Here is a 110630-nt window from a genome sequence, read left to right as displayed (position 1 = left end):
CACGCCGCCGCAGCAGCAGGTCCAGCAGGTCGTTGTCCGCCAGGTCCATGAGCTCGCGCATGCCCTGCGCATGGCGCTGGGTCAGCATGGGCTCGTAGCGGGCGAAGAACTGTTCGATGAACAGATCGTTCTCCAGCAGGCCGCGCCGGCAGCGCCAGTGCAGCTTGCTCAATTCACGCTCGTCCAGCAGCGGCGAGGCTGCTGCTGGGGCAAGGGATATGGTGGAAAGGTTTTCCATGGCTGGCCTGGCGTTGCGGTGCAGATCGGGGTCAGACGGCGCGGCGCACCATCAGTTCCTTGATCTTGCCGATGGCCTTGGTGGGGTTCAGGCCCTTGGGGCACACGTCCACACAGTTCATGATGGTGTGGCAGCGGAACAGGCGGTACGGGTCTTCCAGATTGTCCAGGCGCTGGGCCGTGGCGTCATCGCGGCTGTCGGCGATGAAGCGGTAGGCCTGCAGCAGGCCGGCAGGGCCCACGAACTTGTCAGGGTTCCACCAGAAGCTGGGGCAGCTCGTGGAGCAGCTGGCGCACAGAATGCACTCGTACAGGCCGTTGAGCTCGTCGCGCTCTTCGGGGGACTGCAGGCGTTCGCGGTCCGGGGCCAGTTCTTCGTTGATCAGGTAGGGCTTGATCGAGTTGTACTGCTTGAAGAACTGCGTCATGTCCACGATCAGGTCGCGGATGACTGGCAGGCCGGGCAGGGGCTTCAGAACAATGGTGCCCTTCAGGGTGTTCATGTTCGTCAGGCAGGCCAGACCGTTCTTGCCGTTGATGTTCATGGCGTCCGAGCCGCAGACGCCTTCGCGGCACGAGCGGCGGAACGACAGCGTGGGGTCTTGTTCCTTGAGCTTGACCAGTGCGTCCAGCAGCATGCGCTCATGGCCGTCGAGTTCGATCTCGATGGTCTGCATGTAGGGCTTGGCGTCCTTGTCCGGGTCGTAGCGGTAGATTTGGAATGTGCGTTTTTGCATGGTTCTTCTCTCGTGGGGCTACTGTTTAGAACGTACGGACCTTGGGGGGCACGCTGTCCACCGTCAGGGGCTTGAGGTTGACCGGCTTGTAATCGAGGCGGCTGCCTTCGCTGTACCACAGGGTGTGCTTCATCCACTCCTTGTCATTGCGGCCCAGCGGGAACTCTGCATGGTCTGCAGGGTGCTCGTAGTCATACACGGTGTGGGCGCCACGGCATTCCTTGCGGGCAGCGGCCGAGACCATGGTGGCCTGCGCCACTTCAATCAGGTTGTCCACTTCCAGTGCTTCGATGCGGGCGGTGTTGAACACCTTGGACTTGTCCTTCAGGGTCACGCTGCCCACGCGGCTGCGGATATCGGCGATCTTCTGCACGCCTTCGTCCATGCTGACCTGGGTGCGGAACACGCCAGCGTGCTGCTGCATGGTGGCGCGGATGTCGCCCGCCAGGTTCTGCGCGTAGATGCCTTCGTTCGACTTGTCGAGCTGGTTCAGGCGCTCCAGGGTGCGGTCGGCCGCATCCTTGGGCAGGGGCTTGTGTTCCTTGTTCTTGTTGTTGAACTCGACGATGTGGCGGCCAGCGGCCTTGCCAAACACCAGCAGGTCCAGCAGCGAGTTGGTGCCCAGGCGGTTGGCACCGTGCACCGACACGCAGGCGCATTCGCCCACCGCGTACAGGCCGTTCACCACGGAGTTGTTGATGCCATTGGCCTGCGTCACCACCTGGCCATTGATGTTGGTCGGCACGCCGCCCATCTGGTAGTGGATGGTGGGCACCACGGGGATCGGTTCCTTGGTGATGTCCACATTGGCGAAGTTGACGCCAATCTCGTACACCGACGGCAGGCGTTTGTGGATGGTGTCCGCGCCCAGGTGGTCGAGCTTGAGCAGCACGTAGTCCTTGTTGGGGCCGCAGCCACGGCCTTCCTTGATTTCCTGGTCCATCGAGCGGGACACGAAGTCGCGCGGGGCCAGGTCCTTCAGGGTGGGTGCATAGCGCTCCATGAAGCGCTCGCCATTGCTGTTGAGCAGGATGGCGCCTTCGCCACGGCAGCCTTCGGTCAGCAGCACGCCCGCGCCGGCCACGCCGGTGGGGTGGAACTGCCAGAACTCCATGTCCTGCAGCGCGATGCCAGCACGTGCCGCCATGCCCAGGCCGTCACCGGTGTTGATGAAGGCGTTGGTCGATGCCGCAAAGATGCGGCCCGCACCGCCGGTGGCCAGCAGCACGGTCTTGGCTTCCAGGATGTACAGGTCGCCAGTTTCCATTTCCAGGGCGGTCACGCCCACCACGTCGCCGTCGGCGTCGCGGATCAGGTCCAAGGCCATCCATTCGACGAAGAAATTCGTCTTGGCCTTCACGTTCTGCTGATACAGGGTGTGCAGCATGGCGTGGCCGGTGCGGTCAGCGGCGGCGCAAGCGCGTTGCACGGGCTTTTCGCCGTAATTGGCCGTGTGGCCGCCAAAGGGGCGCTGGTAGATGGTGCCGTCGGGGTTGCGGTCGAACGGCATGCCGAAGTGTTCCAGCTCATACACGACCTTGGGTGCTTCGCGGCACATGAACTCGATGGCGTCCTGGTCGCCCAGCCAGTCGGAGCCCTTGATGGTGTCGTAGAAGTGGTAGTGCCAGTTGTCCTCGGACATGTTGCCCAGGGATGCGCTCACGCCGCCCTGTGCCGCCACGGTGTGCGAACGGGTGGGGAACACCTTGGACAGCGAGGCCACGTTCAGGCCTGCGCGGGAGAGTTCAAGCGCGGCACGCATGCCGGAGCCGCCTGCGCCGACGATGACGACGTCGAACTTGCGCTTGGTGATGTTAGCGTTGGTGTAGCTCATTATTTTTTGCCTTCAGTCGTGGGATTCAGAGACGCCACAGAACCTGGATACCCCAGCCAGCACAGCCGACCAGCCAGACGATGCTGAACACCTGCAGCGCCAGGCGCAGGCCCACGGGCTTGATGTAGTCCATCAAGACTTCACGCAGGCCGATCCAGGCGTGCCAGGCCAGCGCAATGATCACGGAGAAGGTCAACACCTTCATCCACTGGGCCGAGAAGATGCCGGCCCATTTGTCGTAGCCGATGGGGCCCTTGGAAAAAATGACCTGGGCCAGCAGGGCCAGGGTGAACAGGGCCATCAGGATGGCCGTGACGCGCTGGCTGAGCCAGTCGCGCAGGCCATAGTGGGCGCCGACGACGACGCGCTTGGAACCGTAATTGACGGACATGGGAATTTCCTCTCGTTCTTCGGTGGGCACTGCCTGGCAGCAGCCACCGTTTTTATGGGTTGATCAGTACAGGCCGAAGAGCTTGGCGCCCAGCACCAGAGCCAGCGTGATGCTGATCGCGAGCACCGCCAGGGCCGAGGTCTTGCCGAATTCCTTGTTCACTGCGCTGTGGCTCACATCCATCCACAGGTGGCGCAGGCCGGCGGTGAAGTGGTGCAGGTACGACCAGATCAATGCCAGTGCCACCAGCTTGATGAACCAGCCGGGCACGAAGCCGATGCCGATATTGAAGGCCGCCGTGAATCTGGCGAACGAGATTTCGGACGACACCGAGGTGTCGAACATCCAGATGATGAAAGGCAGCAGCAGGAACATGATCAGCCCGCTGCCGCGGTGCAGGATCGAAACCCACGCTGCAGGCGTCATGCGGTAGGTGGTCAGGTCCTTGAAGGCATTGATGTTGCGGAATTCAGGCCGTTTTTTGGCGAGTTCTGTCATGTTGTGTGCTTTCGTGGATGTAACTGCTTTGTAATTTGAAGATGCAAAGAACGCAAAATTCTATTGCAACGCAACAAGAAGAGTTTGCTCTAGCCCCAATGTTCTACGTTTCCGCTCGGTTGCCAGGGTGGTGTCAGCTCAATTCGTTACGGTAGTGGTGGGTGTCGGTCAGGTACAGGCCGCGCCGTAACTCCATCGGAACGTCGTTGTAGGTGTAGGCAATGCGTTCCACGCTCAGCAGCGGCGTGGCCTGCGGGATCTGCAGCATGGCCGCCTGTTCGGCGTCAGGCAGCACGGCGCGTATTTTCTCCTCGGCGCGCACCATGCGCACGCCGAAATCGAGCTCGAACATGGCGTACGTGGGGCCCTGGTAGTTCGCCAGCTGGTCTGCCGTCAGCCCTTTGAAAGCCTGGCCGGGCAGCCAGATGTCTTCCAGGATGGTGGGCACGCCCGCAAACGATAGAACCCGCCGTGCCTGGACCACCGGGTCGGCACTGCGCAGCGCCAGCGCACGCGCCACGTCGGCGCTGGCACGCATGCGCCGGCAGTCGATCACCTGGCGCTGTGCGGGACCCTCCACGCGGACGTCGCCGGTGTCGGGCATGAGTTTGAGGAAACGGTACTGCACATGCTGCTCGGCATGGGTGGCCACGAAGGTCCCCTTGCCCTGGCGCCGCATCACGAGGTTTTCGGCCGCCAGCTCGTCGATGGCCTTGCGCACCGTGCCCTGGCTCACCCGAAAGCGGGCGGCCAGCTCCATCTCGCTGGGGATCGATTCACCGGGTTTCCATTCACCCTGCTGCAGGCTCTGCAGGATGAGCCCCTTGATTTGCTGGTACAGCGGGCTGAACGCGGGCGTGGCAGAGCCTGCGCCCGCCGAAGGCTGCGCAGGGTTGTCGGCGTTGAGCGGAAGCGAGGACATGGCGATCGGGAAAAGGGCGGGCCGCACACGAGGTGATGTGCGGGCTGTGTCAGGGTGTTAATCATATCTTATATAAGACATAAGACAAATTGACCGAGGTGCTCAATCAGCGGTACACTCCAAGGCTGTTTTGCGGGGCACGGGCTGCTGGTAACAGGCGCTGGTGCTTGCGTTGCACTCACACCTGTTTTCCTCACTTCCCTGGAGTTTTCACCATGAGCAAGAAGCCTGTTCGCGTCGCCGTCACCGGTGCCGCTGGTCAAATCGGTTACGCCCTGCTGTTCCGCATCGCCTCCGGCGAAATGCTCGGCAAGGACCAGCCCGTCATCCTGCAATTGCTCGAAGTGCCGGTTGAAGGCCCCCAGAAAGCGCTCAAGGGCGTGATGATGGAGCTGGACGACTGTGCATTCCCCCTGCTCGTTGGCATGGAAGCCCACAGCGACCCCATGACCGCGTTCAAGGATGCCGACTATGCCCTGCTGGTGGGTTCGCGCCCACGTGGCCCAGGTATGGAACGCGCCGAGCTGCTGGCCGTCAACGGCGCCATCTTCACGGCACAAGGCAAGGCACTGAACGCCGTTGCCTCGCGCAACGTGAAGGTGCTGGTGGTGGGCAACCCTGCCAACACCAATGCCTACATCGCCATGAAGTCGGCACCTGACCTGCCACGCAAGAACTTCACCGCCATGCTGCGCCTGGACCACAACCGCGCTGCCAGCCAAGTCGCTGCCAAGACCGGCAAGGCCGTGGCCGACATCGAAAAGCTGACCGTCTGGGGCAACCACTCGCCCACGATGTACGCCGACTACCGTTTCGCCACCATCAACGGCGAAAGCGTCGCCAAGATGATCAACGACCAGGAATGGAACGCCAACACCTTCCTGCCCACCGTGGGCAAGCGCGGTGCCGCCATCATCGAAGCCCGTGGCCTGTCTTCGGCTGCCTCGGCTGCCAACGCCGCCATCGACCACATGCGCGACTGGGCCCTGGGCACCAACGGCAAGTGGGTCACCATGGGCATCCCATCGGACGGCCAGTACGGCATTCCGAAGGACACCATGTTCGGTTTCCCCGTCACGTGCGAAAACGGCGAATACAAGATCGTTGAAGGTCTGGAAATCGACGCTTTCTCGCAAGAGCGCATCAACATCACGCTGGCTGAGCTGCAAGGCGAGCAAGACGGCGTCAAGCACCTGCTGTAAGCCAGGTGAGCGCAATGCAGCCGACGCTACAGGCATCGGGCCTTCGGGCCGCCCGGGTCCCCGCGCAGGGGCAGGGCGCTGCGCCACCCCATCCCCGCGATGTGCTGCTGGGCGCCCAGGCGCAGACAGGCTTTCTGCCGGTCTGTGACCACTACAGCGGCGTGGAAGCGCGCATGCGCAAGAGCCTGCAACTGCAGGCCGAAATGATGCAGGAATTCGGTACCTGCGTCTTTGATGTCACCCTCGATTGTGAAGACGGCGCTCCCGTCGGGCTGGAGTCCGACCACGCACGGCTGGTTGCCAATCTGGCGCTGGGGGCTGCACCGGGCGCCCGAGTGGCCGCACGGGTCCACGCGGTGAACCACCCGGCTTTTGCCAATGATGTCGCCACGATAGCGGGCGAAGCGGGCCACAGGCTCAGCCACCTCATGGTGCCCAAGGTGGAGTCTGTGGACGATGTGCTGCAGGTGGAACGCGCGCTGGAGCAAGCATCAGCGGTCCAGGTGCCGATCCACGTCCTCATCGAATCCCCTGCGGCGGTGCACCGTGCTTTCGAGATTGCCGCCCACCCCCGTGTGCAGAGCCTGAGTTTTGGCCTCATGGACTTTGTGTCGGCCCATGGTGGCGCCATCCCTGCGCAGGGCATGACTTCGGTGGGACAGTTTTCGCACCCGCTGGTGGTGCGTGCCAAGCTGGAGATTGCTGCCGCCTGCCATGCCCACGGCAAGGTGCCATCGCACTGTGTGGTGACGGAATTTGCCGATACGGCGGCCATGCAAGGCGCTGCCAGCCGGGCCGCGCGCGAGCTGGGCTACACCCGGATGTGGAGCATCCACCCCGCACAGATCCGACCCATCCTGCAGGCGTTTGCGCCCCAGCAGGATGACATTGAAATTGCTTCAAAAATAATAGCTTTTGCCGCTGATTCTGATTGGGCTCCCATCAGTTTTGAGGGCACTTTGCATGACCGTGCCAGTTATCGCTTTTACTGGCAGGTGCTGGAGCGCGCCCACCGTACCGGGCGCGCACTTCCTCTCGCCGTCCGCCATTGGTTTGGCGCGTCGGCCTCCGTTCCGTTGTGAACATTCCTGAACTCTTCGACGCTGGACCTTCCATGAAATCTTTTATCGCCTCTGCCCTGATGCTGCTGGCTCCGGCCCTTGCCATGGCGCAAACCCCCGCCAAGACCGAACCCAAGCCAGAGACCAAGGCCGCTGCAAAACCTGCGGCGAAGTCCGCCCCAAAGGCTGAAGCGAAGTCTGCCAAGACGGCGGACAAGGCCTCTGCCACCAAAAAATCCACCGAGGCCAAAACGGAAGGCACCAGCAGCCGCACCCAGCTCAAGAGCGCAACCAACCAGGTGGCAGCCGGCATCATCGCCGCAGAGGCTGCTCTTTCGCCTGCTGAGCTGGCCATCGCCGAACGCGTGCATGTGGGCCGCATCCCCTGTGAGCTGGGGGCCTTCGTCACTGTCACGGCCGAGCCCGCAAGCCCCGGTCACTTCCATGTGGAAGGCAAGGGCTTCAAGTATTTCATGGCCCCGGTGACCACCACCACGGGCACGGTGCGCCTGGAGGACCAGAAGGGCGGCGCGGTCTGGCTGCAGATCGCCAACAAGTCCATGTTGATGAACCAAAAGCTGGGCCAGCGCCTGGCCGACGAATGCATGAGCCCGCAGCAACTGGTGGTGGCTGAGGCCATCAAGAAGAACCCGCCTGTGAGCGTGCTGGAACCCCTGAAGTAAGCAGTCGCCTGGCGCCGCACCACCGAAGAAAAAATCGCACAACCTTTGCGCACGCAGGCGACCCGGCCGTTGAAATCGCCACCGCACTGCGCGCCGCCCCACTTTAGAACGCAACCGGAGAAAAATGATGTTGAAAGCCTACCGTGACCATGTGGCCGAGCGCGCTGCCCTCGGCATTCCACCCCTGCCGTTGAGCGCCAAGCAGACCGCGGAACTGATCGAGCTGCTCAAGAACCCGCCTGCCGGTGAAGAAGCCACGCTGGTGGACCTGATCACGCACCGCGTTCCCGCCGGTGTGGACGATGCCGCCAAGGTGAAGGCCAGCTACCTGGCTTCCGTGGCCCATGGTACCGAGGTGTGCACGCTGATTGGCCGCGAGCGCGCCACGCAGCTGCTGGGCACCATGCTGGGTGGCTACAACCTCACCCCCCTGATCGACTTGCTGGACGATGCGGCCGTGGCCTCTGTCGCCGCCGAAGCGCTCAAGAAGACGCTCCTGATGTTCGATCAGTTCCATGATGTCAAGGAAAAGGCCGACAAGGGCAACACCTTCGCCAAGTCCGTGCTGCAAAGCTGGGCCGATGCCGAGTGGTTCACCAGCCGTCCCGAAGTGCCCCAGAGCATCAAGCTCACCGTGCTCAAGGTCACCGGCGAAACCAACACCGACGACCTGTCGCCCGCCCCCGACGCCTGGAGCCGCCCCGACATCCCGCTGCATGCCCTGGCCATGCTCAAGAACAAGCGCGACGGCATCACTCCCGAAGAAGATGGCAAGCGCGGTCCCGTGAAGTTCATCGAAGACCTGCGTGCCAAGGGCAATCTCGTGGCCTATGTGGGTGACGTGGTTGGTACGGGTTCGAGCCGCAAGTCCGCCACCAACAGTGTGCTGTGGTTCACGGGCGAAGACATCCCGTTCGTGCCCAACAAGCGCTTCGGCGGCGTGTGCCTGGGCAGCAAGATTGCCCCCATCTTCTACAACACCATGGAAGACGCCGGTGCACTGCCCATCGAGCTGGACGTGAGCCAGATGAACATGGGCGACGAGATCGAACTGCTGCCCTACGCTGGCAAGGCGCTCAAGGATGGCAACGTCATCGCCGAATTCGAAGTCAAGAGCGAAGTGCTGTTTGACGAAGTGCGCGCTGGCGGCCGCATTCCGCTGATCATTGGCCGTGGCTTGACCACCAAGGCCCGCGAGGCCCTGGGCCTGCCTCCTTCGACGCTGTTCCGCCTGCCGCAAGTGCCTGCCGCCACTGGCAAGGGCTTCACCCTGGCGCAGAAGATGGTCGGCCGCGCCTGCGGCCTGCCCGAAGGCCTGGGCGTGGTGCCCGGCACGTACTGCGAACCGCGCATGACCTCGGTCGGCTCGCAGGACACCACCGGCCCCATGACGCGCGACGAACTGAAGGACCTGGCCTGCCTGGGCTTCAGCTCCGACCTGGTGATGCAGTCCTTCTGCCACACGGCCGCCTACCCCAAGCCCGTGGACGTGAAGATGCACCACGAGCTGCCCGACTTCATCAGCACGCGCGGCGGCATCTCGCTCAAGCCCGGCGACGGCATCATCCACAGCTGGCTCAACCGCATGCTGCTGCCCGACACTGTCGGCACCGGCGGCGACTCGCACACCCGCTTCCCCATTGGCATCAGCTTCCCCGCCGGCTCCGGCCTGGTGGCGTTCGCTGCCGCCACGGGCGTGATGCCCCTCGACATGCCTGAATCGGTGCTGGTGCGCTTCAAGGGCAAGATGCAGCCCGGCGTCACGCTGCGCGACCTGGTGCACGCGATTCCGCTGTACGCCATCAAGGCCGGCCACCTCACCGTGGCCAAGCAGGGCAAGAAGAACATCTTCTCGGGCCGCATCCTGGAAATCGAAGGCCTGCCGGACATGAAGGTTGAGCAGGCGTTCGAGCTGTCCGACGCATCGGCCGAGCGCTCTGCCGCCGGCTGCACGGTGCGCCTGAACAAGGAGCCCGTGATCGAGTACATCAACTCGAACATCGTGCTGCTCAAGAACATGATCGCCCAGGGCTATGCTGACCCACGCACCATCGGCCGCCGCATCAAGGCCATGGAAGCCTGGCTGGCCAACCCCCAGCTGCTTGAACCCGATGACAACGCCGACTACGCCGCCATCATCGAGATCGACCTGGCCGAGATCACCGAACCCATCGTCTGCTGCCCCAACGACCCCGATGACGCCAAGACGCTGTCGGACGTGGCCGGTGCCGCGATCGACGAAGTGTTCATCGGTTCGTGCATGACCAACATCGGCCACTTCCGCGCAGCCTCCAAGCTGCTCGAAGGCAAGAAGGACATCCCCGTCAAGCTGTGGATGGCCCCTCCCACGAAGATGGACGCGCACCAGCTCACCGAAGAAGGCCACTACGGCGTGTTCGGCGCGGCCGGTGCCCGCATGGAAATGCCCGGCTGCTCGCTGTGCATGGGCAACCAGGCGCAGGTGAAGGAAGGCGCCACCGTGATGTCCACCAGCACGCGCAACTTCCCCAACCGCCTGGGCAAGAACACCAACGTCTATCTGGGCTCGGCTGAGCTCTCGGCCATCTGCTCCAAGCTGGGCCGCATTCCTTCCAAGGAAGAGTACCTGGCCGACATCGGTGTCATCAACCAGAACGGCGACAAGATCTACCAATACCTGAACTTCGACAAGATCGCCGAGTTCAAGGATGTGGCGGATGGCGTGACCGCCTGATCTTTTCCGTGCGGGATTGATCAATCCAGAAAAGCGGCTCCTCGGGGCCGCTTTTTTCATGGTATTGCACACGCGCCTCGCCGTCTGTCTTGTCACGTCTTTGCTGCGGAAATGACATTTATTTGTCATGCAAATGACATGATTGGCTCCCATGCTTTGCCCATAACAACAAAAGAAATGGAGGGACATCCATGGCAAGAGAGAACAACCCCGAAAAGGCAGATACGTTGGGCAAGCGCTTGGGGATGCTGTTGTTCAGCGCGCTCTTCGCGCTGGCCTTTGGCCTGGGGGGATACTTCGCGGGGCTTCAGCCCCTGGTGCAAACACTCCGTGCGGCGCTGGAGGTGCACAGCTGGCAACCGGTGGTGGCACAGGTGCTGGGCTCCGAGCTCAAGCGCCATACGTCCAGCGATGGCACCACCTACCAGGTGCACGCCCGTTACCGCTACGAATTCGGGGGACGGCAGTACGAAGGCAACCGGGTGGGGCTCGACCCCGAAGTCGGTGCCGACAACATCGGCGACTGGCACCAGCGCTGGCACGGGCTGCTGCAAAGCGCCCAGTCCCGTGGGCAGCCCATCACCATCATGGTCAACCCGCAGGTGCCCTCGCAGGCCCTCATCGATCCGTCCATCCGCTGGGCGCTGCAGATGTTCCGCGTGCCCTTTGCCCTGGTCTTCACCGGCGTGGGGCTGGCGGCGGCCTGGATGTTCCTGCACACCCTGCTGCGCCTGGTAAAGGGGGCGGAAGACGTGGAGGAGGGCGCCTCGCCCACGCCCCTGCCAAAGGCCTCTGCCGGCACCTCGGCGGGCGCCGCCTGGTTTTTCACGCTCTTCTGGTGTGGCATCGCCTTCCCCATGGCTGGCATGCTCTGGACCAGTGGCAGCGCCCCCTGGTACGCCAAGGCCTTCATTTCGATCTTCGTCATGGTTGGCCTGGGGCTGGTGGCCTTGTCGGTGCGCCAGACCCACCTGGCCTGGCGCTATGCCGGTGCGGCCCTCAGCGTGCAGCCCGCGCGGCCGCGCGCGGGGCACCCGGTCGAGGTCGCGCTGCTGCTGCCCGAGCGGGCCGCCACCCACCAGCAGGAGCAAAGCCCGCAGTTGCGCCTGGCGCAGTACCGCGTGGACGAGTCAAGCTCGGGCTCGCCCGAGCGCTGCGTGGAATCCTTCACAGAGTCGGCACGCTTGCAGCCCACGGCCGATGGAGGGCTGCGGCTGGTGGCACGTTTCGATGTTCCTGCCGATGCACCCCCGCACGGCGCGCAACGCTCGGGCGAGCGCGTGGACTGGCGCCTGGAGCTGCTGCACAGCCCCGGCGGCACGGCGGAGCTGACCTATGACTTGCCTGTCCAGGCCGCACCACAGACTTTTGCCAGCGAACTGCCCGACCGCTTTGACCGGCGCGCTGCCTGGAAGCTGGTGACGCCGATTGCACCCCTCAGCGAGCACGGGGAGGAAAGCGAAGACTCGTTGCCTCTGCCCCCTTCTGTCACGCTGCAGGAAACGCCCCACGCCTGGCACTACGCATTCAGCCAGACCGGCTGGCGCTGGGCCGCTGGCCTGGTGCTCGCTGGGCTGGCGCTGGAGGCCGCCATCAACGGCCGCCTGGGTACCCATGGGCTGGTACTGCCGCGCTCCTTCGTGGCGGCTACGGCGTGGTGGGTCTTGGTGGCCTTTGTCCTGCATGCCGCCACACGCCGCTGGGCGCTGTCTGTGCAGGACGACGGCATCACTGTGCACCGGCACTCGTGGCTGTGGACCCGCACCCAGACGCTGCCGGGCCAGGCCAGCCGAAGTTTGGTGCACAAGCTGCTGTACGCGACCGGCAGTGGTGCCAGCGAGCACCCTTATTCCGCGGTGTATGCACGCGGAGCCGACGGCACTCTTGTGCGGATCACGCCCGGCCTCAGTGGTGGCGGTGCCGCCACCGCCGTGGGCCAATCCATCGCCCAAGCCTGGGCGCACCGCCGGGTCCATTTCAGCCCCGGGGCACAACGGCGCGCGCGGACTGGGCAGTCGCGCCCGGCTTGGGGTGCACTGCTGCTGGCCGCTGTGCTCGCGGGGTGGATTGGGGGGCCACCGCTTGCAGGCCTGGCACGCCCAGCACCGGCCGGGAAAGTGGCTGCGCCCGCTGCCCCAACGCCACCCACCTCTTATTCCGCTTTAGACGGCCCGCTGCTTGACGCGCAGAACGCGGATGATGCCCGGGCCCTGAGCGCAGCCCTGGCCGCAGGCGCCAACCCCAACCTGCTCGCACCCAGCGGCTCGTCCCTGCTCATGCTGGCGGCCCATCGGGGGCAACTGGAGCACATCGAGCTGCTGCTGCGTGCAGGCGCCCTGCCTGACCTGCGCCAGACGCAGAAAGACAGCGAGCGTGGCGACACCGCACTGTTGCGAGCCTTCTACGGCGGCCACCTCGCTGCCGCCCAGCGCCTGGTGCAGGCCGGGGCCAGTCTGGCAGCCCGCAACCGGTGGGACTGGGGGCCGGTGCACATGGCGGCGCAGAGTGGTTGTGTGCCCTGTTTGCAGTGGTTGTCCGAGCAAGGGCAGTCTCTGGACGAGCCCGCGCCCGCAAGCCGGGGCGAGACGCCAGCGATGCTGGCCGCCGCCAAAGGGCGCATCCAGGCCCTGGAGTGGCTGGAGGTGCGGGGCGTAGACCTTTGGCGCCAGGACCCTTACGGCAAGAACGCGCTGGATTGGGCGCGGTTTGGCAAGCAGCAGGACGCGGAGCGCTGGCTGGTGCAGCGCCAGCGCTGACGTGAGCGCTGGCCTCAATCAAAAGGTGGTCGGGGGAGGGCCCCAGGCGGTTGAGTGCCGCTTCCGTGGTGTTTGCTATAAATTAAATAGCAAACAATGGGTTCCTTCAAGCGCTGGCGGCCAATTTTGCTTGAAATCCTAGGGCTGGCCTGGTTTCGGCAGCCACCTAGCGAACCTGTTTTTTCTCCAGCTTGCGGGTGAGGGTGCGGCGGTGCATGCCCAGGCGCCTTGCTGCTTCCGAGAGGTTGAAACCGGTTTCGGCCAGCACTTCGTTGATGCGCTCCCATTCCAGCGTCTTGATCGAGCTGGAGCGGTTGGTCAGCTCCACCTCGGTGTTGCCCGCCTTCAGGCCGAACGCGGCCTCGATGTCGTCCGTATTGGACGGCTTGGCGAGGTAGTGGCAGGCGCCCAGTTTCACGGCCTCCACGGCGGTGGCGATGCTGGCAAATCCGGTCAGCACCACGATGAGCATGCCCTCGCTGGCGGCATGCAGCTTCTGCACGCAGGCCAGGCCCGACGCTTCCCCCTTGAGCTTGAGGTCCACCACCGCAAAGCCGGGCGTGTGCTGTGCGAGCAGGGTTTCGACCTCGGGCAGGCTGGCGGCCTGCTGCACGCTGTAGCCACGCCGTTCAAACGAACGGGCGAGCGTGCGGGCAAAGGCCTCGTCGTCTTCCACGATCAGGAGCAGGCGTTGCGCGGGTTCTTCTTCGTCGGTAGGGCTCATGGCGTCAGGCTTTGGCTTCAGGCAGTGTGATCGCCGCCAGCGGCAGCTCGATGGTCACTTCGGCGCCCCCTTCAGGACGGTTGCGCGCCGCCACGCTGCCACCCAGCGTGCGTGCCACGTTGAGCACAAGGTACAGGCCCAGCCCACCCCCGGGGCGGTTTTTGGAGGACTGGTAGGGCGTGCCCAGCTTGGCCAGCATGTCGGGGGCAAAGCCGGGCCCTGCGTCGGTCACCGTGATGCGCAGTGCATCGGCGTTGCGGGTGATGGCCAGGCGCACCCAGCCGGGCGAGGCATCGCGTGCATTGTCCAGCACATTGAAAACCATCTGCTGCAGCGTGGTGTCCGACACCATGGGCGTATCCGCGCCGAAGTCGTTGTCGTAGATGAACTGTGGCATCGACCGGGTGCTGTGCCATTCTTCGGCCAGTGCATCGACGAAGGTGCGCACGGTGGTCTGCATGGAGGCTTCGCCACGTGTCTCCCCGGCCGAAAGCAGGATGCCGCTCACGATGCTCTTGCAGCGTTGCACCTGGGCCTGCATTTCGTCGATGTCTTCCTTCAGCGCGGGGTGGGCCGCAAGCTGCTTGTCGTGCTGCCAGTCCCCCAGGATCACGGCCAGCGTGGACAGCGGCGTGCCCAGCTCGTGGGCCGCGCCCGATGCCAGCAGGCCCATGCGCACGATGTGCTCTTCTTCCACGCGGCGCCTGCGTGCTGCGGCCAGGCGCGCATCGCGTTCGCGCAGGTTCAGGTTGATGCGGGTGATGAAGACCACCACCAGCGTGGCGTTGAGCACAAAGCAGACCAGCAGCCCGATGACATACAGGCTCGACAGCCCCTGGTGCAGGTCTTGCGGCAGAGCGAGGGGCATGTGGTGCGTGGCCAGCACCCCAAAACACAGCAGCGTGATGATCACGATGGACCAGATGTAGGCGCCGCGCAGCAGCACAGCCCCCAGCGTGATCTGCAGCAGGTACAGAAAGACGAACGGATTGCTGGTGCCACCGCTCAGGTACAGCTGCACCGTGAGCACCGCCACATCGATCAGCAAGGCCAGAAACAGCTCAACATTGCGCACCACCACACCGGTGCGCAGCCGCAGCAGGCTCACCACGTTGAACACCGCCAGGCAGCCCACCACCAGCAGCATCTCGCGCACGGGCAGCGTGAGGTTCAGGCTGTAGTGCGCCATCTCGATGGTGAACACCTGCCCGACGACGGCAATCCAGCGCAGTTCGATCAGCTGCTGCAGGTTCTTGATGCCTGCGGCGGCGTCGGCCGAGCGCGTGTTGCGCTGCGGTAGGGCTGCAGCGGTATCAGGGCGAAGGGTGGTCATCGGAGGTGGTGGTGTGGCCGGCAAGGCTGCGCAGGCGGCGCTCGTAGCGTGCCACATACCAGCCGGCGCCGGCAACCATGAGGGCGAGGCCATACCAGGTCAGCGCATACACGAGGTGGCTGTTGTGAAAACGGACCACGGTCATGCCGGCACGGGGCCACTTTGAGTCCGGTGCCGCGCTGTCCGTCGCCGTGCCCGTGGGGCCCGGAAGGCCCGCATCCACGAAGAAGGGCGCAGCCTGGGGCAGCTTCAGTGCCTGGCCAATGGCCGCTACATCGCGCGAATACCAGCGCTGTTGCACGGGGTCGTTGCTCCGCAGAAATCCGCCTCCTGGCTCCGTCATGCGCAGCAAGCCCTGCACCGTGGTGGATCCGGGCACCGAAGTGGGCGGGGGCGCGGCAAGCCACTGTGCGCGCTGGTCCTGGGGCACGAAACCACGGTTCACCAGCACCTGGCTTCCGTCATCCTGCTGCAGGGGGGTCATGACCCAGAAGCCCGCTCCCAGCTCGGTCACAGCCTGGGTGAGCACGGTCTTGTCGCCCAGCCATTGGCCGTGCAGGGTGACGGGCAGGTATTCATGATCGGCGGCATTCACCCCGGGCCAGTCTTGGGAGGTGGGCGAGGGAGTGGGAGCTGCGTGCACACGCTGCTCGACGCGCTCCATCAGGGTGAGCTTCCACGTGCGGCGCTGAACCTGCCAGGTGCCCAGCGCCAGGAATCCCAGAAACAAAGCGATGCCCACCAGCGCGAGCACCGCCTGGCGCAGCCGCCGGGCCGTGGCGCCCGGGGCAGGGAGCATGCCAGGTGTCAAGGCCTGGAGTGCCCCGGCGCTTCATGCGCCGGGGGCGTGGGTGTTGGATGCTCGGGCATCATGTTCGCGTTCATGTGGAACATGACCCACAGCGTGCCGCTGATGGCGATGGCCACAAACACCACGGTGAAGATGGTGGACAGCAGGGTCCAGCCGCCTTCGGCTTTGCCGTTCATGTGCAGGAAACACACCATGTGCACCAGGATCTGGATCACGGCGAAACCGCCCAGCACCAGCACGGCGGTGTTGCGGTCGGTGATCACCTTGGCCATGACCAGCCAGAACGGGATGGCCGTAAGGATGATCGAGAGCACGAAGCCAACCATGTAGCCCGAGAAGGTGCTGTGTGGGCCGTCATCACTGTGGTGATGGTCGTCATGCCCATGGGCATCGTGTGCGTGTGTTGTGTGTTGTGCGCTCATTTACAGCACCCCCATCAGGTACACAAAAGTGAAGACACCGATCCAGACCACGTCCAGAAAATGCCAGAACATCGACAGGCACATCAGCCGGCGCGTGTTGGCAGGGATCAGGCCGTGTTTGCCGATCTGCACCATCAGCACCACCAGCCAGATCAGGCCGAAAGTGACGTGCAGCCCGTGGGTGCCCACCAGCGTGAAAAAGGCCGACAGGAAGGCGCTGCGCTGGGGCGTGGCGCCCTGGTGGATGAGGTGGGCGAACTCATAGAGTTCGAGGCCCAGGAAGCACAGGCCGAAGAAGCCTGTGACGGCCAGCCACAGCAGCGTGCCTTTCACATCCTTTTGCTGCTTGCGCAGCATGGCAAAGCCGAAGGTGATGGACGACAGCAGCAGGAAGGCCGTGCTGACGGCCACCAGCGTCAGATCGAACAGCTGCGCGCCGGTGGGGCCGGCCGCATAGCTGCGGCCCAGCACGCCGTAGGTGGCAAACAGGGCGGCGAAGATGAGGCAGTCGCTCATCAGGTACAGCCAGAAGCCCAGGGCGGTGCCGTTTTCGGGATGGGGCTCGTGCGCGAGGTGGTAGTCGCGCGGGGCCAGGGCGCCTGCGGCGGCGCCAGCGTTAAGGCGGAGTTCAGACATGGCGGGCCAATTGGAGTGTGCGGGCTTTTTCTGTGGCAATCACGTCGGATGCCGGGATGTAGAAGTCACGCTTGTAGTTGAACGTGTGGATGATCGAAGCCAGCAGCAGCATCGCAAACGACACGCCCGCGAGCAGCCACATGTGCCAGATCAGTGCAAAGCCGAAGGCCAGCGACAGGGCCGAGATCACGGCGCCCGAGCCAGTGTTGGCGGGCATGTGGATGGGCGCAAAGCCGGTGAGTGGGCGCTCGTAGCCGTGCTTCTTCATGTCCCACCAGGCATCGATCTCGTGCACCACGGGGGTGAAGGCGAAGTTGTAGTCGGGCGGTGGCGACGAGGTGGCCCATTCCAGCGTGCGTGCATCCCACGGGTCGCCCGTGTGGTCGCGCAGCTGGTCGCGCTTGAGGTAGCTCACCACAATCTGGATCAGGAAGCAGGCAATGCCCGCAGCAATCATCGCGGCACCGATGGCGGCGATCACGAACCAGATCTGGAGGGACTGGTCTTCAAAGTGGTTGGCACGGCGCGTGACGCCCATCAGGCCCAGCACATACAACGGGCCGAACGCCACCCAGAAACCCACCACCCACAGCCAGAAGGAGCGCACGCCCCAGGTGCGGTCGAGCTTGTAGCCAAAAGCCTTGGGGTACCAGTAGTTGATGCCGGCAAACAGGCCGAACAAAACGCCGCCGATGATCACGTTGTGGAAGTGGGCGATCAGGAACAGGCTGTTGTGCAGCACGAAGTCGGCCGGGGGCACGGCCAGCAGCACGCCGGTCATGCCACCGATGGCAAAGGTCACCATGAAGGCCACGGTCCACATCATGGGCAGCTCGAAACGGATGCGGCCCTTGTACATGGTGAACAGCCAGTTGAAGATCTTCGCGCCCGTGGGGATCGAGATGATCATCGTCGTGATGCCGAAGAAGGTGTTCACGCTCGCGCCCGAGCCCATCGTGAAGAAGTGGTGCAGCCACACCAGGTACGACAGGATGGTGATCACCACCGTGGCGTAGACCATCGACGTGTAGCCGAACAGGCGCTTCTTGCAGAACGTGGCCACCACTTCGGAGAAGATGCCGAAGCACGGCAGGATCAGGATGTACACCTCGGGGTGGCCCCAGATCCAGATCAGGTTCACGTACAGCATGGCGTTGCCGCCCAGGTCGTTCGTGAAGAAGTTGGTGCCAACATAGCGGTCCAGCGACATCAGCACCAGCGCGGCCGTGAGCACGGGGAACGAGGCCACGATCAGCGCGTTGGTGCACAGGGCGGTCCAGGTGAAGACGGGCATCCTCATCAGGTTCATGCCGGGTGCGCGCATCTTGATGATGGTGACAATCAGGTTGATGCCCGAGAGCGTGGTGCCCACCCCCGCAATCTGCAGGGCCCAGATGTAGTAATCGAGCCCCACGCCGGGGTCTTGCGCCCCCAGGTTGGACAAGGCCAGCCAGCCGGAGGTGGAGAACTCGCCCAGGAAGAGCGACACCATCACCAGGATGGCACCGGCTGTGGTCATCCAGAAGCTGAAGTTGTTGAGGAACGGGAAGGACACGTCGCGCGCGCCGATCTGCAGCGGCACGAGGTAGTTCATGAGGCCCGTGACCAGCGGCATGGCCACGAAGAAGATCATGATCACGCCGTGGGCGGTGAAGATCTGGTCGTAGTGGTGGGGTGGCAGGTAGCCCATGTTGTCGCCAAAGGCCATGGCCTGCTGCAGGCGCATCATCACGGCGTCGGCAAAGCCGCGCAGCAGCATCACGAGGCCCAGGATCATGTACATGATCCCGATCTTCTTGTGGTCAATGCTGCAGATCCAGTCGCGCCACAGGGTGCCCCACAGGCGGAACTTGGTGATGGCGGCCATCACGGCCAGGCCACCCAGCACGGTGGCGATAAAGGTCCACAACACGATGGGCTCGTGTGCCATCGGTATGGAATCCCAGGTGATTCGGCCCAGGGCCCAATGGGATGCGGTATCAGGTGCGGAGGACATAGAGGTCTTTGGAAGATGCCAACACCCGCTTGGCACGGGCGCCGACATGGCAAATCAAGGGCGGATCATTGGGCGGAGTTGGCGCGCGGTGCGTGGCGGGCTTCCAGGCTGGCCACCACCTGGGCGGCGTTCTGCGAGGTGCATACGTCCTGCGGCAGATTCAGGCCCACGGCGCGCACATAGGCGTCACCGCCGTTCTCGTCGATGGCCATCATGTGGTGCATGCACATCTTGCCGTCCTCGACGCAGCGGTTCAGCACCTTGTCGTACAGGCCGTCTTCCACGCTGGCAAAGCGCTGCACGGGGTCCCGCTCGCTGGGCTTGGCCAGATCCATGTAGGTTTTGCGCGTGAGTGGCTTGCCTTCGGACTTGTTTCTGGCCACCCACTGCTCGAAGTCGCCCTGGCTCAGGCCGTGGAACTTGAAGGTCATGCCCGAGAAGCCCGCGCCGCTGTAGTGCGAGGACATTCCCTTGTACACGCCTGGTTGGTTGATCACGGCGTTCAGCTCGGTCTGCATGCCGGGCATCGCGTAGATCATGCCCGCCAGGTCCGGCACGTAGAACGCGTTCATCGTGGACGTGGCCGTGAGCTTGAACAGGATGGGGCGGTCGATCGGCGCGGCCAGTTCATTCACCGTGGCAATGCCCAGTTCGGGGTAGAAGAACAGCCACTTCCAGTCCATGGCCACCACCTGCACCTCCAGGGGAGTGGATTGGGCGTCCAGTGGTTTGGTGGCCGAGATGCGGTCCAGGGGGCGGTAGGGGTCGAGCTTGTGGGTGCCGATCCAGGTCAGTGCGCCCAGGGCAATGATGATCAAGAGCGGCACGGTCCAGATCACCAGCTCCAGCGTGGTGGAATGGTGCCAGTCGGGGTCGTAGTCGGCCTCGGTGTTGGCGGTGTTGTTCTGGCGGTATTTCCAGGCAAACCACAGGGTGAGAGCGATCACCGGCACGATGATGATCAGCATCAGCAGCGTGGCCTGGATGACCATGTGCCCTTGCTGGGCAGCGATGTCGCCGGCAGGATTGAGGACGACCGCCTTGCTGCAGCCGGCCAGGCTGCCCAGGGCAGCCATGGCGGCGAGCCAGGCAGGCACGCGGGGTAAAGGTAGTTTGGACATGGGGCAGGCGCAACCGGAGCGTTTAAGGGTAAACGCGGATAACGAAGTGCCGTCGAATGTAATAGCTCTAGCTTTTTTGTACATTGGACATTTTGTCCAAGGTCAACAATAGATGCCCCATTTCGGTGTGCCTTCTCTTTTTGGTTCGGCGCCGTCCTGCAGGCGCCATAGTGAAACTGCACTTGTCCCGAATCAAACTTGCGTGTAGAACCAGAATGTCTTATCCAAACAACGACAAGGAGCCCTGTTCATGAGCAGCCCCGCCTCTGCCACTTACCCTGCGGCCGGCTTTGAAGAAAGCCCCGCCTCTCTCTCGCGGGCTGATACCCATGAAGACGTGACCCCCAGCGAAATTGCGGTGGGTGTGATCATCGGACGGTCGTCCGAGTACTTCGATTTCTTCGTATTCGGGATCGCCTGCGTTCTCGTCTTCCCGCCTTTCCTGTTTCCGTTCCTGTCGCGCCTGGATGGCACGCTGATGTCGTTTGCGCTGTTGGCCGTTGCGTTTGTGGTCCGGCCCATCGGCACGGCCATTTCCATGGCCATCCAGCGGCGCTGGGGCCGGGGCACCAAGCTGACCATTGCACTGTTCCTGTTGGGCGTGTGCACGGTCGGGATGGCGTTTTTGCCGGGCTACAAGGATGCTGGCCTGACCGCTGTGGTGGCGCTGCTGATTCTGCGCATTGGCCAGGGTCTGGCGCTCGGCGGCTCGTGGGACGGCCTGCCGTCGCTGCTGGCCATGTCGGCGCCCAAGGAACGCCGGGGCTGGTTTGCCATGATTGGGCAGCTGGGTGCGCCCGTCGGGTTTGTGCTGGCGGCGGGTCTGTTTGCCTATCTGTACAGCAGCCTCAGCGTGCAGGAATTTCTGGCCTGGGGCTGGCGTTATCCCTTCTTCGTGGCCTTTGCCGTGAACGTGGTGGCCCTGTTTGCCCGCCTGCGCCTGGTGGTGGGGCAGTCGTACGCCGAGCTGCTGCAAGAGCGTGAACTGCAGCCCGTGCCTGTGAGCCGAGTGATACGTGACGAAGGCAGCAATGTGGTGCTGGGTGCTTTTGCCGCGCTGGCCAGCTTTGCGCTGTTCCACCTGGTCACGGTGTTCCCGCTGTCTTGGATCACGCTGTATTCGGACCAGCCGGTGACCCAGATTCTGGGCGTGCAGATCGTAGGCGCCTTCCTGGCAGCGGGGGCCATCATGGTGTCTGGCTGGCTGTCGGACCACCTGGGCCGCCGCAAGCTGCTGGGCGGCATGGCGGTGTTGATCGGCGTGTTCAGCTTCATGGCCCCCGTTCTGCTCAACTCGGGCGAGGTGGGCAGCACCATGTTCCTGCTACTGGGTTTTGTGCTGCTGGGCTTGTCGTATGGCCAGGCGTCGGGCACGGTCACGGCCAATTTTTCGCCCCAGTACCGCTACACGGGCGCCGCTCTCTCGGCAGACCTTGCCTGGATCATTGGCGCCGCGTTTGCACCGCTGGTGGCCCTGTACCTGTCGGCCCAGTTTGGATTGCTGGCCGTGACGGTGTACCTGCTGTCGGGTGTGGCCTGCACTCTTGGAGCGCTGAATTTGAACCGGCGCATGGAGCGCCGCGACCGGTAGGGGGCATATGTTATGCTATTAAATACATAGCTATCTGCGCTTGACTATCAAGCGCTAGAGGTCAAAAAAAGCCAAAAAAAGCGCCCGGTACTTCCGGGCGCTTTTTTTCGGGGCTTTGAACAGGCTCTAGTCCTGTGGCCTGAAACCAATGGTCAGGGAAGACGGCACGCGCCCATCCACATCGCGCGGCAGGGTCTCGGTCTTGTCCAGCGCGCGCAGCACGGCCTCGTCCCAGGCCTTGTTGCCGCTCGACTGCACGAGCCGTTTGCCCACGATGGTGCCGTCGGGCGAGAGGCGCACTTCCACCTCGGCACGCGGGTTGCCCGAGATCGCGTCGGGGTACACGATGTTGGGCTTGACCTTGGCCGCCACCTTGCCGCCGTAGCCGCCTGACGGGCCTGCACTGCGCTGGGCTGTGCCCGTGGCGGTTTCTCCCCCCGTCGCCCCTGCCATGCCCTGGATGCGGCGCAGGTTGGCTTCGCGCTGTTCTGCCAGCTGTTTGGCGTCGGCTTCGGATTTGCGCTTGGCGGCGTCGTCCGCCTTGCGCTTGTCTTCGGCCAGCTTCCTTTGCTTGTCCTGCTCGGCTTTCTTCTGCTCGGCCAGCTGTTTTTCGCGCTGTTCCTTTTCCTTGTCTTTTTCCTTTTGCAGGCGCTCTTTCTTCTCCTGCTCCAGGCGGTCGCGGCGCTCGTCTTCCTTGCGTTCGCGTTCACGCTTGTCGCGCTCTTGCTGCTGTTCGCGCGCCTTCTTTTCCTGTTCCAGGCGCTTTTTCTCGCGTTCGATGGCGATGTCGGCCTCGCGGGTGTCGGGCGGCTCCACAGCGCGCGGGGGCGGTGGTGGGGGCGGAGCAGGCGGACGCACTTCCGGTGGGGCGGGCGGTGGGGGCGGGGGCTCAACGGCACGCGCCGCCGCCTGCTGGGGCACCGCTGCCCACAGTTCGGCTTCCACCGCAGGCTGGTCGGCGCTGTTCTTCCAGTTCACGCCCCAGGTGAGTGCGCCGATGAGCACGACATGCACGAGCACCGCCAGCGTGATGGCACGCAAGCGTGCCGGGGGCCGGGGCGGGGAAAACTGGTCGCGGTCGTTGTGGGCGTGCATGGGCGTGAGAGCGGCTGGCGAGAGTTCGGTTCAACCGCCCTGTTTGACGGAAAGCCCTACGCGTTGCACACCCGCCTTTTGCAAGGCATCCATGGTCTTCACCACGTTTTCGTACTGCACGCCCTTGTCGGCGCTGATGACCACCGCACTGGCGCTGTCGGCCCCCTGGGCCTTCTGCCAACGGCTGGCGGCATCGCCGATCTCGCGCTGGTTCAGGCTGCGTGTGGCTTCGGGCGTCTTGAACTGCAGCGATCCGTCCTTGTTGACGATGACCTGGGCCACTACCTTGGGCATGTTCTTGCCTTTGCCCACGCTGGGCACATCGACAACGCCCGGCGTAAGCATGGGCGCCGTCACCATGAAGATGATGAGCAGCACCAGCATGACGTCGATGAACGGGACCATGTTGATCTCGTTGATGGTGCGGCGGCCTCGGCCGCGGGATGCCATGGCGGGCATGGGAGCCTCCGTGCTCAGTGGCCCGAGGCCGTATGGCCTACGGGCGCGGGCTGGGCGCCCAGGTTGCGCTGAAGAATGTTGGAGAACTCTTCGATGAAGGTCTCCTGGTGCGTGGCCACCCTGTCAATGTCGCGGGCAAAGCGGTTGTAGGCGATCACGGCCGGGATGGCAGCGAACAGGCCAATGGCGGTGGCCACCAGGGCTTCCGCGATGCCGGGGGCCACCGTGGCCAGCGTGACCTGCTCCATGCCCGCAAAGCCGGTGAACGCATGCATGATGCCCCACACGGTGCCAAACAGGCCTACATACGGCGAGACCGAGCCCACCGAAGCCAGGAACGACAGGCTCGACTCCACCACATCCATCTCGCGCTGGAAGCTCGCGCGCATGGCGCGGCGTGCGCCGTCGAGCAGGGTGCCGGGGTCCACGATGCGGCGCTCACGCAGTTTTTGGTATTCACGCATGCCGCTGGCGAAGATGCGCTCCATGGGGCCTGCCTGCCGGGAGTTTTGTGCGGCACTGGCGTACAGGTCATTGAGGCTGGTGCCGGACCAGAACTCGCGCTCGAAGTCTTCGTTCAAGGTCTTGACGCGCTTGAGCGAAAACAGCTTGCGGAAGATGGCGGCCCAGCTGGCGACCGATACGCCGAGCAACAGCAGCATGACGAGTTGCACCACCCAGCTGGCGTGCAGCACCAGGGAGATGATGGACATGTTTTGGGAGTTCATGGTGTGAGTTGTTCCAGGAGGGGGCTCGGAATTCTTGCGGGGCGCATGGTGGCGGCATCGACCCATCCGATGCGGATGGTGCCTTCGGTCAGCAGCAACGGGGCTTGTTCGGTCATCTGCTCTGGTTTCAGGAGCGCACGCTGCACTATTGTCAACGATGCGCGGCCGGTGGCCTGCAGGGCGGCGGTAACAATCAGTTCATCGTCCAGCCGTGCGGGGCGGTGGTAGCGCAGCTGCGCATCGGTTACGACAAACATGCCGCCAGTTTGTTCCTTGAGCTGCTGTTGCCCCACGCCCAGCGAGCGCAGCCATTCAGTGCGCGCACGCTCAAAGAACTTGAGGTAGTTGGCATAGAACACGATGCCACCGGCATCGGTGTCCTCCCAGTAGACGCGAATCGGGAACTCGAACGCCATCGCGCGTTACCCCAGCACGCTGCGCAGCCGCGCCACCGACTCCTGCAGCTGCGCCATGGAATTGGCGGTGGAAAAACGGACAAAGCGCTCCGGCTCGGCGGTGCCAAAGTCGCGACCCGGCGTTACCGCGATGTGCGCGCGGCGCATCAGCTCAAACGCAAAGTCCCAGCTGCAGTTCTTGCCAGAGGTGACGCCCAGGCGCTCGGCGGCTTGCGTGCAGTCCGCCCAGGCGTAGAAGGCCCCGTCGGGCATTACCGGCACCGAAAGGCCCAGCGATTGCAGGGCCGGGATGAAGTAGTCGCGCCGGGCCTTGAATTCGGCGCGGCGGCGTTCGTATTCGGCAATGCTCTCGGCCTCGAAGCAGGCCAGCGCCGCGTGTTGCGACACGGTGCTGGCGCAAATGAACAGGTTTTGTGCCAGGCGTTCGACCACCGGCACCATGGCCTCTGGCACCACCATCCAGCCCAGGCGCCAGCCGGTCATGTTGAAGTACTTGCTGAAGCTGTTGATGCTGATGATGTTCTCATCGATGGCCAGCGCCGTGTGGCCAAACTCTTCCTCGTACGACAGGCCCAGGTAGATCTCATCGATCATCGTGATGCCGTCGTGTGCGCGCACCACCTCATGGATGCGGCGCAGCTCATCGGGCGCAATCGAGGTGCCCGTGGGGTTGGAGGGCGAGGCCAGCAACACCCCCCGCGTCTTCTCGCCCCAGGCCGCGCGCACCTTGTCGGCGCTCAGCTGGTAGCGCTCGGCCGCCGTGGTGGGCAGCAGCACGGCCTTGCCTTCTGCGGCGCTCACGAAATGGCGGTTGCAGGGGTAGCTCGGGTCGGGCATCAGGATCTCGTCGCCCGACTCGATGAGCGCCAGGCATGCGAGTTGCAGCGCGGCCGATGCGCCGGCCGTCACCACGATGCGGCGTGCGGGCACGTTCACGCCGAAGCGGCTCTGGTACCAGCCGCTGATGCGCTCGCGCAAGGCGTCCAGGCCCAATGCATTGGTGTATTGCGTGGCGCCGCTGTGCACGGCGCGGGCTGCGGCCTCCTGCACCAGCGGCGGGGCGGTGAAGTCCGGCTCGCCGATGTTCAGAAAAATCATCGGTTCGCGCGTGCCTGCCACCTCGCGGGCCAGGGCCTGCGCGGCCTTGGCCACTTCCATCACGTAGAACGGTTCGATGCGCTCGGCGCGCGTGGAAAACTTCATGGGAAGGTGTCCTGCCCGAGCGGGTCGGGTGTTGCTCGGAAACTCAAGGGGGAGGGCACCGGGCGTGGCGGCAGATGGCACGCTCCGGAGCGGGCGGCGGTGCGCTCAGGCTTCGTCAACGGGCGCGGAGGGCGCGGTGCCCGAGGCCTTGTCGGCTGCGACTTCCAGCGTGCGCAGCTTGGGGGCCAGGCCGTTGAGCACGGCATTCACGTACTTGTGGCCATCGGTGCCGCCAAACTCTTTGGCAAGCTCAATGCATTCGTTGAGCACCACGCGCCAGGGCACGTCCAGGCAGTGCTGAAACTCGTACACGCCGATCCACATCACCGCATGTTCGATGGGCGAAATCTCGGCCATCTTGCGGTCCAGCAGCGGGGTGATCAGCGCATCCAGGTCAGCGGCGGTGTTGATGCAGCCGTGCAGCAGCGCGTCGTAATGCACCGAGTCGGCCTTGTGAAAGCCCGCCAGGTCGCGCGTGAATGCGTCGATGGCTTCGGGCGTGTTGCCGCCCACCAGGTGCTGGTACAGGGCCTGCAGCGCGAACTCGCGTGCGCGGCTGCGGTTGGACTTGGAGGCTGCCTTGCGCACGCCCGTGCTCTTGAGGCCGGTACGGACTTGCTTGGGAGGGCGTGCCGGCGACGGCGTGGGGGTGTTTTCGCTCATGACAGTTCGTCCAGCAGGTTGGCCATTTCCACCGCAACGCGGGCGGCATCGGTGCCTTTTTCGGTCTGGCGGGCGATCGCCTGCTCGAGGTTTTCGGTGGTGATGATGGCGTTGGCAATGGGGATCTGGTAGTCCAGCGCCAGGCGGGTCACGCCCGCGCCGGATTCATTGGCTACCAGTTCGAAGTGGTAGGTCTCGCCACGGATGATGCAGCCCAGCGCAATCAGTGCGTCGTACTCATCGCTTTCGGCCATGGCCTGCAAGGCCACGGGCACTTCCAGTGCGCCAGGCACCAGCACGTGCTTGATGTGCTTTTCCTGCACGCCCAGGGCCAGCAGCTCGGCACGGCATGCCGCGGCCAATGTGTTGGTGACGCTCTCGTTGAAGCGGGCCTGCACGATGCCGATGTGCAGTTTCTTGCCGTCCAGGCGGTCTGCGGTGCCTTTTTCTGCGCCAAACATAGTGGTATTGCTCTTTATTCTTTGGGGATGAAACCGGTGATTTCGAGGCCGTAGCCGGTCATGCTGGGCATGCGGCGCGGCTGGCCCATGAGGGCCATCTTTTGCACGCCACATTCGCGCAGGATCTGTGCGCCCACGCCATAGGTGCGCAGGTCCATGCGGCCGCGTTCGGGCGCCTGGGCGGAGCGGGCCGTGCCTTCAAACTGCGCCAGCAGCTGGCCCGCGCTTTCGCCACAGTTGAGCAGCACGGCCACGCCCTTGCCTTGTGCGTTGAGGTATTGCAGGCTGGTGTCCAGGCCCCACGAGTGCATGGAGCGGTTGATTTCGAGTGCATCGAACACCGACAGGGGCTCGTGCACCCGCACGGGCACCACGTCGTCGGCGCTCCACTGGCCTTTGACCAGCGCCAGGTGCACGGCCTGGCTGGGCTTGTCGCGGAAGGCATGGGCGGTGAACTCGCCGTAGGCGGTTTGCAGCGTGCGCTGGCCCACTTTTTCGACCAGCGTTTCATTGCGGCTGCGGTGCTCGATCAGGTCGGCAATGGTGCCGATCTTGAGGCCGTGCTCGGCGGCAAACAGCTGCAGATCGGGCAGGCGGGCCATGGTGCCATCGTCCTTCATGATCTCGCAGATCACCGACGCAGGGCTGCAGCCGGCCATGGCGGCCAGGTCGCAACCGGCTTCGGTATGGCCTGCGCGCATCAGCACGCCACCGTCCACCGCCTGCAGCGGGAAGATGTGGCCGGGCTGCACCAGGTCGGAGGGCTGGCTGCCACGGGCCACCGCCACCTGCACGGTGCGGGCACGGTCGGCGGCCGAGATGCCGGTGGTCACTCCCTCGGCGGCCTCGATGGAGACGGTGAAGGCCGTGCTGTATACGGTGCCGTTGCGTGCGGCCATGGGAGGGAGCTTCAGGAACTCGCAGCGCTCGCGGCTCAATGTCAGGCAGATCAGGCCCCGGCCGAAGCGGGCCATGAAGTTGATGGCCTCGGGCGTCACATGGTCGGCGGCCAGGACCAGGTCGCCTTCGTTTTCGCGGTCTTCTTCATCCACCAGGATGACGATGCGCCCGGCGCGCATCTCGGCCACGATGTCCTCGACGGGGGAGATCGGCACGGGGGTGAGGGGGGAGGTCATGGAAGGCTTGGGCTTTCAGAGGGGGCCGCTGGCGATTTGCCTGCTGGCGGTGTGCTGCAGCACAGGTTCCCGTGGCCGAAGGCGGTGGTGCCCCCAAGAAACCAACCCAAAGAACATGCGATGCGGCGCTGCCGCACGTCAAAGGGGCTGAGGGAGCCTCTGCACGAATCATCGCGCTGCGTGCATCTGCGGTCTCGGGCGGTCTGCTGCGTTGCAAATGCTCGCAATAGCCTCGCTATTGCTGCGCTTTGCGCCTTGCAACCCATCCCGATCCGCAGCGCACACTGCCGCGCGATTCATGCAGAGGCTCCCTTGCCCCCGAATGTGTGATTTTAGTGCACCGCGCCCCGGTTCGTATTCAAACGGGGGTGTGCCTGACGCAGATCAGATGGCACTGCCTTGCAGAACGACGTCCGACGCAGGGTATGCCACGCAGGGCAGCACGCAGCCTTCTTCCTTTTCTTCGGCCGTCAGGCCCGGCCATTCGATGGCATAGCGCACGCTGCCTTCCACCAGCTGGCCGATGCAGGTGCGGCAGGTGCCGTTGCGGCAGGAGCTGGGCCAGTCGATGCCGCCTTGCTCCAGCGACAGCAGCAGCGGCTGCTCGGGCCAGGCGTCGCACTGGGTGCCATCGGGCTCGACCTTGGCGATGAAGAAGGGGGCGGCGGTCGGGGTGCTCATGGGGCAGTTCCGTCAGAAGAAAAGAAGTTGGTCAGGCCGCACTGGCGGGTGGGGCGCTGGTCCACACCAGCAGCAGGTTGTTGGCCGGCATTGCATGCCGTTTGGCCAGCTGCAGGCCGGCCTGGGCAGCCACAGCGGCCACGTCGTCGATGTGGCGGATGCCCCAGCTGGCGTCCTGCGCGCGCAGGCTGGTGTCAAAGGCCAGGTTGCCCGAGGCCGTGGGCACGCCGTCTTCCAGGTAGGGGCCATAGGTGACCAGGCAGCCACCCGGCGCCAGGTGCCGGGCGGCGCCTTGCATCAGCCCCGCGCAGCAGGCCCAAGGGGCGATGTGCAGCATGTTGGCGCAGTAGATCAGGTCAAATGATGCGGCGCCAAACGCCGGGCCCTCGCTGGGCCACGGGCTTTGCAGCACATCCAGCTGCAGCGGCGCCCGCACGTTGGCGGCGCCGGCCTGGGTGGCCCAGCCGGTGATCGATGCAAAGTGGGTGGCCTGCTGGTCGGTGGGCTGCCAGGTCCAGCCGGGCAGGGCGGCGGCAAAGTGCACCGCGTGCTGGCCGGTGCCGCTGGCAATCTCCAGCGCGGCGCCGGCGGGCGGCAGCAGCGCCAGCAGCTGCGCCAGGATCGGGGCCTGGTTGCGTTCGGCGGCAGGGCTGTGCTGGAGTGGAGGGATGGGCACGGGAGATTTCTGAGTGTTTTTGGCCGCTAGCGCTTGTCTATAAAGCGCTGGTAGCTATTAAATAAAGAGCATTCCGAAGAGCGCCGACGTGGACTGTACCGCAGGCGCCTTGCCCGTACGGTGCTGCCTGTTTTTTAAGCGGAACAAGGAGTTTCCTTGTAAATCAATGACTTAAGACTGTCATACAAAGCTTGTGCAAGGTTATCCACACCATTGTCCAGTGTCGGCAGGGATAACCGGGGGTTTTGGGGAGGCTCTGCAAGGTGTCGGAGGGCGGATCAGAACAGATATCCGTATTGCCTGTTTTTTAAGCGTTACAAAGATAGCCCTTGTAAATCAATCACTTAAAGCTGTCATACAAGGCTTATCCAAGGTTATCCACACCATTGTCCAGTGCAGGCTGGGATAACCATTGCCATGATTTTGTGTGCTGCCTAAAAATGAGGCATCGCAGGGTGTGCCCTTACAAATCAAGCACTTGGCACTGTCATACAAGGCTTGTCAAAACTTATCCACATGATTGTCCAGTGCTGACAGGGATAACCCGCAGGCCGTGGGCTGCGGGTGGCTCAGGCGGAAACCTTCACGCCCTTCCAGAACGCCACACGGCCTTTGATTTCTTCGGCTTCGGGCTTGGGGTCGGCATAGAACCAGGCGGCGTCGGTGTTCATTTCGCCGTTGACCAGCAGCGACAGGTAGCTGGCCTGGCCCTTCCAGTGGCAGGTGGTCTTGTGGTTGCTGAAGGTGAAGTAGTCGCGGTGGAGCGCACTTTCGGGGAAGTAGTGGTTGCCTTCCACCACCACGGTGTCGTCGCTCTCGGCAACTACCACGTCGTTCCAGACTGCTTTCATGGGAAATCCTTGGTAAAAATGGTCGCTTGCGCTTGATAAATAAGCGCTGATAGCTATGAAATTGTGAGCAATCGGGTGCCGCAACAGGTGCTGCGCCCGAGGAGGGTGTGCGAGGCCAATTATTCCCAATGCGCCGTGCCCGTGCACGCGGTACCTGACCCCGCATGGTTTTCGGCGCAGTGCACGCCCTTGCATTCATTCAGTCGCGTGCGCAACCGGTGACCTGTGCCGCGTGGCTTACAGTGCAGCGCGCGGCGCCAGCACATTGGGGCAGGCTGCCGGATGCTTTTCTATTCCACCGATTGGTGGACCCACCAGACAACAGGAGCACCTTCACCATGGGTATTGATTTCAAAGGCCGCGTGGCCATCGTGACGGGCGCGGGCGGCGGCCTGGGCCGCCAGCATGCGCTGGCGCTGGCGGCGCGGGGCGCCAAGGTGCTGGTCAACGACCTGGGTGGCACGGTGGACGGCAGCGGTGCCACCGTGGGAGCCGCCCAGGCCGTGGTCGATGAGATCCGCGCGGCGGGCGGTGAGGCGTTGGCCAATGGCGCATCCGTCACCGACTTCGCCGCGGTGGAGGCCATGGTGCAGCAGGCCATCGATGCCTGGGGCCGGGTGGACATCCTGGTCAACAACGCGGGCATCCTGCGCGACAAGTCGTTCTCGAAGATGGGCATGGACGACTTCCGCCTGGTGGTGGACGTGCACCTGATGGGTGCCGCCCACTGCTGCAAGGCCGTGTGGCCGCACATGGTGGCGCAGCAGTACGGCCGCATCGTGATGACCACGTCGTCCACCGGCCTGTACGGCAACTTTGGCCAGAGCAACTATGGCGCCGCCAAGCTGGCCCAGGTGGGGCTGATGCAGACCCTGGCCATCGAAGGCGCCAAGTACAACATCCACGTCAACGCCCTGGCGCCCACGGCCGCCACGCGCATGACCGAAGGCCTGATGCCCCAGGAGGTGCTGGACGCCCTCAAGCCCGAGGCCGTGGTGCCCGCCATGCTGGTGCTGGCCCATGAAAGCGCCCCGACGCGCACCATCCTGTGTGCGGGCGCGGGCACCTTCGAGGCGGCCCACATCACCCTAACGCAGGGCATTCATCTGGGCATCGGTGCCGACGTGCCCGAGCAGCTGGCGGCCCGCCTGGCCGAGGTGACCGAGCGCGCGGGTGACCAAGTACCACAAAGTGGTGCAGCCCAAGGAACCAATGAAGTAGGAAAGGCTTTGGCCGCAAGGGCTTGACGCCCCTCTGGGCGGGCCAGCGCCCAACGTGCTAAGTTCCGGGCCGACAGAAGTTGGATCGGTATAAACATATGAGCAAATTGCACGAGAGACTGGCCGCCTACCCGGCGGACGCCCTGGGGGGGATTCGCCGCGGCATTGAAAAGGAAGGGCTGCGGGTGTTGCCCACCGGCGGCCTGGCCCTCACGCCGCACCCGCTGGCGCTGGGCTCGGCCCTCACGCACCCGCTGATCACCACCGATTACAGCGAGTCGCAGCTCGAACTCATCACCGGCGCTCGCAAGGGCGTGCACGAATGCCTCGATGAGCTGACCGAGGTGCACCAGTTTGTGCACCACACCCTCAAAGAGAGCGGCGGCGAGCTGCTCTGGGCGTCCAGCATGCCCTGTGGCCTGCCCACCGACGAGACGATTCCGATTGGCCGCTACGGCAGCTCCAACGTGGGCCGCGCCAAGAGCGTGTACCGCATGGGCCTGGGCCACCGTTATGGCCGCCGCATGCAGACCATTTCGGGCATCCACTACAACTGGTCGCTGCCGGGTGTGGACAGCGAGCAGTATTTTTCGCTGATCCGCAACTTCCGCCGGCACGCGTTTGTGCTGCTGTACCTGTTTGGGGCCTCGCCCGCGCTGTGCCCCTGTTTTGTGGAAGGGCGCGAGCACCGCCTGCAGCGCATGGAGGGCGGCAGCGCGCTGTACCTGCCCCACGCCACCTCGCTGCGCATGGGGCGCCTGGGCTACCAGAGCGACGCGCAGGCCACGCTGGCCGTGAGCTACAACGGCCTCGCGGGCTACGCCAACTCGCTGCACGAGGCGTTGACCAAGCCGTACCCCGCCTACGAGACCGTGGGCGTGCGCAACCCGGGCGGTGATTACAACCAGCTGGGCACCAGCCTGCTGCAGATCGAGAACGAGTTCTACGGCACCATCCGCCCCAAGCGCACCGTGCGCACCGGCGAGCGCCCGCTGCATGCGCTGCGCGAGCGCGGCGTCGAATATGTCGAAGTGCGCCTGATGGACCTGGACCCCTTCGTGCCCGTGGGCATCACGGCGCCCACCATGCGCCTGCTGGATGTGTTCTTGCTGCACTGCCTGCTGTCCGACAGCCCGCCCGACACACCGGCCGAAATTGCCGAGCTCAAGCAGAACCAGCACCTCACGGCCGAGCGGGGCCGCGAGCCCGGCTTGCAGCTTTCGCGCAATGGCCAGAGTGTGCGGCTGACCGAATGGGGCGCCGAAGTGCTGGCCGCGTGTGCGCCTTTGGCTGCGGCGCTGGACGCCACCCATGGCACGGATGACTACAGCGCCGCGCTGCGCGACGCCCGCGCGCTGATGTCTGCGCCCGAGCGCACACCGTCAGCCCGCGTGCTCGACAGCATCGTGGGCGAGCATCACCACAGCTTTGAGTCTTTTGCCCGCCAACAGTCCATCGCTGCGCGTGACGCACTGCTGGGCCTGCCGTGGACGGCAGAGCAGCAGGCACGTTACCTGGCGATGGCGGATGAATCGATTGCCGCGCAGAAGGCCATCGAGGCGGCGGACACACTGCCGTTTGAGGAATGGCGCGAGCAGTACATGTCGGTGAAGGAGCTCGGGTGATGCGGCACGCAGGCTGCATTCACTCCTGATTTGATAGCTTCTTGCGCCTATCTTTAAAGCGCTAGAGGCCGATTTGGCTGAAAATTCAGCCCTCCAGCCGCAGCAGCGCCTCTTGCCGCCAGTATTCGGCGGCGTGCAGAAACCCCTCCCACACGCAGCCATTGCAGCCGCGCCCGCAGCAGGTGGTGGGCTCGGGCGGCGGGTTGCGCAGTAGGATGCCCGCTTCGACAGCCTGTTGCTGAAGGGCCTGGAACATGGCCTGGGCCGTGGCGCCGTCCACAGCGCGCGCCAGGGTGGTGAGGGTCGCCGACATCACGGCTGGCGGCGCGTGGCCTTGGCGCGGCGCATGCCGTACTGCACCCCGAACGCAATGCCCAGCACGAGCGCAAACCAGCCCACCAGGGCCGCCTGGCCCATGAGATCACGCACGCTGGCGGAGCGCGCCACATAGGGCGCCAGCAGGATGACCAGGCCAATCAGTGCGCAGGTCACGCCCTTGAACAGCACTTCCTTATCGGCCTTGCTGGCGGTGGCTTTGCGCGGGGTGTCGAGAGGTGCTGGCATGGAGGTCAAATAACGCGGTGGCGTGGGCAAGTGAGGACCGCGATTATCCTTGCCACCCTCAGACAGTATCGAAAACACAAGAAAGTACCCCCGCATGGCCATCCAGTGGTTCCCCGGTCACATGCACCTGACCCGTAAAGCCATCACCGAACGCATCAAGGACATTGACGTGGTGATCGAGGTGCTGGACGCGCGCCTGCCTGGCTCCAGCGCCAACCCGCTGCTGGCCGAGATCACGGGCCACAAGCCCACGCTCAAGGTGCTCAACAAGCAGGACGTGGCCGACGCAGACCGCACGGCCCTGTGGGTGGACTGGTACAACGCCCAGAGCGACACGCGTGCCTTGCCGCTCGATGCGTCGGACCCGGCCCCCACGCGCAAGCTGATTGACGCCTGCCACCTGCTGTCGCCCAACCGGGGCGGCATGGCCAAGCCCATGCGCGTGCTGATCTGCGGTGTGCCCAACGTCGGCAAATCCACGCTGATCAACACCCTTAGCAACAAACGCCAGGCCAAGACGGGCGACGAGGCCGGCATCACCAAGCTGGAGCAGCGCATCACGCTGGCCGATGACTTCTACCTGTGGGACACGCCCGGCATGCTGTGGCCGCGCATCATCGTGCCCGAAAGTGGCTACAACCTGGCCGCCAGCGGCGCCGTGGGCCGCAATGCCTACGACGAGGAACTGGTGGCGCTGGAGCTGCTGCGCCGCCTGCAGCAGAACTATGCACCGTTGTTGGAGGCGCGCTACAAGCTGGGCCTGCCGCAGGGGGCTGTGGCATCCATGCACGACGAAGAGCTGCTCGAAGCCATTGGCCGCAAACGCGGTGCCATGCTGGGCGGTGGCAGGGTCAACCTGCAAAAGACGGCCGAGATCGTGATGACGGACTTCCGCACCGCCATCCTGGGGCGCGTGACCTTGGAGACGCCAACCGAGTTTGAAGCGTGGAGAGCTGCGGGCTTGGCCGAAGACGCCAAGCGCCAGGCCAAAAAAGACGCGCGCACCCACTCCAAGGGCAAGGGCTCCGGCGTGCGTGATCCGTCGTCTGGTGATGCGCCATAAACCCGGTTCATCGCCCGGCAGCACTGTGAGCGCGCTGAACTGATAGTACAACCCCCGGAGGGTACGCATGGCATCCACAGTCGTTGCCATTGGCCCGCATGGGTCAGTCGGGACAGCTGTGGTCAGGTGTCTTCCAAGGCGCCCGGTCACGGTGAGGGCCAGGGACTGTGCACATCGGTGTTTGCCATGGCAGCTGCCACGCGGGCCGCACCGCGTCCGCACCCACTCCCCCACCAGTGGATATAGGGAAAACCTGCTGGCCGCCTGTTAAGAGATATGACATCGTATCTCTGCTCGCCCGCGTGACGCCCTGATACCTCCGTCGTGAAGCAGGGCGCCACGCACCGGCGCCGCAGTGCTGTGCACCGCCGACTCGCAGGCCCTGCGATCGCGGTGACGATAACAACGACCGGGATTTTGTTCATGCAAACTTTGAGTGCAGTAGCGTGCGTGGTAGCCGCTTTGTCCGTGTGTTTCTCCGCGCCTGCCATGGCGCAGGAGACCTGGCCCACCAAGCCTTTGCGCCTGATCATCCCCTTCCCGGCAGGTGGGAGCAGCGATCAGCTGGGTCGGTTGATGGCCAAGGAGTTGGGGCTCAAGCTGGGGCAGCCGGTGCAGGTGGAAAACACCGACAGCAAAGGCACCAAAGCCGCCGCTGGTGCCGCGCCGGATGGCTACACGCTGGTGCTGTCTGGCGTGGGGACCAATGCCATCAGCCATGCCCTCAATCCCCGGCTCGACTACGACTCCCTCAAGGACTTCGTGCACATCTCCCAGCTGTCCGAAGGCCCTAACGTTTTGGTCGTGGGCGCGGATTCGCCGCTCAAATCCCTGCAGGAGCTGATTACAGTGGGCAAGGCCCAGCCTGGCAAACTCACCTATGCGCAAGTGCATGCGTCGTCAGGGCACCTGGCGATGGAGTTGCTCAAGCAAACCATCAGCACCTGCGTGAACGGAGCATCCGGCACGCGCAACTGCACGACGCTGGGGCTGACCGGGGTGCCGTTCACCGGCGCCAAGCCCGCGTTGGACGCGGTGATGGACAACAAGGCAGGCATGATGTTCACCAATCTGGACGCCGTGGCCCCCCATGTGCGCAGCGGCAAACTCCGCGCGCTGGCGGTCACCAGCCTGTTCAGAAATCCGCAACTCCCTGACGTGCCCAGCATCTCGGAAGTGGGTTATCCGGGCTTCAAGGCCGTGTCGTGGGTGGGCATCTCTGCCCCCGCAGGCACACCCGCCGCCGTGGTGGGGCGGCTGGAAAAAGAGATGGATAGCGCTTTCAAGGCGTCCGAGACCCGCAAGCAGCTGGAGGCGCAGGGCCTGGTGGTTGTCGTATCACGGTCTGCGGAATACACCGATTTCATTCGCAGGGAAATGGAGCGTTGGCGCAGGGTGGTGAAGGTGGCCGGAATTCAGACGCCCTCATAGCACTCGTTGGCATTGGCCTCGGTGGTGCGAATCGAGAACCACCGGTAGCTGTGGGTGGACTGGTACAACGCCCAGAGCGACACGCGCGCCTTGCCGCTCGATGCCTCGGACCCGGCCCCCACGCGCAAGCTCATTGACGGCTGCCACCTGCTGTCGCCCAACCGGGGTGGCATGGCCAAGCCCATGCGCGTGCTGATCTGCGGTGTGCCCAATGTGGGCAAGTCCACGCTGATCAACACCTTCAGCAACAAACGCCAGGCCAAGACGGGCGACGAGAGGCGGGCATCACCAAGCTGGAGGCGCGCTACAAGCTGGGCCTGCCCGAGAGGGCCGTGGCCGCCCACGACGAAGAGCTGCTCGAAGCCATTGGCCGCAAACGCGCGGCGCCATGCTGGGCGGTGGCAGGGTCAACCTGCAAAAGACGGCCGAGATCGTGATGACCGACTTCCGCACCGCCATCCTGGGGCGCATCGCGCTGGAAACCCCGCTGGAGTTTGAAGCCTGGCGTGACGCAGGGCTTGCCGAAGACGCCAAGCGCCAGACCAAGAAGGACGCGCGCACCAAAGCCCAGGGCAAGGGCTCGGGCGTGCGCGAGCCTGCAGCGGGCGACGGCGAGCAGGCCGAAAAAAAAGCGCTTTTGAGGGCGGGCATCGGTCTGTGCCCGCCGGGCGGTGGACATCGAAGACTCGATAGTCGCGATGTATCGGGTTACTATGCCAGCCTGGTTGTCACCGCCTTCACCATGCGCCCTGTTGACCCATCCTGGCCTCCCGAGCGAGACGATGCCACCACTGAGCAGTTGGTGCGGGCCGGCTCCTGGACGGCCATGCTCACCGGCACGCTCATTGCGGCCCTGCTGCTGTTGGACCGGCCCCTGTCCTGGACCCACGTGCTGCTCAATCTGGGCGCGGGCGCCATGGGCGGCGTGGCGGTGCTGCTGGGCCGCTTGCACCGCTGGCACCAGGCTGCGCTGGTACTGATCTGGGGGGTGTGGGGTGTGGTCTCGGTGGTGGCCGCGACCAATGGGGGGCTGCGTGGCCCCAACCTGCTCAATTTCCCGGTGCTGATCGTGTTTGCCGGGTGGATTCTGGGGGCGCGGCCCACACTGATACTGACCGGTACCACGGGGGTGCTGTTCCTGTTGTTTGTCTGGGCGGACCTGCACGGCTGGCTGCCCCCGGCGCGTTATGGCAACCGGCTGGCATATGTGGCCTACCTGAGCGGAATACTGGCGGTCACGGCTGCTGCGACCTTGCTGTCGCGGCGCAGCTACCTGCGCCGCGTGCAGGAGGCGCAGCACACGGCATCGAGCCTGGCCACCACCGATGCCGAGTTGCGCAAGCTGCAGCGGGCCGTGGAGCAGAGCCCCGAGAGCATCGTCATCACCGACCTGGAAGGGCGCATCGAATATGTCAATGCCGCCTTCCTCGTCCGCACGGGGTATGCCCGCGACGAGGCACTGGGCCAGCTGTCGGCCCAGATCTCCAGCAACGGCTTGACGCCAGCGCAGCTCCAGGGGCTGCGCGATACGCTGGCGCGCGGCGAGAACTGGGCGGGGGAGCAGGTCAACCGCCGCAAGGACGGCGCCGAGATTGCCGAGGCCGTGGTGGTGGCCCCCATCCGCCAGCCCGATGGCCACGTCACCCACTATGTGGAGCTCAAGCAGGACGTCACCGAACGTAAGCGCGCTGCGCGCGAGATCCACCGCCTGGCGCATTTCGACAGCCTCACCAGCCTGCCCAACCGCTTCACGCTGATGGAGCGGCTGTCCGCGCTGCAGGGACGCCGGGGCCGGGCGCCCACCACGCAGCACGCGCTGCTGCTCTTGGACCTGGACCGCTTCACCACCTTCAACGATGCGCGCGGCAGCGATGCGGGCGACCGCCTGCTGTGTGCCGTGGCGCTGCGCCTGTCCGAGATCCTTCCTGCCCAGGGCCTGCTCGTGCGCGTGGCGGGCGACGAATTTGCGGTGGTGCTCCACAGCCTGGGCGCAGATGCCTCGCTGGCCGGCCGGCATGCCCTGGCCTTTGCCGAAAAGTTGCAGTCCGCGCTGCTGAGGCCGCTGCGCCTGCAGGACAACGATGCCGAAGAGGCCCAGCTGGGCGCGAGCGTTGGCATCACGCTCTATCCGCAGAGTGCCAACGATGTCGCGCACGATGCCCTGCGCCGCGCGGGCACCGCGCTGCACCGTGCCAAGCAGGCGGGCGGCGGGCGTGCGGCCTTCTTCGAGCAAGGCATGGGGGAGGCGGCCGAGCAGCGCTTTCGCGTGGAGCGCGAGCTGCGCCAGGCCATCGGAGCGAACGAGTTGCGCCTGTACCTGCAGTCGCAGGTGGACGTGCAGGGCCAGCTCACCGGCGCCGAGGTGCTGGTGCGCTGGCAGCATCCGCGCGACGGCCTGGTGGCGCCCGGGGTGTTCATCCCCGTGGCCGAAGAGTCTGACCTCATCGTGAGCCTGGGCGGCTGGGTGCTCACCCATGCCTGCGCACTGCTGGCGCAGCCCGTGTTTCAGGAGCGCCGGTTGCGGCTGTCGGTCAACCTGAGTGCCCGGCAGTTCCGGCAGGCGGGGTTTGTGCCGCAGCTGCGCGCCATCCTGGCCGCCACCGGTGCCGACCCGCGCCTGCTGACGCTGGAGGTGACCGAAGGCCTGGTGATCGACGATTTTGACGACGCGGTGGCCAAGATGCACGAACTGGCGGCGCTGGGGGTGGACATGTCGCTGGACGACTTTGGCACGGGCTATTCATCTCTGGCCTACCTCAAGCGCTTGCCGATCCAGGAGATCAAGATCGACCGCTCCTTCGTGCGCGACGCACCGACCAATGCCGACGATGGCGTGCTGGTGGAGGGCATCCTGTCGGTGGCCCGCCACTTTGGCCTGCGTGTGGTGGCCGAGGGCGTCGAGACCCGCGAGCAGGCAGACTTCCTGAGCCAGCGTGCGCCCGACATCGTGTACCAGGGCTACCTCTTCGGGCGGCCCGAGCCCGATACCGACTGGATCGCCCGTGCGGTGCAGACGGACGCGACAAGCACCCAGAGCTGAAGCAGAAAATCCAAATGAAAATAGCTGCTAGCGCTTGATGGTAGAGCGCTAGCAGCTATTGATGTGATAGCAAGTAGGTTGTGGGCGCATGCGCGCCACTGCGTTACTTGTTCTTTTCTTTGCCACGCGGAATGACGGAGGTCACCGGTGGCATGGGGCGGTCAGAGCCACCGCTTTCCTTGGGCAGCGAATTGTCCTTCTTGGGTTTCTTCGCCATCTTGTTGCTGCGTTGTTCGCCTTTTGCCATAGGGCCTCCTGTAAAGGTCTCGGAATGGGACCGTGCCGGCATGGTACGTCACAAACGGGGCGCTTTCGCGGTCACCTTTGCGGTGCTCACGCGGGCACTACCGCCGTGGCCTCGATTTCTATCAGCATGCCGTCGAGCGCCAGCCGGGGCACCGGGATCAGGGTGCAGGCCGGTGCCGCCCCATCGGGCCACAGGCTGCGCGCCGCCTGGCTGAACAGCGCCAGCCGCTGTTCGGTGTGGTCGACCACCAATACCGTGAGCTTGGCCACGTCGTGCACGCTGGCCCCTGCGCCTGCCAGCGCCATGCGCAGGTTGGTGAATGCCTGGCGCAACTGCTCGCCAAAGTCGGGGACCAGCTGGCCCGCCGCGTTTTCGCCGCTCTGGCCCGCCACAAAGACGGTGCGCGACTGGGCGGGCGCCACCACCACATGGGTATAGCCATTGGCGCGTGGGTCGTACAGGCCGGGAGGGTTGATGAAGCGGAGTTTGGAAGCGGCCGTGGCAGGGCGCAGGGTCGTTGCGGAATCAGGGCGCATGGTGCAGAAGTCCAGAAGTGGGAGATAACGGTGAAACCAAAAGCGGAATTGCCGAGAAAACCTGGGCGGCCGCCGCAGGAGCGGCGGCTTCACCGGTTTCGTGGGCTAGTATCAAACCTCAAGTTAAATTGAGGTCAATCACCATGAAGAAAACCTTTGAAGGAATGGTTGTGAAGCCAGGCAAGCCCAGCATCCCCGTTGCCCGTGAGGTAGCGGGCGCGCAGTCCGAACAATCCGAACAATCTGAGCTGTCGGTGGGCGAGGTCGCCAGCCGCAGCGGGCTTGCCGTGTCGGCCCTGCATTTTTATGAATCGCGCGGGCTGATCGCCAGCGTGCGCAATGCGGGCAACCAGCGGCGCTACCCGCGTTCGGTGCTGCGCCGCGTGGCGGTGATCAAGGTCGCGCAGCGCATGGGCGTGCCCCTGGCCGCCATTGCCGATGCTTTGCAGGCGCTGCCTGCCGGGCGCACGCCCACGGTGGCAGACTGGCGCCGCCTCTCCGCCCGCTGGCGTGACGACCTGGACGAGCGCATCCGCACGCTGACGGCGCTGCGTGACCAGCTGGATGGATGCATTGGCTGCGGTTGTTTGTCGCTCAAGGTCTGCCCGCTGCGCAATGCGCACGACACGCTGGCCCAGGAAGGGCCTGGGCCTCATTTTTGAGGGATGGGGTGTGATTTGCGGCGTCTACCGACGCATGGTCAGCAATAGCACCGGTGAAGGCAGTGTCAAGAACCGACGAGCGGACTTGGTGCTGCAGCAGGCTGGTGGAACGGGTGGCTGCCATGCAGTGATTGCTGCAAGTGGATGGGGTGCGAACGGGGACTGGCCGCCAAAAGCCGCCCAACGCCCTGCGTCTGCAAGTTGACTTTCGTCCGAATGCGCGGTGGTGTGGGGCTTGTCTTGGTGGCACAGAGGTCCGGGGAACCGGGGCAACTCCTGCTCCACGGTTTATCGGTCGGCTCTTTGTGTTTTATGCCCGAATATCAATGCCGATGGCCTGGCCCTGATGCCGCTGGATGATTTGCATGGCTGATTCCAGCATCTTCAGGGACGTTTCGTCGTTGCGCGATAGTGCGCCCTGGATGCCGTCATGCACCTTCTGTGTGAAGTCGTAACGTGTACCGTCGCTCTCGGCTGGCAGCTCGCCGCCCCGGCCGCCGCCGACCGGGATTTTCATGGTCATTGCCATGAAGGGCCGGCTGTCATCGAGCGACATTTCCCCGCTGCGAATCTGGGTATTGACCCAATCACGCATGTCCTGGCGGGTCATGTTGGTGAAGTCTGCCTGCGTGGTGCCCTCTGTCTGGGTTGCGGCCAGCGCGGCCGAAAAGGACGTGGCCGAACGGTCGGCGGCCGAAGCCTGCAGGCGCTGGCCCGTGTGTATGTAGCTTGTTCCTGCATCAACTCTCATGGCATCCACCCTTTTCGATAGGGCAATCACAACACCGTCACCTGCAAAACTTTTGCAAGGATGGCGCCTGCGATCACCGCAACGGACAAATAGTCTTAGTCTTCTCTGAATCGGCTTCCATCGAAGGCAGGAACAACAGGGGAATAGGTCTCGTATTTGGGGAGTTGCCCGGGCGATGGATGGGTGACGTTGGCGGGGGCATTCCGCGTTGGTTCTTGGCCGACTGGCTGTGGAGACAGGCGCGGAGGGCGTTGCAGGCCTACCTGTTTGCACTGCGCATGAAAGAAGGAAAGCCCCTCCAGATAGCGCTCAGCCATGGAGGCTGGTATGCGAGCACTTCGCAAGAGAGAATCCGCCGCTGAGCACAGGCTTCTAATGAACTTCCGATACGGGCCCACAAGAGAGCGTCATCTTTCAAGCGCTAAGCAGTCTGTCACACTGCCGTAGCGATCGTGTAAAGCGGCCCCGACAGCGGAGACTTTCTTGGATCGGTTAAACCTCTCCATCCATTCAGAGCAGAGCAGAGCGCGAGCTCAGGTCCCTGGCGCAACAGCGATTTTCCGCACCGAAGATCCATGCCGGCCTGCATGTGGAGAGCCAGATTTGCCGAACACATCAACGTTAGACAACAGAAGGAAACTCCATGGAAGGCAGACCTACATTGATAGCCATCGACCACGATGACTACCATGCAGAGCACGTTGGTGTCACCAAAGACGGGCGTCAGTTCATTCTGACTACACCGTTTGATTCAGCTCGTGAAAACCATCCTGGATGTGAGTTTGTAGCACTGTATGTGTTCGACGAAACCGGACATCTCCTTGAAGCAAGGATCGATAGTTTTGGCCCACGTGCCAGCTTGGACCACAGTGCCCGTCGCAGCCTGGCCGATCAAAGACTGGCAAGTCTCGGGGACATATCCTTTGAGCGGGTGGAGGTCGTTCCGTTCAAGGTCGAGTATCTCGGAATTGACTTTGGCCTGGTCGTTCGAGAACCAGAAGATGAAGGCGATGTGTGGGCGGTAGAAATGCTGCCCGGGAACTACATGGCATTCTTTGAGCCATGGGACAGCGGCGAGTACGACACATGACGGCACGGTTCAGTGCAGGTTGATCGTCTGGTCTGGCAAATGCGCAATGGCTGCTCCCGGCTGCTTGCCTTGCCGCATTCGCTACCAACACAACGGCGCCGCTTCATCACTCCAGAAAATCCACCGCCGCACTTCCGCATACGGCGACGTACCGATGGAATACGGGTCCATCCCCGTCTCCACGCGCTCCAGGCGCACCAGGTAGCCGCCGTAGCTGGCGGCCCACAGCGTGCAGCCGTCGGGCGACACTTCCAAGGCGCTGATCGTGCTGCCGATGTGGTGGCGCCACAGCGGGCGCCCGTCCTCGCTGAGGGCGTGCAGGTAGCCGTCGGCATCGCCCAGCACCACCATGCCGGGCAGGGTGGCCGAGGCGTAGACGCGGCAGCGTTCGTCGAGTGGCGGGGCGTCCTCGTCCGCAGCATCTTCCGGCGCCCCGCCGATGGGGATCGAGCGGGTGCTGCCCCAGTACAGGTGGCAAGAGTTGGCGAACAGGCGCGCGCTGTCGTGCGAGAAGGTGGCGTGGTGCGGGTAGGACGACAGCGTTTCGTATTCGGCCACCACAGAGCCCTGCGCATCGAGCAGGATGTGCTGGCTGTCCTGGTCGCCCACGGCGATGTGGCGCTCGTCCGGTGACAGGGCCATGTGCAGCATGTCGAGCGCCAGCACCGTGACCTCGGTGCCATTCACCGATTCTTCCTGCTGGTTCTTGGGCCAGGTGTAGGGGCCGTCGTCGTCGAAGGTCTGGGGGTGCAGGCGCTGCACGCTGGGGTTGCCCCCATTGCCCTGGCTGGCCAGGAGGTAGATGCCCGTGGGGTTGCGCAGCAGCACGTGCTGGCCGTCGTTGAAGGGGATGAGCTCGTCGCAGCGCTGGCCCAGCGGGCCCGGCGAACCCTCCACGTGGGGTGGCAGTCCTTCGTTGCCCTGGGGCAGTGCAAACCGGGCGATCACGGGGCCGTCAAAACCGTCGTGGGTGGTGATGTGCTGGCCGTCGCTTTGCGCAAAGCAGCGCCGGTTGGGTGAGCGGCCCAGGCCGTGCAGCGCAGGCAGAGGGGTGTGCCGCAGGCCCTGCAGTGCCACCCAGTGCACCGTGCCGTCGTAGGGGGCGCCGATGCGCGCCAGCACGCGGCCGTCCTCCAGCGCGAGCACCGGGCCGATGAAGCAGCCCGCATCAGCGGCGCGCCGCACGAAAGCATCGGGGGCAAACGCAAAGCGCTGGCGAAAGCGGTCGGCCAGGTCTTCGTCGGCGTGGGTGTTGACCACGCGGGCCAGTTGCAGCACCGTGGCGGCGGTCGCCTTGCGCGGGTCGGAGGGCAGGTCGCTGTCTTCGTTTTCTTCTTCGGTACCTGCTTCGCTACCTTCTTCGGTATGGCCTTCGCTGTCGCCGTTGCCTTTCTGCGCCTCGGTTGCATCCATGGCGAGCTGGTGGGTGCGAATGGCCGCCACATAGCTCTGCCCGCCGGCCTGCCATTGGTCGGACAGGGTCATCAGTTCCACTGGGAAGACCGCTGCATCGGGCACATCGGGCGCCAGGGGCGGTGTGGCCAGCAGGTGCACGGCAGCTTCAATGCGCCGCGCCTCGGCCTGGCGGGCCTGCTCCTGTTCGTGTTGATCGCGCACGCGCAATTGGACCGCACCGTAAAAACGCAGCAGCCGCGTTATGTGGTCGGCGGCGCTGCGGGGCAGGGTGGTGCGGGCATCGCTCTGGCGCTGCGCATAGGTGAACTCCACCACGGCAGGCCCGTCCAGCGCGGCTTCCACGTTGATCTGGTAGGCGCTGTGGGCGTTGTCGTCTTCGTCGCCGGGGGCTTCGTCGCCGTTTTCCCAGCTGAGCTTGAGGGCGCGGCCCCAAGGCTCGCCCTCGTGCATGCAGGGCTGGCGCGCACCCACCCACACATCGCCTTCCCACCAGCCGTTGCGGTCGCTGTCCCACCAGTCGTTGTAGCGCTCGGTGAACACGGGCAGGCTGGTGAAGTCTTCGATGCGTTCTGCGGTCAGCTCGGTCACCAGGCGCTGGTACAGCGGGTAGCGGGCGCGGTGCTGGCCCACGGCCTTGCGCAGGTAGTCCAATACGCCGCGCCAGGCCTTTGTGCAGGCCCGCCAGGCCTCGGTGGCGGTGTCGGGTGCCAGGGGTAGCCACTCGCCGGGCTCGCCGTCGCTGTAGGCGCGGTGCACCAGCGTGAGCTGCGCGGTGGTCGGCACTTTGCGGCCCAGCACGGCGGCGGCCAGGCGTGCCAGCAGCCCCTGGCGTTCGGGCACCTGCGCTACCGACAGGTAGAAGTCCCAGGTCTTCCAGACGGTGATGAACACGTTGTCATCGCGCTGGTCGCCATCGGCGTCCACATGCCGCTGGCACAGCGAAAAATCGGTCTGCTGAAACCACCCGGTGGCCGTGTGATCCTTGGGGCCGATCACGGGCGTGTGCACGGCGGCCAGGATGTTGCGCACGCTGATCGCCTCATCGGCAAACAGGCCTGCCTCCAGTGGCAGGGTGGCCTGGATCTCGGCGCTGCTGCGCGTGGCGTTCTCGCCCGCACGCACGGCGGCCACCACGCGGGGGCGGCTGAGCATGCCGCTGATGCCGCTCTCTCCGTCGCCGCTGGGGTCATGGAACTCGGGCGCGAACACGATGCCCGCGATCTCGCTTGCGAACTCCGCAAGGTGCGGCACGCTGCGCACCTCGTCCATGAGGAACTCCACCTGCTCGGGCCCGGTGATGTCCACGTGGTATTCATCAGAGAACAACGCCACCCGCGCGGTGAGCCCACCACGGATGGTGAGCCCGCCATGGTTGTAGTGGCCCCACAGGAGGTCGGCCACCTGCAGCGCGCCCTGCACATAAAACAGCTGGCCGCCCACCACGGCGTTGTGCATGCGCGCATCGCCCAGCACGACCAGGTGCGTGGCACCATCGGTGTCGTCGCAGGTGAGCGCGCCGTCGATCTGCAGGTGCCCTTCGATAAGGATCAGAAAGGGCTGGCCCTGGAGGGCAGCGCCTGGGGTGCTGCCCTCGGCCAGTGCCCGCAGCGGGCTGCCACTGGCCAGGGGCGCATCCAGGTGCAGCTCGGGCACCTGCACATCGCCCGTGATGCAGAGCACGGTTTCCGTGGCCAGCACGTCCGGGTCCTCTGCAAGGCGCTGGGCGATCCAGCTGTCGGCAGGCAGTCGTGCGGCCACGTCGGCCAGCGGGCAAAGTCGGGCAGTGGGCATGGTGTGTCGGGGCGAGGGGACAACGGGCGGGGCATCGTACACCGCGCGCCATGTGGTTTTTGCTTTGCGCAGAGAATGATGTGTTGTCTTATTAGTTGCCATCCATGACGCAAAACTCTCCCGTCTTTGAAGTCCTTCCCCGTGACCTGTCTGCCTACCGCCAGGGCAATGTGGGTATCGACTACGTGCACCGTTTTGAATCGGGCCAGCCGGGTCCCCACGTGCTCATCAATGCACTCACGCATGGCAACGAAATCTGCGGCATGGTGGCGGCCACGCACCTGCTGGACACGGGCGTGCGCCCGCGCATCGGCACGCTGACCATCAGCTTTGCCAACGTGGCGGCGTACGCATCGTTTGACCCGACCCGACCGTTTGAAAGCCGCCAGCTGGTGCACAACCTCAACCGCATCTGGTCTGCAGGCGAACTGGACGGCACGGCCGCAAGCCCGGAGCTGGACCGCGCACGGGTGCTGCGCCCGGTGGTGGCTGCGGCCGACCACATCCTGGACATTCACTCCACCAGCCAGGACGTGCAGCCTTTCTGGGTGTACCCCGCTTATCCGCGCAATGCCCAGGTGGCGCTGGCCATCGGCCGCCCGCCCGTGCACCTGGTGATGCCCAGCGGGCTTGGCTCGGGCACGCCGCTCATCCAGCATGGCCGCCATGGGCTGGCGGAGAGCGAGGGGGTGGCTTTGGTGGTGGAGTGTGGCCAGCATTTCCGCCAGTCGGCGGCCGACATGGCCACGGCCGTGGCGCTGGATTTTCTGGCGCACTTCGGGCTGGTCGAAGCCGCTCCCAACCGCCCCGTCCCGGGCCCGCAGCGCCGCTATGAACTGCTGGAGACCTGCATGGTGCGCACGCCGGACTTCCGCTTCACGCGGCCTGTGCAGGGCTTTGAGGTGTTTGCCCAGGGCGAACTCATCGCCACCGATGGCCCGCACGAAATACGCGCGCTGTGCGACGACTGCACGGTGCTGATGCCCACCCGCGAGCCCATCGTGGGCCGCGAAGCGGTGTATCTGACCCGGCCGATCTGACCGGCAATCACCGGCAAGCTTAGAAGGACGATCCGGGCTGCGCGAGGAAGGCAATCTCCTGCGCGGTGGACGTGCGCCCCAGCACCACGTTGCGGTGCGGGTAGCGCCCGAAGCGCGCAATGATGTCGCGGTGCGCCACCTCGAACTTCAGGTTGTTTTCCAGCCCCGGCTGCTCAAACAGCACCATCGCCTGGGCGTGCACCACCAGCGATTCGCTGTGCATGTAGGGCATGTAGGCAAAGGCGCGTTCGGTGGGGGCCAGAGCCGTGTCGTGCTGCCCGCCCACCAGCTCTTGCGCGAGGGCCAGCGCCTGGGCGTCCTGCGCAAACGCAAGCGGTGAGCCCCGGTGGATGTTGCGCGAGAACTGGTCCAGCACCAGGATTTCCGCCAGGCGGCCCTGGGGTGTGCTGCGCCAGCTCCACAACTCGCACTGCCGCGCCGTCTCCCAGGTGGCACCGAAGCGGACACGGATCATCGCGTCGATGGCGTCCTCTTGTGCGAAGTGCTGGGCGGGGGTGAGTTCTTCGAACCAGAAATGAAGGATGTCTTCGGCGTGCATCGCGGTTTTTGAATGAAATAGGGCTCTAACGCTTGATCATAAAGCGCTAACAGCTATCAATTTCATAGTGTTCGGTGCTGCCGCACTGTGGGGCTCACCGACTGTCCTGCAGACGGATTTTTCCGTCGCGAACGTACTGGTTGAACTGGTCCTTCGGAATCGCGGCGGAGCCGACGGCATCGTTGTCGGCAGTCCAGCTCAGGGTGGTGCTGTCTTTGGAAGGCTCCAGCTCCACGGGGCCTTTCGGAATGGTCAGGGGGGCTCCGTCACCCGGGGTGTAGGTGACGTGGCCTGCAATGGTGGCGTGCTGGGTCATGGCGAAATCCTTTGCGGCGGTGCCGATGTGATGGAGCTTCCATTGCACTGCGCGCACGCGCACCGGGGTGTAAGACCATGCCGTGCGACGGCGCGGGCAGGTGCCGCCACCTGCAAGGTCGTCGTTGTCCTTGGCTCAGCGCATGAAACTGGCACGGCCCAGGCCAGTGCCACCGTGGAACTGGCTTTGCCAGGCCACCGGTGGCGTCCCCCTCCCGCGCAGCGAGAGAGGGGGAAGGCGCCGAAGGCGACTCAGGGGGAGCTTCACCTTATGGAGGCACCACCGCCTGCGTCCGCTCCTGCCGCACCAGATACAGCCCGCTGCCGATGATGATCGCGCCACCCAGCAACGTGGAAACCCCCGGCACGGCCTGCCACAGCACCCAGTCGAGCCCCATGCCCCAGGCCAGGGCTGTGTATTCAAATGGCGCCACCACCGACGCCTGCCCGTGCCGGAACGCCTCGGTGATCGCCAGCTGCCCCAGAAACCCCGTGACCGCCAGGCCCGCCACCAGCGGCCAGTGCGCCTGCGCCACACCCACCCAGTTGGGCCAGGCCAGCGCGCCCGCACCCAGCGCCAGGAAGGCCGTGGTCCAGAAAACCAGGCTGGCGCTGGAGTCCGTGCGGCTGAGCACGCGCCCCGTGATGGCCGACACGGCATACCCACACGCCGCGCCCAGCACCGCCAGGGCGCCCAGCGTGAAAAAGGCCTCCTGGCTGGGCCGCAGGGCCACCACCACGCCCACCATGCCCAGCGCAATCGCCACCCAGTGCGCGGCGCGCACCTTCTCGCGCAGCACCACGGTCGACAGCGCCGTGATCAGCAGTGGCGCGATGAAGAACAGCGTGTAGGCCTCGGCCAGGCCCAGCTCTTTGAGCGCGTAGGTGAACAGGCCCAGCATGGTCACGTTGAGCACGCCGCGCAGCAGGTGCAGCGGCCAGCGCACCCGGAGCAGGCCGGCCACCTCGCCACGCCACAGCACATACACCGCCACCAGCGGCAGCGCAGCCCAGCCGCGCAGCGCCGCCACCTGCATGGCCGGGTAGCTGGCCGACAGGGTCTTGAGCAGGGCGTCCATCAACGAAAAACACCCCACCGCCGCGACCATGGCCACGATGCCGCGCACGTTGGCCGAGGCTGCCGCCTGCGCTGTGGTGGCCATCGCAGTCGCAGTCGTGGTCGTGGTCGTGGCTGCAGATGCCGCAGGCTGAGCCTCGGAGTCGCTCGTCCGCGTCATGGTTGTACCGCCGCAGGAAGGCCGCAGGCTGTGGCGGGTGGCAGGGCGGCAAACGGCGCGGGGGCTGCGCCGCCAAGGCAGCGGTGCTGCGCTGGAAGACTGTGCATGGGGTAACGGGAGGTGGCTGGCTGCGGCGCGTGGGCCTGCGCTGCAGCCAGAGGGGCGGTGGGCCAAAAAGTGTAGCGCAGCCCGCGCCAGCGGGCTGCCTCAGCTCGACTCGGCTCGGCCTGGATCAGTCCGACTTGTGGTTGGCCGCGTTGCGGCTCACCTTGTCGTGCAGCATCGGTATGGCCCACAGCACCGCCAGCGCCAGCACGGCGCTCAGCACGGCCGTGGCTTCGCGGCCCAGCCCGGCGGCGACGCCGATCGCGGCCGTGAGCCAGATGCCAGCGGCCGTGGTCAGGCCCTTGACCTGGCTTTCGGCATCGCCCTTGAGGATGGTGCCCGCGCCCAGAAACCCCACGCCCGCGATGATGCCCTGCAGCACGCGGCTGTTGTCCGCTGCTTCAATGCCGGCCTGCTGCGCCACCAGCACGAACAGGGCCGCGCCCATGGCCACCAGCATGTGCGTGCGCACGCCAGCGGCCTTGCCCGCGTGTTCGCGTTCCCAACCCAGCAGCCCGCCCAGCAGCGCTGCCATGGCCAGGCGCACCACGATGCGCGTGGCCTGTGCCGCATCGGGCACGTCCGAGAATTCCGAGGCCACCGTGCTGGCGATCTCCTGCCAGAGGTCAGCCATGGCTGTGGTCCTCGCGCCCGGTGAATGGGGTGTGCGGTGTGGAGGGTTGTGTGGTCGGAGGGTGGGGCGCGCGTGGTGGCATGGCGGGGAGTCCGTCGGGTGGAAGGGGCGCAACAACAGTGCTGCCCTGCGACTGTGCCGCCCCGGCAGGGCAGCGTCTACCGGTGGCAGGCGAGCGCGGGGGTAGGACACTGCCGACGCACGCCAACGACGTACTTGGCTGGGTGTGGGCGCCAGGTTTTTATAAAAATTGGCACCTGGCGCATGATGGTAAAGCGCTGGTAGCTATCAAAAGCGAAGCGCCTGACGGTTGCCGCCCGTAGCCACGTTCCTCCCGCGCCTCCCCAGCCCGTCCCTGCGGGTGGCGCCACCTGCTGGGCGCTTGCGCCCCGGGGTGGCGCGTGTCACGATTTGCCTTGGTGCCCCGCAGCGGCCGCCGCTACCGGCGGGCGTGGTTCCGTGAGGAGTGTTTGCCATGACGCCCAAGTGCATTGTTCTGATCCAGGGCCACCCGGATGCGAGTGCGCCCCACCTGTGCCATGCGCTGGCGCAGGCCTATGCGCAGGGTGCCATTGCGGCCGGGCACGAGGTGCGCGAGATCGAGGTGGCCGCCATCGACTTTGCGCTGCTGCGCAGCCAGCACGAGTGGGAGCTGGGCCTGCTGCCTGCGGTGCTCAAGCCTGCGCAGGCGGACATCGGCTGGGCGCAGCACATCGTGCTGTTTTTTCCGCTGTGGCTGGGTGACATGCCGGCCTTGCTCAAGGGTTTTCTGGAGCAGGTGGCGCGGCCCGGGTTTGCCTTCAACACCGAAGGCAGCAACCCCTTTGGCCGCAAGGGGCTCACCGGCCGCAGTGCGCGGGTGGTGGTCACCATGGGCATGCCAGCGCTGGTCTACCGCTGGTACTTCCGCGCGCACAGCGTGAAGTCGCTGGAGCGCAATATCCTGGGCTTTGTGGGCATTGCGCCAGTGCATGAGACGCTGGTGGGCAGCGTGGAGCAACTGGGCGATGATGGGGTTGCCAGGTGGAAGGCGCGCATGCGCGCGCTGGGGGCCAAGGCGGCGTAGGGCCGCCCCGCCACCGCGCTCCAACGGCCTTCAGCCAAACGACCGCGCTGCCGCCAGGGCGCCCATGCGCTGGCTGATCGCAAAGAACTCCGCCACCGTCTCTTCAATGATTTGCTGGGCCGTCTTGACGGAGTCGATGAGACCGGCGGTCTGCCCCGCCAGCGCAGGCGCGGCCTCCATGTCGCCCTCAAAGTACACGCGCTGGATGCCCGCAAAGCTGTCGGCGGGCATGAGGCCTGCCTCGTGGATGGCCTGGGTGCGCTGCGACTTGAGCGCGCGGATGCAGGGGCTGGCCTTGGTGTTGAGCATCCAGGTGCCGGTCACGCCCGCATCGACGATGGCGTTCTTGTAGTTGGCGTGCACCGGGCTTTCGGCGCAGCTCACAAACCTTGTGCCCATCTGTACCGCCTCAGCCCCCAGCGCAAAGGCCGCTGCCATGCCGCGCCCGTCGCAGATGCCACCGGCCGCAACCAGCGGCACATCCACCCGCGCGCGGATGGCCTGCAGCAGCACCAGGGTGGAGACCTCTTCGGGGTTCTTGAAGCCGCCGCCTTCACCACCTTCGACCACCAGGCCGTCGATGCCTGCATCCACACACTTGAGCGCGGTATCCACCGTGGGCACCGCGTGGTACACGGTGATGCCCGCATCCTTGAGCGGCGCGATGAACTTGGCCGGGCTGCCCGCCGAGGTGGTCACAAACTTCACGCCCGATGCGCAGACAAAACGCAGCATGGCGTCGTCTTTCAGAAAACGGATGGGCAGGTTCACGCCAAACGGCAGGCCGAGCGCGCTCATCTTCGTGATCTCGGCCTGGCAGTTGGCCGTCTCGCCGGAGGACGTCTCGATGATGCCCAGCCCGCCCGCGCGGGACACCGCCGAGGCCAGCTGGGTGCGCGCGATCCAGCCCATGGGCGCCTGGATGATGGGGTAGCGCGCGCCGGTGTGGGCGAGGACGCGGTTGGTGGCGGGTGGGGTCATGAACGGAGTCTCCTGATTTTTGGAGAGCCCATTATTTCGACGGGCGTGGGGTCGCCGTGTCGCCCGGGTTACGGTGCTCCGGGCGTCCCCGGTGTCTCTTCCCATGGCAACCGTTCAAACAGGCGTTGCCAGTCGGCGCTGGGGCTGGCGTTTGTATCCTCTGCAGTGGTTTTCCCGGCACCCCATCCAGCAAGCCCTGGCCATGGCAGCCCGCTGTCGAAGGTCATGACCACCCCCGACACCGGGTGCGGCACCGTCAGCTGCCACGCATGCAGCCACAGCCTTTGCTGCCCCAGCCGCTCGGCCCACCAGCGGTTGAGGGGGCCTTTGCCGTGTGTCGCGTCGCCCAGGATGGGATGCGCCAGGTGCTTGAGGTGGCGCCGGATCTGGTGGCGCCGCCCGGTGGTGGGGATCGCCTCGACCAGCGAGGCGCGGGTGGTGGCAAAACGCACATCGCTGGCCTCGTCGAGCGTGAGCTGCGCCAGGCGCTGAAAGCGCGTGTGGGCCTCCTGCACGGCCGCATCGGCCGGGGCATCGTCGGGCTTCAAGGCGTGGTCCACCTCGATGGCCCCGGGCGCCCAGCCGCGCACCATGGCCAGGTAGCGCTTGTGCGTGGCGCCGTGCTCAAAGGCCTGCGACAGCGCGCGCGCCGAGTCGCTGTGCAGCGCCATCACCAGCACGCCGCAGGTGCCCTTGTCGAGCCGGTGCACGGGGTACACATGCTGGCCCAGCTGGTCGCGCAGGGTCTGCATCACAAACCGTGTTTCGCCCGCGTCCAGCCCTGTGCGGTGCACCAGCCAGCCCGCAGGCTTGTAGACGGCCACCAGGTGCTCGTCGCGCCAGAGAATGTGCAGAGGAGGCATGGAAGAAGAGCGAAAAAATCACGCGAGAAACTACGGACGGAGGCCCAACCGCACGACGGCATGGCCGATGCTGGGGGGCTGGGGCTTGTGGGGGGCATCGTTTTTACTACACGGCGGAGGGCAGGGCGCCCGCATGGCCTGGCCTGCACACTGCTGACAGATTCTGGCAGCAGGGGCGATAAGCTCCCGGTCCACCAGAGGGGGCTTCATGATCCATCGCTTTCAATGCCAGTGTGCCAAGGTCGTCGGCGAAGTGGCCGACACGCGCTCCGCCATCCACGCCATCTGTTATTGCCGGGACTGCCAGGCCTATGCCCACCATCTGGGGCAGCCCGACGCGGTGCTGGACGCTCAGGCCGGCACCGAGGTGGTGGGCACGCATGCCCGCAACGTGTCTTTCACCAGTGGCACCGACCAGCTGGCCTGCGTGTCGCTGTCTGAGGCAGGATTGCTGCGCTGGTATGCGCGCTGCTGCAACACCCCTTTGGCCAATACGGGGCGCGACTGGCGCATGCCCTATGTGGGCCTGGTCCACCTGTGCCTGCGCGCGGGCGGCGCACCGCTTGCGCCTGCGTTTGTGCCAGTGCAGATGCACCTGGAGACCGCCAGCGCCAAGGGCACGCCGCCCCGCACGGGCTGGAGCCAGCTGAAGGCGCTGCTGGGCTTCATGCCTCGCATTGCCGCAGCGCGTTTCAATGGCAGCTACCGCCGAACACCTTTCTTCACAGCCGCTGGCGTGCCCGTGGTGGCGGTGCGTGTGCTGTCCGCCGCCGAACGCGAAAGGGCCGGGGCAGCGGTGTAGCAGCTGGGCCGGGTGCAGTAGTTCTTTGCGCCACCAGCCATGCGCCAGGGCGTGCCAGAATGCCGACGGTTTACCGTTGAGCCCCCTGGCCTGGGTGCATGTGCATCGACCCGCGCTGCACTCTTCGCCAAACCGAAAAACAAAACAAGGAGACCCCATGTCGGCAGGAGACTGGAAAGACATGTATGCCGCCGCCGTGGCGGGCGACCTGGCGCTGGTGCGCCACCACATCAGCGCTGGCGTCAACCCCAACTACCAGCATCCCGAGATTTTGTGCACGCCGCTGGTGGCCAGCATCATCCATGGCCACAACGAGATCGCGCACTACCTGCTGGCGCATGGGGCGGACCCAGAGCTCAAGTCCGACTTTGATGACATGACGCCCCTGCAGGCCGCGCGCCGCTACCAGCGCAGCGAGTTCATCGCGCTGCTGCAGGCCCGGGGCGCCCGAGAAGAGCGTAAGCCGTTCTGGTGGCGCTGGCTGCCGGTGTAGCGGTGTCTGTGAATGGCCGAAAGCTTCCAGAGGCTCTTCGATCTGCGTGCAGCGGCTGATGTACGAGAAGCCTGGACAAACCCGACCCGACAGCTAGAAGCTTCCAAGATATCGTCCCAAAGCTGCGTTGAATTGCTGCGGGTCTTCCAGCGCTGGAAAATGCGCTGTGGCTCGAAGCACCATGCTTTGCGCCGCAGGTATGCGGTGCGCGAGCAGCTTGCATCTCTCCTGCAAGTGCGGCAGGTCAAGGTCTCCCCACATCACGAGGGCGGGGGGCTTGATCGCTTCCAGTTGCTCCCATGCCGAAGGTTCTTCGGATGCCATACCAGGATGTGCCGCCCGCAAGGCGGATCCGTTCATCGACAGAAAGAGTTGCCGAATCGCCCCTTCTACTCGCCCCGGTGGGCTCAAGGGGCCGTCCAGCCAAAGACGCGCCTGAAGCTCGTTTTTGGTGTCCAGATCACCCTGATGCGCAGCAGCGCTTATTGCGTTCATTAGGGCGTTCACTGAATCGCAGTGTTGGGGGGCTGGCGCACCACTGACTCCGGGCGCGACAACCACCAGGCCCCTGACTCTGTCGGGTTGAGCCAGTGCGGCGTCAATGGCGACACGCCCACCCATGGAACAGCCGACCAGCACGGCACGGTCATATCCCAAAGAGTCCATCACTTTCCAAAGGTCTGCCACATGAGAGTGTGGCGTGGGGCTCAAGGTGTGTGACTCTCCAAAGCCCCGGCGGTCGTAGCTGATGACAGGATGGGAGGTTGCCAACCAGTCCCATTGCCCTTGCCACATGCGTCGATCCGCGACGTTGGCGTGCAAGAAAAGAACCGGAGTGGCCGTACCGCCATGATTTGCCTCGTACTCCACTGCCAGCAACGCGCCTTCGACTTCAACCAGCTTCATTGTTTTCATGGCGATGAAGATACTGATCGCGGCCTTTGGATGTCAAGACTGTCTACCCGCCGCTTGTGGCTCTTCGCAGTCTTCAAAGGCGTGCTGCTTCCTTCGCTCTCATCTTGGCCGCGATGTATTCACCATGCGTCACATGCAGCAGGCCCGCCACTTTGCTGATGGTGTGGTTCTCGTTGGCGTCGATGTGGGCGTCGGCGTAGGCCACCTGCCACATGGCCTCGACCAATTGCACTTTCTGTGGCTGCGTGAAGTGCTCGTTCAGGCTGCTGGTAAAGCGCTGGTAGTCGTAGGCAGTCTTGGATGTGGTCACGGCCAGCTCCAGCAGGCGCTCCAGTTCATCGTCGCTCAGCGCAAATTTGCTGCGCAGGGCAGTCACCATGGCGGTGCGCTCGGCGTCGTCCATGGCGGTATCAAACCGCACCACCTCCACCAGTAGCACTGCAGCGGCCAGTTGCACGGCGTGGGCGCGCTCCTCGCTGGAGGGGGCTGCGTTGGGCTGGATCAGGCTGTCGAGCAGGTCTTTGAGGGTCTGGAACATGGTGGTGGCCTGGTGGCAAAAGCGAGGTGATGGAGGGTGGAGGCAAAGCGGGCGGGCTTGGTTCCCAGGCGGGCAGGCGGCCGCCTTGGTCATATAGCGCTCGCAGTGCGCCACCACCCCGGCGACAATTGCAGGCCATGACGAAGAAAACCATTCTCCCCCTGCAACTGCTGGTTGCCCCCGACAAGAACGATCCCGCGCCGCTGATCCTGTACCACGGCCGCAACTGCCCGGATGGCTTTGGCGCCGCGCTGGCCGCCTGGCTCTACTACGGCGACAGTGCCGAGTACGTGGGGCTCGACCACGGCGATGTCAAGTCCGTGGACGACCTGCCGCCCCTGCAAGGCCGCGCGGTCTACATCCTGGACTTCTCTTTTGCCAACGAGGTGATGACCGCCATCGACGAGCGCGCCGCCAAGCTCGTGATGCTGGACCACCACAAGAGCGCCGCCGAAAAGCTCACAGGCTTTGCCTGCCGCTGCGGCGTGGTGCACTTCGACATGAGCAAGTCGGGCGCGCGCCTGGCGTGGGAGTTCTTTCACCCGCACGAGCCCATGCCCGCGCTGTTCAAGTACGTGGAAGACCGTGACATCTGGAAGTGGGAATTTGCCGAGAGCGCGGCGTTCCTTTCCGCCCTCGACATGGAAGAGCAGGGCTTTGCCCGCTGGCGCGAGATTGCAGCCTTTACGCCCGAGCAGCTTACCCTGTTCATGGCGCGTGGTGCGGCGATGGATGAGAAGTACCGCAAGCTCTGCGCCGATATTGCCGAAGGCGCGCAGCCGCTGGTGTTCAACGGTATCACCGGGCTGATGGTGAACGCACCCGGCATGTTCCACAGCCTGGTGGGCGACATCCTCTCGGCCAAGACCGGCACCTTTGCGCTGATGTGGAGCGCGGGCGACAAGGGCGTGAAGGTGGGGCTGCGCGCACAGCGCAACTTTGACTGCATCGCGCTGGCCGAAAGCATGGGTGGTGGTGGCCATGCGCAGGCCTGCGGTTTCAAGATGAAGGTCGAGCGCCTGCCTGAACTGCTGACCGGCACCTTCAATGCCTGAAGCTGGGGCGAAAATTTGAGTAGAAATGGCTGTTGGCGCTTGATGAATAAGCGCTGATAGCTATTAAAAATATAGCGGTCGAAGGTAGGGCGCTGGGGTGTGGCTACACAAGCCGAAGATCCGCGCCCTTCGTTCCCGGAAACACCCGCGCCACGGCGGCGGCGTTCAGCCCATACATCTGCGCGAACAGCCCGCCCAGCACGCTGCGGTAGTCGTTGAGCACGGGGTAGTCGCGGTTCTGGAACAGCGTGCTGGCAGTCAGGGCCTGCTGCTCACCCGCAATGCGCCCGCCGCCCACACCGCCGCCCAGCACCCAGAACACGGTGCCGTGGCCATGGTCGGTGCCCCGGTTGCCGTTTTCGCGGAAGGTACGGCCGAACTCGCTGACCACCACCACCACGGTGGATTTCCACGCCGGGCCCATCTCATCGGCAAAGCCGGCCAGGCCCCGGCCCAGTTCCTCAAAACGGTTGGCCAGCGGCCCCGTGGCCGCACCCTGCGCCACATGGGTGTCCCAGCCGCCCACGTCCACAAACCCTAGCTGGTAGCGCGTCTGCATCAGCTTGGCCATGCGCCGCGCCGTGCCCTCGAAACCCTTGGTGGAGAGCGCGTTGCGGCTGGCGGCTTCCATCTCGCCCTGCATGGCGCGCGCCACTTCGCTGCGGGTGGCAAAGCCTTCGTTCACGGGTGTGGCCAGCGCCGTGCCGCGGTACATGGATTCGATGAGTTCGGCCTGCCGCGCATCCACTCCGCTTCGGCCCGCGCCCGCGCTGAGCGCCGTGTTGGGCACATCGACTGTGCCGCGCAGCACCAGCGGCAGGGTGCTGGTAAAGGCCATGGGCTGCAGCGTGGCTGCCGTGTTGCCTGTGCGCGGGTTGAGCTCGGCCACCAGCCGGTTCAGAAAGCCCGATCGGAAGTCGCGCCGGCCGCCCAGCGGCTGGCCCAGCTCCATGCTGTCCTGCGTGTCGAAGTGGCTGCGCGAGAGATCGTCGGTGCCCGCAAACGGGATAAAGGCGAGCTGGCGGTTTTGGTACAGCGGCAGCAACGATGGAGCCAGCGTAGGGTGCAGGCCCCAGTCGGCGCTCAGTTCGAGTGCCCCGCCGTCCTGCCCGGGGCGGGCGATGGCGATGTTCGGGCGTGTCTCGTAGTAATAGCTGCTGGCCGTAGGCACAAGCAGGCTGGCGCAGTCGTAGCCACCGCGCAGGAACACGAGCAGAAAGCGCGTGTCCTGGGTTTGGGGCGCGGCCAGGACGCTCGCATTGATAGCACCGAGTGCGCTGGCGCCCAGGGCTTGTAGAAGGTGTCTGCGAAGCATGGTGCTGTCCTTTCAATCACCCTGGCACAGGGTTTCGCCCGCTGCGGGTGCATTCACGTGTCCTGGGCCAGGGCAGCCGTGCAAGGGCCGCCCCGCCGCACTGGCTGCGTCACCCATTCCCGAATGGCGAAGCTATTCGAGAGAAGGGGGAAGGCGCGAAGCGACTCAGGGGGATGAACTTCATCTCTTTTCCTCATCCGTGCATGAATTCCGGGGATGCCAGGAACAGCAGATTCCATTCGCGTGGCGACGTGGCCTGCGCCAGCGCGTGGCGCGTGGCCGGGGACCAGCCGGGCTCCAGCGCGCGCGCATAGGCGGTCTGCGCCAGGGCCGGGGGTGTGCGCGCGCTGGCCATGGTGGCTGCGTCGTCGCGGGCTGGTGGTGACACTGCGGCACCGGCACCCAGTGCGCGGGCAATCTCGAAGCGTGTGCTCATCTGCCCGGAGCCTGACCAGGACGCAGCGTCCAGCGGGTAGCCGTCGGGCGTGGCGCGGCCATACAGGGGCTCGGCCAGGCGCTGCAGCCAGCCCAACGCAGGCTCGGTGCTGGGCAGCACGGCGTCGCCGTGCGCCAGGCGCAGGCCTGCCAGCACGTAGTGCACCGGGTCGCGAAAACGCTGGCCCAGCGATGCGCGAAAGTCTGGCGTGTTGAAGAGCGTCTCCAGCACGGCAGCAATGTCGCCATCGGTGCGTTCAAAGCTGCGGGCCAGTGCCTGCAGCAGCGCAGGGGGCGGGTTATCACCCACCAAAAAGAGCGCGATCTTGCGCGTGATGAAGCGCGCGGTGGCTGGGGCGCGCGCCAGGCGGTCCAGCGCCTCGTCCACCTCGGCCAGGCCTTCGGCGCGCAAGGGTTGGCCCAGCAGTGTCTTGGGGTCCCAGTCGTGGCGCTGAGGGTTGAACTCAAACAGCCCCTGGCGCACGTAGTGGCGGCGCAGTGCGGGCTTGATGCGCGGGGGCTCTTCGCCGGGCGGGCGCTGCGATACGCCCACGCCGGTCAGCACGCGCGCCAGCTCCTGCACGTCCTGCTGGCTATAGCCACCGTCCACGCCCAGCGTGTGCAGTTCCATCAGCTCGCGGGCATAGTTTTCGTTGATGCGGCCGGCGGCGTTCCGTGCGTTGTCCAGGTAGCGCAGCATGGCCGGGTGGCGCACGGTGGCACCCAGCAGGTCGCGAAATCGGCCCAGTGCATGGGGGCGTACGGCGCGTTCCTCGTAGTCGCCCACCAGCACACGCAGGTTGCCCTTGCCCGCAAACACGCTGAAGTGGTTCATCCAGAACCAGGTCATCTTTTCGCGCAGCTGGGTGGGCGAATACAGCGCGCGCAGCACAAAACGCTCGGCCGCTTCTTGCTGCAGCGCGCGCATGTCCTGCTGCCAGGCCTTGAGCGCGGCCTTGCGCTCGTCCTCGGTGGGCCGGGCCTTGGCCGCACGGTTGCGGGCGTCCATATCTGCCGCCAGCGCTTCAATGGGGGTGCGCGAGATGGCCATGGCGTCGATCTGCGCCTGGGCCTCACGGGGCAGCGCGGCGTTGGCATCCGGGCGCAGTTGCGCCGCCAGATACGCGCTGATGCCCCAGCCGCCAAGCCCCTGCGTGCCCTGTGCCGTACAGCCCCAGGTCACGCGGTCCAGCAGGCGGGCCAGGGTGGGTTCGTCGGCCGCGCTCCAGGCGCCCGGGCCTGTTGTGTTGGGCACTGCGGCTGCGAGGGGCGCGGCTTGTGTGGCAGGTGGGGCGCCAAAGACGGCGCAACCCGCCAGGCCGAGCAGCAGGGTGCGGCGGTGGAGGTGCAATGGGTAAGTGGGGGTCATGGAGCCTCGCGGGCAGCCGGCAAATGGCTGTCCGCATGGTGCCGCTGCCACCACCCGCATGCAAGCCCGCACGGCGGGTTTTACCTGCGCGACACAAACGCCAGGGAGAATGTATCGAGGGGTATCTCCAAACCCCCAGGCACGATCGTCTTAGAACAGGTTCTCAGTGCTATGGCGCTGCGCCCGTGGCCTGTGCGGCCTCTTCAAAACGGTCCACCTTGCGCAGGGTCTGGAACGCCAGCATCCAGCCGCCCACCACCCCCAGCGTGCACAGGCCGCCCACGACGGCAGCGGGCACCACGCCAAACCATGACGCGCTGGTACCGGCGCGGAACTCGCCCAGTTCGTTGGATGAGCCGATGAACAGCATGTTCACCGCATTCACCCGCCCGCGCATGGTGTCGGGCGTGGAGAACTGCACCAGCGCCCCTCGGATGTACACGCTCACCATGTCGGCCGCGCCCGCCACCAGCAGCGCCGCAAACGACAGCCAAAACAGTGTGGACAGCGCAAACACCAGATTGGCCACGCCGAACACGGCCACTGCGATGAACATGGTGCGCCCCACATGGCGGTTGAAGGGGCGCATGCTCAGGTACAGCCCCGCACCCACCTCACCCACGGCCATGGCACTGCGCAGTGCGCCCAGGCCGGCGGGGCCCACGTGCAGCACTTCTTGCGCATAGATGGGCAGCAAGGCCACCACGCCACCCAGCAGCACGGCAAACAGATCCAGCGAGATGGTGCCCAGGATGATGGGCCGGGTGCGGATGAAGGTGATGCCCGCGCCAAAACGCTGCCACATCGTGCCTTGCGCGGGGCCGGGCGCCGTGGCGTGCGCCACGACCACGCGCAGCAGCAACACCACGCCCAGCACAAAACACGCGCAGCACACGGCATAGGTCAACTCGCCGCCGCCCAGTGCATACAGCAGCCCGCCCAGCAACGGCCCGCCAATGCTGGCCACGCGCATCAGCATGCTGTTGGCGGCAATGGCCTGCGCGAGCTGGCCGCGCGGCACGATCTGCGGCAGCAGGCTCTGCATGGCCGGGCCCGAAAAAGCGCGTGCGCAGCCGTACAGCACCAGCACCGCATAGATGCCCGCCACGCCGCTGGCCCCATGGCCCGCCAGCCACCACAGCAACGCACTGCACACCGCGCCCACCGACCAGGCGAGCGCCAGGATGCGCCTGCGGTCAAAGCGGTCGATCAGGTCGCCCGCTGGCAGCAGCAGGCACAGCATGGGCAGGAACTGCGCCAGGCCCACATAGGCCAGCGCCAGCGGTTCGCGCGTGAGGTCATACACCTGCCAGGCCACCACCACGGCCTGCACCTGGGTGGCCACCACGGCCACCACGCGGGCGATCAGAAAGGAAATGAAGCCGGAGTGGCCGTAGACGCTGGAGGTCTCGGCATCGGGTGCTGCGGGGGGGGAATGGGGGACTGTCATGAAAACGGAGCGGGCTCGGCCCGGGGCAGCGCGTGCTGTGGGGCCAGATGGAAAAGACCCTTGGATGCTAGCGGTTGTGCCGCCTGCACGCTGAGCGCTTGGGGAAAGACCCGCAGAAACGGGCCTTCAGGTTTTGCCCCGGCCCGCCGATAAGGCAGAGAGGAAGAAGCGGGTTTCCGGCCTGCGCGCTGCTGCTGCGTGGGGCTGGGCGTGCCGCTTCGCCCGGTTTTTACCGTTTGTCTATTTATTCATCTACTTTGACCAGGAGTCCCCGGGGCGTGCCATGGCGTTGACGATCAACACCAATGTGATGTCGCTGAATGCGCAGCGCCGGCTTGGCGGTGCGCAGAGCGACATGGCCACGACCGTGCAGCGCCTGTCCTCGGGCTTGCGCATCAACAGTGCCAAGGACGACGCGGCGGGCCTGGCGATCTCCGAGCGGTTCACTTCGCAGATCCGGGGGCTCAACCAGGCGGTGCGCAATGCCAACGACGGCGTGTCACTCATGCAGACGGCCGAGGGAGCGTTGCAGAGCGTCACGGCCAGCCTGCAGCGCATCCGTGAGCTGGCCGTGCAGGCAGCCAACGACACCAACAGCGCGGCCGACCGGCAGGCCATCCAGGCCGAGGTCACGCGGCTGGCGCAGGAGATCGACCGCACCGGGCGCACCACGCAGTTCAATGGCATGGACGTGTTCGACCGCTCCGAGGCCAGCGTGGTGGGCGACGAGAACCTGCTGGCCGTGTTCGATGGCCTGACCAGTGCCGGCAGTTGGCTGGAGAGCAGCGAGAACCTCATCCGCAGTTACTACGGCATCGAGGCGGATGGCGCGGCACTGGACATCCGCTACACCGGCTTCACCGACAACGCGGGTGGCGTGGCCGCCTATGTGCAGGTCACCGGCTTTGACGGGCAGGGGCGCGGCAACAACCTGGTGCTGCAGGTGGACATGGCCGACTTCGTGCCGCCCAACATGCCCAATGGCGGCAGTGCGCCGTACTACAACGACCGCATCATCGGCCATGAAATGGTGCACGCCGTGATGGCCCGGTCCACCCACTGGCAGGACATCACCAGCAACCACCTGTGGTTTGCCGAAGGCTCGGCCGAGTTCATCCAGGGCGCCGACGAGCGCGTGCGCGGCGACGTGGCCAACCTCGGCGTGGCGGCCGTGGTGGCGGCCATTGGCGGGCCCACCAACACCAGCGAGTTCTACTCGGCCAGCTATTCGGCGGTGCGCTACATGCACGACCGCATCAAGACCGCGGGCGGGACGGGCATCAAGGACGTGCTCAGCTACATGGGCAACAACCCCGGCGCCACGCTGGATGCCGCCATTGCCGCCGCATCGGCCGGGGCCTTTACCAACGGGGCGGACGTGCTGGCGCAGTTCGCGCTCAACGGTGCGGCCTTCATCGGCACGTTTGATTTGAACAATGCCGACACCGGCGCCATTGGCGGTGCCGACGTGGACGGTGGCATGGTGCGCGATGCCAAGGCGGCCATCCCCAACCAGGGCAGCCGTTCGGGCAAAGACGCGCTGCAGGGCTTTACCGAGACGTACGAAAACATTGCGACCTCTGGCAGCGCGATCAGCACCAAGGTGTTCCAGGTGGGCGCCAATGCCAACCAGACGCTGGAGACCCGCGTGGGCGCTGTGGGCCTGGGGGCCATGGGGCTGCGCAACACGCTGGATGTCACCACGTCGGCCGCGCAGACCATCGTGTCGGTGGACCGCGCGCTGGATTACGTGAACAGCCAGCGCGCTGTCATCGGCGCCCAGTCCTCGCGCCTGGAGTCGGCCATTGCCAACCTGCAGATCGGCAGCGAAAACCTCTCCGCCAGCCGCTCGCGCATTGTCGACACGGATTTCGCGGTAGAGACCGCCAGCCTGGCCCGCCAGCAGATCCTGCAGCAGGCGGGCAACGCCATGGTGGTGCAGGCCAACCAGATGCCCCAGGGCGTGCTGGCGCTGCTGCGCAGCTGATCCACTCTCCAGGAGCCGCCTGTCGTCAACGCTGGCTGTGCCGGTGCCGATAGTCCCACGGGGCCAGTGGGCGCCGCTGCGACCACAGGCCCGCGCCGCCGCTGCGCGCCTGCCGCTGCAGCGGTGCCAGGTGCGGATGCGCGGCTGCATAGGGCGTGTACACCCAGGCCAGGCCCGCGCGCACCTGGGCCGTGGCCACATCGGCGCCACCGCAGCGCACATTGGCCACCGTGCGGCCATAGCTGTCTTCGTCCACCGGTTGCAGCGCGGCGCGCTGCTTGAAGCACAGGCGTGCCAGGTTCTGCCGCGACTTCTGACCGAACGCCTGGCGCGACTCGGGCGCGTCGATGGCGGCGATGCGCACCTTGACCTGGTGGTAGGCGCCGGGCGCGCCGCAGCGCGCCGTCAGGGTGTCGCCGTCGCTGATGGCGACGACCAGGCAAAGCAAGGCAGCGAGTGGCATGGGGTGGTTCAATGAGTGGGCAGCCCAGGCGCGCTTCGGCACAAGGACAGGTGGGTGCCGCCGAAATTTGTGTTAAATCGGGCGCTGGCGCTTTACTATTAATGGATTGTAGCTATCAATAGCATAGCTTTTTGGGTTTCTGCGTGTAACGGTGCCGAGCTGCCGGTGTGCTTGAGTGCATGCCGGATACGGTAGATATCCCAGGGATGCCGCCCCCCAACGCCGTGCGAAAATCCAGCGCCCTCGCCTGGCGGGTGCCTCTGTGAGTTGATCTCTGTTGGTCGATGCATCCAGCGCGCCGCAAGCAGACCGCAAGGGCGCAGGCCAGGAGGCTGCCGTGCCCGACGCCCATCTGGCGGCGCATTTCCCGGTCAGGTTCACGATCGCACGGCGCCGCCACCGTATTCCACCCTCTGAAACTGCCGCAAGGCAAAAAACACTGCAGAAAGAGTTGTAGTTCATGTCCACTCCGCGCGTTCACGCCAGCCAGTTGCTCCTTACCCTGCTTGGAGCCGCCCTGTGGGCTCCGGCCTCGCAGGCGGCAGATGTCACGATCAGGCCTGCGGCTGGCTCGGGCTTCGCCATCAAGGACGCGAGCGGAACGCAGACCCGGTTCCGCGTGGACGAGGCGGGTGCCATCGCGGCCCCTGGCATTGCGGCTTCGCCCGCTGTGTCCAATGTCGTCTGCTACGGTGCGGCGGGCGTGCTGGGGCCGTGCCAGGCCTCGGCCGTGGGGGCCACAGGCCCGGCGGGACCGACCGGACCTACGGGGCCTGCCGGAGCGACCGGCGCCACCGGGGCTGCAGGCGCGGGAGGGGCTGTGGGGCCGCAAGGCCCCGTCGGTCCTGCAGGCGCTACGGGATCGGTGGGATCAGTGGGGGCCACGGGCGCTGCGGGCATTGCAGGGCCGACCGGCGCTACCGGTTCTTTTGTGGGCAGCTACGCAGGCACTTGGTCTGCGGTCACGCTGTATGCCCCCGGCGCGCTGGTGACACAGGGCGGCTCAACCTACCTGCAGATATCCGCCACCGACTCGACCAATGCCGATCCGTCGGTGAGCCCTGCCGTTTGGACCGTGGTGGCTCTGGCGGGCGCCGCCGGGGCGACCGGGGCCACGGGGGCGACCGGGGCAACAGGCGCTGCCGGTACGGCTGGGGCTGCTGGCGCCGCTGGGCCTGCGGGCGCGGTGGGCCCTGCCGGGGCTGCGGGCGCAACGGGGGCCACGGGTGCGACGGGGGCTACAGGCGCAACCGGCGATCTGACGGGTGCGGTCCAGTTCGCGGCAGCTTCGCAGCAGACGGCCAGCACCACCAACGCGCTGGTCAACCTCAAGCTCGTCGGTGCCAATACGCTGGGTTCACCTGGCACCACGCCCCTGCTGTCGCTGTCCGCCAGCGGCAACTACGTAGGCGGCCAAAGCCATGACAAGGAGCGCGTGCGGGTGGACAACGACGGCGCGATCCTCTCCGTGGGTGACTTCTCGGGCGGTGCCGGAGGCGCTCCGGCCGAAGGCAGCGGCACGCGGTTCTTGTGGTATCCGCAGAAGGCCTCCATCCGCGCCGGGCAGATCGACGGCACCCAGTGGGATGACGCCAACATCGGCCTGTATTCCGCTGCGTTTGGCTACAACGTCCGCGCCTCGGGCGACTATGCCTTTGCATCGGGGCAGAACTCGGTGGCGCCCAACGGCAATGCGGTGGCCATGGGCTTGTACAACGTCGCCTCCGGCTTTGCGTCGGTGGCGCTGGGCATGGGTGCGCACACCAACGCGCGGCAGGGTTCGTTCGTGTTCGCGGACCGCTCGTTCACCACCTTTTGCGATGGCGGAGTTTCCTGCTCACCAGAAACCTACTTCCGGGCGCCGGTGAACAACTCCTTCAACGTGCGGGCGGCTGGCGGTTTTCATCTGTACACCAATGCGGCGGCAACGACGGGCTTGCGCATGAGCTATTTGTCCAGCACCAACCAATACGGCAGCTTTGTCTGGGCCGACCGCTCCAGTGACGGCGCGGTGGCGCCGACGGCCCAGAACCAGACCATCTTCCGCTCCAGCGGTGGCTTTACGGTCTACACGGATTCGGGGTTGTCTGCAGGTGTCACGGTAGGCCCCGGAGGCGGGTCCTGGTCATCGGTGTCTGACCGCAACCTCAAAGAGAACTTTGCCGCCGTCGACGGCGACGACGTTTTGCGGCGGCTGCGCACGGTGCCTGTGACCACCTGGAACTACAAGACCGAAGGCCGTGCGGTGCGCCACATGGGGCCCATGGCGCAGGACTTTTCGGCGGCTTTCCACTTGGGGGACAGCGACACGAAAATCGCCACCATCGATCCAGACGGCGTGGCGCTGGCTGGCGTGCAGGCGCTGGACAAGCGCTCGGTGGAGCAGCAGCAAAAGATTGACGCCCTTCAGAAAGACCTGAAAGCGAAAGAAGAAGCCCTGGCAACCCTGGGCCAGCGCTTGCAGCGGCTGGAGGCACTGCTCGCCCTGCCCAAGAGCAACTAACGGGGCTTTTCCGGTCGCAGGGTGGACGCTCGGACTTCTGCGGAGTCGCGTTCTTTCGTGAAGAGGCCCGGTGCAGGTGCGCCTCCATCCTGTATGGTGCATGCTGCGCGCTCCGGCTGTGCCCGATCGCCAATAGGCACTTTTGGAACATGGAACTGTGGCCGGCTTTGCCTCTCACACCACCGTTGGTGCGCAGCCTCTATCACTGGCGCCAACGATGATGACCAATGACCCAGAAGGAGTACCGGTTTTGAGCTTTCCTGTAACAACCAGAAACTCCCTAGGCGCTTGTAGTGTTCTTTGCAAACCATGGCCCCTTCGCCGGTCCTCAGGTTTTCGCGCCGTGCAGGTCTTGGCAGGGGTTCTGGCGGCAGCATGGGTCCTGTCGGGTTGCATGGCCACGGGCGCAAAGACATTCGGGGTGCAGGAGAGTTTTGGTTCGGTGGCCACCTACTCGCGCCTGTTCGACGCTACACCCCAGCAGACCTGCGAGGCATCGCGCCGCGCACTGCTGAGCCAGGGCTACATCATCTCCACCCACCAGGCGGAGCTGGTGGAGGGCAAAAAAAGCTTCCAGCCCGAAGCCGAATCGCACCTGCAGATGGTGGTGCGCGTGGTTTGCGTGCCCGAGGCCACGGACGGCAAGGTCAGCCTGGGCTTCGTGACGGCGCTGCAGGACACCTATGCCCTGCGCAAGACCAACAACTCGGCCAGCGTGGGCGTGGGCGCCATCGGTTCGGTGTCGCTGCCTTTTTCTGCCAGCAGCGAATCGCTGGTCAAGGTGGGCAGCGAGACCATCTCCAAGGACACGTTCTACGAGAGCTTTTTTGACCTGGTCAAGCGCTACCTCGTGATGGACCAGGCGCAAACGATCGGCGGTTGAAGCTGAGGCGCTGGGCGGTGGTCTCCGGCGTCACTCGCTGCGCCAGCGCGCCACCTGCGCCCACCCCTGCGGCCAGTCGCCCAGGCCGCTGGCGGCATTGAGGTGGCCCCGCGCGCCCAGCACCATGTGCTCGGCGTTCCAGGCGCTCGCGCACTGCGCCGAAAAGCCAGGGGTGGAATACGGGTCGCTGGTGCTGCTCATCAGCACCCGTTTTGGCAGGGTAGGCAGGGCGGGTAGCTTGGCAGGCAGTGGCGAAAAACCTTGGGCGTCGGCCGGGAAATTCGGCCCTTCGGGGTCCGGCACGGCCACCAGCAGCAGCGCATGCACGGGCCGTGGGTGGCGTGCGGCCCAGTGCACCGCCACCAGGCAGCCCAGGCTGTGGGCGACCAGGATGGGGGGCTGCGGCGATGTGGCAATGGCGTCGTCGAGTGTGCGCACCCAGGTGTCGCAGTCGGGGTGGTCCCAGTCTGCCTGCTCCACCCGCCCCACGCCCGCGTGCCGGGTTTGCCACAATGACTGCCAATGCTGGGGGCCCGAGTTGTAGATGCCCGGAATGAGCAAAACTGGTCGCGTCGTCATCAAACTTCCTTGTTGTCAAAGCAGATCCATCACTGCCCGCCAACGATAGGAAATCGCCGTTGATTCGGCCAGGGGATCTCATCGGAAATCGGTCCTCCAAACCTTCAACTCATCGCAAGAAAACAAAGGAAGCACCGCCGTGGAGCTGGACAAAAAAGACCGACAGATCCTCATGGCCCTGCAGCACGATGCGCGGCAAAGCCTGTCGGCGCTGGGCAAGCAGATCGGCCTGTCGCAGCCCGCGATGAGCGAACGCGTGAAGAAGCTCGAAGACGCGGGCGTGATTGCCGGCTATGCGGCCCGCATCAACCTGGCCGCCGTGGGCCTGGGCCTGCAGGCTGTGGTGCGGGTGCGCACCACGCACGAACACATCCCGCGCTATGTGCTGCTTTTCCAGTCCCTGCCTGAAGTGCTGGACGCCGTGCGCGTGACGGGTGAAGACTGCTTTGTGGTGCGCTGTGCCTTCGGCCAGCCCGCCGACCTGGAGCGCGTGGTGGATGCGCTGGCGGCGTTTGGCAGCGTCTCGACCTCCTTGGTGCTGTCGCACCCCGTGAACAAGGCGGTGCCGCTGGATTGAGCTGATTTTTGCATCAAAAGATGCCGCTGACGCTGTATGGATAAGCGTAAGTAGCTATAAAAATAATAGTTTTAAGACTGCGGCTATGGGTTGCGTTGTGGGGCTGGCGGCACCTCGTACCTCAGTTCCGCAAAGAGGCCGCCCAGCGTTGTGACCGACTGCAGGCGCAGCGCCGGTTGTGCGATCCGGCGCGGCAACAACGGCTTGCCCGCACCCAGCGTGACGGGTGCGATCTGCACGATCAGCTCGTCCAGCAGGCCCGCGTCATAAAACCGCCCCACCAGTTCGCCCCCGCCCACGATCCACACATTGCGCCCCGCTGCGGCCTGCACCATGGCCTGGTGCACTGGCCGCACATCACCTTGCACAAAGCGCACATCGGCACCCGGGATGGCGCGCTGCGTGCGCGAGCTGAACACCCACGTCGGCTGCGCATAGGGCCAAGGCTGGCCTGCGTCGATGGCGTGCCGGAGCATCCATTCGTAGGTGTGCGAGCCCATCGCCAGCGCACCCACGTCGCGGATGAAAGCGGGGTAGCTGGAGCCCTCGATCTCGCCAAACTGCAGCAGCCAGCCAAGGTCGTGGTCGGGCGTGGCGAGGAAACCGTCGAGGCTGGATGCGCCGTAGAACTGGGTCTTGCCGGGGTGGGGGTGTTTGCCTTGCGGGGGCACGGTGGGGGCTCCTCTCTGAGGGTGGGTACGTTCGCTGGCCCGGTGCAGGCGAAGCGGGTACGGGCACTGTAGAGAGGGGCTGCTGACAACGGCCTGGCAGCAGATGTCCGCCCGGGGTCAGCCCGGGCTGTGGGCACCGGCCTGCAGGGCCAGCACGGCTGCGACCAGCACGCCGGTGGCTTCTTCGGCGCTGAGCAGTCCGGCGCTCACGAAGGCGCCGTTCACCACCACCGCAAGCTGGGCGGCGAGCTGCTCGGGGCGGGGTGCCTTCAACCGCACCGCGATGTCGTGCAGGCGGCCCCGCAGCGCCTGCATGTGCCGCTGGGCCACGTGCCGTGCGGGGTGGTCCTGCTCGGCAAATTCAGCGGCCACGTTGATCTGGGGGCATCCCCGGTAGTTGGAGCGGGCCAGGCGCTCGCCAATCCAGCGCATGTGGGCCTCCAGTTCACCGGCCGGGTCATCGGCGAACTGGGCCGCCACGCTGTCCCATTGGTCCCAGAACTCGACATCCTCCCGCTCCAGGAAGGCCACGATGAGGTCGTCCTTGGTGGGGAAGTAGCGGTACAGGCTGGTCTTGGCCACGGCGGCTTCCAGCACGACCAGGTCCACGCCCACGGCGCGCACGCCGCGTTCGTAGAACAGCCGGGACGCGGTGTCGAGGATGCGGCTGCGGACATCGGCGGTGGGCTCGGCCCCCGTGGCCGGGCCGCTGGTGGGGGAGAGGTCCCTGGTGGAACGTGAATTTGTGGTGCGCATGCTTGACATGATACAGACCTGTCTGTAATCTTCAAAAAACAGACAGGTCTGTATCGTTAATTTCAACCACCCACCCAACGCAAAGGATGACCATGAACCCGCAACAACACCGCCCCATCGCCGTTTACGGCGCCACCGGCCACACCGGCCAATTTGTCGTGCAGGAAACACAACGCCGCGGGCTGCCCGTGGTGGCCGTGGGGCGCGACGCCGCCCGGCTGGACGAGGTGTTTGCGCCAGACGTGCCCCGGCGCGTCGCCGATCTGGCCGACCCCACCAGCCTGGAACATGCCTTTGCCGGCTGCGCCGTGGTCATCAACTGCGCCGGCCCCTTTCTCGACACGGCCGCCCCGGTGGCGCAGGCCGCGCTGCAGGCAGGCTGCCACTACATCGATGTGACGGCGGAGCAGGCGAGTGCGCAAGCCAGCTTGGCCGATTTCGATGCACCCGCCCGCGCTGCGGGCAAGGTGGTGATTCCGGCGGCCGCCTTCTATGGCGGCCTGGCCGACCTGCTGGCCAGCGCACTGGCTTCGGCTGGCGCCATCGACGAGATCACGGTGGCGATCGCGCTGGACCGCTGGTGGCCCACGGCGGGCACGCGCAAGACGGGCGAGCGCAACACCGTGCCGCGCCAGGTGGTGATCAACGGGCGCCTGGTGCCGCTGGTGCCTGCCGCGCAGGTGCCCGACTGGGCCTTTTCTGCGCCCCTGGGCGCACAGGCCATGGTGGAGATTCCGTTCAGCGAGGTCATCACGCTGGCCCACCACCTGCCGGTGGGCCAGATCCGTTCGCTGCTCAACCGCTCGGCGCTGCAGGACATCCGCGACACCGACACCCCGCCGCCCACTGCCGCAGACGCACAAGGGCGCTCAGCCCAGCGCTTCGAGCTGGTGGTGCAGCTGCAGCAAAACGGCAGAACCCGCACTGCCGGTGTGCGCGGGCAGGACATTTATGCCGTGACCGCGCCCATCGTGGTCGAAGTGGCCCAGCGCCTGCGCGCGCCTGCGTATGCCCACAGCGGCGCACTGGCCCTGGCGCAGGCGGTGGACCCGGTGGACATGCTGCGTGCGCTGCACGGGTCTGCGCTGGAGGTGTTCGGCGAGGCCCTGCCTGCCTGACCAGGGTGCAGGTTGGGGCCCTGTTTTCAGGTCAATTGCACGGCCTCCGCCAGGTGCCCATACACCGCCGCAATGCGCCGTAGGTGGCGCGACTCGGGATGCGTCAGCAACCACAGCTCGGTCTCGCAGTCGGCCAGTGACCCGGTGAGCGGGCGCAGGTCGCTGCGGGCCTGCGCCAGAAAGATCGGCAGCACGCCCACGCCCATGTCCAGCGCCACCAGCTCCATCACCGTGAGCAGGCTGTTCACGCGGTAGGTGGGTTGCGCCTTGGGAAAACGCTTCTTGCGCCAGCGCACCGAAGGGTGGTCGGGCAGAGCGTCGTCCGGGGCGATCCAGGCGGCGTGGCCTGCCTCCACGTCGGACAGGGCCAGCGGGCTGGCTGCGGCGGTGTAGAGCGCTGCGCGGACCATGCCTAGCTGCCGACCCACCAGGTGCTGCGGCGGGCGTTTGGTGGCGCGCACGGCGATGTCGGTGTCGCGCCGCGTGAGGCTCACCAGTTCATTGCCTGCATGCAGCTCGTACACCAGGGCCGGGTGCCGGGGCTGCAGTACCTGCAGGGCGGGGGCAATGAGGCCCTGCAGGATGGTGTCGGTGGTGGAGATGCGCACCGTGCCCGAGACCTGCTCGGGCTGCGTCTGCGCGGCGGTGCGGGCGGCCTCCAGGGCGGCTTCCACACGCTCGGCCTGCTCGGCCAGGGCTTGGGCCAGCTCCGAGGCTCGGTAGCCCGCGCGCGAGCGCTCGAACAGCGGCTGCCCCAGCCCACGTTCGATGCGCTGGATGGCGCGGAACACGGTGGACGCATCCACGCCCAGCCGCTCCCCGGCCGCCGCCAACGTGCCGGTGCGCGCCATGGCCAGCAGCACCTCCAGCTCGGCAGCGCCCAGTTGGTATTGCGTATTTGCAATAAATGATTTCATGGATGCGTATTTTGTTTGCGTTGATGCAATCATAAATTCTGCCTGTCGCCGCATACAAATAGGTACCGATGGGTGCCAAGGGGCGACACCTCCCACCTTCTTTTTTGCACAGAAAGACCTGTCCCCATGAAGCTCTACTACGCCCCCGGTGCCTGCTCGTTGGCCATCCACATCGCCCTGCGCGAGGTGGGTGTTCCCTTCGACCTGGTCAAGGTCGATTTGGCCCACCACACCACCGAGACCGGTGCCAGCTACCTCGACATTTCGCCGCGTGGCTATGTGCCTCTGCTGGAGCTGGCCGACCAGTCGCGCCACACCGAAGGCGCGGCGCTGCTGCAGTACGTGGCCGACCTGGACCCGGCGCAGGCGCTGATCGGCAAGCCCGGCTCGCGCGAGCGCCTGGCCGTGCTGGAATGGCTCACCTTCATCAGCACCGAGCTGCACAAGGGCTTCAGCCCCTGGCTGTGGCACAAGGAGACGGCCGACTCCACGCGCCAGGCCGCCAAGGCCAAGCTGGCCGCGCGTTTTGTGGAGATGGATGGCGTGCTTTCGCACAGCGACTTCCTGGCGGGCGCGTACAGCGTGGCCGATGCGTATGGCTTCACCATCGTCAACTGGTCCCACCTGTTGGGCATGCCGCTCACGGCCTACCCGCACCTGCAGGCCTGGATGGCGCGCGTGGCGGCCCGCCCGCAGGTGCAGGCCGCGCTGCGTGCCGAGGGGCTGGCATCGTGAGCGCAGAGGTGGCCGCTGTGCCAGCGCTCACGCTGGTCTCGCATGCACTGTGCCCCTATGTGCAGCGCGTGGCCATCGTGCTGCACGAGAAGGGACTCCCGTTCGAGCGCCGCACCATTGACCTGGCGCGCAAACCCGACTGGTTCGTGGCCCTCTCGCCGCTGGGCAAGACGCCGGTATTGCAGGTGCGCGGCCAGAGCCTGTTCGAGTCGGCGGTGATCTGCGAGTACCTGGACGAGGTCGCCATGCCCACACTGCACCCGCAGGACCCGCTGCAGCGCGCCCGCCACCGTGCGTGGATGGAATTTGGCTCCACGGTGCTCAACACCATCGGCGCTTTTTACGCTGCGCCGGATGAAGCCGCGCTGCGGGCCCGCGCGCAGGAGTTGCGTAGCCGCTTCGTGCAGCTTGAAGGTGCCTTGGGTGAATTCAGCGGGCCGGGGCCGTACTTTGCGGGGCTGGACTTCGGCATGGTGGACGTGGTGTTCGGCCCCGTGTTCCGGTACTTCGATGTCATCGACACGTTGCCGGGCGTGGATGAGCTGGGGCTCTGGCAAGGCTTGCCGCGTGTGCTGCACTGGCGCGCTGCGCTGGCCGCGCGCGCTTCGGTGCAGCAGGCCGTGGGCGCGGACTATGCCGAGGGGCTGCGTGCCTTCCTGCGTGCGCGTGGATCGGCACTGTCGCGCCGCATAGATGCGGTGGCGGCGTAGCTGCCTCGATTCAATCGGCCCAGGTGCCCGGCGCCAGCCCGTCGAGCGTGTAGGGCCCGATGGCCGCGCGGATGAGCCGCAGCGTGGGGTGGCCCACGGCGGCCGTCATGCGCCGCACCTGGCGGTTGCGGCCTTCGCGGATGACGAGTTCGATCCACGCGGTAGGGATGGCCTTGCGCTCGCGGATGGGCGGGTTGCGCGGCCACACGGCAGGCGCGGGCTCCAGAAGGTGTGCGCGGGCGGGCAGGGTGGGGCCGTCGTTCAGCAGCACGCCGCTGCGCAGCGCGGCCAGCGCGGTATCACTGGGGATGCCTTCCACCTGCACCCAGTAGGTTTTCTCCATCTTGAAGCGCGGGTCGGCAATGCGGGCCTGCAGCGGCCCGTCGTTGGTGAGCAGCAGCAGCCCTTCGCTGTCGGCGTCCAGCCGCCCCGCTACATACACGCCGGGCAGGTCGATGTAGTCCTTCAGGCCCTGCCACTTGCCTTCGGCGGTGAACTGGCTCAGCACGCCATAGGGTTTGTTGAAGCGGATCAGGCGCGAGGTCATGCGGGGAGTTGTGTTTTGAATGAAATTGGCCGCTGGCGCTTGTCCATCAAGCGCAAGCAGCTATCAAAATGGTAGTTACGCGGGGATGAACAGCGCCGGGTCCACCATGGTGCGGTTCAGCATCACGCCCCAGTGCAGGTGCGGGCCGGTCACGCGGCCGGTGGCGCCCACCTTGCAGAACGCGTCGCCCGCTTTCACCACGTCGCCCACGCGCACGTCCTTGCTGCTGAGGTGGGCGTACACGGTGAGTAGGCCCCGGCCGTGGTCGAGCCACACCGTGCCGCCGCTGAAAAAGTAGTCGCCCACGTCGATCACCCGGCCCGCCAGCGGGGCCACGATGGGCGTGCCCGTGGGCGCGGCGATGTCCATGCCGCTGTGCGGGTTGCGCGGCTGGCCGTTGAACACGCGCCGCAGCCCGAACGAACTGGACCGCCGCCCAGGCACCGGCACGCGCATGCGCAGCGATGCCGGCGCCTGGCCCGCAGGCTGCTCGGTGAAGGTGGCCATGACCCCGGCCTGGTGCTCGCGCTCGCGCTCGTAGCGTGCCTGGTCCTCGGGCGAGAGGTCCACCGTGCGCGGCGACACCTGCAGGTGCTGCTCCTTGTACTGCTTGTGTGCCACGGTGTAGTGCACCAGGCGCGGGCTGCCGCCGCCTTCGGCCAGCACGGTGATGAACGCATCGCCGGGCGTAGCGGCCAGCGGAATGCCCACGATGGCCGTCCATTCGATGGCATCGCCCACCACCCGCAGCGGCACATCCACATCACCCTGGCGCACCTGCGCCACCGGCCGCGTGGCCGCGGGCCCGAGCGACAGCCGTGCCACGCCCCCCGGCACCTGCAGCGCCTGGGGCCACACCGTGGGCGCGGGCGGCAAGGGCTTGGCGTGCAGCAGCCCCAGCATGGCGGGCTGCGCCAGAAGGCCCGCCGCGCCCACCAGGGCGCTGCGGCGGTTGATGGAGATGGCGGGGTGGAGGAAGGCAGGGCGGGCAGATTCAGACACGGCAGGGCAACGGCAAATATGCAGCGGGATGTGTTTGGGGGGCGTGGGTGATGCGACCGCTGTCGCGACCAACACCGGCAATTGTGCCCCCGGTGTTGGCGGCGTCCGCCTACATTGCGCCCACAGGGCGCCGCCTACCATCGCGCCATGCCGAAAGCCGCCCACCGCCGCCGCCGTTCCACCATGCTCACTGTTCTTCTCACAGCACTGGCCACGGGCGCACTGGTGTTGCTGGCGCTCAACTTCACGGCGGGCGAGAAAAAAGTGCAGCAACAACTGCCGCGCCTGTACAGCACCGCCCACCCGCAGTTCGAGCGCGCTCTGGGCAGCCTGCTGGGCCCGGGCATCGTGGGTGGCAACAAGGTGACCGAGTTGCTCAATGGCGACCAGATCTTTCCGCCCATGCTGGCCGCCATCCAGGCCGCGCAAAAGAGCGTCACCTTCGAAACCTACATCTACTGGTCGGGCGACATCGGCAAGCAGTTTGCCGATGCCCTGAGCGAGCGCGCCCGCGCCGGCGTGCCGGTGCATGTGCTGCTTGACTGGGTGGGCAGTGCCAAGATGGAAGAGAGCTACCTGACCGAGATGAAAGAGGCCGGGGTACAGATCGAAAAATTCCACAAACCCCACTGGTACAACCTGGCGCGCCTGAACAACCGCACGCACCGAAAGCTGCTGGTGGTGGATGGTCAGGTGGGCTTTACCGGCGGGGTCGGCATTGCGCCCGAGTGGACAGGCCACGCGCAAGACCCGGAGCACTGGCGCGACTCGCACTACCTGGTGCGCGGCCCCGCCGTGGCGCAGATGCAGGCCACGTTTTTGGACAACTGGCTCAAGGTCACCGGCAAGGTGCTGCATGGCGAGGCGTATTTTCCGGCCATCGCTGCGGCGGGCACGCAAAAGGCGCAGATGTTCTCCAGCTCGCCATCGAGCGGCAGCGAGAGCATGCAGCTCATGTACCACCTGGCTATCACGGCGGCCGAGCGCAGCCTGGATTTGTCGGTAGCGTATTTCGTGCCCGATAAACTGACCCACAAACTGCTCATGGACGCCCTGGCGCGCGGCGTGCGCGTACGCCTGGTGACCCCTGGCGAACACACCGACACCGAAACCGTAAAGGCCGCATCCCGCGCCACCTGGGGCTCGCTGCTGCAGGCGGGCGCCGAGATTTATGAATACGGGCCCACCATGTACCACTGCAAGGTCATGATCGTGGACCAGCTGCTGGTGTCGGTGGGCTCCACCAATTTTGACAACCGGTCGTTCCGCCTGAACGACGAGGCCAACCTCAATGTGTACGACGCAATGTTTGCGCAGCGCCAGACACAGGTGTTTGAAGGCGACCTCAAGCGGTCACGCCGCGTGACCTACGAGGCCTGGCGAGACCGGCCGCTGCGGGAGAAAGCGCACGAGAAACTGACGGGCTGGCTGCGCTCGCAGTTGTGATGAAAATTCGAAAAATCGCTTCCTGGTGCTTGTAGGTTGAACGCTATGTGCTATCAAAAATATAGTTATTGATGCCATCGCGCCAAGATATTGAACGAGACTTTCGACCTATTCCAGCGGCAGCAAACGCCGCAGCGCTCGCACCTTTTGCCACAGCACGGCCTTGGGCAACTGCATGGCCATTGCCTCCATGCAGCGCTCCAGCCATCCTGTGCGCTGCTGTATCCGGTCAATAGCCTTGCCCAGATCGCGCGCCACCGACTGGCCATAGGCTTCTTGCGCCTTGGCCAAGGCCGCACGCAGTGTGGGCAGGGGCAAACCCATCATGGCCAGGTCAATCACATCGCGGCTGAACACGCCGTCATCGGCCTGGCGGTCTGAATTGGCCAACAGTTTGGATGCAGCCAAGTCCAGCCGGGTGAGGGTGCTTACGCCGCAAATCGCGTCTTGAGCACCGGGCGCATCGAGCGCAATGCGCGCCTCTCGCACGATCTCGAACTTGATGGCCATTCCATCCATCTGCACCTGCGTCCGGATGCCGTACTGGTCAGCACGAATCTCGCGCAGTGCCACCAGAGGTTGCGCCTGGGCGTGGGTGATGGTGGCGAGCCCGCTGGGATGGGTCAGCAGTTGCCGAAGCTCCCGGTAGCCCAACGCATCCGACACGAGGAAGTCGATATCCACCGATTCGCGGTACTCCCCGTACTGCAGCGCGATGCACGTGCCTCCGCCAAAAAGGCAGCCATGTTGGCGCAGCACGGTGCCGTCCAACGCAGCCAGCACATGGGCAATGCGCTGGTGGTGCGGCCGCTCAAACATGGCCAGGGCTGCTTCCAGGCCGGTGCGCAAAAGCCAAGCGCAGTGCTTGCAGCAAGGCTTGCTCTTCGGCAGACATGGCGGACAGATCCAGGTGGCGCGCGTTGCGTTCGTAAATGTCCAGCGCTTCGGCGGGCGACAAGGCATCCGTGCCATGCACCTGCCAAGCCAGCGCACGCAGTTGGGGGTAGTTGGTGAGCACCACCCGCGCTGGAATCCAGCCCGAGCGGTCCTGCGCCTGCGCGCCGCGCGCCAGGTCGTCGGATGCGGTGTGCGCCTGCACCGCCATGCCCAGTGCGGCCATCGCGTTGCACCACGCACCCATGGTCACCGAAGGCTCGCCTTTTTCAATGCGGTGCAGCGTGACACGCGATATGCCCGCAGCCTCTGCCGTCACCGTGGCGCTCAGTCCCAACGACTTGCGACGGACACGAATCTGCTCGCCCAGCGCCACCATCTGGGCAGTACTTTGGGTGGTGGATAGAGGGGCTGTAGAGGGCATTTGATTCTCATTATTTGCAAAACTGCCAATTTGTCAAATATGAGAATCACTTTTAATGTCTTGCAAGATTAAGCGATGCGAACTTCAAGGCGTGGCGTCTGCACATGCCACGCGGGGTAGGGGCCACCGTCCAGCGAGACCTGGCCGTCAGGGCCTGGCACGGCTCAGTGCGTCACAAACTCGTACGTCACCGCCTCGCTGTCCACCATGTCGAGGATGTCGTCCAGCACGTCCTCGTCTTCGGTGCTGGCCCACAGGTCTTCGGGGTCGGCGGCAAACAGCGGTTCGATGGCGATGTCCATGTACTTGCCATCGGGCAGCTTGATGACGGGCGTGCCTTCGGAGGTGTCGGCCAGCTCCCAGTCGTCGGGCACGGTCATTTCAAGTTGGATGGTGACGTTGAGTTTTTTCATGGGAATCCTTGTTGCTAACCGGGCAGGGTAACCTGATTCGTTCAGCTGTGCGGGCTCCGGCGCCGACCGGGCGCGGATATGTCCCTGCTCATCATGTGTCTTGGTTCCACCACACCCGCTCCCTTAGAATTTTTGGCATATCAACAGGGGGAAGTCCGTTGGATCTCGCACAAACAGTCACAGACGCTGCGCAGCAGTGCGCACGCACGGCACAAGCCATTGTTCAGAACGTTGAAAAAGTTCTGGAAAGCAAGCATCAACAGGTCGAATTGGCGCTCGCAGCCGTCGTGGCTGGCGGGCACCTGCTGATTGAGGACGTGCCAGGTCTGGGCAAGACCATGCTGGCGCGCGCGCTGGCGGTGTCGGTGGGACTGTCGTTCAAACGCATTCAGTTCACCGCCGACCTGATGCCTTCAGACATTGTGGGCGGGCCGGTCTACAACCCCAAGGACGGCAGCTTCACGCTGCGCCCCGGCCCCGTCTTTGCCAACATCGTGCTGGCCGACGAGATCAATCGCGCAAACCCGCGCGCCCAGTCCGCCCTGCTCGAATGCATGGAGGAAGGGCAGATCACGCTGGACGGACAGACCCTGCCGCTGCCAACGCCGTTCGCCGTGCTGGCCACGCAAAACCCCATCGATATGGCGGGCACTTACCCGCTGCCAGAGGCACAGCTCGACCGCTTCCTCATCCGCCTTTCGCTGGGTTACCCCGACGCAGATACCGAAGCGGGCCTGATCCAGAGCCAGCAGTTCTCGCACCCCATCAGCCGGCTGCAGCCGGTGTGCCGGGCCGGCGAGTTCGAGCGGTTGGTGGCAGGGGCGCACGAGGTGTCCATCACCCCTGAGGTGGCGCAGTTCATCGCAGCCATCGTGCGGGCCACGCGCAAGCACCCCGACATCCGCTTCGGCGCCAGCCCGCGCGGCACGCTGGGCTTGGCGCGCATGGCGCGCGCGCTCAGCTGCATCCGCGGCCGCTCTTATGTGGACCCGGCCGTGGTGCGCGAAGTGGCCACGCCGGTGCTGGCACATCGCATCATCGTGCAAGGGCAGGGAGCTCAGGCCAAGGACCCCCACGACATCATCCAGGCCATCCTGATGTCACAGCGCACGCCCCAGTAGTAGCGCCCATGGAGCGACTGCTGACTCGATCACGCGTACTGCTCGCGTTCTGTTGCACGCTGCTGCTGGCGGCGCTCAACCGCCGAGACCCCATGGTCTACGGCATGTTCCTGTTCCTCGCGACCGTGACCGTGATGGGCTTCGTGCTGCCCTGGCTTTCGCTGCGCGGCATGACCGTGCGGCTGCGGGCCGATGGTGTGAGTGGGGAAGTGATTGAAGGCGCTGGGTGCGACATTGGCATTGTGGTGGAGCGCAGCGTGCGCTGGCCCGCCTTCATGGTGGACGTGGAGACCGAATGGGAGTGGGCCGGGCGTCACCTGACACTGCGCCAGACGATTCCCGTCGTTCGCGCAGGCAAGGCCGTTGAACTGGGCCGGCAAGTGCGGTTTGAATGCCGGGGTCACTACCGGCTGGTGGCTGTGCGTCTGGCCAGCGGCTTCCCGCTGGGCCTGGTGCAGGCCCGGCATGCCATGCAGCACACCGGTATTGCAGTGCATGTGCTGCCCAAGCCACAGGCGATGTATTGGCCCCTGCCCTGGAATGTATCGCCTGACCCTTTGGGCACGCTCGCCACACGCCACTCAGGCCAATCGTTCGAGCTGGGCCTGCTGCGCGAGTACCAGCAGGGCGATTCAGTAGGCCGGGTGAGCTGGCGCGCTTCAGCCCGGGTGGGTGAGCTGGTGATCCAGCACTTCCAGCAATTGGGAACCGTGGTCCTGCGGGTGGTTGTGCATGCGCCTGTGGCGCCAGCTTTGGGCAACCCCGCCAGCGCGGGTGAGCAGGCCATCCGCCTGGCGGCGGGAGTGTTCGATGCAGCCCACGGACACGGTGCACAGGCATTTCTGTATTTGGGGGGTGATGGCGAGCCTGTGCAGGGCGCTGCCCTGGTGCGCACAGCCCTTGCTGCGGCGCTGCCAGCAAGTGCGGCCCAGTTGTGCGAGGCCTGCATGCGCGTGGCTGCGGTTGCAAGGGTGGGAGATCAGATCGCGCTGGTCGTGCCGGGCGACATGGTGCAGGCCGACCTGGCAGCAGCCCTAGCAGAGTTGAAGGGCCTTGCCTGCGCAGTGGTGGTATGCATCGCCCTGGGGCGTGTTGTTGGTCCGGCGCAATTGGCTGCTGCCCAGGGCTTGCAGGCCGTGGCTGAGCGGGCCGGTGCAGTCAGCTTGATGGAGACACCATGAGGTCTGGAGGCACACCCGGCAATGCGTCTACCCGGGCCTCCGCCAGCGCGCGGCCCGCCCCCACCAGGGGCAGCACCCGCGGGGCGGACAAAGAACCCTCGGCCCCGCTGCAGAGCGGGGGCGCCATCGTGTTCGCAGGGCTGAGCTATCTGTTCACGGCCTTTGCGTTCTCTTACCTGGATCGCAGCTATCGGGCCTTCGGTTTCGCTTGCGCGCTGTGGCTGGTGTGGGCGGTACTGGGCTTTGGGGCAGGGGTGCTCAACCAGCGCGGCCCCGAGGGCGCTGGCCGCAGGCAGTCGCAGGTGTTGGGTCTGTTGGGCTTTGTGCTGGCGGTGTTCCCAGGCATCCTTCTCTTCTCCTTCCCGCGCTGGGTGTGCATGGTGCTGCTGGTCGTGATGGGCGCGCGGGCCGCCCAGTTGCGCACGCGGCGCGACCTGTACCTGACGATGACCGTGGTCTTCGCAGTGTGTTTTCTGACCACCACGCACTACGCTGCCGACTGGAGCCTGTGGTTTTACCTGGGGCCAGCGTGGCTGTGTGGTGCGCTGACGCTCGCATGGTTGCATGCCGAAGGCGTGGACCTGTCGCGCTGGACCAAGCTGTCGATGACGGCAGGTTTCGTGGCGGTGTCCTTTGCCATTGCTACCACCCTGTTCCTGTTTGCACCCCGGCCGCCGGTGCTCGGCTTTGGCTTCCTGCCGGGTGGCGATACGCCGGGTTTGTTCGACCCGCCTTTCGGCAAGCAGAGCGACCCTGATGCGGACCAACGCGCCCGGGGGCAGGGCGGTCAAGGTGGTGCGGGTGGCAAGGGCTCGGGCTGGGGGGAGTCTCCGCGCCAGGGGCAGTCGCGGCTACAGCCCGGTACGCCCCCATCGCAGTGGGATCGCATGCTGGACTCCATGCGGGACGCTGGCAGAGACCCGTTCGCTCCGCAGTGGCAGCGCGGTGCCATCAATGGGGCGCTGGACGCGGCCCAGGCGCTGCGCAAGTGGTGGAAAGGCAGCGGCGGGCCAGGTGGCACGGCGGGGACTGGCGGGCAGGACGATACGTCCATGCAGCCGCCTCCACCGGGCAGCGGCGGGGCAAGCAGTCTGCTCGGTCTATTGCTATGGCTGGTCTTCGTGTTTATGGCATGGCTGCTGTGGCGTCGGCGCCATCGATGGGGCGTGCGCCTGGCGCTGGCTGCGGCGTGGGGCTTGTCGCGGTGGTTTCCTGCACGGTCCATGCAGGTGTCTGCCCGTGCCATGACCTGGTGCTTGCGCGCCTACCGGCACCCGCCGCTGCGCGGGCAGTCCGTGCGCGAGCACTGGTCTTCTGCGAAAGGACTTGCGCCACTGGCCCACACCTGGCTGAGTCGGGCGCTGGAGAACTACTGCGCGATGCGCTTTGGCGGCCTGCCTGCGACGCAGGAACGGGCCCTGCGCCTGCGCGAGGACGTGCTGGGTGCCACCGAGGTCATGAGCGGCACCGTGCCCGAACTCAGCCGCTGAGGTCAGATAGCCCCCCTGGTGTCGCTGCGCAGCGGGGTTGGGCCGCTGATGCTTGACCGTTTCTTCATTTGCCACTCTGACCGCAGCCACGCGCGGTTCAAGGTTGATGGCAGTGTGCAGCACCATGGATACGGGTGCGGCTCGCCTTGAACTGGTTGACCTCATCCCGCCGACTCGCTGGGCACGCTGCGTGGTGAGAGGCTGCTGTATCCTTTTGTTGCGCACCGCTCACGCAGATGTTTGCAGTTGCACAGCCCATCCCTCTTCCTTCGGAGTCTCGCCCAATGATCGCCAAAAAAGTATTTGCCTTGGCCGCCGTAGCCGCCACCCTCGTTTTGAGCCAGGCCGCGCAAGCCGGCCCCCGGCTCGACAAGATCATGGAGGCCAAGGTCATCCGCGTGGGCACGCCCGGCGACTACCGCCCGTTTGCCATCAAGACCGACGCGGGCTACAGCGGCCACGACATCGACGTGATCGAGACCATGGCCAAGGAGTTGGGTGTGAAGATCGAATACGTGCCCACCACCTGGCCCAACCTGGTGAAGGACCTGCAGGGCGACAAGTTTGACTTGGCGGTGGGCGGCATCACCCGCAACGTCAACCGCATGCGCATCTTCGACATGCTGCCCGGCTACGCTCCCTTTGGCAAAGTGGCCCTGGTGCGCGCGGCCGACAAGGCCAAATACATCAGCGTGGACGCCATGAACCAGCCCACCGTGCGTGTCATCAAGAACCCCGGCGGCACCAACGAAACCTATGTGCTGACCAACCTGAAAACCGCCCAGGTCAGCACGCACGACAAGAACGCCGAGATCCCCGCGCTGATCGCCGAAGGCAAGGGCGACGTGATGATCACCGAGACGTATGAAGCCCTGCACTACGCCAAGGCCGACCCGCGCCTGTACGCCGCGTTCGTCGATGCGCCGCTGACCCCGAAGAACTACCTGGGCTTCATGCTGCCCACCGACGATGCAGACTACGTGCGGGTGATGGGCTTTGTGTGGGGCCTGGTGGACAGCCGGGGCACCATCAAGCAAGCCGCTGACAAGTGGTTGAAGTAAGCGGTTGACGAGGGCGTGGCGGCGGGCGGGGCCCCGACGCGCCACTGAAACAGAAGGCGGGCGGCGCAATGCAATACCTGTGGTGGTGCCCGCCCGCCTTGCCGTTGGGCAGCGCTCGCTGCCCGGCGTGAGACGGCTTATTCCCCCGGAATCTCCGGCTCCACCAGCAGTGCCAGCAACTGCAGTGACTCCTGCCAGCCCAGGTAGCACATCTCGGTGGGAATCACCGCTGGAATGCCAGCTTGCACGATGGACACCTCGGTTCCCACGATCACCTTTTTCAGCTGGATGGTGGTGCGCATCTCGCCCGGCAGGTTGGGGTCGTCAAACCGGTCGGTGTGCACAATGCGCTCGCCCGGCACCAGCTCCACATATTCACCGCCAAACGCGTGCGTGCCGCCGCTGCTCAGGTTGGTGAACTGCATGCGGTAGGTGCCGCCGACGCGCGCATCCAGGCTTAGCACCCGGCCCGTGAAGCCATGGGGAGGTAGCCACTTGCACATGGCGTCGGGGTCCAGAAACGCGCGGTAGATACGCTCGGCCGGGGCGCGCAGCACGCGGTGCAGGGTCACTGTGCCGGTGGTGGTGTGGGTGGTCATGTGAGGTCTCCTTTGGGGGGAAATCAGGGGTGGATGAAAGCGTGAACCGCCAAACGATATCGCTCATTCAACGTGTTCACACCCCTACGACGAACGGACCTGCGCATTTTCGACAGCCTGCCGCTGATACAGCGGATTTTTTTGTCTCAGGCTGAAACGGTGCGGACTTCAAAGCTCTCGCTGCCTCCTGCCCAGGCCAGCAGCCGGTCGATGTTGGGGTGTTTGCCTGGGAACGCCTGTGCATCGGCCACATGCTCGGCATACCACTCCAGCCCCAGGGTGGCGGCCGCAGGCGTGATACGGCCGCCATACAACGCCGCCAGCGCGGCGTACACCACCAGCGAGCCCGTCTGGCCGGGCTTGTTCTCGATGGTGGCCAGCACCTGATCGCCCGCGCCCAGCAGGTGCAGTGCGGCGAGGTGGCTGGCGGTGGGGAGTTGCTTGAGGCGGTCTGCGAAATTCATGGGCAGGGACAAAGGGTAGGTGCCACGGGCGGGTTCCCCGGCCCGCAGCGGATGGATGGATCGTGTGGGTCTGCATTGTCGTGCCGCCCCGGTGGGCCGCACAAACCATGCCGTGTTCCGCGCAGCGCGCCTGCATCTTTTTGTGGAGGGTTGACCAATTCATAGCCATTTGGTTATTATTCGTTATCCATAACCAATGAGTTATATCCTGTGAAATCCCCTGAAGACCTGACCTTCGCGGCGTTGTCGGACCCCACGCGCCGTTCCATCTTTCAGCAGCTGTCCCGGGAGGGGCAGCAAACCGTGAATGTGCTGACGGGGCATTCCCACATTTCGCAACCAGCGGTGTCCAAGCACCTGGCCGTGCTCAAGCGCGCCGGGCTGGTGGAAGACCGCCGTGCAGGGCGCGAGACCTACTACCAGGTGCGGCGCGAAGGGTTGGCGCCCCTGGTGGACTGGATGAGCGTCTATGCCGGCTTCTGGAACCAGCGCCTGGATGACCTGGAGAACCTGCTGGGACGCATGGACCAATGACTGCGCAACTCCACACCACCGAAAACACCATGCAGAACCACCCCTGCCACCCTCTCAGTCCTGCGCTGGCGATGGCGTTCCTGTTGCAGGCGGTGCGCCATGGCTGACGCGACCCCATCCCGCGCCACCGCCCCCGCTGCACCAGGCACCCGGTCCCTCGTGTTCGAGCGGCAGCTACCTCACCCGCGCGAGAAGGTCTGGCGCGCGCTCACGCAGTCCTGGCTGATGGAGGAATGGCTCATGCAGAACGACTTTGTGGCCGAGGTGGGGCACCGCTTCACGGTGCGCGCGCAGCCGCTGCCGGGCTGGTCGGGCGTGACGCATTGCGAGGTGACGCTGGTGGAGGAACCCAGCCAGCTTGCCTACCGCTGGGGCAACGGCACCGAGTCGGCCAACGGGCTTATCACCCACATCACCTGGACCTTGCAGGAGCACAGTGGCGGCACGCTGCTGCGCATGGAGCAGGCGGGCTTTCGGCCCAACGACGGTATCAGCTTCGAGCGCATGGGCGGCCTGTGGCCGCGCATTCTGGAGCGCCTGGAGCAGGTGGTGCACGGCCACTAAAGCCCACCCAACATCGCCATCCCCTCACCCACAGTTTCTCAACCCATGAACTCAAGCATGAACATGACCCTGACGACGCCCACTCCCCAAACCACCCGCACCCCCGGTGTGCGCATTGCCATCGTCTTTCACAGCGGCTACGGCCACACGGCGCGGCAGGCCCAGGCCGTGAAAGAAGGCGTGGCGCAGGTGGAGGGCACCGAGCCCCTCCTCATGACCGTGGAAGAAGCGCCTTCACGATGGAATGACCTGGCGTCCGCCGACGCCATCATCTTCGGCGCGCCCACCTATGTCGCCAGCGCCTCGTCGCAGTTCAAGGCTTTCCAGGAAGCCACGTCCAACGTGGTGATGGCCAAAGGCCTGGGCTGGAAGGACAAGATCGCTGCAGGCTTCACCAACTCCGGCTCGCGCTCGGGGGACAAGCTTTCCACCCTGATGCAGATGGCACTGTTTGCCGCGCAGCACGGCATGCACTGGGTGAACCTGGCACTGCCCCCGGGCAACTGCTCGTCCACCGGGTCGGAGGAGGACCTGAATCGCCTGGGCTTCTGGCTGGGCGCTGCCGCGCAGTCGAACACCGACCAGGGCGCCGATGTGGTGCCGCCAGAGGCAGACCTGGCCACGGCGCGGCACCTGGGGGAACGCGTGGCCCACACCACGCTGCAGTTTGTGCGGGGGCGTGTGCACTGAGGTTGGCGGTGCGTGGCCTTCTGTGCTGGCTGCGAAAGGGCACTGCCGGGCGCCACCGCAAAGCCCAGGGCCACTGAATTTGAATGAAACAGGCCTCCAGCGCTTTATGGATAAGCGCTGATAGCTATCAAAAGTGAAGCAATCCCGATGCTAAGAAGAAGGAAACGCACCCACCGCAGCGCGAGAGCACTGGGTTCAGGCCTGCCACACCCCAAACCCCGCTGAGCGCAGGTCGATACCGATCTCGATCTCCCGGTCCACCGCGTCCTCGTAGCTCATCGGGTTGAAGCCTTCATACAGGTCGGGCAGCAGGCGCAGGCCGTATTGCGTCACAAACCGGTTGGCCTGAATGCCCGCCTTGTGCTTGTCAAACCGCACGTCCGGGTCCAGGCCCGTCATGCCCACGTACACGCAGGGCTTGCCCTCGATGTAGCCCGGGTTGCACCGGCGAAAGCGCGGCTCCAGCAGCACGTCTTTGGAGAGTTCGACGACGTAGACGTGGTGGTGGAGCTTGCGGCGGCGCATGGGTGAGATAGGTGGATGGAGCTTGTAGGCAGCGCGGCGGGCGGGGCGTTCTGCGCGGTACTACTTATTCATCGTCCTCCGCCTGCCCGTCATCCCGCAGGCGGCGCTCGAGCCTGCTTCGCAGCGACTCGGTCTCTTGCAGAAACTGCTCCACCGGCACGGCCGGGGCCACGCGCAGGCTCGGCGGGAACAGGCTACTCATGTACAGCGATTTCGACAGCCGCAGGTTGTTCAGCCACTGCGCACCCAGCCACGAGGGCACGCCCAATGCCACCACTGCTGCCACCGTCCAGGCCAGGCCCACGCGGCGGCGCGGCAGCATGGCCGCCAGGTGGGCATACAGCGCCCCGGCCAGCACCAGCACCATCAGCACATTGGCAAACCGCGAAAACGATTCCAGCGAGAAAGCGAAGGCCGCAAGATGGGCCACCAAATGGACCACGTCGATCGCCAGGGCAGCAGCGCACGCAATGCGCACATGGCGCCAGAACTGCAGCTGGCCGCCGAACACCTTGTTGGCCACGGCCCATAGGCCCGACCACACGCCCACCATGGCCAGCAGGGTGAGCAGGCTGCCGGGCAGCGACTTCACGTACTGCGACGCGTCACGCGCCTCCAGCCACGACGATGTCAGTGTTGCAGCCACCACCAGCGCCATCAAAACGGCGGTGGTGCCCGCAGTGCGCCACGGAAACTTTGGCAAAGGCTGCTCGTCAACGATGGCCGTGTCCGCCAGGCGCAGCGCGATGTGGGTGCGGCCCAGGTCGATGGGAGTGCCATCGGGCCAGTCAAATCGGTCGCCCTTGCCATGGTGCTTGCGCTGCAGGCGTGCGCCGTTGCGCGTCTCCAGCACCTCCACCTGCACCGTGCGGGGGGCGTCTGCCGCGCGGTCGATGCGCAGGTGCGTGGGCGCCACAAACGGGTCGTCCAGCACCAGATCGCAATCGAGCCCCCGGCCCACCGTCACGGGCCAGCGGGTGATGGGCGCGCGTGCCAGCAGGGCGCCGTGGCGGTCAAAGGCTTCTATCAGCCCCAGGGTCGGCATCGTCATGGTGCGGCCTCCCAGCGAAACGCCTGCAGGTACTGGTGCGCCAGCTTCATACCGTTGTCGAAAGCGATGCCCTGCACGTCCAGCCGGCCGAGCACGCCTTGGGTAGGCTGGTTGACCGAGGCGGCGAGGATGGTCATGTTGTACAGCCCGGGCAGCTTGCGGTAGGCCGACATGCAGACCACTGCGCGCAGCGGAAGGCTGCCGGGGTCGGTGTAGCGCTCTGTGCACTCGACCGCCGTCTGGTGGCGGTTGCCGCGGATTTGCAGCCGCTCGTTGGCAAAACTTTGTGAATAGACCCGGGCAAACCGCGCGGCGCCCAGGGTGGGCGCGTTGTAGGCCTCGTAGCTCAGGCGCACCGCGCCGGTGTTGAAGTCACCAGCCACCACATCGGTATCGGCCTGGCACTGCGTGCGCTCCAGGTTCAAGCCGGGAAACGCCGGGTCGCGCCCTGAGCCCCAGCACCGCGCCAACGCATCGTCAGGCACCGGCACGCGGTAGTTGCCGTGGCGCTGCTCGCGAAACGGCGCTTTCAAGAACCGGTCCGTCAGCAATTGCTGGTGTCCCGTCAGCTGCTTGGTCATCTCGCTATACGCGGGCTGGGTGATGGGCTCGGCGTTGGCGGCGCGCTGCACCAGCACCTGGGCAAACTCGGCCGGGATCAAAAAGCTGACCTGTTCGCCATCCAGCCGCTTGGCCACGTTGACGCCCAGCACCCGCCCTGCATCGTCCACCGCAGGGCCGCCGCTCATGCCGGGGTTGAGCGTGCCGCCAAAGAAAATGCGCGGATAAAAACTGCGCCGCACCAGCCCGTTGTACGTGCCCTCGGTCACGGCAAAGCCGATGTCCAGGGGATTGCCCAGCGAATAGATGCGCTCGCCCTGCGCCAGGGCCTCGGTCGCGGGCCGAAAGCTCAGCACCGGCGCCGCTGCTGTGCGGCCCTTGGCCCGCAGCACGGCCAGATCGCGCTGCACGTCAAACGCCAGCAGCTCGACCTCGCCCTCCAGCCCCTCCATCGTCACGTACACGCCCCGGTAACGCTCGGGCTCCAGCGCCAGCTGGCTGGCCACATGAAAGTTGGTGACGATCAGTCCATCGGCAGAGACAAAAAACCCCGAGCCAATCGACGCCTGGGTGTCTGCATTGCGCAGCAACGTGCGAATCTGCACCAGCTTGTCGCGCGAGAGCTTGTAAATGCGCCGCGCATCGCGCGAGAGCAGCGCCGCGTCGGCCGATGTGGGTGCGGCAACCGCCGGTGGGGATGCTGTGCCATCCACCGGGGCACTGCCCGCCGGGCGAGTGGCAGGGGTGTTGGGAGCTGCGGGTTGTGAGGCGGACTGCGCGTGGGCCAGTGCGCAGAGCAGTAAAAGCAGCGACGAGGTCGCCAGCCGCAAGGGCCGAATCAAAGGGAAGGGCATCGCGGTATTCTATGAACGCCCTGCGACAAGCCTTTTGACGATGTCCGTACAGTCGGCTCCGTCTGCCATTGGTTCTGCCATTCACCAGCCACTCCATCCCACGCACCCATGCAACCCACCCACACCTATCCCATCGGCACGCCCGGCCAACCCTGGGGCGCCGCAGAACGCGACCAGTGGCGCGCACGCCAGGTGCGCCAGCGCAGCTACGCCGACGACGTGCTCACGGCCATCGAGGCGCTGCGGGGCCGGTTTGATGTGGAGATGTATGGCGACGTGATTTATGCCGACGCCCAGCACCCGGCAGAGCGCTTTCCCCTGCGGGCTCTGCGCAGCCGCGATTGGCAGTCCGGCCTGCCCACCGTGCTGGTGACCGGGGGAGTGCACGGTTACGAAACCAGCGGCGTGCACGGCGCGCTGCGTTTTGTGGATGCACAGGCCGAGCGCTTTGCTGGCCGCGCCAACCTGCTGGTGGTGCCCTGCGTGAGCCCCTGGGCCTACGAGCGGGTTCAGCGCTGGAACTTTGACGCCATCGACCCCAACCGGTCGTTCCGCGACGGCTCGCCCGCGCAGGAGTCCGCCGCCCTCATGCGCCTGGTGGCACCGCTGCACGGCCAGTTTGCCGCCCACATCGACCTGCACGAAACCACCAACACCGACGAAACCGAATACCGCCCCGCCGTCGCCGCGCGCGACGGCAAGGTGTTTGAACCCGGCAGCATCCCCGACGGCTTTTACTTGGTGGACGACACCGACAACCCGCAGCCCGCGTTTCAGCAGGCCATCATCGACGCCGTCAGCCGGGTGACGCACATCGCGCCTGCGGATGAGAAGAACGAGATCATTGGCTCGCCCGTCGTGGCGCCGGGTGTCATCCGATACGCGATGAAGCAGATGGGCCTGTGCGCTGGCATCAGCGGCGCCCGCTACACCACCACGACCGAGGTCTACCCGGACAGCCCCCGCGCCACGCCCGAGCAGTGCATTGAGGCGCAGGTGGCGGCTGCGTGTGCGGCGGTGGAGTTTGGGCTGGCCGACGCGCAGCGCTGAGGGTTGCGGCCCTGCGCGGCAGGGCTCGCAATTTTTAGCGCTCTCTTAGTGCTTGTTACCGAGCGCTTCCCAAAGCACCCAGCAGCCGGGCGCTCACCTCGGCCGCATCCAGCGCCGCGAACGCCATGTTGTGCTGCTCCGTCAGCGGGCCGTGGCCGGGCTCCATGCCACCGGCAGCGCCGTAGCCCATGGCCTTGAACTTCCAGACCCCGCCGACCAGCTTGAGGGAACCCACATGCGCGCCACCGGCAGTGTGTACGGACACCACGCCAGCGTTGACGGGCACCAGCTGCAACGGCCCCGCCACCGAGCCAGGCGGCACATGGGCGAAGGTGGGGGTGAATGTGGGTGGCAGGGGTGGGGTAGGGAGCATGGCGGTGTTTGTATCGCAAATGGCTTAGCGTTTGCTGCGCGGTAGCTCGCCCCGTGTACGGCGTGTAGCGTGTTGTGGATGCTTTACCGGCCGATACCAGGCTCAGCGCTGCACCCCATGGGAGACCATGGGTGGTTAGCATGGATCATGCAACTGGCCTCTAGCGCTTATCTGTCTCTTGCGGCCGAGTGTAGGCGGTGGCTACTGGCTGATGCCGGGCCGCAGGCTGGGCCGCTCTCAATCCTTGAGGCTCACCCCCAGGTTGTCCAGTTTTTTTGCATACGAGTCTTTGCGTTTTACGGCCTTTGCAGCCGTTTCCGTAGCGGCTTGGGCTGCCTTGGGACCCTTGTTCGCAGCAGCTTTGATCAATCCGAGCTTGTGATCGGCATCTGCCTGCGCCCGCTTGAAAGTGGCGATGAGTTCAGCATGGGCAGCGGAGGAATTCACAGGGACTCCATATCAATCGGCGTCACCGCCTTTAAAGCGTGACGTTGGTGCGAAGCAAGGCTGTTCTCAAGTCGCGCGTAGCAGGTTTTGAAATATCCACCTTTTCAACAGCGAGATCGAACGGTGAGCCTGACCTGATGCTGATTGGCAGTATCTTTTTTGCTGGATTTTTGGCCGGGTACGTGCCTTGACCCGGACACATGCGAACGGAAAACCCGAATTCTTCGAGTACACCTTTCGCATACAACTCTGCCAATTGTTGAAACGTCACGAACGTGGAACGCTTAACGTCTTTGAATCCTGGCTGGCTGATGTCACGAACGATCTCGAATTTACCCAGTGAATCTCGCTGTGTATCGGTAAACGGATGCAGTAAGAAAGTTTGGCGAACTCCATTTTTTTTGGACACCAGGGTGTGCTCGACGGCGATATCGGTTAGCAGCATATTGTTTTCCTCGCTTTTCAAGCTGCAGCTCACACAGCAGCATCATTCGCCATTCCACCCAAAGGCGCAGACCGTATTTTCAAAACCAACCACTGGAGAGCTCATGCCCCACCCCTTGAGAGCCGCAGTGCTCGACACGGGTAGGCCTCGTCCTGAGAGGCGTGGACTTTAACGGAACGGCAGCAAATGACGGGTCCATATTGCACTGTGACAGACCGCTTGAATCCGCTGTCGAAAGCTGTCATCAGTCCAAAAGAAACGGCCAGCAAATATATAAATCTGCTGGCCTTCTTTTCAATCAGGAGGTAATCACTTCCCCCACGAATCCTTCAACCCCACCGCCAAGTTAAACACCGGTTTCTCTGCCCGGTGATCCACCCGGTCCGCCACAAAGTACCCGTGCCGCTCAAACTGGAACTTGTCGTCCGGCTTGGCGTTGGCCAGTGACGGCTCCACGATGGCAGTCACCACCTTCAGACTGTTCGGGTTCAGGCTTTCAATGAAGTCCTTGCCGCCCGCATCAGGCTGGGCTTCCAGGAACAAACGGTCGTACATGCGCACTTCGGCGTTCACGCCGTCGGCCACGCCGACCCAGGTGATGGCGGCTTTCACCTTCACGCTGTCGGCGCCAGGGGTGCCGCTTTTGGTGTCGGGCACCACGGTGGCAAGCACTTCGGTGATATTTCCATCCGCATCTTTAGTGCAGCCCGTGCATTCAATGACGTAGCCGCCCTTCAGGCGCACCTTGTTGCCAGGGAACAGGCGCTTGTAGCCCTTGGGGGGCACTTCTTCAAAGTCTTCGCGCTCGATCCAGACTTCCTTGCCGATGGTGAAGTGGCGCTCGGGGCTTTCCACGCCTTCGGGCGGGTGGGGCAGGGAGGGCAGGGTGCAGGGCTCCAGGTGGCCGGCGCCCATGACTCCGTCCCAGTTGGTGAGCACCAACTTGACGGGGTTGAGCACGGCCATGCCGCGGAAGGCCTTGAGTTCCAGGTCTTCGCGCAGGCAGCCTTCCAGGGTGCTGTAGTCGATCCAGCTATCGCTTTTGGTCACGCCGATGCGTTCGGCAAAGGTCTGGATCGACTCGGGTGTGTAGCCGCGGCGGCGCAGGCCGACGATGGTGGGCATGCGGGGGTCGTCCCAGCCGCTGACCTTGTGGTCGTACACCAGTTGCGCCAGCTTGCGTTTGCTGGTGATGACGTAGGTGAGGTTCAGGCGCGCAAATTCGTACTGGCGGGGGGGCGGGCTGGCCAAGAGGCCGCCTTCGGTCAAGCGCTCCAGCAGCCAGTCGTAGAAGGGGCGTTGGTCCTCGAACTCCAGCGTGCACAGGCTGTGGGTGATCTGCTCCAGCGCGTCCTCGATGGGGTGCGCATACGTGTACATCGGGTAGATGCACCAGGTATCGCCCGTGTTGTGGTGTGTTGCGCGGCGAATGCGGTAGATGGCCGGGTCGCGCATGTTGATGTTGGGGCTAGACATGTCGATCTTGGCGCGCAGCACCATGGAGCCGTCTTCGTGCAGGCCGGCCTTCATCTCGCGGAACTTGGCCAGGTTTTCGGCCGGGGTGCGGCTGCGGAAGGGGCTGTTCACGCCAGGCTTGCCGAAGTCGCCACGGTTGATGCGCATCTGCTCGACCGTTTGCTCGTCCACGTAGGCATGGCCGGCCTCGATCAGGTATTCGGCGGCGCGGTACATGAAGTCGAAGTAGTCGCTGGCCTGGAAGGGCGGGGCGCTGGGGTGGCCGTTCCAGTCAAAACCGAGCCATTTCACCGAGTCGATGATGCTGTCGACGTATTCGGTGTCTTCTTTTTCGGGGTTGGTATCGTCAAAACGCAGGTGGCACACGCCGCCGTAGTCGCGCGCCAGGCCAAAGTTGATGCAGATGCTTTTGGCGTGGCCGATGTGCAGGTAGCCGTTGGGCTCGGGCGGGAAGCGGGTGCGGATCTTGGCAGGATCGGGCTGGCCCTGGGCATGGTGGGCGGCATCGCCGGGGGCGCCAGCCCAGCGGCGGGTGGTGTAAGTGCCTTTTTCCAGGTCACTTTCGATGATCTGGCGCAGAAAATTACTGGGCTTGGCGGCTTCTGGGGCTGCTGAAGGGGCGGCGCCGGGGGGGTTGGCGGCTGTGTTGGCGGGGGTTGGGGTGCTCATTGGGCCATTTTAGGCGCCGGTTTCGTGATGGTTTACGCATAGAAACAGGCGCGTATACGTCCAGACACAACGTAAAGACGATTTTGTGCCATCCTTTTGCCTACTTGGTGCGTTATGTACCGGTGAGGTGAGTCCATTTGGCTGGCTGCCCTCGCTCAAACAGGAGATTTCCATGACGAAAACCCGTTCTATCTATGCCTTGGCCGCTTCGGCTGGTGTGGCGCTGGCATTGCTGGCCGGCACGGGCGCAGCCCAAGCCCGCGACGTAAATTGGTCGGTGGGCATTGGCGTGCCTGGTGTGGTGGTGGGGGCCAGCAATGGCTACTACGCACCCGCCCCCACTTACTATGCGCCTCCACCACCCGTGTACTACGCGCCTCCCCGGCCTGTGTATTACGCGCCCGCCCCAGCGTACTACGCGCCCCCTCCGGTGGTGTACTACGGTGATCGCGGCTACCGCCACCACCGTCACCATGACCACGGCCATCGCGGCCATGGCCACAATCGCCATTGGGACCGCTGATCGGCGGCTGGCCTCTGGGCCAGTCGGTTGATCATTTGTAACCAACCTCTTGGGCGCCAGTCGCTCACAGGCAGCGTCTTTGCACAGGCTGCCTTTTACAGCGGCCCTTCGGGGCCGTTTTTCTTTGGGTGCGTGCTTTTCGGGTTGCGCACGGGGCGCCGCATAATCGCGCACTCTGGCCTGCCAGCGTGGCAGGCGCAACGCCCTCGGAGTGCTGCATGTCTGTGAAGAAGAAAACCGTTTTTGTCTTGAATGGCCCCAACCTGAATCTGCTGGGCACCCGCGAGCCCGCCGTGTATGGGGCAGCCACGTTGGCCGATGTTGAAAAGCTGTGCGCAGAAGCCTGCGAGCGCCATGGTTTTGCACTGCATTTTCACCAAAGCAACCACGAAGGCGCATTGGTGGACTGGATTCACGAGGCCGGCCGCTTGCACGCGGCGGGAGAGCTGGCAGGCGTAGTGATCAATGCCGGGGCCTACACCCACACCAGTATTGCATTGCACGATGCCACCAAGGGCACGGGCATCACGCTGATTGAGTTGCATATCAGCAACGTGCATGCGCGCGAGGTGTTCCGCCACCATTCCTACATGGCGGCAGCCGCCAAGGCGGTGATGTGTGGCTTTGGCGTGCTGGGCTACGGCTTGGCGATTGACGGCCTGGCGCAGTTGCTGGCCCAGCAGCCTGCGGCCTGACGCCGCGCAGGCAAGGGGGTAAATAGATATATGGCTCCCCCATTGCCCCTGCAGGTGTCTGAGGACGAAGTAGAAATCACCGCCATGCGCGCCCAGGGTGCGGGCGGGCAGAACGTCAACAAGGTATCGAGCGCGGTGCACCTGCGTTTTGACGTGGCCGCATCGTCGCTGCCCGAGGACGTGAAGGAGCGCCTCCTGGCCCTGCGCGACACCCGCATCACGCAAGAGGGGGTGGTGGTGATCAAGGCCCAGCAGTACCGCAGCCAGGACCAGAACCGCACCGATGCGCTGGAGCGCCTGAATGCGCTTGTTAACACGGTTGCCGTGCCGCCCCGGGTGCGGCGTGCCACCAAGCCCACTTATGGCTCCAAGCAGCGGCGGCTGGAGGGTAAGACCCAGCGCAGCGAGACCAAGGCGCTGCGGGGCCGGGTGCGCGACGGGTCTTGAACGGGGGAGGCGGTACAGCGGGCATCTCCACGGCCCTCGTCAAGGGTGCATTGGCATCACCCGTAGAACAATCTGTCCGACCTGCAGGGCTTGGTACCAGGGGCTATCGGTCCTACATTCATTGCATTCACGGATGGAATTGCCATGTCTGCCTCTGCCCAAGCCCCTACCTCTGCTTCTGCTGTTGTTCCTGCGCTGTTTGTTTCGCACGGCGCGCCGCTGTTCGCCATCGATGCCGGCACCACCGGCCCGGCGCTCACGCAGTGGGGCGAAGGCCTGCGCGCGCAATACCCCGGTCTGCGCGGCGTGGTCATCATGTCGCCGCACTGGATGGCGCGCTCTCCACAGGTCATGACGGGGCCGCAGCCTGCCACCTGGCACGACTTTGGCGGCTTTCCCCCGGCGCTGTACCAGTTGCAATACCCAGCCCCTGGCTCGCCCACATTGGCGCAAGAGGTGCTAGGCCTGCTGCAGGCCGCGGGTGTAGCCGCACAGGGCGATGCCGCGCGCCCCTTTGACCATGGCGCCTGGGTGCCGCTGATGCATTTGTTCCCACAGGCCGATGTGCCCGTGGTGCAGGTGGCGCTGCCCGTGGGGGCAGGCCCGGCGGAGGTCTACGCGCTGGGCGCCGCCTTGCGTAGCCTGCGCAGCCAGGGCGTGCTGGTGGTGGGTTCGGGCAGCATGACGCACAACCTGGCCGAGTTTTTTGGCGGCGAGCGCGAGCCCGCGCCCTATGTGCTGGAGTTCAGCCGCTGGATTGAGGATGCGCTGGCGCGTGGCGACATGGCCGCGTTGCTCAGCTACCGCAGCCAGGCGCCGCATGCCAGCCGCGCTCACCCGACCGAAGACCATTTCTTGCCCATTTTCTTCGCGCTGGGCGCGGCGGGCGACGACCTGTACGCAAACTACTTGAGCCGCGAGGTGATGTACAGCATGCTGTCGATGGATGCTTTTGCCCTGCAGCCTGTCGCAGGACGGGCGGGTTAAGTAAATTTTTTAGCTAAAACTGCCACTGGCGCTTGTCTATGCTCAATCTACCGCTCACATTTTTGCAGCGCCCCGCTGCTTCCACCACCCCCCGCCCCTGGCTGCTGGTGTTGATGCACGGCGTGGGCAGCAACGAGCAGGACCTGTTCAGCCTGGCGCCGCAGATCCCCGAGCGTTTTCATGTGCTGAGCCTGCGCGCGCCGTTTCGCATGGGGCCAGGCTCGCATGCGTGGTTTGACTTCTCCATCGAGCCGGGAGGCGAACGCACCATCAATGAAGAGCAGGAAGCGCAAAGCCGCGCCCTGGTGGCCCAGGCGGTCGAATCTGCCGCCGAGCAGCTGGGCATTCCGCCCGAGCGCGTGGTGGTGGGCGGCTTCAGCCAGGGCGGCATCATGGCGTTGTCGCTGCTGCTGACCAAACCTGCGCTGATGCAGGCGGGGCTGGTGTGGCACAGCCGCCTGCTGCAGCAGGTAGTGCCGCTCACCGCGCCTGCGGACGCGCTGCGCGGCAAGCAGCTGTGGCTGAGCCACGGCACGCATGACAACGTGATCCCGCTGGCCCACGCGCAGGCCATTGCGCACCACATGGCACCGCTGCCGGTCACTGTGGCATACCACGAGTTCCCCAGCGCGCACGAGATCCGTCCGTCTGAACTGGCGGCCACGGTGGCGTGGCTGGAGTCGCTGTCGACGACGCCCACGGCGTTTTAATCGCAGGTTTCGGCGCGCGGTCTACATCGCGTTACCGGGGCGGTATCACCCAGGTTTCCAATCCAGCACATCCCCAAGCGGGATTGCATGGAACGCCTGGCACCGCAGCCGCTCGGACAAGGGTTGTTCTTGCTGAAAGGAGACCCGATGCCCGATCAAGAGACTGCCGAGTTCCGCCCCGTGCCAGAGCGCACGTCCTCCACCCCCTGGGTTTTTGCGGCCGTGCTGACTTGCGCGGTGGCCGCCGGGGCTGCCTGGTGGTTCTGGCTGCGACCGGGGCAGCAACCCCCAGCGCCCCCTCCGGTCGTGGTGGCCCCTAGTGCGCCCGCAGCCCCACCGCCCATGCCCGAAGCCTCGGGGCCCCAGAACCCTGTCGATGCGCTGGCCCCGGCAGATGCCGCGTTGCCGGCGCTGGCTGAATCCGACAAGCGGGTGACAGAGCTGCTGGCCGAGCTGCTGGGCCGCGACAAGCTCACTGCGTTTTTGTTGACCGATGGTTTTGTCCGCCGCGTGGTGGCCACCGTGGACAACCTGGGCCGCGCCCAGGCCCCTTCGCGCATGTGGCCGGTGCAGCCCATGCCGCAGCGGTTTGTGGTGAATGGCGAGGGCGATGCCCCCACCACGATGGCCGCCAGCAATTCAGCCCGTTACAGCGCTTTTTTGACCTTTGCCGAGGCTGTGCCATTGGAGCCCGCCGTGGCTTTGTATGCGCGGCTGTACCCACTGTTCCAGCAGGCGTATGAAGAACTGGGCTACCCCAAGCGCTACTTTAACGACCGCCTGGTGGCCGTGCTGGACCACCTTCTGCTGGCGCCAGAACCCCAAGGCCCGCTGCGCGTGAAGCTCACGCCCGTCAACACCGACGTGCCCAATCTTCGCCCCTGGGTGCGGTATGAGTTTGTGGACCCCGCGCTGGAATCGCTCTCCAGCGGGCAGAAGATCCTGGTGCGCATGGGGCCTGCCAACGAAGCGCGGGCCAAGGCGTTGATTCGTGATCTGCGCAAGCGCGTGGCAACCAGCGATATTTCACGCAAACCTGGGCAGTGAGGGCGTTGGTCCCGCTGCCTGGGTTTTGGTGGGCCGATCAAGCGGATGCTGGGCGTGGCCCGTGCCGCAGGGTCAGCAGGGTTCCCAGTGTGAGCGCTGCCAGTGCAAAGGCCGGGCCGCCCAGTGCGCCCACATGGTCCACCATCAGCCCGCCAAAGATGGCGCCGCTGGCAATGGCGATCTGGAAGGCCGCCACCAGCAGCCCGCCGGCGCCCTCGGCCTGGTCGGGTGCGGCGCGCACGATCCAGGTCTGGAATCCCACGGGGAAGGCGCCGAAGGCAAAGCCCCACAACGTGACGGCCACGGCCGTGATGGCGGCCGACTGCCCTGCGACCAGCAAGGTGGCGGCCAGCACAGCGATGACGGCGCCGCCGGCCACGATGGCCTGGCGCTCGCTGCGCCCGGCGATCCAGCCGCCCACGAAGTTGCCGAAGAAACCGCCCACGCCATAGCCCAGCAGCACGGCCGTGATAGTGGCCACCGACAGGTGGGTGACCTGCTCCATCAGCGGGCGAATGTAGGTAAAGCCGGCAAAGTGCCCTGAGATCACCAGCAGCACCGCCAGCAGCGCCACGCGCACCGGCGGGCGGCGCAGCAGCTCGCCAAGCACCTTGAGGTTGGGGTTATCGCGCGGGGGCAGGGCGGGCAGGGCCACCAGTTGCACGGCCAGCGTGATCAGGCTGATGCCGCCGGCCGCGATGAAGGCGCTGCGCCAGCCCCACAGGTCGCCCATCCAGGCGCCGATGGGCGCCGCGCATACGGTGGCCACCGACACCCCGGTGAGGATGAAGGACATGGCCCGCGCAAACAGCGAGGCTGGCACCAGCCGCATGGCCAGCGCGGCCGACATGGACCAGAAGCCGCCCAGCGCCACGCCCAGCAGCACCCGCGCCGCCAGCAGGGTGACCATGCTGCCAGCCAGGGCCGACATCAGGTTGGACAGCACCAACAGCAGCGTGAAGGCGATCATCACCAGCCGCCGGTCGATGCGGCGCGTGAGCAGCGGCAGCGACGGGGCGGCCACGGCGGCCACCAGCGCCGTCACGGTGACGGCCTGGCCGGCGGCGCCATCGCTCACGCGCAGGTCGCTGGCCATGGCGGTGAGCAGGCTGGCAGGCAGGAACTCGGCCGTGACCAGGCCGAACACCCCCAGGGCCATGGAGGCCACGGCGGCCCAGCGTGCCTCGGTGGGCTCGGGGGTGGAGTGCGGGGCGGGCGTGGCCTCGTCAACGACGGCACCGGTGGGCGCATCAAGGCAGGCGGAGCAGGAGGGAGAGGAGGACACGGGAAAGGCCTTGGGATGGATGGAAAGCCATCGTAGGGATAAGATGGCGGCGTTTCCATGCCCTAAAAGCCGATATGCTTGACTTTTTATCCAAGCCATTCAACCAGGTGCCTCAGCAGCCGTTCGCGGACCCGCCGGACCTGCTGACCCAGATCCTGCTCGGCCTGCGCCTGGATGGCGTGGAGTATGGCCGCTGCGTGCTGCACCCGCCATGGGCCATTGCCTTCCCGGCGCAGCGCTCGGCGCGCTTTCACTTCGTGGGCCATGGCGGCGCCTGGCTGCGCACGCCGGGTACCGACTGGCAGCGCCTGAACCCGGGCGATGCGGTGCTGCTGCCGCACGGCAGCTTCCACGTGCTAGCCAGCTCGCCCGACGTGCCGCCGGTGGACATCGACTCGCTGGCGCGCAAGGCCGTGTCTGAAAACATCTACCTGGTGGACGGCCGCGATGCCGGCCGCGCACCCCTGGGGGCCCCGGTCGCGCCGCCCCCGCCGTTGGCGCCCGACGTGCTCTTTAGCGGCGCACTGCGCTTCAACCTCGACCCGCTGCACCCGCTGATGGCCATGATGCCTGCCGTGATGATGGCCGGCGATCTGGCGCGGCGCGACACCACCGTGCCCGTGCTGCTCGACGCTATGGAGCGCGAGGTGGCGCAGGACCGCATGGGCGCCTGCGCCATCCTGGCGCGCCTGGCCGATGCACTGGCGGCCAGCATCATCCGCGCCTGGGTGGAATGCAGCTGTAACAGCCCCACAGGCTGGATCGCGGCGGTGCGCTGCCCGCGCATCGGCAAGGTGATCGCCGCCATCCACGCCGAGCCCGAGCGCGACTGGAACGTGCCGCTGCTGGCCGACCTGATGGGCGCTTCGCGGTCGAGCTTTTCGGAATCATTCACCCGCACCATGGGCGAGAGCCCGGCCCGCTACGTGGCCAAGGTGAAGATGTCGCAGGCCCGTCGCTGGATTGGACGCGATGGCATGCGCGTGGCCGTGGCGGCCAACCGGCTGGGCTATGAGTCCGAAGCCTCGTTCAGCCGCGCGTACAAAAGGATCATCGGCCAGCCGCCCAGCACGGCACGTGCGGGGTGATGGGTGACGGTTGATGGTTTGTGGATGGGGAGTAGGGCGCTGGAGCCTGAACGCTATGCCCGGGGCAGCGGCAGCGCTGTCTTGTAGCGCACCTGCTTGAGGGCAAAACTCGACCGGATCTTCTCCACGCCAGGAATGGGCGCAAGCTGCTCCAGGATGAAACGCTCCAGCGCACCGATGTCGGCCAGCGCCACGCGGATCAAATAGTCACTGTCGCCGCTCATCAGGTAGCACTCCATCACCTCGTCGTGCTCGGCGATGCGGCGTTCAAAGTCGGCCAGGGCTTCCTTGCTCTGCGTCTTGAGGCTGATGCTGATGAACACATTGAGCCCCAGGCCCAGCGCCGCAGCGTTGGCCAGCGCCACATAGCGGCTGATGACGCCCGCAGCCTCCAGCGCCTTCACGCGCGCTAGGCACGGCGAGGGCGACAGGTGCACGCGCCGCGCCAGCTCCACGTTGGACAAAGATCCGTCAGCCTGCAGCTCGGCCAGAATGCGCACATCGAGGGTGTCCAGTTTCATGTGCTGCAGTTTATGGGTTTTGCGGCACAAAATGCCATGGTGGCGATGGACGGAAGCCAGAACGGCAACTCATTTGGGCGAAGCCTCGCTACAGTGGTCACCATGAACGCCCTCACCCCCCACGCCCTGCTGCAGCAAGCCCCCGGCGCCACCCCGGACGCCGACCCCGAAGAAACCGCCGAATGGCGCGATGCCTTCCTGGCCCTGGTCGCGACCGAAGGGCCCGAGCGCGCGCGCTTCATGCTGCAGGAAATGGTGCGCCTGGCGCGGGCCCAGCGCTTGGGCTGGCATCCCGACCTGAACACGCCGTACGTGAACACCGTGGCCGTGCAGGACCAGCCCGTCTTCCCCGGCGACCTGGCCATCGAGGAGCGCGTGGCCTCCATCGTGCGCTGGAACGCGCTGGCCATGGTGGTGCGCGCCAACCAGGCCTATGGCGAGCTGGGCGGCCACATTGCCAGCTACGCCAGCGCGGCCGACCTGTTCGAGAGCGGCTTCAACCACTTCTTCCGGGCCCGTGAAGGCCTGGGCGAGGGGCAGCACCGGGGCGACCTGGTGTTCTTCCAGCCGCACAGCGCGCCCGGCGTGTATGCGCGGGCGTTCCTCGAAGGGCGCTTGAGCGAGCAGGACCTGATGCACTACCGCCAGGAACTCACGGCGCCGGGCGCGGGTGCGCAGGGCCTGTCGAGCTACCCGCACCCCTGGCTGATGCCGGACTTCTGGCAGTTCCCCACCGGGTCGATGGGCATCGGTCCCATCAGCAGCATTTATCACGCGCGCTTCATGCGCTACCTCACGCACCGCAATCTGCTCGATTGCACCAACCGCAAGGTCTGGGGCGTGTTCGGCGACGGCGAGATGGACGAGCCCGAGAGCATGAGCGCGCTGACCCTGGCCGCGCGCGAGGGCCTCGACAACCTGGTCTGGGTGGTCAACTGCAACCTGCAGCGCCTGGACGGCCCGGTGCGCGGCAACGGCCGCATCATCGACGAGCTGGAGCGCCTGTTCGCCGGCGCGGGCTGGAACGTGGTCAAGCTGGTCTGGGGCAGCGACTGGGACGGCCTGTTCGCCCGCGACCTGACCGGTGCGCTGGTGCGCACGCTCGAAGGCACGGTGGACGGCCAGATGCAGACCTTTGCCGCCAAGGACGGGCGCTTCAACCGCGACAACTTCTTCGGCCAGAACCCCGAGCTCGCGGCCCTGGCCCAGGGCATGACGGACGAGCAGATCGACCGCCTCAAGCGCGGCGGGCACGACCTGGTGAAGATCCACGCCGCGTATGCCGCGGCCGCACGCCACCAGGGCCAGCCTACGGTGATCCTGGCGCACACCAAGAAGGGCTACGGCATGGGCACGGCCGGGCAGGGCAAGATGACCACGCACAGCCAGAAGAAGCTCGACGAGACCGACCTCATCGAGTTCCGCAACCGCTTCAACCTGCCGCTCACCGACGAGCAGGCCACGAGCCTCGCGTTCTTCAAGCCCGCGGAAGACAGCCCCGAGATGCGCTACCTGCGCAGCCACCGGCAAAACCTGGGCGGCTATCTGCCGCGCCGCGACACTACCTGCGAGGTGCTGCCCGTGCCGCCTATCGAGGGCTATGCACAGTTCGCGCTGCAGGCCGATGGCAAGGAGATGAGCACCACCATGGCCTTCGTGCGCATGCTGGGCGGCCTGCTCAAGGACGCCACGCTGGGCCCGCGCATCGTGCCCATCGTGGCCGACGAGGCGCGCACCTTCGGCATGGCCAATTTGTTCAAGCAGGTCGGCATCTACAGCAGCGTGGGCCAGCGCTATGCGCCCGAGGACATCGGCTCGGTGCTGAGCTACCGCGAGGCGCTGGACGGCCAGATCCTGGAAGAGGGCATCAGCGAGGCCGGCGCCATCGCCAGCTGGACGGCCGCGGCCACCAGCTACACGGTGCACGGCCTTGCCATGCTGCCGTTCTACATCTACTACTCGATGTTCGGCTTTCAGCGTGTGGGCGATGCCATCTGGGCGGCTGCCGACCAGCGTGCGCGCGGCTTCCTGCTGGGCGCCACGTCGGGCCGCACCACGCTGGGTGGCGAGGGCCTGCAGCACCAGGACGGAAGCAGCCACCTGGTGGCCGCGACCATCCCCAACTGCAAGGCCTACGACCCGGCCTATTCGGGTGAGATGGCCGTCATCATCGACGCCGGCATGCGCGAAATGGTGACCGAGCAGCGCGACGTCTTTTACTACGTCACGCTGATGAACGAGAACTACGCGCAGCCCGATCTGCCCGCCGGCGCGGCAGAAGGCGTGCTGCGCGGATGCTATGTTTTTAAGAGCTACTCACGCTTGTCAGATAAGCGCGAGAGCACGACTTCATCAAAATCCGTCACTTTGATGGGCTCAGGCGCCATCCTGACCGAGGTGGTGAAGGCCGCCGAACTTCTGGCCGCCGAGGGCGTGGAGGTGACGGTGATCAGCGTGACCAGCTGGAGCGAGCTGGCGCGTGATGGCGTGGCGTGCGAGCAGCGTGCCATCGCGGGAGAAGATAAGCCGGGTACCCCCTGGCTTGCAGGGCAACTGGCCGCCACGAGCGGACCGGTGATCGCTGCGACCGACTATGTGCGTGCCGTGCCCGAGACGGTGCGCGCCTTCGTGCCCGAGGGGCGCAAGTACCTGACGTTGGGGACCGATGGGTTCGGGCGCAGCGATACGCGGGCTGCGTTGCGGGCGTTCTTTGGGGTGGATGCGGATGCGGTGGTGCGGGCTGCGAAGTTTGCGATGGGGGCTGCGGCCGCCCGATGAGCATGCAGGGCGCAAGCCTTTCGTCGGGATGATCGATGGCCGCATACAGGGTGGCAAGCGTGGTGCGCTACGCTTGCCACCCTGTGTTTTGTTTGCCTTTGTTCCCTATGATCCAGCCCTTTGCCACTGTGGCCTTGACCGCCGAGAACATCGCCGGCTGTGCGGACTTGTACCTGGGCGTTTTCAACGCACCGCCCTGGAACGATGGATGGGAGCGTGCAGCCGTGGTGGAGCGGCTCGCGGCATTCATGGCCTTTCCGGCTGCGCGTGGAATGGCCTTGCTGATCGAGGAGGCTCCGGTCGCGATGGTGTTGGGATGGAAAGAGCGGTGGGTGAACGGATGGACGTTTCACATCAAGGAGATGTGCGTTGCCGGGCATATGCAGCGGCAAGGCGCTGGGTCTGCGCTGATGCGCGCGTTGGAGGATGTGTTGCGGCGCGACGAAGTCGTGAGCATGAACTTGCAGACCTTGGAGGAGGTGCCGGCGTTTGGGTTCTATGAGGGCTTGGGCTATCGCAAGGGGCGGGTGGTGATGCTGGGGAAGAGGCTGTAGCTTTTCCCGCGCTTGTGTGCGTGTCATGGGCGCACGGTTTTGTCGCGCAGTCGGGGAACCCCCAGTGCCCGCGGGACATGAGCGTTCCTACACTGGTGTTGCAGCAACCGTTGGAGGGCACCATGGCAAACGTCACGTGGGACCACGATCCACCTACCACCTGGATAGCGACAGTGAGCGGGCAAGCCGTCTGCTTCGTCAAGCGCAAAGATATTGGCGGTTGGACAGCGGGCTGGACGGATGAGCGTTTGTGGCCGGCACCCTCCCATCTGCCGAAGGCCCTGCCCCAGGCCACGCGGTTTTTCAGCAGCCTGGAAGAAGCCAAGCTGGCGGTGGAGCACGCGCTGTCGCCCTGAGCGTCGCCGTCCGGGCCAAGTTCTTTGGGGCTTCTGTACCGTGGCGGTACTACCGCGCTGCGGCCCCGCCAGCACCTGCGGCAGTTTGTGCGGCACCATCATGCCCACCGGATGGAGGATGTCGGTCACGCCGCCCGCAAAAAACTGCCCGGATTCTTTGGGTGTGGACACCGTGATGCACTGCGCACCCACCGCCACCTGGCGCGCGTCACGGCGGTGCATTTGGCGGTTTTGGCGTGCGCGCGAAACCGCACGCCCAGTGCATTCATGGGTTGCTGCATGTGGGCGATGTTGCGCGGCAGCTCAATGAGGGCCGCAGGCGTGTCGATGCCGGAGAGCGGGCTGTTTGTGTGCAGGGGCAGGTCCTGGCGGCAAGGCGGGCTCGGGTTACGCAGACACCAGCGCACTGAACCGAGCCAGATCCACATTGCCGCCGCTGATGAGCACTCCCACCCGCTGGCCCTTGAGTTCATCGCGCATGGCCCGCGCGGCTGCAAAGCCCAGGCAGCCTGTGGGTTCCACGATGAGCTTCATGCGTTCGGCAAAGAACCGCATGCCGTCCACCAGTTGTTCGTCCGTCACGGTCAGGATGTCGTCCACATCGCGCCGGATGATGGGGAAGGTGATGTTGCCCAGGTGCTGGGTCTGCGCGCCGTCGGCAATCGTCTGCGGGGTGTCGATGTGCACGATGGCGCCGCTGCGAAACGACTGCTGGCCGTCGTTGCCTGCTGCGGGTTCCACGCCATACAGCTTGGTGTGGGGCGACAGCGCCCGCGTGGCCAGGGCCGAGCCCGACAGCAGGCCTCCGCCACCCAGGCAGACGAAGAAGGCATCCAGCGGGCCCACCTCCTCGAACAGCTCCTTGGCCGCTGTGCCCTGGCCGGTCAGCACGTCGGCATGGTCGTAGGGCGGGATCAGGGTCAGCCCATTGCGTTCGGCCAGGTCGCGCGTGATCTGCTCGCGGTCTTGCGTGTATCGGTCGTAGAAAACCACGTTGGCGCCGTAGCCTTGGGTGGCGGCCACCTTGGCGGCAGGCGCGTCTTGTGGCATCACGATGGTGGCAGGGATGCCCAGCTCGCGCGCGGCCAGCGCAATGCCCTGTGCGTGGTTGCCGGACGAGAAAGCGACCACGCCCGCCTTGCGCTGCACCGCGTCAAATTGGGCCAGTGCGTTGAACGCACCCCGGAACTTGAAGGCACCCATGCGCTGCAGGTTCTCGCACTTGAAGAACACCTGTGCACCCCACTCGGCGTTGATGGTGCGCGATGTGAGCACGGGCGTGCGGTGGGCATGGCCTGCTATGCGGCCGGCAGCGGCCACCACATCGTCGTAGGTAGGGAGAGCAGAAGGGGCAGTGGTCATGGGAAGGGGCCGATGGGATGAAAAAGAGAGTGGAGGTCGCCCAGTTCGGTGCAGGGCTGGTTGGGCTCCCATTGCGCTTCGCCAATAGACCGGGACTGTGCGGCGTTATCCACGAACAGCCGGGTGCGGGGCAGCAGGCCGCTGATCTGGTGGGTGTCCAGCAGCAGAAGCTGGGCCTGCGTGCCAGGATGGGCAGGGCGACTACTTGGCATCGCCGTACACCGTGGCACGCGAGACGCCCAAATGCTGCGCCACCACTTCCATCGCGCGGCGAACTTCCATGCAGCCCGAGTCCTTCAGCTCGCGCAGCAGGGCGCGCCGCTCTACGGCCTTGAGCGCACGCGGTGCGGTGGACAGGCGCGCAGCGAACTGGTCGATGCGCTGGCGAATGGCATCGACGCCCGCTGGGTCCAGCGACTCGCTGAGCCCGGTGTCTCCATCGATGGACGTGAACTGGCCCACCACGCTTTGCAGGCTGCGAAACAGGGTAAGGTCCACGTTGAGGCACAGCGCTGCGACGTAGTTGCCCGCTGTGTCCTTGATGCCCACAGACGTGCTCTTGGCCTGGCGGCCGTCGGCAAACTGGTTGGCATAGTTGGCAATGACCTGCGGGTAGTCGGGGTCGGCAATGCGCGCCAGGCCCAGCTCGGTGGTGGGGTCGCCCACGCCACGGCCCGACAGGTTGTTGTGGATGGCGAGGATGGAATGCTTGGGGTCCAGCAAGTCATGCACCACCACCTCGCAAAACGGGGCAAAGGTGGCGGCCAGGCCTTGGGCGACCTGTTCGATCTGGCTCAGCAGTGCGGCCTGGTCGGGAGTGCGCTTCGGGGCGCGGGTGGTGGGTGCACGCTGGGCTGCGCCTGCGGGCGGGGGCAGTCGATTGGACTTCTTGTCTGGCATTTCGACAATTTATCTAAAAATGGATAAATTGTCAAAATCTGGAAAAATTGTCTAGATAGTGTCTGATCTGGCTGCCGGGGTGAGCCCGTGTCGGGGGGCTGCAGCACCTTGCCCGTGAGCCAGCGCCATTGCGCACTGGTGCCGTGTGGGCAACTGCACCGCAGTGCTCGCGATGGATTGCCCACGCGGCCCGTGGCGCCTCTGGGCGCCACGGGCCGCAATCCATTCGTCAAGGCAGTTTGACGGCCGCCACCGCATTTGACGTGGAGACATAGAGCGTAGCGCCACTGATGGCGATGCCTGCGGGCTCGTCGATGAAGCCGGGCAGGTTTCCCGCCGCAAAACCCTTGTTCCAGCGCTGGCCCACCAGGGTGCTGACCTGGCCGTCGGCGCCGATCTTGCGCACGACGCGGTTGCGCGGGTCGGTGACGTAGACATTGCCGCTGGCATCGGCGGCCAGCCAGGCGTGCGAGTCCGAAATGGGCGCGCCGGTGTCCACCGTCAGCTGCGCCGAGGCGGCCGGGCCGTCCACCAGCCCAGGCGGCAGGTCTGCACGGCCGGCGATGGTGCTCACCATCCCGGCGGGTGTGATCTTGCGGATGGTGGGCCCCACGCCGGTGATGTTGTGGTAGCGGCCGTCCACCACATACAGGTTGCCTGTAGGGTCGATGGTCATTTGGCCCAGCGCCGAGAACTGCGCCGAAGCGGCCGGGCCGTCCGCGTGCCCGCGTGCGTTGGGGTTGCCCGCAAATACGCTGACAGCGCCGGTTGGGGTGATCTTGAAGATCACGCTCCGCAGGGACACTGCATACACGGTGCCGCCGCTGTCGGCGGCCATGCCCGTCAGCCCCTCGAGCAGAAAGCCGGGTATCGCATCGAAAGCGGCGGTGAGGTCGGCGAACACCGTCACGTTACCGGCAGGGCTCGTCTTCAGGATGCGCTTGAAGTCGAAAGAGTAGATGTTGCCGGCCCCGTCGACGGACAGCGGCGCTGAGCCGCAGAAGGCCACGTCGTTGATCGGCCCCGTGACCTGCGCGCACGGGTTCTTGGCCCGGCCCAGCGTGGCCACCGTGCCATCGGATTGCACGGTACGCAGCGCGGCGTTGTTGCGGTCGCGCACGTACAGCGTGCCCGCCTTGTCCACCGCGAGCGCGCCGGGGCTGTCAAAGCGCGCCGCACTGCCGCGGCCGTCGGCATGGCCGGGCAGGGGGGCGGTGCCCACCTGCAGGTCGGGCGCACCGCTGGCCGCCGTGCGGTAGATGACCGTGTAAGTTTGGAAGGTCCTGGAGGCGCTGCTTTCCGTGACGAGGAAACGGCCCTGGGCGTCCACCGCCAGGCGCTTGCTCGCGCAAAACGCGGGTGGCAGGCCGTCGGCCCCGAAATCGCAGTTCGCCGCACGCCGCACCGTGGTCACTGAGCCGTCCGCCGCGATCTCGCGCAGCGGGGTGCCGGAGGACCGGTCCAGAACAAACACCCGGTTGGTGCGGTCCACCGCAATGGCCTGCAGTTCGCCGAACTTGGCCGCACTGGCCGCGCCGTCTACATAGCCCGTGTTGTTGAGGGCCACCGTGCCCGACAGCACCGTGGCTTGGCCGTTGGGCGCAAATTTCCGCACCACATGGTCGTTGGGGTCGGCTGCGTACAGCGCGCCGGTGGAGTCGGTTGCCAGATGCACCGGGTACAGGCGGTCGGGGTTGTTGCGCCCAAAGCCTGGAGTGGGGTACTGGCTCGCCCTGAAAATGACCGTCGTGACCACCCCTGCAGACGTGATCTTGCGGATGGGGTTGCCAGTGGGCTCCTGCGGAAGCGCTTGGGTCAAGGGCGCCCACTCCGAAACATACACATTGCCGTCCCGATCGACCGCAATGCTGGTGGGGCTGCACAACGTTGCCGCCGTGCCTGTGCCGTCGGCATTGCCGCACACGCCCTCCTGGCCTGCCAGCGTGGTGACGTTGCCGGAAGCGTCGATCTTGCGCACCAGGTGGTTGCCGGTGTCGGCCACATAGGTGTTGCCCGCCGCGTCCACGGCCACGGCCTGCGGCGCGTTGAAGCGTGCGGCGGTGCCTGCGGCGTCCAGATACCGTGGCCCCGGGCTGCTGGCATCGCTGCGGGTGGGGCCGCCGCCCACGAAGGTGGTGAGTTGCCCGGTGGGCGAAAGCCTGCGAATGGTGTGGTTGCCTGGATCGGCAATCAGCACGTCGCCGTTGGATGCCAGTGCCATCCCGCCGCTTTCCGTGCTGATCTTGGCTGCGGTCCCCTGGCCATCCTGCGTGCCCGGCCCCTCGGTCGTACCGGCCAGAAGGGCAAGGGGAGTGGATGGGGGCGGAGGCGGCGGCGGGGGCGGGGGCGACGTGTCGCCAGAGCCTCCGCCGCAGGACACGAGCGCCGCAACGGCCAGGGATGCCAACAGCGCGATGGGCGGCCGAGGGACACTAAACAGGGAACCTTGCATGGTGGTGTTCCTTTGGGATGAATGAAGGGGTCTGGAACGTGCGGCGGGGGCCGCACGCCGGTGTGTCGATGTGACGATGGCCATCGCGCATTGGGCGGCGCTGTACCGCGCTGCGCGCGTGGCAGGCTCATTGCGCCGGCAGCTTCACCTGCGCCACGGCGTTGGGCATGGAGAAATAGAGCATGTTGTCGCGCACCGCAATCCCCGCCGGCCGGTGGATGAGGCCTGGCAGATCACCCGCCGCAAAGCCGGATGCGCCGAACTGTCCCGCCAGCGGGCTGACCCGGCCGTCCGGGGTGATGCGGCGGACCACGTGGTGGGCGCCGTCGGTGATGTAGACATTGCCCTGTGCGTCCACGGCAAGCGCGGCCGTCTGCTGCGGGTACCTGAAGCCCAGGTCCACCGTGAACAATGCGGCGGCGCCCGTGCCGTCCGCGTAGCCCGGCGCAGCCCCGGGGTTGCCTGCCAGGGTGCTGACCATGCCCGAGGGTGTGATCTTGCGGATCGTGGGCCCGATCTTGTTGACTTCATGGAACAGACCGTCAACAACATACAGGTTGCCGGCAGCATCTGTGGCCATGTTGCCCAGCGCGGAAAACTGCGCCGCCGCACCCTGTCCGTCCGCATGCCCGACGGTGCCCAGGCTGCCGGCGAGCAGGGTCACCTCGCCCTTGGCATCGATCTTGTGAATGGTGCCTTTGAACGTGGACACGTAGACATTGCCCGTCCGGTCGGCGGCGATGCCCGAGGCCACGCTGGTGAAGAAGGTCGGTACCTTGTCCAGCAAAGGCTTGAGGTCCGCCCACAGCTCTGACCGGCAAGCGCTGGTCTTGAAAACGCGCGCTTCCTGGAGGGTGTAGAGAGCGCCCGCGCCATCGGTGGTCAGGGGCGCGGTAAAACTGGAGAGCACCTCGCTGCCCAGCCCGCCCACCGTGGTGCAGTGCCCGCCCGGCGTACCCAAGGTGCGCACCACGCCGTCCGGCATCACGGTGCGCAGCGACCGGTTGCCGTCATCGCGCACGTACAGCGTGCCCGAAGGGCTCCACGCCAGGGCTCCGGGAGCGTCAAACCGGGCGCTGCCGCCCTGACCGTCGTCCGCGCCCGGCGCGGAGGCAAGACCGGCCACCAGGGTCGACGTGCCCTGGGGTGAGTAGCTGCGCAGCTGCGAGTACTGGAACGTGTTGCCTTGCATCCCGTATTCGGAGACAAGGAAGCTGCCATCGGGCCTGACCGTCATCTGGTTGGCGAGGCACAGGCTGCCCGGCGCACGGGACTCGGTGCATCCCTGTGCGCGAACCAGAGTGATTGCGCTTCCGTCTCTGCCAATGCGGCGGATGGCCGGCAGGCCCGTGTTGTCCAGCACGAACAGGCGGTCTGCCGTGTCGAACGCCATCGCCTTGAAGGCGCCGAACTTCGCCTGCGAGGCCGTGCCGTCGGTGGTGCCCTGGTTGTTGGGGCCGACGGTGCCCGACACCACAGTGGCCTGGCCGTCGGTCGCATACCGGCGCACCACGTGGTCGTTGGGGTCGGCGGCATACAGGGCGCCCGTGGAGTCGGTGGCCAGATGTACCGGGTAGTAGATCTGGATCGGGGGGCCGGAGAAAAAGATGGACGTCGGGTACTCACTGGCCTTGCTGGTCAGTGTGCTCACCTGGCCGGTGGTTGAGATCTTGCGGATTGGATTGGCGGCGGACAAGGTGGTCGACGATGGCCTGGTTTCCGCCACGTACACGGTACCGGCCTTGTCCACGGCAATGCTGGAAGGCCGGCAGAACGTCGCGGTGTCGGACGTGCCATCCTGGTTGCCGCACACGCCCGGCTTGCCAGCCAGAGTGGTCACCGCTCCGGTGGGGCTGATCCTGCGCACCAGGTGGTTTTCCGTGTCGGCCACATACATGTTGCCGGCGGTGTCCACCGCGACCGCCTTGGGCTGGTAGAAGCGGGCAGCGGGGCCGTCGCCGTCGGCATGGTTGGACACGGCGCCGGTGCGCACCCAGCCGCCACCTCCTGCCACGGTGGTGATGTGCGCGGAGCCGGCGTTGAGCTTGCGCACCCGGTGGTTGCCCGTGTCCAGGAAAACCACGTCACCTTGGGGCGTGACGGCCATGCCCCCCACATCGACCCCCACGCGGGCGACGCCCGGGGCGGGCCCGTCCTGGGTGCCCGCGCCATCGGCATTGCCCGCCAGCAGCGACAGGGCCGTGGCCGGGGCCGGAGGAGGGGGTGGAGGGGCCGAAGGCCCCGAAGAATCCCCGGAACCACCACCGCAAGCATTGAGCAATGTGACCACCAATGCGGCCAGCGCGCCAACGCGCCTGAGCCGATCCCCGGATGAAATGCCAGACATGAAAACTCCCAGATATCGTTCGTTAGTGACACCATGCAGCTATGGCGGCGGAGGCACAACAGTAGCGCCTCATTAGAAAATGAAGCGCAAAAAGGCAGGTCTAAGGCTCAAATCGTTTCAAACAGAAACACAATTCTTCGCCAAACCCGTCA

Annotated in this window: 111 protein-coding genes and 2 pseudogenes (1 of these 113 only partly in view); 45 read left to right on the top strand and 68 right to left on the bottom strand. The window is 65.5% G+C overall.

What is annotated here, in order from left to right; translation table 11 throughout:
- The 6 genes from IB243_RS19445 to IB243_RS19420 all read right to left on the bottom strand — a co-directional run.
- Positions 1-238, bottom strand: partial view of a succinate dehydrogenase assembly factor 2 gene (locus IB243_RS19445; RefSeq protein ID WP_057223016.1) — the 5' portion only. Its footprint begins 89 nt before the window's first position; only the first 238 of its 327 coding nucleotides appear in the window; its start codon is at positions 236-238; its stop codon lies off the left edge, out of view.
- A gap of 31 nt (positions 239-269) precedes the next feature.
- Complete coding sequence (locus IB243_RS19440) at positions 270-974, bottom strand: succinate dehydrogenase iron-sulfur subunit (protein WP_010460189.1); 705 nt, start codon at positions 972-974, stop codon at positions 270-272.
- 25 nt (positions 975-999) lie between these two features.
- Positions 1000-2808 carry a succinate dehydrogenase flavoprotein subunit gene (sdhA, locus tag IB243_RS19435; RefSeq protein ID WP_192428785.1) on the bottom strand — a complete coding sequence of 603 codons (1809 nt, stop codon included), beginning with the start codon at positions 2806-2808 and terminating at the stop codon, positions 1000-1002.
- Between the two features lie 25 nt (positions 2809-2833).
- A complete protein-coding gene (sdhD, locus tag IB243_RS19430) occupies positions 2834-3199 on the bottom strand; it encodes a succinate dehydrogenase, hydrophobic membrane anchor protein (RefSeq protein WP_010460192.1) in 366 nt (121 codons plus the stop codon).
- A gap of 63 nt (positions 3200-3262) precedes the next feature.
- Complete coding sequence (gene sdhC / locus IB243_RS19425; protein WP_010460194.1) at positions 3263-3697, bottom strand: succinate dehydrogenase, cytochrome b556 subunit; 435 nt, start codon at positions 3695-3697, stop codon at positions 3263-3265.
- Between the two features lie 133 nt (positions 3698-3830).
- Positions 3831-4619 (bottom strand): GntR family transcriptional regulator, encoded by a 789-nt coding sequence (locus tag IB243_RS19420; RefSeq protein ID WP_010460196.1) that lies wholly within the window; start codon positions 4617-4619, stop codon positions 3831-3833.
- A gap of 215 nt (positions 4620-4834) precedes the next feature.
- Here IB243_RS19420 and IB243_RS19415 point away from each other — a divergent pair, with 215 nt between their 5' ends.
- From IB243_RS19415 to IB243_RS19395, 5 genes are all read left to right on the top strand, one after another.
- Positions 4835-5821: a malate dehydrogenase gene (locus tag IB243_RS19415; protein WP_010460198.1), complete on the top strand. Its 987-nt coding sequence runs from the start codon at positions 4835-4837 to the stop codon at positions 5819-5821.
- A gap of 14 nt (positions 5822-5835) precedes the next feature.
- Positions 5836-6903, top strand: a complete 1068-nt coding sequence (locus IB243_RS19410; protein ID WP_225585046.1) for a CoA ester lyase — start codon at positions 5836-5838, stop codon at positions 6901-6903.
- 32 nt (positions 6904-6935) lie between these two features.
- Positions 6936-7565: a hypothetical protein gene (locus tag IB243_RS19405; RefSeq protein ID WP_192428784.1), complete on the top strand. Its 630-nt coding sequence runs from the start codon at positions 6936-6938 to the stop codon at positions 7563-7565.
- A gap of 127 nt (positions 7566-7692) precedes the next feature.
- Positions 7693-10278, top strand: coding sequence for a bifunctional aconitate hydratase 2/2-methylisocitrate dehydratase (gene acnB, locus IB243_RS19400; protein ID WP_010460204.1), 2586 nt, complete (start codon positions 7693-7695; stop codon positions 10276-10278).
- Positions 10279-10469: 191 nt separating this feature from the next.
- Positions 10470-13034, top strand: a complete 2565-nt coding sequence (locus IB243_RS19395; protein ID WP_192428783.1) for an ankyrin repeat domain-containing protein — start codon at positions 10470-10472, stop codon at positions 13032-13034.
- Between the two features lie 166 nt (positions 13035-13200).
- Here the strand turns inward: IB243_RS19395 and IB243_RS19390 are convergent, their stop codons facing one another.
- The 7 genes from IB243_RS19390 to cyoA all read right to left on the bottom strand — a co-directional run bounded on the left by IB243_RS19390 (position 13201) and on the right by cyoA (position 20077).
- Positions 13201-13758 (bottom strand): response regulator transcription factor, encoded by a 558-nt coding sequence (locus IB243_RS19390; RefSeq protein WP_192428782.1) that lies wholly within the window; start codon positions 13756-13758, stop codon positions 13201-13203.
- A 4-nt stretch (positions 13759-13762) separates the two neighbouring features.
- Positions 13763-15091: an ATP-binding protein gene (locus IB243_RS19385; RefSeq protein WP_057272346.1), complete on the bottom strand. Its 1329-nt coding sequence runs from the start codon at positions 15089-15091 to the stop codon at positions 13763-13765.
- On the bottom strand, positions 15072-15890 hold the full coding sequence (locus IB243_RS19380) for an SURF1 family protein (protein WP_192428781.1): 819 nt from the start codon (positions 15888-15890) through the stop codon (positions 15072-15074). The genes IB243_RS19385 and IB243_RS19380 overlap by 20 nt, the downstream gene beginning before the upstream one ends.
- Positions 15891-15898: 8 nt before the next feature.
- Positions 15899-16324 (bottom strand): cytochrome o ubiquinol oxidase subunit IV, encoded by a 426-nt coding sequence (gene cyoD, locus IB243_RS19375; RefSeq protein WP_192428780.1) that lies wholly within the window; start codon positions 16322-16324, stop codon positions 15899-15901.
- Complete coding sequence (cyoC, locus tag IB243_RS19370; RefSeq protein WP_192428779.1) at positions 16325-16960, bottom strand: cytochrome o ubiquinol oxidase subunit III; 636 nt, start codon at positions 16958-16960, stop codon at positions 16325-16327.
- Positions 16953-18956, bottom strand: a complete 2004-nt coding sequence (cyoB, locus tag IB243_RS19365) for a cytochrome o ubiquinol oxidase subunit I (protein ID WP_192428778.1) — start codon at positions 18954-18956, stop codon at positions 16953-16955. The genes cyoC and cyoB overlap by 8 nt, the downstream gene beginning before the upstream one ends.
- A 65-nt stretch (positions 18957-19021) precedes the next feature.
- The gene (cyoA, locus tag IB243_RS19360; RefSeq protein ID WP_192428777.1) at positions 19022-20077 is read right to left on the bottom strand and encodes a ubiquinol oxidase subunit II; all 1056 of its coding nucleotides are present in this window, start codon (positions 20075-20077) and stop codon (positions 19022-19024) included.
- 250 nt (positions 20078-20327) lie between these two features.
- On the opposite strand from cyoA, the gene IB243_RS19355 reads away from it, so the two are divergent.
- A complete protein-coding gene (locus IB243_RS19355) occupies positions 20328-21668 on the top strand; it encodes an MFS transporter (RefSeq protein ID WP_192428776.1) in 1341 nt (446 codons plus the stop codon).
- 126 nt (positions 21669-21794) lie between these two features.
- Here the strand turns inward: IB243_RS19355 and tolA are convergent, their stop codons facing one another.
- From tolA to IB243_RS19300, 11 genes are all read right to left on the bottom strand, one after another.
- Positions 21795-22763 carry a cell envelope integrity protein TolA gene (tolA, locus tag IB243_RS19350; RefSeq protein WP_192428775.1) on the bottom strand — a complete coding sequence of 323 codons (969 nt, stop codon included), beginning with the start codon at positions 22761-22763 and terminating at the stop codon, positions 21795-21797.
- Positions 22764-22793: 30 nt separating this feature from the next.
- Positions 22794-23222 carry an ExbD/TolR family protein gene (locus IB243_RS19345; RefSeq protein ID WP_192428774.1) on the bottom strand — a complete coding sequence of 143 codons (429 nt, stop codon included), beginning with the start codon at positions 23220-23222 and terminating at the stop codon, positions 22794-22796.
- 14 nt (positions 23223-23236) lie between these two features.
- A complete protein-coding gene (gene tolQ, locus IB243_RS19340; protein ID WP_192428773.1) occupies positions 23237-23950 on the bottom strand; it encodes a protein TolQ in 714 nt (237 codons plus the stop codon).
- Positions 23947-24366 (bottom strand): tol-pal system-associated acyl-CoA thioesterase, encoded by a 420-nt coding sequence (gene ybgC, locus IB243_RS19335; RefSeq protein ID WP_192428772.1) that lies wholly within the window; start codon positions 24364-24366, stop codon positions 23947-23949. Before ybgC ends, tolQ begins: the two co-directional genes overlap by 4 nt.
- Before the next feature lie 6 nt (positions 24367-24372).
- Positions 24373-25569 carry a pyridoxal phosphate-dependent aminotransferase gene (locus tag IB243_RS19330; RefSeq protein ID WP_192428771.1) on the bottom strand — a complete coding sequence of 399 codons (1197 nt, stop codon included), beginning with the start codon at positions 25567-25569 and terminating at the stop codon, positions 24373-24375.
- Positions 25570-25674: 105 nt separating this feature from the next.
- A complete protein-coding gene (gene nusB / locus IB243_RS19325) occupies positions 25675-26232 on the bottom strand; it encodes a transcription antitermination factor NusB (RefSeq protein ID WP_010460233.1) in 558 nt (185 codons plus the stop codon).
- Positions 26229-26693 carry a 6,7-dimethyl-8-ribityllumazine synthase gene (gene ribH / locus IB243_RS19320; RefSeq protein WP_192428770.1) on the bottom strand — a complete coding sequence of 155 codons (465 nt, stop codon included), beginning with the start codon at positions 26691-26693 and terminating at the stop codon, positions 26229-26231. The genes nusB and ribH overlap by 4 nt, the downstream gene beginning before the upstream one ends.
- A 14-nt stretch (positions 26694-26707) precedes the next feature.
- A complete protein-coding gene (ribBA, locus tag IB243_RS19315; protein WP_192428769.1) occupies positions 26708-27829 on the bottom strand; it encodes a bifunctional 3,4-dihydroxy-2-butanone-4-phosphate synthase/GTP cyclohydrolase II in 1122 nt (373 codons plus the stop codon).
- 384 nt (positions 27830-28213) lie between these two features.
- Complete coding sequence (locus IB243_RS19310) at positions 28214-28510, bottom strand: 2Fe-2S iron-sulfur cluster-binding protein (protein WP_192428768.1); 297 nt, start codon at positions 28508-28510, stop codon at positions 28214-28216.
- A gap of 31 nt (positions 28511-28541) precedes the next feature.
- Entirely contained in the window at positions 28542-29186 is a 645-nt protein-coding gene (locus IB243_RS19305) for a DUF938 domain-containing protein (protein WP_192428767.1), read from the bottom strand.
- Positions 29187-29755: 569 nt separating this feature from the next.
- Complete coding sequence (locus IB243_RS19300; protein ID WP_010460243.1) at positions 29756-30037, bottom strand: DUF427 domain-containing protein; 282 nt, start codon at positions 30035-30037, stop codon at positions 29756-29758.
- Between the two features lie 338 nt (positions 30038-30375).
- On the opposite strand from IB243_RS19300, the gene IB243_RS19295 reads away from it, so the two are divergent.
- Both IB243_RS19295 and gshA read left to right on the top strand, forming a co-directional pair.
- A complete protein-coding gene (locus IB243_RS19295) occupies positions 30376-31284 on the top strand; it encodes an SDR family NAD(P)-dependent oxidoreductase (protein ID WP_192428766.1) in 909 nt (302 codons plus the stop codon).
- Between the two features lie 71 nt (positions 31285-31355).
- Positions 31356-32882: a glutamate--cysteine ligase gene (gene gshA, locus IB243_RS19290; RefSeq protein WP_192428765.1), complete on the top strand. Its 1527-nt coding sequence runs from the start codon at positions 31356-31358 to the stop codon at positions 32880-32882.
- Positions 32883-32967: 85 nt separating this feature from the next.
- Here gshA and IB243_RS19285 read toward each other — a convergent pair whose 3' ends face one another.
- On the bottom strand, positions 32968-33195 hold the full coding sequence (locus IB243_RS19285) for an oxidoreductase-like domain-containing protein (protein WP_225585045.1): 228 nt from the start codon (positions 33193-33195) through the stop codon (positions 32968-32970).
- Positions 33195-33446 carry a hypothetical protein gene (locus IB243_RS19280; RefSeq protein ID WP_192428764.1) on the bottom strand — a complete coding sequence of 84 codons (252 nt, stop codon included), beginning with the start codon at positions 33444-33446 and terminating at the stop codon, positions 33195-33197. Before IB243_RS19280 ends, IB243_RS19285 begins: the two co-directional genes overlap by 1 nt.
- A 94-nt stretch (positions 33447-33540) precedes the next feature.
- On the opposite strand from IB243_RS19280, the gene ylqF reads away from it, so the two are divergent.
- The 4 genes and pseudogenes from ylqF to IB243_RS19260 all read left to right on the top strand — a co-directional run bounded on the left by ylqF (position 33541) and on the right by IB243_RS19260 (position 38980).
- Positions 33541-34509 carry a ribosome biogenesis GTPase YlqF gene (gene ylqF / locus IB243_RS19275; protein WP_192428763.1) on the top strand — a complete coding sequence of 323 codons (969 nt, stop codon included), beginning with the start codon at positions 33541-33543 and terminating at the stop codon, positions 34507-34509.
- Between the two features lie 423 nt (positions 34510-34932).
- On the top strand, positions 34933-35940 hold the full coding sequence (locus IB243_RS19270) for a tripartite tricarboxylate transporter substrate binding protein (RefSeq protein WP_082615531.1): 1008 nt from the start codon (positions 34933-34935) through the stop codon (positions 35938-35940).
- A 48-nt stretch (positions 35941-35988) separates the two neighbouring features.
- Positions 35989-36544: pseudogene (locus tag IB243_RS19265) on the top strand (GTPase); the annotation flags it as partial.
- Positions 36545-36766: 222 nt separating this feature from the next.
- Positions 36767-38980: a GGDEF domain-containing phosphodiesterase gene (locus tag IB243_RS19260; RefSeq protein ID WP_192428821.1), complete on the top strand. Its 2214-nt coding sequence runs from the start codon at positions 36767-36769 to the stop codon at positions 38978-38980.
- Positions 38981-39083: 103 nt separating this feature from the next.
- Here IB243_RS19260 and IB243_RS19255 read toward each other — a convergent pair whose 3' ends face one another.
- Together IB243_RS19255 and IB243_RS19250 are read right to left on the bottom strand one after the other, a co-directional pair.
- Positions 39084-39227, bottom strand: coding sequence for a hypothetical protein (locus IB243_RS19255; protein ID WP_010460267.1), 144 nt, complete (start codon positions 39225-39227; stop codon positions 39084-39086).
- A gap of 86 nt (positions 39228-39313) precedes the next feature.
- On the bottom strand, positions 39314-39763 hold the full coding sequence (locus IB243_RS19250; RefSeq protein WP_192428762.1) for a RidA family protein: 450 nt from the start codon (positions 39761-39763) through the stop codon (positions 39314-39316).
- A 143-nt stretch (positions 39764-39906) separates the two neighbouring features.
- Here IB243_RS19250 and soxR point away from each other — a divergent pair, with 143 nt between their 5' ends.
- On the top strand, positions 39907-40425 hold the full coding sequence (gene soxR, locus IB243_RS19245) for a redox-sensitive transcriptional activator SoxR (RefSeq protein ID WP_225585044.1): 519 nt from the start codon (positions 39907-39909) through the stop codon (positions 40423-40425).
- Positions 40426-40735: 310 nt separating this feature from the next.
- Here soxR and IB243_RS19240 read toward each other — a convergent pair whose 3' ends face one another.
- The gene (locus IB243_RS19240; protein ID WP_192428761.1) at positions 40736-41176 is read right to left on the bottom strand and encodes a hypothetical protein; all 441 of its coding nucleotides are present in this window, start codon (positions 41174-41176) and stop codon (positions 40736-40738) included.
- A 643-nt stretch (positions 41177-41819) separates the two neighbouring features.
- On the opposite strand from IB243_RS19240, the gene IB243_RS19235 reads away from it, so the two are divergent.
- A complete protein-coding gene (locus IB243_RS19235; protein ID WP_010460276.1) occupies positions 41820-42266 on the top strand; it encodes a hypothetical protein in 447 nt (148 codons plus the stop codon).
- An 81-nt stretch (positions 42267-42347) separates the two neighbouring features.
- Here IB243_RS19235 and IB243_RS19230 read toward each other — a convergent pair whose 3' ends face one another.
- The gene (locus IB243_RS19230; protein WP_192428760.1) at positions 42348-45473 is read right to left on the bottom strand and encodes a WD40 repeat domain-containing protein; all 3126 of its coding nucleotides are present in this window, start codon (positions 45471-45473) and stop codon (positions 42348-42350) included.
- A 104-nt stretch (positions 45474-45577) separates the two neighbouring features.
- Between IB243_RS19230 and IB243_RS19225 the strand changes: the two genes are divergently transcribed.
- On the top strand, positions 45578-46513 hold the full coding sequence (locus IB243_RS19225) for a succinylglutamate desuccinylase/aspartoacylase family protein (RefSeq protein ID WP_192428759.1): 936 nt from the start codon (positions 45578-45580) through the stop codon (positions 46511-46513).
- Positions 46514-46532: 19 nt separating this feature from the next.
- Here IB243_RS19225 and IB243_RS19220 read toward each other — a convergent pair whose 3' ends face one another.
- The 4 genes from IB243_RS19220 to IB243_RS19205 all read right to left on the bottom strand — a co-directional run bounded on the left by IB243_RS19220 (position 46533) and on the right by IB243_RS19205 (position 49364).
- The gene (locus IB243_RS19220; protein ID WP_192428758.1) at positions 46533-47072 is read right to left on the bottom strand and encodes a DUF924 family protein; all 540 of its coding nucleotides are present in this window, start codon (positions 47070-47072) and stop codon (positions 46533-46535) included.
- A gap of 94 nt (positions 47073-47166) precedes the next feature.
- Positions 47167-47388 carry a hypothetical protein gene (locus tag IB243_RS19215; RefSeq protein ID WP_010460285.1) on the bottom strand — a complete coding sequence of 74 codons (222 nt, stop codon included), beginning with the start codon at positions 47386-47388 and terminating at the stop codon, positions 47167-47169.
- Between the two features lie 268 nt (positions 47389-47656).
- Positions 47657-48625 carry a DMT family transporter gene (locus tag IB243_RS19210; protein WP_192428757.1) on the bottom strand — a complete coding sequence of 323 codons (969 nt, stop codon included), beginning with the start codon at positions 48623-48625 and terminating at the stop codon, positions 47657-47659.
- A 232-nt stretch (positions 48626-48857) separates the two neighbouring features.
- Positions 48858-49364, bottom strand: a complete 507-nt coding sequence (locus IB243_RS19205) for an MgtC/SapB family protein (protein ID WP_192428756.1) — start codon at positions 49362-49364, stop codon at positions 48858-48860.
- A gap of 475 nt (positions 49365-49839) precedes the next feature.
- On the opposite strand from IB243_RS19205, the gene IB243_RS19200 reads away from it, so the two are divergent.
- Complete coding sequence (locus tag IB243_RS19200) at positions 49840-50430, top strand: NAD(P)H-dependent oxidoreductase (protein WP_192428755.1); 591 nt, start codon at positions 49840-49842, stop codon at positions 50428-50430.
- Between the two features lie 30 nt (positions 50431-50460).
- Here IB243_RS19200 and IB243_RS19195 read toward each other — a convergent pair whose 3' ends face one another.
- Both IB243_RS19195 and IB243_RS19190 read right to left on the bottom strand, forming a co-directional pair.
- Positions 50461-51411 (bottom strand): nitronate monooxygenase family protein, encoded by a 951-nt coding sequence (locus tag IB243_RS19195; RefSeq protein ID WP_057272366.1) that lies wholly within the window; start codon positions 51409-51411, stop codon positions 50461-50463.
- Between the two features lie 68 nt (positions 51412-51479).
- Positions 51480-52274, bottom strand: a complete 795-nt coding sequence (locus tag IB243_RS19190; protein ID WP_192428754.1) for a pseudouridine synthase — start codon at positions 52272-52274, stop codon at positions 51480-51482.
- 208 nt (positions 52275-52482) lie between these two features.
- Between IB243_RS19190 and IB243_RS19185 the strand changes: the two genes are divergently transcribed.
- Together IB243_RS19185 and IB243_RS19180 are read left to right on the top strand one after the other, a co-directional pair.
- Entirely contained in the window at positions 52483-53076 is a 594-nt protein-coding gene (locus tag IB243_RS19185) for a DUF6151 family protein (RefSeq protein WP_192428753.1), read from the top strand.
- Positions 53077-53233: 157 nt separating this feature from the next.
- Positions 53234-53569 (top strand): ankyrin repeat domain-containing protein, encoded by a 336-nt coding sequence (locus tag IB243_RS19180; protein WP_192428752.1) that lies wholly within the window; start codon positions 53234-53236, stop codon positions 53567-53569.
- 93 nt (positions 53570-53662) lie between these two features.
- On the opposite strand, the gene IB243_RS19175 is transcribed toward IB243_RS19180, so the two are convergent.
- Positions 53663-54475: an alpha/beta fold hydrolase gene (locus tag IB243_RS19175; RefSeq protein WP_192428819.1), complete on the bottom strand. Its 813-nt coding sequence runs from the start codon at positions 54473-54475 to the stop codon at positions 53663-53665.
- Positions 54476-54557: 82 nt separating this feature from the next.
- On the bottom strand, positions 54558-55022 hold the full coding sequence (locus tag IB243_RS19170; protein WP_192428751.1) for a TerB family tellurite resistance protein: 465 nt from the start codon (positions 55020-55022) through the stop codon (positions 54558-54560).
- Between the two features lie 137 nt (positions 55023-55159).
- On the opposite strand from IB243_RS19170, the gene IB243_RS19165 reads away from it, so the two are divergent.
- Positions 55160-56077, top strand: a complete 918-nt coding sequence (locus tag IB243_RS19165; RefSeq protein ID WP_192428750.1) for a DHH family phosphoesterase — start codon at positions 55160-55162, stop codon at positions 56075-56077.
- Between the two features lie 103 nt (positions 56078-56180).
- Here IB243_RS19165 and IB243_RS19160 read toward each other — a convergent pair whose 3' ends face one another.
- From IB243_RS19160 to IB243_RS19150, 3 genes are all read right to left on the bottom strand, one after another.
- Positions 56181-57392 carry a DUF1501 domain-containing protein gene (locus IB243_RS19160; protein ID WP_192428749.1) on the bottom strand — a complete coding sequence of 404 codons (1212 nt, stop codon included), beginning with the start codon at positions 57390-57392 and terminating at the stop codon, positions 56181-56183.
- A 193-nt stretch (positions 57393-57585) separates the two neighbouring features.
- Positions 57586-59196: a DUF1800 domain-containing protein gene (locus tag IB243_RS19155; protein WP_192428748.1), complete on the bottom strand. Its 1611-nt coding sequence runs from the start codon at positions 59194-59196 to the stop codon at positions 57586-57588.
- Positions 59197-59365: 169 nt separating this feature from the next.
- Complete coding sequence (locus IB243_RS19150; RefSeq protein ID WP_057223075.1) at positions 59366-60646, bottom strand: MFS transporter; 1281 nt, start codon at positions 60644-60646, stop codon at positions 59366-59368.
- A gap of 283 nt (positions 60647-60929) precedes the next feature.
- Here IB243_RS19150 and IB243_RS19145 point away from each other — a divergent pair, with 283 nt between their 5' ends.
- Positions 60930-62633 (top strand): flagellinolysin, encoded by a 1704-nt coding sequence (locus IB243_RS19145; RefSeq protein ID WP_057223076.1) that lies wholly within the window; start codon positions 60930-60932, stop codon positions 62631-62633.
- A 25-nt stretch (positions 62634-62658) separates the two neighbouring features.
- Here IB243_RS19145 and IB243_RS19140 read toward each other — a convergent pair whose 3' ends face one another.
- Positions 62659-63096 carry a thermonuclease family protein gene (locus tag IB243_RS19140; RefSeq protein WP_192428747.1) on the bottom strand — a complete coding sequence of 146 codons (438 nt, stop codon included), beginning with the start codon at positions 63094-63096 and terminating at the stop codon, positions 62659-62661.
- A 460-nt stretch (positions 63097-63556) separates the two neighbouring features.
- Between IB243_RS19140 and IB243_RS19135 the strand changes: the two genes are divergently transcribed.
- A complete protein-coding gene (locus tag IB243_RS19135; protein WP_192428746.1) occupies positions 63557-65599 on the top strand; it encodes a tail fiber domain-containing protein in 2043 nt (680 codons plus the stop codon).
- A gap of 394 nt (positions 65600-65993) precedes the next feature.
- Positions 65994-66482, top strand: coding sequence for a DUF2242 domain-containing protein (locus tag IB243_RS19130; RefSeq protein WP_225585083.1), 489 nt, complete (start codon positions 65994-65996; stop codon positions 66480-66482).
- A 30-nt stretch (positions 66483-66512) separates the two neighbouring features.
- Here the strand turns inward: IB243_RS19130 and IB243_RS19125 are convergent, their stop codons facing one another.
- Positions 66513-67061: an alpha/beta hydrolase gene (locus tag IB243_RS19125; protein WP_192428745.1), complete on the bottom strand. Its 549-nt coding sequence runs from the start codon at positions 67059-67061 to the stop codon at positions 66513-66515.
- 139 nt (positions 67062-67200) lie between these two features.
- Here IB243_RS19125 and IB243_RS19120 point away from each other — a divergent pair, with 139 nt between their 5' ends.
- Positions 67201-67638 carry an Lrp/AsnC family transcriptional regulator gene (locus IB243_RS19120; RefSeq protein WP_192428744.1) on the top strand — a complete coding sequence of 146 codons (438 nt, stop codon included), beginning with the start codon at positions 67201-67203 and terminating at the stop codon, positions 67636-67638.
- A gap of 83 nt (positions 67639-67721) precedes the next feature.
- Here IB243_RS19120 and IB243_RS19115 read toward each other — a convergent pair whose 3' ends face one another.
- Together IB243_RS19115 and IB243_RS19110 are read right to left on the bottom strand one after the other, a co-directional pair.
- On the bottom strand, positions 67722-68309 hold the full coding sequence (locus IB243_RS19115; protein ID WP_192428743.1) for a dihydrofolate reductase family protein: 588 nt from the start codon (positions 68307-68309) through the stop codon (positions 67722-67724).
- 117 nt (positions 68310-68426) lie between these two features.
- Positions 68427-69065: a TetR/AcrR family transcriptional regulator gene (locus IB243_RS19110; protein ID WP_192428817.1), complete on the bottom strand. Its 639-nt coding sequence runs from the start codon at positions 69063-69065 to the stop codon at positions 68427-68429.
- A 92-nt stretch (positions 69066-69157) separates the two neighbouring features.
- On the opposite strand from IB243_RS19110, the gene IB243_RS19105 reads away from it, so the two are divergent.
- Complete coding sequence (locus IB243_RS19105) at positions 69158-70183, top strand: trans-acting enoyl reductase family protein (RefSeq protein ID WP_192428742.1); 1026 nt, start codon at positions 69158-69160, stop codon at positions 70181-70183.
- 26 nt (positions 70184-70209) lie between these two features.
- On the opposite strand, the gene IB243_RS19100 is transcribed toward IB243_RS19105, so the two are convergent.
- Positions 70210-71100 (bottom strand): LysR family transcriptional regulator, encoded by an 891-nt coding sequence (locus tag IB243_RS19100; protein ID WP_192428741.1) that lies wholly within the window; start codon positions 71098-71100, stop codon positions 70210-70212.
- Between the two features lie 126 nt (positions 71101-71226).
- On the opposite strand from IB243_RS19100, the gene gstA reads away from it, so the two are divergent.
- Positions 71227-71835 (top strand): glutathione transferase GstA, encoded by a 609-nt coding sequence (gene gstA, locus IB243_RS19095; RefSeq protein ID WP_010460331.1) that lies wholly within the window; start codon positions 71227-71229, stop codon positions 71833-71835.
- Positions 71832-72545, top strand: a complete 714-nt coding sequence (locus IB243_RS19090) for a glutathione S-transferase family protein (protein WP_192428740.1) — start codon at positions 71832-71834, stop codon at positions 72543-72545. The genes gstA and IB243_RS19090 overlap by 4 nt, the downstream gene beginning before the upstream one ends.
- Positions 72546-72555: 10 nt before the next feature.
- On the opposite strand, the gene IB243_RS19085 is transcribed toward IB243_RS19090, so the two are convergent.
- Together IB243_RS19085 and IB243_RS19080 are read right to left on the bottom strand one after the other, a co-directional pair.
- Positions 72556-73092 carry a pseudouridine synthase gene (locus IB243_RS19085; RefSeq protein WP_192428739.1) on the bottom strand — a complete coding sequence of 179 codons (537 nt, stop codon included), beginning with the start codon at positions 73090-73092 and terminating at the stop codon, positions 72556-72558.
- Positions 73093-73167: 75 nt separating this feature from the next.
- On the bottom strand, positions 73168-74094 hold the full coding sequence (locus tag IB243_RS19080; RefSeq protein ID WP_192428738.1) for a M23 family metallopeptidase: 927 nt from the start codon (positions 74092-74094) through the stop codon (positions 73168-73170).
- 183 nt (positions 74095-74277) lie between these two features.
- Between IB243_RS19080 and IB243_RS19075 the strand changes: the two genes are divergently transcribed.
- A complete protein-coding gene (locus IB243_RS19075; RefSeq protein ID WP_192428816.1) occupies positions 74278-75540 on the top strand; it encodes a phosphatidylserine/phosphatidylglycerophosphate/cardiolipin synthase family protein in 1263 nt (420 codons plus the stop codon).
- Between the two features lie 108 nt (positions 75541-75648).
- Here the strand turns inward: IB243_RS19075 and IB243_RS19070 are convergent, their stop codons facing one another.
- From IB243_RS19070 to IB243_RS19060, 3 genes are all read right to left on the bottom strand, one after another.
- Positions 75649-76359 carry a nucleotidyl transferase AbiEii/AbiGii toxin family protein gene (locus tag IB243_RS19070; RefSeq protein ID WP_192428737.1) on the bottom strand — a complete coding sequence of 237 codons (711 nt, stop codon included), beginning with the start codon at positions 76357-76359 and terminating at the stop codon, positions 75649-75651.
- A complete protein-coding gene (locus tag IB243_RS19065) occupies positions 76352-76858 on the bottom strand; it encodes a helix-turn-helix domain-containing protein (protein ID WP_192428736.1) in 507 nt (168 codons plus the stop codon). The genes IB243_RS19070 and IB243_RS19065 overlap by 8 nt, the downstream gene beginning before the upstream one ends.
- A 164-nt stretch (positions 76859-77022) precedes the next feature.
- Positions 77023-77271, bottom strand: a complete 249-nt coding sequence (locus tag IB243_RS19060; protein WP_010460340.1) for a hypothetical protein — start codon at positions 77269-77271, stop codon at positions 77023-77025.
- Between the two features lie 47 nt (positions 77272-77318).
- Here IB243_RS19060 and IB243_RS19055 point away from each other — a divergent pair, with 47 nt between their 5' ends.
- From IB243_RS19055 to IB243_RS19040, 4 genes are all read left to right on the top strand, one after another.
- Positions 77319-78392 carry an AAA family ATPase gene (locus IB243_RS19055; protein WP_370540363.1) on the top strand — a complete coding sequence of 358 codons (1074 nt, stop codon included), beginning with the start codon at positions 77319-77321 and terminating at the stop codon, positions 78390-78392.
- A gap of 8 nt (positions 78393-78400) precedes the next feature.
- A complete protein-coding gene (locus IB243_RS19050) occupies positions 78401-79573 on the top strand; it encodes a DUF58 domain-containing protein (RefSeq protein ID WP_192428734.1) in 1173 nt (390 codons plus the stop codon).
- On the top strand, positions 79570-81063 hold the full coding sequence (locus IB243_RS19045; protein WP_192428733.1) for a DUF3488 domain-containing protein: 1494 nt from the start codon (positions 79570-79572) through the stop codon (positions 81061-81063). Before IB243_RS19050 ends, IB243_RS19045 begins: the two co-directional genes overlap by 4 nt.
- A 284-nt stretch (positions 81064-81347) precedes the next feature.
- On the top strand, positions 81348-82124 hold the full coding sequence (locus IB243_RS19040) for a transporter substrate-binding domain-containing protein (protein ID WP_192428732.1): 777 nt from the start codon (positions 81348-81350) through the stop codon (positions 82122-82124).
- Between the two features lie 137 nt (positions 82125-82261).
- Here IB243_RS19040 and IB243_RS19035 read toward each other — a convergent pair whose 3' ends face one another.
- Entirely contained in the window at positions 82262-82723 is a 462-nt protein-coding gene (locus IB243_RS19035) for an SRPBCC family protein (RefSeq protein WP_192428731.1), read from the bottom strand.
- 146 nt (positions 82724-82869) lie between these two features.
- Entirely contained in the window at positions 82870-83187 is a 318-nt protein-coding gene (locus IB243_RS19030; RefSeq protein ID WP_192428730.1) for a DUF2322 family protein, read from the bottom strand.
- Between the two features lie 210 nt (positions 83188-83397).
- On the opposite strand from IB243_RS19030, the gene IB243_RS19025 reads away from it, so the two are divergent.
- From IB243_RS19025 to IB243_RS19015, 3 genes are all read left to right on the top strand, one after another.
- On the top strand, positions 83398-83721 hold the full coding sequence (locus IB243_RS19025; protein ID WP_057272387.1) for a helix-turn-helix transcriptional regulator: 324 nt from the start codon (positions 83398-83400) through the stop codon (positions 83719-83721).
- A gap of 99 nt (positions 83722-83820) precedes the next feature.
- Positions 83821-84285, top strand: coding sequence for an SRPBCC domain-containing protein (locus IB243_RS19020; protein WP_192428729.1), 465 nt, complete (start codon positions 83821-83823; stop codon positions 84283-84285).
- Positions 84286-84348: 63 nt separating this feature from the next.
- A complete protein-coding gene (locus IB243_RS19015) occupies positions 84349-84975 on the top strand; it encodes a flavodoxin family protein (protein ID WP_192428815.1) in 627 nt (208 codons plus the stop codon).
- A 195-nt stretch (positions 84976-85170) separates the two neighbouring features.
- On the opposite strand, the gene IB243_RS19010 is transcribed toward IB243_RS19015, so the two are convergent.
- The 3 genes from IB243_RS19010 to IB243_RS19000 all read right to left on the bottom strand — a co-directional run bounded on the left by IB243_RS19010 (position 85171) and on the right by IB243_RS19000 (position 87966).
- Positions 85171-85500, bottom strand: coding sequence for a hypothetical protein (locus IB243_RS19010; RefSeq protein WP_010460358.1), 330 nt, complete (start codon positions 85498-85500; stop codon positions 85171-85173).
- Between the two features lie 64 nt (positions 85501-85564).
- Positions 85565-86551, bottom strand: a complete 987-nt coding sequence (locus tag IB243_RS19005) for an FHA domain-containing protein (protein WP_192428728.1) — start codon at positions 86549-86551, stop codon at positions 85565-85567.
- Positions 86548-87966 (bottom strand): serine protease, encoded by a 1419-nt coding sequence (locus tag IB243_RS19000; protein ID WP_192428727.1) that lies wholly within the window; start codon positions 87964-87966, stop codon positions 86548-86550. The genes IB243_RS19005 and IB243_RS19000 overlap by 4 nt, the downstream gene beginning before the upstream one ends.
- Positions 87967-88074: 108 nt before the next feature.
- Between IB243_RS19000 and IB243_RS18995 the strand changes: the two genes are divergently transcribed.
- On the top strand, positions 88075-89016 hold the full coding sequence (locus IB243_RS18995; protein WP_192428726.1) for a M14 family metallocarboxypeptidase: 942 nt from the start codon (positions 88075-88077) through the stop codon (positions 89014-89016).
- 55 nt (positions 89017-89071) lie between these two features.
- Here IB243_RS18995 and IB243_RS18990 read toward each other — a convergent pair whose 3' ends face one another.
- From IB243_RS18990 to IB243_RS18975, 4 genes are all read right to left on the bottom strand, one after another.
- The gene (locus tag IB243_RS18990; RefSeq protein WP_192428725.1) at positions 89072-89389 is read right to left on the bottom strand and encodes a hypothetical protein; all 318 of its coding nucleotides are present in this window, start codon (positions 89387-89389) and stop codon (positions 89072-89074) included.
- A 237-nt stretch (positions 89390-89626) separates the two neighbouring features.
- Positions 89627-89836 carry a hypothetical protein gene (locus IB243_RS18985; protein ID WP_192428724.1) on the bottom strand — a complete coding sequence of 70 codons (210 nt, stop codon included), beginning with the start codon at positions 89834-89836 and terminating at the stop codon, positions 89627-89629.
- Between the two features lie 31 nt (positions 89837-89867).
- Positions 89868-90281 carry a hypothetical protein gene (locus IB243_RS18980; RefSeq protein WP_192428723.1) on the bottom strand — a complete coding sequence of 138 codons (414 nt, stop codon included), beginning with the start codon at positions 90279-90281 and terminating at the stop codon, positions 89868-89870.
- A gap of 309 nt (positions 90282-90590) precedes the next feature.
- Positions 90591-92426 (bottom strand): glutamine--tRNA ligase/YqeY domain fusion protein, encoded by a 1836-nt coding sequence (locus IB243_RS18975; protein ID WP_192428722.1) that lies wholly within the window; start codon positions 92424-92426, stop codon positions 90591-90593.
- Positions 92427-92598: 172 nt separating this feature from the next.
- On the opposite strand from IB243_RS18975, the gene IB243_RS18970 reads away from it, so the two are divergent.
- From IB243_RS18970 to IB243_RS18945, 6 genes are all read left to right on the top strand, one after another.
- Positions 92599-92949: a hypothetical protein gene (locus tag IB243_RS18970; RefSeq protein ID WP_057272532.1), complete on the top strand. Its 351-nt coding sequence runs from the start codon at positions 92599-92601 to the stop codon at positions 92947-92949.
- Between the two features lie 218 nt (positions 92950-93167).
- A complete protein-coding gene (aroQ, locus tag IB243_RS18965) occupies positions 93168-93644 on the top strand; it encodes a type II 3-dehydroquinate dehydratase (RefSeq protein WP_192428721.1) in 477 nt (158 codons plus the stop codon).
- A 30-nt stretch (positions 93645-93674) separates the two neighbouring features.
- Positions 93675-94091 (top strand): alternative ribosome rescue aminoacyl-tRNA hydrolase ArfB, encoded by a 417-nt coding sequence (gene arfB / locus IB243_RS18960; RefSeq protein WP_192428720.1) that lies wholly within the window; start codon positions 93675-93677, stop codon positions 94089-94091.
- Between the two features lie 144 nt (positions 94092-94235).
- A complete protein-coding gene (locus IB243_RS18955) occupies positions 94236-95078 on the top strand; it encodes a class III extradiol ring-cleavage dioxygenase (RefSeq protein WP_192428719.1) in 843 nt (280 codons plus the stop codon).
- A 38-nt stretch (positions 95079-95116) separates the two neighbouring features.
- Positions 95117-95788, top strand: a complete 672-nt coding sequence (locus IB243_RS18950) for an alpha/beta hydrolase (RefSeq protein ID WP_192428718.1) — start codon at positions 95117-95119, stop codon at positions 95786-95788.
- A 147-nt stretch (positions 95789-95935) separates the two neighbouring features.
- Complete coding sequence (locus IB243_RS18945) at positions 95936-96835, top strand: DUF3014 domain-containing protein (protein ID WP_192428717.1); 900 nt, start codon at positions 95936-95938, stop codon at positions 96833-96835.
- Between the two features lie 37 nt (positions 96836-96872).
- Here IB243_RS18945 and IB243_RS18940 read toward each other — a convergent pair whose 3' ends face one another.
- Positions 96873-98120 (bottom strand): MFS transporter, encoded by a 1248-nt coding sequence (locus IB243_RS18940; protein ID WP_192428716.1) that lies wholly within the window; start codon positions 98118-98120, stop codon positions 96873-96875.
- Between the two features lie 74 nt (positions 98121-98194).
- Between IB243_RS18940 and IB243_RS18935 the strand changes: the two genes are divergently transcribed.
- Positions 98195-99208, top strand: a complete 1014-nt coding sequence (locus IB243_RS18935) for an AraC family transcriptional regulator (protein WP_192428715.1) — start codon at positions 98195-98197, stop codon at positions 99206-99208.
- 53 nt (positions 99209-99261) lie between these two features.
- Here IB243_RS18935 and IB243_RS18930 read toward each other — a convergent pair whose 3' ends face one another.
- Positions 99262-99729, bottom strand: coding sequence for an Lrp/AsnC family transcriptional regulator (locus tag IB243_RS18930; RefSeq protein WP_057272397.1), 468 nt, complete (start codon positions 99727-99729; stop codon positions 99262-99264).
- 102 nt (positions 99730-99831) lie between these two features.
- Here IB243_RS18930 and mdeB point away from each other — a divergent pair, with 102 nt between their 5' ends.
- The 3 genes from mdeB to IB243_RS18915 all read left to right on the top strand — a co-directional run bounded on the left by mdeB (position 99832) and on the right by IB243_RS18915 (position 103417).
- Positions 99832-102507 carry an alpha-ketoglutarate dehydrogenase gene (mdeB, locus tag IB243_RS18925; protein ID WP_192428714.1) on the top strand — a complete coding sequence of 892 codons (2676 nt, stop codon included), beginning with the start codon at positions 99832-99834 and terminating at the stop codon, positions 102505-102507.
- Positions 102508-102641: 134 nt separating this feature from the next.
- A complete protein-coding gene (locus IB243_RS18920; RefSeq protein WP_192428713.1) occupies positions 102642-103061 on the top strand; it encodes a GNAT family N-acetyltransferase in 420 nt (139 codons plus the stop codon).
- Positions 103062-103183: 122 nt separating this feature from the next.
- Positions 103184-103417: a hypothetical protein gene (locus tag IB243_RS18915; protein WP_029413571.1), complete on the top strand. Its 234-nt coding sequence runs from the start codon at positions 103184-103186 to the stop codon at positions 103415-103417.
- 51 nt (positions 103418-103468) lie between these two features.
- Here the strand turns inward: IB243_RS18915 and IB243_RS27165 are convergent.
- From IB243_RS27165 to IB243_RS18890, 6 genes and pseudogenes are all read right to left on the bottom strand, one after another.
- Positions 103469-103845: pseudogene (locus IB243_RS27165) on the bottom strand (hypothetical protein); the annotation flags it as partial.
- Positions 103805-104779 (bottom strand): threo-3-hydroxy-L-aspartate ammonia-lyase, encoded by a 975-nt coding sequence (locus tag IB243_RS18910; RefSeq protein WP_192428712.1) that lies wholly within the window; start codon positions 104777-104779, stop codon positions 103805-103807. The gene IB243_RS18910 and the pseudogene IB243_RS27165, both read right to left, overlap by 41 nt.
- Positions 104776-104991 (bottom strand): hypothetical protein, encoded by a 216-nt coding sequence (locus tag IB243_RS27495; RefSeq protein ID WP_192428711.1) that lies wholly within the window; start codon positions 104989-104991, stop codon positions 104776-104778. Before IB243_RS27495 ends, IB243_RS18910 begins: the two co-directional genes overlap by 4 nt.
- Complete coding sequence (locus IB243_RS18900) at positions 104981-105679, bottom strand: transcriptional regulator (RefSeq protein WP_225585043.1); 699 nt, start codon at positions 105677-105679, stop codon at positions 104981-104983. The genes IB243_RS27495 and IB243_RS18900 overlap by 11 nt, the downstream gene beginning before the upstream one ends.
- A gap of 229 nt (positions 105680-105908) precedes the next feature.
- Positions 105909-108131 (bottom strand): hypothetical protein, encoded by a 2223-nt coding sequence (locus IB243_RS18895; RefSeq protein WP_192428710.1) that lies wholly within the window; start codon positions 108129-108131, stop codon positions 105909-105911.
- 127 nt (positions 108132-108258) lie between these two features.
- Complete coding sequence (locus tag IB243_RS18890; RefSeq protein ID WP_192428709.1) at positions 108259-110478, bottom strand: hypothetical protein; 2220 nt, start codon at positions 110476-110478, stop codon at positions 108259-108261.
- Between the last annotated feature and the right edge of the window lie 152 nt (positions 110479-110630).

This window comes from Acidovorax sp. ACV01 (genome assembly GCF_014851495.1).
Lineage (GTDB): Bacteria > Pseudomonadota > Gammaproteobacteria > Burkholderiales > Burkholderiaceae_C > Acidovorax > Acidovorax radicis.
Note: the sequence above shows the minus strand (reverse complement) of the source record. Positions and strands in the feature narration are given on the sequence as shown.

Coding starts and splice junctions, on each gene's coding strand:
- IB243_RS19135 (WP_192428746.1), top strand. CDS start 63,557: ATGTCCACTCCGCGCGTTCACGCCAGCCAGTTGCTCCTTACCCTGCTT.
- IB243_RS19165 (WP_192428750.1), top strand. CDS start 55,160: ATGACGAAGAAAACCATTCTCCCCCTGCAACTGCTGGTTGCCCCCGAC.
- IB243_RS19390 (WP_192428782.1), bottom strand. CDS start 13,758: ATGAGCCCTACCGACGAAGAAGAACCCGCGCAACGCCTGCTCCTGATC.
- sdhC (WP_010460194.1), bottom strand. CDS start 3,697: ATGACAGAACTCGCCAAAAAACGGCCTGAATTCCGCAACATCAATGCC.
- IB243_RS19040 (WP_192428732.1), top strand. CDS start 81,348: ATGATCGCCAAAAAAGTATTTGCCTTGGCCGCCGTAGCCGCCACCCTC.
- IB243_RS19215 (WP_010460285.1), bottom strand. CDS start 47,388: ATGACCCAGCACGCCACCATTGCAGGCCACGTCACCTACACCCCGGGT.
- soxR (WP_225585044.1), top strand. CDS start 39,907: ATGAAGAAAACCTTTGAAGGAATGGTTGTGAAGCCAGGCAAGCCCAGC.
- IB243_RS19185 (WP_192428753.1), top strand. CDS start 52,483: ATGATCCATCGCTTTCAATGCCAGTGTGCCAAGGTCGTCGGCGAAGTG.
- IB243_RS18970 (WP_057272532.1), top strand. CDS start 92,599: ATGACGAAAACCCGTTCTATCTATGCCTTGGCCGCTTCGGCTGGTGTG.
- IB243_RS18890 (WP_192428709.1), bottom strand. CDS start 110,478: ATGTCTGGCATTTCATCCGGGGATCGGCTCAGGCGCGTTGGCGCGCTG.
- IB243_RS19310 (WP_192428768.1), bottom strand. CDS start 28,510: ATGAGCACCCCGACCGCCGCCCCCTTCTTCATCGCCAAGGTCGAGCCC.
- ylqF (WP_192428763.1), top strand. CDS start 33,541: ATGGCCATCCAGTGGTTCCCCGGTCACATGCACCTGACCCGTAAAGCC.
- IB243_RS19195 (WP_057272366.1), bottom strand. CDS start 51,411: ATGACCCCACCCGCCACCAACCGCGTCCTCGCCCACACCGGCGCGCGC.
- IB243_RS18910 (WP_192428712.1), bottom strand. CDS start 104,779: ATGACCACTGCCCCTTCTGCTCTCCCTACCTACGACGATGTGGTGGCC.
- IB243_RS19210 (WP_192428757.1), bottom strand. CDS start 48,625: ATGACGCGGACGAGCGACTCCGAGGCTCAGCCTGCGGCATCTGCAGCC.
- ribH (WP_192428770.1), bottom strand. CDS start 26,693: ATGTTTGGCGCAGAAAAAGGCACCGCAGACCGCCTGGACGGCAAGAAA.
- IB243_RS19420 (WP_010460196.1), bottom strand. CDS start 4,619: ATGTCCTCGCTTCCGCTCAACGCCGACAACCCTGCGCAGCCTTCGGCG.
- IB243_RS19145 (WP_057223076.1), top strand. CDS start 60,930: ATGGCGTTGACGATCAACACCAATGTGATGTCGCTGAATGCGCAGCGC.
- IB243_RS19405 (WP_192428784.1), top strand. CDS start 6,936: ATGAAATCTTTTATCGCCTCTGCCCTGATGCTGCTGGCTCCGGCCCTT.
- IB243_RS19105 (WP_192428742.1), top strand. CDS start 69,158: ATGAACCCGCAACAACACCGCCCCATCGCCGTTTACGGCGCCACCGGC.
- IB243_RS18930 (WP_057272397.1), bottom strand. CDS start 99,729: ATGAAACTGGACACCCTCGATGTGCGCATTCTGGCCGAGCTGCAGGCT.
- IB243_RS19200 (WP_192428755.1), top strand. CDS start 49,840: ATGACGCCCAAGTGCATTGTTCTGATCCAGGGCCACCCGGATGCGAGT.
- IB243_RS19110 (WP_192428817.1), bottom strand. CDS start 69,065: ATGCGCACCACAAATTCACGTTCCACCAGGGACCTCTCCCCCACCAGC.
- IB243_RS19240 (WP_192428761.1), bottom strand. CDS start 41,176: ATGAGAGTTGATGCAGGAACAAGCTACATACACACGGGCCAGCGCCTG.
- IB243_RS19190 (WP_192428754.1), bottom strand. CDS start 52,274: ATGCCTCCTCTGCACATTCTCTGGCGCGACGAGCACCTGGTGGCCGTC.
- cyoD (WP_192428780.1), bottom strand. CDS start 16,324: ATGAGCGCACAACACACAACACACGCACACGATGCCCATGGGCATGAC.
- IB243_RS19160 (WP_192428749.1), bottom strand. CDS start 57,392: ATGCTTCGCAGACACCTTCTACAAGCCCTGGGCGCCAGCGCACTCGGT.
- IB243_RS19170 (WP_192428751.1), bottom strand. CDS start 55,022: ATGTTCCAGACCCTCAAAGACCTGCTCGACAGCCTGATCCAGCCCAAC.
- sdhD (WP_010460192.1), bottom strand. CDS start 3,199: ATGTCCGTCAATTACGGTTCCAAGCGCGTCGTCGTCGGCGCCCACTAT.
- IB243_RS19125 (WP_192428745.1), bottom strand. CDS start 67,061: ATGACGACGCGACCAGTTTTGCTCATTCCGGGCATCTACAACTCGGGC.
- IB243_RS19065 (WP_192428736.1), bottom strand. CDS start 76,858: ATGCCCTCTACAGCCCCTCTATCCACCACCCAAAGTACTGCCCAGATG.
- IB243_RS18980 (WP_192428723.1), bottom strand. CDS start 90,281: ATGCTGCTAACCGATATCGCCGTCGAGCACACCCTGGTGTCCAAAAAA.
- IB243_RS27495 (WP_192428711.1), bottom strand. CDS start 104,991: ATGCCAAGTAGTCGCCCTGCCCATCCTGGCACGCAGGCCCAGCTTCTG.
- IB243_RS19015 (WP_192428815.1), top strand. CDS start 84,349: ATGACCCTGACGACGCCCACTCCCCAAACCACCCGCACCCCCGGTGTG.
- IB243_RS19100 (WP_192428741.1), bottom strand. CDS start 71,100: ATGAAATCATTTATTGCAAATACGCAATACCAACTGGGCGCTGCCGAG.
- IB243_RS19085 (WP_192428739.1), bottom strand. CDS start 73,092: ATGACCTCGCGCCTGATCCGCTTCAACAAACCCTATGGCGTGCTGAGC.
- IB243_RS19010 (WP_010460358.1), bottom strand. CDS start 85,500: ATGCGCCGCCGCAAGCTCCACCACCACGTCTACGTCGTCGAACTCTCC.
- IB243_RS19415 (WP_010460198.1), top strand. CDS start 4,835: ATGAGCAAGAAGCCTGTTCGCGTCGCCGTCACCGGTGCCGCTGGTCAA.
- aroQ (WP_192428721.1), top strand. CDS start 93,168: ATGTCTGTGAAGAAGAAAACCGTTTTTGTCTTGAATGGCCCCAACCTG.
- cyoC (WP_192428779.1), bottom strand. CDS start 16,960: ATGTCTGAACTCCGCCTTAACGCTGGCGCCGCCGCAGGCGCCCTGGCC.
- IB243_RS19150 (WP_057223075.1), bottom strand. CDS start 60,646: ATGACAGTCCCCCATTCCCCCCCCGCAGCACCCGATGCCGAGACCTCC.
- gstA (WP_010460331.1), top strand. CDS start 71,227: ATGAAGCTCTACTACGCCCCCGGTGCCTGCTCGTTGGCCATCCACATC.
- IB243_RS19410 (WP_225585046.1), top strand. CDS start 5,836: ATGCAGCCGACGCTACAGGCATCGGGCCTTCGGGCCGCCCGGGTCCCC.
- nusB (WP_010460233.1), bottom strand. CDS start 26,232: ATGAGCGAAAACACCCCCACGCCGTCGCCGGCACGCCCTCCCAAGCAA.
- IB243_RS19045 (WP_192428733.1), top strand. CDS start 79,570: ATGAGGTCTGGAGGCACACCCGGCAATGCGTCTACCCGGGCCTCCGCC.
- ribBA (WP_192428769.1), bottom strand. CDS start 27,829: ATGACCTCCCCCCTCACCCCCGTGCCGATCTCCCCCGTCGAGGACATC.
- cyoA (WP_192428777.1), bottom strand. CDS start 20,077: ATGTCCAAACTACCTTTACCCCGCGTGCCTGCCTGGCTCGCCGCCATG.
- ybgC (WP_192428772.1), bottom strand. CDS start 24,366: ATGGCGTTCGAGTTCCCGATTCGCGTCTACTGGGAGGACACCGATGCC.
- IB243_RS19000 (WP_192428727.1), bottom strand. CDS start 87,966: ATGCCCTTCCCTTTGATTCGGCCCTTGCGGCTGGCGACCTCGTCGCTG.
- arfB (WP_192428720.1), top strand. CDS start 93,675: ATGGCTCCCCCATTGCCCCTGCAGGTGTCTGAGGACGAAGTAGAAATC.
- IB243_RS19180 (WP_192428752.1), top strand. CDS start 53,234: ATGTCGGCAGGAGACTGGAAAGACATGTATGCCGCCGCCGTGGCGGGC.
- IB243_RS19270 (WP_082615531.1), top strand. CDS start 34,933: ATGCAAACTTTGAGTGCAGTAGCGTGCGTGGTAGCCGCTTTGTCCGTG.
- IB243_RS19060 (WP_010460340.1), bottom strand. CDS start 77,271: ATGAAAAAACTCAACGTCACCATCCAACTTGAAATGACCGTGCCCGAC.
- IB243_RS18990 (WP_192428725.1), bottom strand. CDS start 89,389: ATGCTCCCTACCCCACCCCTGCCACCCACATTCACCCCCACCTTCGCC.
- IB243_RS19220 (WP_192428758.1), bottom strand. CDS start 47,072: ATGCACGCCGAAGACATCCTTCATTTCTGGTTCGAAGAACTCACCCCC.
- IB243_RS18915 (WP_029413571.1), top strand. CDS start 103,184: ATGGCAAACGTCACGTGGGACCACGATCCACCTACCACCTGGATAGCG.
- IB243_RS19250 (WP_192428762.1), bottom strand. CDS start 39,763: ATGCGCCCTGATTCCGCAACGACCCTGCGCCCTGCCACGGCCGCTTCC.
- IB243_RS19020 (WP_192428729.1), top strand. CDS start 83,821: ATGGCTGACGCGACCCCATCCCGCGCCACCGCCCCCGCTGCACCAGGC.
- IB243_RS19255 (WP_010460267.1), bottom strand. CDS start 39,227: ATGGCAAAAGGCGAACAACGCAGCAACAAGATGGCGAAGAAACCCAAG.
- tolQ (WP_192428773.1), bottom strand. CDS start 23,950: ATGAACTCCCAAAACATGTCCATCATCTCCCTGGTGCTGCACGCCAGC.
- IB243_RS19070 (WP_192428737.1), bottom strand. CDS start 76,359: ATGTTTGAGCGGCCGCACCACCAGCGCATTGCCCATGTGCTGGCTGCG.
- IB243_RS19140 (WP_192428747.1), bottom strand. CDS start 63,096: ATGCCACTCGCTGCCTTGCTTTGCCTGGTCGTCGCCATCAGCGACGGC.
- IB243_RS18945 (WP_192428717.1), top strand. CDS start 95,936: ATGCCCGATCAAGAGACTGCCGAGTTCCGCCCCGTGCCAGAGCGCACG.
- IB243_RS19395 (WP_192428783.1), top strand. CDS start 10,470: ATGGCAAGAGAGAACAACCCCGAAAAGGCAGATACGTTGGGCAAGCGC.
- IB243_RS19075 (WP_192428816.1), top strand. CDS start 74,278: ATGCTCACTGTTCTTCTCACAGCACTGGCCACGGGCGCACTGGTGTTG.
- IB243_RS19260 (WP_192428821.1), top strand. CDS start 36,767: ATGCTCACCGGCACGCTCATTGCGGCCCTGCTGCTGTTGGACCGGCCC.
- mdeB (WP_192428714.1), top strand. CDS start 99,832: ATGAACGCCCTCACCCCCCACGCCCTGCTGCAGCAAGCCCCCGGCGCC.
- IB243_RS19030 (WP_192428730.1), bottom strand. CDS start 83,187: ATGAATTTCGCAGACCGCCTCAAGCAACTCCCCACCGCCAGCCACCTC.
- IB243_RS19380 (WP_192428781.1), bottom strand. CDS start 15,890: ATGCTCCCTGCCCCGGGCGCCACGGCCCGGCGGCTGCGCCAGGCGGTG.
- cyoB (WP_192428778.1), bottom strand. CDS start 18,956: ATGTCCTCCGCACCTGATACCGCATCCCATTGGGCCCTGGGCCGAATC.
- IB243_RS19225 (WP_192428759.1), top strand. CDS start 45,578: ATGACGCAAAACTCTCCCGTCTTTGAAGTCCTTCCCCGTGACCTGTCT.
- IB243_RS19050 (WP_192428734.1), top strand. CDS start 78,401: ATGGAGCGACTGCTGACTCGATCACGCGTACTGCTCGCGTTCTGTTGC.
- IB243_RS19155 (WP_192428748.1), bottom strand. CDS start 59,196: ATGACCCCCACTTACCCATTGCACCTCCACCGCCGCACCCTGCTGCTC.
- IB243_RS19355 (WP_192428776.1), top strand. CDS start 20,328: ATGAGCAGCCCCGCCTCTGCCACTTACCCTGCGGCCGGCTTTGAAGAA.
- IB243_RS19295 (WP_192428766.1), top strand. CDS start 30,376: ATGGGTATTGATTTCAAAGGCCGCGTGGCCATCGTGACGGGCGCGGGC.
- IB243_RS19035 (WP_192428731.1), bottom strand. CDS start 82,723: ATGACCACCCACACCACCACCGGCACAGTGACCCTGCACCGCGTGCTG.
- IB243_RS19230 (WP_192428760.1), bottom strand. CDS start 45,473: ATGCCCACTGCCCGACTTTGCCCGCTGGCCGACGTGGCCGCACGACTG.
- acnB (WP_010460204.1), top strand. CDS start 7,693: ATGTTGAAAGCCTACCGTGACCATGTGGCCGAGCGCGCTGCCCTCGGC.
- IB243_RS18950 (WP_192428718.1), top strand. CDS start 95,117: ATGCTCAATCTACCGCTCACATTTTTGCAGCGCCCCGCTGCTTCCACC.
- IB243_RS19285 (WP_225585045.1), bottom strand. CDS start 33,195: ATGTCGGCGACCCTCACCACCCTGGCGCGCGCTGTGGACGGCGCCACG.
- IB243_RS19235 (WP_010460276.1), top strand. CDS start 41,820: ATGGAAGGCAGACCTACATTGATAGCCATCGACCACGATGACTACCAT.
- IB243_RS18955 (WP_192428719.1), top strand. CDS start 94,236: ATGTCTGCCTCTGCCCAAGCCCCTACCTCTGCTTCTGCTGTTGTTCCT.
- IB243_RS19440 (WP_010460189.1), bottom strand. CDS start 974: ATGCAAAAACGCACATTCCAAATCTACCGCTACGACCCGGACAAGGAC.
- IB243_RS19005 (WP_192428728.1), bottom strand. CDS start 86,551: ATGACGATGCCGACCCTGGGGCTGATAGAAGCCTTTGACCGCCACGGC.
- IB243_RS18900 (WP_225585043.1), bottom strand. CDS start 105,679: ATGCCAGACAAGAAGTCCAATCGACTGCCCCCGCCCGCAGGCGCAGCC.
- IB243_RS19385 (WP_057272346.1), bottom strand. CDS start 15,091: ATGACCACCCTTCGCCCTGATACCGCTGCAGCCCTACCGCAGCGCAAC.
- sdhA (WP_192428785.1), bottom strand. CDS start 2,808: ATGAGCTACACCAACGCTAACATCACCAAGCGCAAGTTCGACGTCGTC.
- IB243_RS19330 (WP_192428771.1), bottom strand. CDS start 25,569: ATGAAGTTTTCCACGCGCGCCGAGCGCATCGAACCGTTCTACGTGATG.
- IB243_RS19130 (WP_225585083.1), top strand. CDS start 65,994: ATGGCCACGGGCGCAAAGACATTCGGGGTGCAGGAGAGTTTTGGTTCG.
- gshA (WP_192428765.1), top strand. CDS start 31,356: ATGAGCAAATTGCACGAGAGACTGGCCGCCTACCCGGCGGACGCCCTG.
- tolA (WP_192428775.1), bottom strand. CDS start 22,763: ATGCACGCCCACAACGACCGCGACCAGTTTTCCCCGCCCCGGCCCCCG.
- IB243_RS18935 (WP_192428715.1), top strand. CDS start 98,195: ATGCTTGACTTTTTATCCAAGCCATTCAACCAGGTGCCTCAGCAGCCG.
- IB243_RS18975 (WP_192428722.1), bottom strand. CDS start 92,426: ATGAGCACCCCAACCCCCGCCAACACAGCCGCCAACCCCCCCGGCGCC.
- IB243_RS18895 (WP_192428710.1), bottom strand. CDS start 108,131: ATGCAAGGTTCCCTGTTTAGTGTCCCTCGGCCGCCCATCGCGCTGTTG.
- IB243_RS19345 (WP_192428774.1), bottom strand. CDS start 23,222: ATGCCCGCCATGGCATCCCGCGGCCGAGGCCGCCGCACCATCAACGAG.
- IB243_RS19175 (WP_192428819.1), bottom strand. CDS start 54,475: ATGAAGCTGGTTGAAGTCGAAGGCGCGTTGCTGGCAGTGGAGTACGAG.
- IB243_RS19280 (WP_192428764.1), bottom strand. CDS start 33,446: ATGCCAGCACCTCTCGACACCCCGCGCAAAGCCACCGCCAGCAAGGCC.
- IB243_RS19205 (WP_192428756.1), bottom strand. CDS start 49,364: ATGGCTGACCTCTGGCAGGAGATCGCCAGCACGGTGGCCTCGGAATTC.
- IB243_RS19300 (WP_010460243.1), bottom strand. CDS start 30,037: ATGAAAGCAGTCTGGAACGACGTGGTAGTTGCCGAGAGCGACGACACC.
- IB243_RS18995 (WP_192428726.1), top strand. CDS start 88,075: ATGCAACCCACCCACACCTATCCCATCGGCACGCCCGGCCAACCCTGG.